We start from the raw sequence: 115,343 nt of genomic DNA on the forward strand, positions 1-115,343 counted from the left end.
TTTACTGGATCCTTCCGCTTTCAGCGTCAGGATGACAAAGTCGAGGATGACGAGCGTCAGGATGACAAAGTCGAGGATGACGAGCGTCAGGATGACGGCAAAACGTCATGCAATCTTGAATCTCGTCATGCTGAGCGCAGCGAAGCATCCAGTTATTTTTCAAGAACTAGACTTTACTGGATCCTTCCGCTTTCAGCGTCAGGATGACAAAGTCGAGGATGACGAGCGTCAGGATGACAAAGTCGAGGATGACGAGCATCAGGATGACAGTCAAATGCACATCGTCAACTAATTACTATCTTATCAGCTATGAAAATAAAAGAACTTGCCTTGGGAACACTCAGTCGCATTTTACGTTACGCGGGAATACTCCTCCTTATATATATAAGTATGGTATTTTACCTGGCATTGACCGAACGCCGTAACGCATACCCGCGCGCCATCACTCACAACGAAGCCCGCACCGCCATTGCAGATAAGGCAAAGAGCATCAGCTGCACGCTCGACGACGGCACCGTTCTCAAAGGTTTTGTTGTCGGAAACAAACAGAATAACATCCTGCTTTATTACCCTGACGCCGACGAAGACGCCGCCCAGTTCCTAGCCGAACTCGATAGCCTCCCGGGCTACGCAGCCACCACATTCAACTACCGCGGAAGCGGCGAGAATAAAGGAACTCCGTCGCAAGAGACATTTGTCACTGACGCGCAAATGATCTACGAATGCGCAACACAGATAAACGGCAATGCCCCAAAAGTCATCGCCGGGCGCGGTACTGGCGCCATTTTAGCGACAAAAATGGTCAAAAAGGAGAATATTACACTTTTGATTGACCCAGTTTGGAGCATTGCAGACGCCATTTCTGACAAATACCGTCTCCTTTACCCAAAATTCCTTGTCCGATCAGACCTAAAAATCGAAAAAAGCGACATTTCCACCTCAAATAACATAGTTATCCTATCGGATAGAGCCCGATTCAACGATAGAACAAGCGCCGTTCAACAAGCTTTCGGGAGCGTTAATTTATCAAAGCGAGCCTCAGAAACCCTATCTGAAGCCATCCAAAACGTGATAAATAACAAATAAAGAGAATTTTTTTTCATTTGTTGCAACATTTTACTTTTTTATTATTATTTTTTATACAACAAATGTTATTGGTTACGAAAAAACTATTTTTATCATTTGCACATGTTTTTTTCGTGAAAATCTTTGACATTTGAGACTTTAATTTTTATTTTATCGTCAATCAAAAAACAAACAAAAGAGGTGTAAATGGAAAACGTAATCGTTAAAATGGATGTTCGCGGCTTCATCAGATTCCCGGAAGAAGCTGTCAAGGCTCTCAAGCTCGACAAGCTTGCCACTCAGACAAAGACTGAAGATGGCCGCACTGTCGATGTAGGTCCTTATGTAGACGTCGAAGTCGACCCGGTTGGCAAGCGTGTTGCCATCACGCCGATTAAGACCCCGAAGTCCACTTCTTTCCGCTTCATTAACGGAATCATCGGCTCCAAGTCCAAGTTCCTTTACTTCAAGGGCGCATTCAACGCTATCGGTCTTCAGGTAGCAACTGGTGCTTACACCCTCGTCAAGGAAGGCAACAAGTATGTCTTCACCGCCAAGGGCGCAAAGAAGAAGGGCGAATGGACCACACTCGCATGCCGTAACGCTGTGGGCAACAAGACGATGCTTTCCATCGACACTCGTGGTACCATCATTTTCGACCACAACACCAAGAACGCCCTCAACACGAAGGAAAACAAGACCATGGTTGCAGAATACGATGCAGCCAAGAAGACCTTCAAGCTTACCTTCAGCAAGAACAAGGGCTTCATCAACGTCCGTACCATCGCTAGCCACGCCAATGCATCCTTCATGGGCACGCTTTCTTCTCACGGCATCGCTCTTCCGCTCAAGAGCTTCCGTACCGAAAGCCAGGTCGACAAGAACGTCCTCACGTTCAGCGTTGCCGCCCTTGTTGCACAGCAGAAGGCCGCTAAGAAAAAGTAATCTTCAAAAGTTCTAGAGGTAAGATAAAATGATTGAAGTCTTCAAAGTATTTTATCCGACCCATTACAACTTCGCAGCTCTCAGTATATTACTCGTTCTCCTTGTGATATACTTGCTGACGAAGAAGAACTTTAAGTGGACCCTCATCTTTCTAGCCCTGCTTATAGCATTCAATGTCGCTATCTACAAGCGCACTGCTGACAGGACTTGGACAATTACCATCGAACCGGAACCGTCGTCCGATCCTTACTATACCCCGCAAGCTCAGAAAATGACCTTCTCGGTACATAAGAACTGGACGATTACCGACGAAAAAGGTGAAGTCCACCATTGGTGTTGGGTAGAAGAATACTGGCAGAGTTTTGCAAGCATCGACCTTGTAGCAAAGCTTTGGGGTGAAAACTCCAGCAAAAAGATGGTTCAATCCACCGAAGGCCGAGCAAGCGAAGCTTCTGAATAGCTTAAAGCGAAACCAATTTCAGTCCGCCATTCTCCAAGCAGAGGATGGCGGGCTTTTTTATAAACTCTCCGGGAGATGCGACAATGCCGTTTGGAGTGTTCCAAATTCCCGAAATATGGTGATGCCCGTGGATACAGAAATCGCAATGTTCCTTTTTAAGCATGCGATCGCCCCATTCCAGATATTCATCAACCTTAATGACGCGGCTCTCGCCGTATTTACGACTGTTGCGCCCGACAAAGCGGGCTAGCGCCATGCCCCAGTCCGGATGGATTTGCTTAAATAGGAAGCGGTTGAGCGGCAAATCGAGAACCTTGCGCATAAAGCGGTAGCCCCGATCAGATTTCGGAACGCCATCGCCATGGGTCAAATACACACGCTTGCCCTGAATTTCGAGAACCAGGGACTTGTGGACCGCCACGCCGAGGCGTTTCGGGAAAAAATCACCATACGCAAAATCGTGATTTCCCTGCAATACGTGAACTTCGACACCGGATTCTACAAGTTCCGCAAAGGCACGGTACAAATCGAAATGCGCCGATGCGACATAGTAGTTGTATTCGTACCAAAACTCAAAAAGGTCGCCAACGACAACGACATGGCTCGCCTTGCCCTTCCAGGAAGAAAGCAATTGGATCAATTTCTGTTCGCGGTCGGGGACTGCTCCCGGCGGCTCGATTCCCAAATGGGCGTCACTAATAAAATAAGCAGGCAAATCCATAGCATCAATCTTAATAAAATCAGTCGCTTTCGTTTTTTTATATCTTTGAGACATGCGCTCCATCGTCAAATTTTTGTGTATCGCAACCGTTTTGACAACGGTTCTTTCGGGTTGCTCCATGAAACTCACGCAAGGCGACCTCGAAGGGATCCCGCTGACCGACGAAAGCTACAGCTTTTTCGGGAACATCCCCTTCGTTTATAGAGGCGACACGCTGGAGCTCTCCCAAGACTTGCTCCGCGCCTACACAAAAACAGCAAGCGAAAAAGATTTCCCACGAGAATCCTGCCGCGGCGAAGCGACCATCAAGGCAACGGTAAAGCAGAACGAGCCTAACTCCGCCTGGAACATCGGATTGCTCATTCCACTGTGGCCAATCCTCCCCGTCAACGAATCCTGGACCTACGCTCTTTCGGCCCGAGTCTTTTGCAACGGAACGCTCGTTCGCCATGTGGAATTCATTGAGCAGCAAGACATTAACGCCATTTTATATGGGCATCTCCGTACAGACCTCGTGAACAAGGCTTCTAGCGAAATGCACCGCAAGCTCGTTCAGCGCTTGGCATTTGAGCTTAACGCGAACAGACTCACCGATTTAAACAGCGTGAGCGATTATTAGCAACTCGTCATTCCGAGTCAAATTGTAGAAACGTCATTCCGAGTCCGTTAGGACGAGGAATCCAGTTATTTCTATCTTATATAGCAATATGCATACTTTATACATCGTAGCGACTCCCATCGGGAACATGGAAGACATCACCTACCGCGCCGTGCGCATCCTTAAAGAAGTTCCCCTCGTCCTTGCCGAAGACACCCGCCATTCGAGAATTCTCTTTGACAATTACGGCATCACGACGCCGATGGAAGCCTACCATGACTTCAACAAAGAAAAGGTCACGCCCAAGTACGTCGACTTCTTGAAGAACACCGGCGACATCGCACTCGTAAGCGACGCAGGAACGCCCGGCGTTGCAGACCCGGCATTCAATCTCGTGCGCGAATGCGTCCGCGAAGGCATTGACGTGCGTGCCATCCCGGGCCCGTGCGCAATGATTACGGCACTCGTCTCTTGCGGCATGCCAACCGACCACTTTACGTTCCAGTATTTCTCACCCAAGAAGAGCGCCCAGCGCATCCACTTGCTCGAGAAGTTGAAAGACGAAGAAGCGACGCAAATTTTCTACGCCAGCCCGCACAACATCGATAAGTTCGTCGAAGAAATCAAGCTTGTCTTTGGCGATATCAAGATTGCGTTAATGCGCGAGCTCACCAAGAAGTTCGAGGAACACCTCATCGGAACGCCGACGGAAATTTCTGCGCACTTCAAGGCCCATCCGCCGAAAGGCGAATTTGTGCTCGTGTTCAATCCCCAAGATAAAAGTGGATTGTAATTCGTGAAAGGCGATTCCGTGACAAGCACGGAATGACATGCACCAACGACTACCAACTAATAACTAATGACTATCGACCAGTTCCTAAACAAACTTAAAGCTCTTCCGAAGGCGTACAAGATTTACGCCTCTGTACTTGCGGCTATAGAACTTGTGCTGTTCTTTATGCGTCCGGATACGCCGGGGCTTTACACGCAGCTTCCGCAGCTTTTGCCTATCGTTGCAGCCATCGCGTTTCTGTTTTTCAAGAACGCCCGCCGCCCCTTTGCACGGTTCATGAACACATACGGCATCATCGTCTTTGCGTTCCTCGCCTTGGATTACCTCACGCGCAGCCATGCGGGGCTTTACCAAATTGTAACGACGTTCATCCCGATGATGCTTTACTGGTTCTCGCTTTTTGCGCGCTGGAACGTGAAGCTCTTTAAGCAGAAAAATGCCCGCATCGCACTTGCACTCGCCACAATTTCGTGGGGCTTTGTCGCTTTTGCATTCCCGCCTCTGCCGCTTGGCCCCGCCATGCTCGTGCTACTTGTGCCGTGGTTCATCATGCTCAACAAGTACAACCGCGAAACAGCAGTCTTTGCCACATTCTGGGCAAGCATGGTCTACAACACCATCAATTACTACTGGATCCGCAATGTGATGAACGTAGAGACAGCCCCTTCTGGACTCATCTTCCTTGGGCTCATTCTCCTCATCGCTTACTTGAGCTTGTTCAATGTCCTCGCCGCATTTGCTTACTCCACCGCCAAGAATCTAAAGATCAAAGGCAAAGCTTATCTGCTTGCATTCTTCCCCATTTTCTTTGCAGGAATCGAAATGGTGCGCACAACAGGTGACTTCGCTTTCCCGTGGAGCCATCTCGGCTACACTTTCGGCAATCATCTTGAACTGATCCAAGCGCTCGCCATCATCGGCGTGTTCGGCTACACCATTCTCATTGTCGCCTCGAACCAGATTGTCGCTTACGCCTTCTTGCAGAAGGGCCGAAAAAAGCTCGCACTATTTGCAATCCCGTTCGCAATTTTCATGGTTCTTCTGACATACGGAAGTGGTGTACTTTCAGCACCAGAAGCAGCACCGTACTACAACGCAAACGCTCCTGAAAATCCATCCATCGCCATGGTGCAGCCAAGCATTGCGCAAGGCGCCAAGTGGAGCAAGGCCCGATTCGATTCCATCGTCACCAAGACGTTCGGCATGGCCATGGACAGCACGCCAAACGGAGCCGACTTAATACTCCTTGCCGAAACAGCCATTCCGGACCACATCCGTAGACAGCCGGAAGTCATCAACCGCCTGCATCACATGGCGGACGTGAAAAACGCAAGCATCCTCACCGGAGCACTTGACTTCAAACGAGTTTCGAAAGACTTCAACAACCCGCGCCGATTCGAAATCTATAACGCGTCGTTCCTCTTTACACCGGGCGATCCTTATTTCCCCAAGCGCTACATCAAAAAGCACCTCGTACCGTTTAGCGAACGCATTCCATTCGACGATGTGTTCCCCATCCTGAACTATGTGGATCTTGGCGAAGGCGACTTTGTCCCCGGCAAAGAAACTCCTGTTTACGGCCCTTACAACTGGACGCCCTATATCTGCTACGACGCCATTTTCGGAGACATCATCCGCGATGCCATCCGTGCAGGGTCCCGCCTGATGGTGAACATCACGAACGACGGCTGGTTCGGCCACAGCACGGCCCCCTTCCAGCACTTGAACATCGTACGTCACCTTGCAGTTACCTACGGATATCCAGTCGCTCGCCTTGCAAACAGCGGCGTTTCAGCATTCATCGACCAGTATGGCCACTACGATCAGAACACGAACATTTTCGAAGAACGCGTCATACAAAGAAAAATGCCCCTCAAGACGAGGAGCACCTTCTATACATCTGTCGGTGAAAGTTTCGAAAAAGCCTTGCTGTGGTTCTTTGCGATTTACCTTGTAGCGCTATTTGCGCTTGGAAAATTGAAAAATAAGTTATAGCAAACCTTACTCAATGATGTCTTTCCCGCGAAAGCGGGAATCTCCTTCTTGTTAAGTGAAAATGGAGATGCCCGCTCGGCGGCGGACATGACAGCATAAAGGACCACTTAAAGCAACAGCATCGGCGGCCAGTGGCCGGCCTTAGGGCGTTCCTTGAATTCTGCATTAGGCAAGAATTCCTTGAGCTTCAACGTCCATTCCGGCTGAACAACCGTGTCCTGTCGCCCATAAAGCACTTGAATATTCTCGCTGTTCGGGATTACCGATTCCACCTTGTGCGACGCTAGATACATCAAGCCCTTGGCTAGCGATTCGGCATCGTACTTCTTGGCCTCGTCGAACCAGTCATCCTGCCAGTCGCCAAAATCTTCTTCAAAAAGTTCCTGGAACGCCTTGAGCGCAGGTTCCGTAGTCGTTTCGAGCTGGTGCGCCATAAAATGCAAGTTCGGAACCGTCCAGTTCCCAATCTCGTCGCAGAAGTCTGCATACGGCGAAAGCAATATCCACTTTTGCCCCTTTTGCGGGTCCGCGGCAGAACACATCAGCGATAAAGCGCCAAGCCCCCATGCCACAACAGTGGACGATTTCTTGAAATCCGGAATGTTCTCCGGCTTTTCCAAAAACTCAGCCAATTGGCTGTACTGCACATAGTTATGGTTTGCTGAAGGAGCTACGTCCATCAGATCATCTTCCCAAATACCAAGATTCGAGGCCCAATCGGGCATCCAGATCCATTTTTCGCTCATATTCAACCTCACTCACGTGAAGATTTTCTCTAACACTCTCTAAACTACAAATAAATGTAGCCTCTATGGGTATATATATCCAATTTTCACTATGATAGCAACTCCTAAAAAAAGTATTTTACAAATCGTATTATTTGTTTACTTCGGAACACAAAACATTGTATATTATCTGTATACTAATTGTAGGAAACCTTTAAAGAGATTTTGCAATATGAAACACTTGATTCCATCGCTCTGCTTAGCACTTCTTTTAGCCGAAACGGCCTGTTCTGCCCCCAACGCTGTAAAGCGCAACGATTCCGATTCCCGTCAGAAGGCCGCAGCAACACGCCAAAGAGCCGAAAGTGCCTACAATGAGCTCGACGGCTATGGATCTACCGCAACCGCTGCTACAAAGTCAACCGCAAATACACCTACGGCATTCAACACAGGTAGCGCTGCTAACGCAGCAACCGAAACTTACGTAGACCAGGGTGCAGCCCAGAACATCAGCCAGCCGGTCATCATGGTTTCTCCGACACTTAGCATCAACAAGGATGGCGTACCGGAAGTCGCCGCCGAAAGCCCGTACTCCCGCACCACGGCAGATGCCATCAACGGCTACCTCACCAAGAAGAACTACGATGTCAAGTCTGTTGAAGGTCAGGCTGAACTGACCGGCATCCTCCAGATGCAGAACGACATTGCCAATACCGAAGACGACCTTTCCTATCTCGCAGGTATCGCTCTGGACGCCGACGTCTATATCAAGTACTCTCAAGAAGTTACAAACGACGAAGTGTCTGTCGACATCTCCGCATACGAGACTTCGACTTCGCGCCTCCTCGGTTCGCAGTCGGCTGTAGTCCGCAACAACGGCCACACGTCCAAAATCAACTTGAACTCCAACATTGGCGCAGCAGTCCGCAAAGCCATGCCGGGCCTGGAACAGAAGATTCTCGGCTACTGGAAGATGGACCTCGCCAAGGGTTCACAGTACAAGGTTGTCGTCAACATCAAGGGTGAATACTCCGACAGCCAGACCGAAGATTTACACGACGCCATCATGAAGGGACTCAAGAGCAACTTCAGCTCTGTGAAAGTCAATGTCATGACCGCAAAGACCTTGGACTTCGTCGTCTATGCGAACCCCTTGAAGTACAAGGATTCCCAGGAAGTTTATTCCAAGATTAGGCAGATTTTAAAGCCAATCGCCGAAACCAAGAAAAACAACATCACTCGTAAGCTGATTTTGATGGAGCTGAACTAGTAATGAATATAAAAAGCCTTATCCTTTGTGCATGTCTTGCGGTAGTTCCTTCTATAGCTGGGAAAATCGTTACATACACAGCAACATCCACTATTTCCCAGGAAGATGCCAATAACTCCGCTATTGCAGGTGTAGCAAAGCAGGTCAAATCCCAGATTACTGCAACACAGACACTGACCAAGTACGAAGACATCACTGACGGTAAGAGCGTCCTTGGCGAAACTTACAGAGCCAAAAACAATGTCAAGAGTAACGTTGTTCTCAAAGGCGTCCAGGTCGTTCCCGTAAAAGCGGATAAAGGCTTTAAGGCTACAGCAACACTCGATATGGACGAGTTCACCGCGGATCTCCAGTTCCGCCTGAAAACGCTCAAGCAAGAAATTGCAAACCTTGAAAAGTCTGCCCGTAAAGCAATAGAAAACCGAGTCTATGTCAATGCAGCCAACGATTTGACCGAGGCCAAAGACAAAGTCGACGAACACAATTTCTACTTGCTCCAGCTTGCAGAAGTTTACCCGCTCGACGATAGCCACCGCCTGCAGCACGGCCTCCCGGAAATCGAAAAGCTCCTCATCGAAAGACTTTCTAGCATCACCATCAAGACAACATCTGAACAGAATTTTGAACTGACACGATCGGAAATGCCGGCATGGGAAGTTATCGTCAAGGATTCTTTTGGACCTCTTCCGAATTTCCCGATCATCGCCCGCCAGAGCAAGACGCTTTCGGAACGCCGCTCTCAAAAGAACGGTACTGTTTCCTTTAAATTGCGTAATGTCAATTTCGAAAAGGGTCCATACGTTATCATCGTAGAACCGAACCTCCCGCTAGAACTTTTGAAAAAGACCGGACTTGCAAGCGCTCTTGAAGTTCCGTATCACGTGCGCAAGGCCCGCTGCGAAGTCAAGCTGAACTGCGACAAGATTGCCAATGTTTGCAATGCCCTTGAAAACGCACTTTCCAAGAAGTCCATCTTCACAACAACGGACGAAGAATCTGGAGCACCGGAACTCACTGCTGAAATTGAGAATACCTTTAGAGGTAGGCTCGGATTCATTTCGTCTTTTGACTTTACCATTTCTATCAAGGGCGACAAGATCAACTTCTTTACGACGGCAAAGGGAGTCGGCCGAAACGAAGTCGATGCAACCATCAGCGCTCTCCGAAAGACGGACTTCAGCGCCCTCCAGAAGCAGCTGATGCCGATTTGCAAATAATGGAATCTTCGATGCCAACTGCACAAAACAATCAACAAGCTACAAACGCAGAAACATCCTCTAAAAGTAGCTTGCTAGAACAAGTTGGAGACGCAGTGGTTGATAAAGCTGCTGAAGTTGCAATGGAAGGTGTTGGCAAAGCACTCTATCATGTGGTCACAAAACCAATAGAAGCAATTTTAGACAATTTATAAATGTATCTTTGCAAAGCCGCTGTTAGGCGGCTTTTTTATATGCCAAAAAGAATTTTATCACTGTTGTTCATCCTTCTGCTCGCAATCCCCGTTGCGGCAGGTTTTAAGGTAAACAAGGCGGGACTCCCCAAGCGCCCGCAGAACAGTTACGTGTACGATGAAGACCGCCTGCTCACGAAGCAAGAAGTGCAGTTTATCAACGTACTTTCTGAAGAACTTTACAGAAAAGCAGGCTTTGGGCTTGCGGTAGCACTCATCCATGACATCGGCTATGCGGACTTTAGAGATTACGCCTTGAACATAGCCGAAAGCTGGGGCGTTGGCGGCAAATCGAACGAAGGTGTCCTGATTTTTGCAGCGATGAAGCAGCACAAGCGCAGTGTCGAAGTCGGCTATGGCGCCGAAGGTTACTTGCCCGACGTGCTCGTAGAAAGGCTCCAGCAAAAGACAATTGTCCCTGCATTTAGGGTTGAAAAATACGGTCAAGGCATCATGCTATTGGCTTGGGAAATCGCTCAAGTTGTCGCTAAGGAAAAAGGCATTACGATCGAGGTCAACACAGACCAGCTCCCGCAAGAAGAAGAAAGCAGCCCGTTCGGACTCGCACTCATTATTTTCGTGATCCTATTTTTGCTCGTCTCGAAAAATGGCGGCGGACGCGGAAACGGATGCCTCTGGTTCTTGCTCGGGAACGCCCTTAGCAACAGCAATCGTGGCCACCACCGCGGCGGTTTTGGCGGAGGCTTTGGGGGATTTGGCGGAGGCGGCTTTGGAGGCGGTTTCGGCGGTGGATTTGGAGGAGGCCACTTTGGCGGTGGCGGCTCCGGCGGAAGCTGGTAATTTAGAGGTTCCCTATGAGAAAAATTTTAAGTGTTGCAGAATTTCAGAATTCGGAATGGCCGAAGCTCTTTGAAGAAGCGTTCGGCGACAATCTCATATCGGCATTCATTCACGGCGATTGCCTTATGGAAGGTTATTCTGCGCTGGAATTTCCGTGGACGGTCAGCTTTATTTTGAAGTCCAATTCCGTCGAGGACTTGCTCCCTTTGCAGAAGCTTACTGCAAAGGCAAAGCGCGAGAACATCGAGTTCAATCACGTATTCACCCGTTATGAAATCAAGACCTCGCAAGATGTGTTCCCGCTGGAATTTTTGCATATCAAAAGCCGAAATGTAACGATTTGTGGCGAATCGCCGCTTGCAAATTTCAGCCCAAATCTTGCGGAACTGCGTATGGAATGTGAACGCGAACTACGCGGGTTGCTCGTACATTTGCACCAATTTTTTCTTTACCTCAAGGAATACCGCAATCCGCACGAGATTTACGTGCGTTCTACAATAACGCTCCTGCCCTTGCTTTACGGAGTCTATTACCTTTCGACCGGCAAATATCCTGAAAATCACGAACAAGTTTACGAGATGTTCCCGGGCGTGCGCATCCCAAACATGACCGATGACAAAAAAGTGATTCTAGAAAACATCAACAAGTACATCGAAGCCGTGACTGCAATCGTCAATCAAGTCGATGCGATGAAAGTGTAGAGATTCATTCAGATTTTATTTTTTTTCGGCCTATATGACATTTGGGTACCTAAATTTCTCGAACCCATTTGATTTATAAGGCGTTGTAGCAAATTTTTCTTTTATGGGAAAAATTTGCTTTTTTTGTGGGTCAAACAAGGTCATCAAGAAGGGGCTTAAACAGGGCAAGCAGCGGTGGCTTTGTAAGACCTGCGGACACATTTTCACTCCAAGTTCTAGAATCAAGGATTCCCAAGTGATAGAACTTTACTCGCAAGGGAACCTGACGGTAAGACAGATTGCAACTCAATTGAAAGTGAATGAACGAACCATATACCGTCATCTTGCCAAATGCGATAAGGCTACGGCTCGAAACAACGCTCCAGGGCCTGTTATCGCCATGATGGACACTTCGTACTGGGGATGGAATTTTGGTGTGGTGGCCATAAAGGACCACATCTCGGGCGAGGTGCTGTGGCATAAATTTATCAATCGCAAAGAGCGTGTTGATGATTACGTAGAGGGCGTCAGAGCATTAGAAAAGGACGGGCATAAAATCATTTGCATCGTCAGCGACGGCTTGAAAGGACTGAGAGAACGGCTATCCGGCTATAGATATCAATACTGCCAGTTCCATCAGCTTCAGACGATAAAGCACAAGTTGACAAACCACCCGAAGCTGCCAGCATCAATCGAACTGCTGGACATTTCCCGCTTGCTGTGTCGTACAGATAAAGAATCATTTGAGGGCGTCATGAACGAGTGGTTTGTGCGTTGGGAAGCATTCATAAAGGAAAGGTCGACGGACAGCAACGGGCGATCCCATTACACCCACAAGAATCTGAGAAGCGCATACCTGAGCCTAAAGCGAAACATGCCGTATCTCTGGACCTTCTATGACAATATCGAGCTGGAAATTCCCAACACGAATAACGAAATGGAATCGCTGTTTTCATGGCTGAAGCGTAAGCTGAACATTCATAACGGAATGTCGTTGAAAAGGCGAAAAATGCTAATTGAGAGACTTTTTTATGCGTGCAAGCCAAGCAGATAAAGGCTTGCGGACGATTTCAGGTACCCAAATGTCATATAATCAAAAAGTACCTGTTTTCAGGTACCTTTTTGTCATATAGACCTTTTTTTCTAATTCCAGAATCGTCCTTAAAGTTCCTGTAGGACGAGATTTCCTAGACTGCTGAATTTTCAGGGAATCTTCTGGAATTTTCCATACTCTCATTATAGCAGGTCCCATTGGAGCAGAACGTCTTCTAGCATTCTTTAGCCCGCGTTCATCATCGCTAGCAACTGTTTTGTCGAGAACAGATGTTTTAAAGCCATCTTTATAGGTTTCTTCCTCTTTCAATTCTCCATTTTCATTCCACACTTTCCAAACGCCAACAGGCATGTCATCTTCATAATACTCTTCTGCCTTTAAGCGCCCGTTTTTATGCCACGTTTTCCTAACGCCATCCAGTTTTCCTGCATTATAATGTTCTTCCTCGGCGATTTTTCCATTCTCATGCCACGCTTTCCGAACACCTTCTAAATTGCCGTCTCTATAATAAAATACGGATTTCAATTTTCCACTTTTATACCACCTTTTCCATACACCATGAGCTCTGTCTAATACGTAATTATCTTCCCATTGCAATTTTCCATTTTCGTACCACCATTTCCAAGTTCCATAACGCTTACCGTCCTTGTAAATAACCTTCGATTTTAGGCAACCATTGCTATACCACTCCGTCCATATTCCATCAAACTCACCATTTTTATAGAATCGCTCATCTTTCAATTGTCCATTTTCATACCACGCTTTCCAAGCACCATCAAGCAAGCCCGACTTGTATAAACTCTCTTCTTTCTGTTTTCCGTTTTTAAACCATTTTTTACTCGTTCCATCAAGTTTATCTGATATATAAAAAGATTCAGTCTCTAGTTGTCCATTTTCATACCAAGATTTCCAAGACCCCTCTTTTTTGTCAGACTTGTATTTTCGTTCGCTTCGCAATTGTCCATTTATAACATTCCACATTTTCCAAGTTCCATCTCTTTGGTCTAGTTTATAACTTGCTTCCGAAAACAAATATCCATTAGACCACGTGTTCCAAATGCTGTCTTTTTTTCCTTCTTTGAAAAGCCCTTCAACAGACAAATAGCCATCACGATTCCATTTCCTACTAACACCAAATTGCACACCATCTTTATAATGGTTTTCCGATTCTAACACCCCATTTTCATACCACTCCCGGCTCACGCTATCACGAATAAAGTTTTCTTTGCAGTCCGAAATTTTTCGACAATTCTGCACCCAATAACTATAAATTTTACCTTTATAGAACTCTTCTTTCGACAATTGTCCATTGCTATGCCACCATTTCCAGACACTATCGCGCATCCCTGCATAATAAAAACCTTCAAATGCCAAGCGCCCATTTTCGTGCCATTCTCTCCAAACTCCATCTTGCTTGTCATCTTTATATAAGCCTTCTTTTTGTTTTTTTCCATCTCTATAATACGAGATGTACGGGCCATCTTTAACACCTTTGCGATACGTCGTTATCTCTTTAAGCACACCGTCGCTATAATACTCTTTGCGCTCCTCGACACAGGCTGCGAGAAGTAAAACGGAGGCCAAAAGCAGCGTGAATAAGACAACTTTTTTCAATTTCATAATCAGACTTGTTTATTGCAAATTAAGAACAATCTAGTAATATACAACATACGAAAAAAACTGATTATAGACAAACGGTTAAATTATCGTAAATAAAGGAGATGCCCGGTCGAGGCCGGGCATGACAACATTGGTTTAACGAACTTATTCTGCAGTTTTGCGGTAGGCTTTGGGCGAGACTCCGACGAGGCGCTTGAAGAACTTGCCAAAGAACGAGACGTCCGGGAAGTTCAGAATCTTGGAGACCTTCTGGATGTCTCGAGAAGACGAGCGCAACAGCACCTTTGCATCGAGTGCGATATGTTCGTCAATCCAGCGCTTGGCGTTCTTGCCAGTCTGCTCTTCGGCGACAGCAGAGAGATACTTCGGCGTGATGCCGAGTTCATCGGCATAATACTTCACGGAATGCTGCTCGCGATGCTTTTCGACAACGAGATCAATGAACTGCGCGAATAGCACCTGGCCACGGCTCTTGACGACATCCGTCGTGAGCGGTTCATCGACAAAGCCGATGCATTCGTACAAAAGACCGATCAGATGATTCTTGAGGACCTGCAAGCGGCAAGCGTTTGTTTCTGTCGTTTCAAACTTTTTCTTCAAGAACTCGAAGCTTGCATTCAATTGTTCAAACTTGCCCTTGTCGAGCTGTTGCAACGGATTTTCACGGAACCTTAAGATCAATCGCGTATTGTCATCAAAGCGAATGATCAGTTCATCAATCATGTTCTTGGAGCATGCAATGCAGATGGGGTCAAAATCTTCAGAAGCCTTCTTGGCACGCAACACCTGTTCCGGGAACACGACAAACAAGGCGCCCGCTTCAAGGTGATAAGTCTTAAGGTCTAGTTCTACATCCACAGAGCCGCGTTTCACCAAGAGGAGCACCGCCGCTTGAACTTTTACATAATTTTCAAGCCCGAATTCCTTAAGGCTGCTGAACATGGCAATCTTATCGGGCAACACGTTTGCTTGACACAAAAAATTCAACATCGAAAAATCCGCAGTGCGGATATTCGCATTTTTATGTAAAGGAAGATCATTCATTATATAAACATCATAGAAAAAAGTTGAGAAAACGTCAATTAATGAAAATGGAAGAATGTTCTAATACAAGATGGCGATTCCGCCCCGTCCCCATTCGCGGATCATGACCACATAAGAGCTGAAGCTCTAAGTGGTCAAAGAGAACAAGTCCGGGGTGACAAGAGGCCGGAATGACAACAAGGCTAGATTTTTAGAATAGTTTATAGCTGAAGTACAGGGTGTACGCGAAGACGCCACGGCTCATGGGTTCAAAGAATTCGGAGGAATAGGCGGCAATTTTGGCATAAGCATCCAGGCGCCCGCCCATAGCAATTTTATCCGTCAAATCGTATTCCATAGAAGCGTGGTTCATCAGCAACATGTCCCAGCCATCGGCGCCATAGTGCGGGAGCGAGCCCGGAATCGTGTGCAGCGCATCGACAATCGTCTTGTTCTTAATCCGGAACTTCTTGCCTATCAGAACTTCAATACCCAAAACATACTTTGCACCCATATTGTACTGGTAATTGTCCATGTTCGATTCATAATCCGGATGGACTTCACGAATCAGATCATCGTAGCCCATGTCCGTCGTACCGAGCAATATGAAATAAATCTGGTGGTACATGCGGAACCGCAACGAGGGTAAAAGCCAAAGCGAGAAATCGATGCCTGTACCGATAGAAATTGTACCGACCGTCGCGAAGTCGCCATAGAATGTGCAATAGTCGAGATACGTCGCAAAGTCCACCCAATGCCCACGGCCATGAACACCGGCGTTCATGAGTTTGCCCGTCACGTCAAGCTGAAACAGCGTTCCATCGGGGCCAACTTCGCCACGAGTAAACAAAGTAAAGTAATCAAAAGGACGCTTAACCTTCCGGAACGGCTTGCCGTATTCAATTTCGGCACCGTACATGACATGCTTATCGTCCCAGCGCTGGTCCAAGTCATCTTCATTGCGTCCACCGTAGCGATAAATGTTTCCAAAGTGCGAGCCAGTTCCCAAGAAAATAGACAGGTCCATCGGAGTATTCCCTGTGATGCCGTCGCGATTGCCAAATACCTTTCTTTGCAAATAAGCGGCATGAGAAATTCCAAAAGCCCCCACTTGATTATACCAAGATGATTCGTCTACACCATAGAGTTTTCTTGAAAGTCTGTACAAAACTTCGCCATAAACGGCACCGCCGATAGATGTCGCAATAAGGTCATTCGGCGCAGGGTATTCCGTCTCGGCAAACATTTCCCACGTGTAGCTTCCGATGGCAGAAAACAGGAGGCTTGCGTAAAATCCATAACCTGCACCACGCGCAAGGTTGTAATAAACAGAGCCCTGATAAGGATGCCCGTAAAAATTAATCGCCCAATGATTGTGATCCCATTCCCAACCTTCCTTGAAATTGCGCTTCCAATAGCTAGGCCCGGTGCGCGCATAATCCTTATCGAGAACGTAACGGTCCCACGCCCAGATAAACCCGTTAAATCCGAAAATTTCACCTAAAACAATAAACGGAGAAAGCTCCGTGGGATTGTTCAAAGCATCGATTTCAAGGGTATCTTCAAACGTCGTATTGGTTATAAAATATTCGACATTGATAGAATCTTCAGGAAGCGTTTGGTCGGAAAACAAGGGTGCGCTCCAAGCGGCTACAGACAAAAATAACAGCGATGACAACAGTTTGCGAAACATATCACTCTCTCTTTTTCGCAAAAACTAAAACTTTGTCAAAAAATTTAAAGAGGAGTCTCGACGACTCCCCTAAACTAGAGAATGAAAGACAAATATTTAAGATAAATGGTTACTTCGACTTGAGCAAGTTATCGAAGTAGACGATTGTCTTTTCGAGGCCCTGGCGGAGCGGGATGGTCGGTTCCCACTTGAGAGCGCTCTTGGCAAGCGTGATGTCCGGACGGCGCATCTTCGGATCGTCACCCGGGAGCGGCTTGTAGACAATCTTGCTCTTGGAGCCCGTGAGTTCAAGCACTTCCTTCGCAAGTTCGAGCATCGTGAATTCGCCAGGATTGCCGATGTTCACCGGTCCGATAATCTTGTCCTGATTCATCAAGCGGACAAAACCTTCGATGAGGTCATCCACATAGCAGAAGCTACGCGTTTGGCTACCATCACCGTAAATGGTAATGTCTTCGCCATTGAGCGCCTGGACAATGAAGTTCGAAACCACGCGGCCGTCGTTCGGGAGCATGCGCGGGCCGTACGTATTGAAAATGCGGACAATGCGGATGTCGACCTTGTTCTGGCGGTGGTAATCCATGAAAAGCGTTTCGGCGACGCGCTTGCCTTCGTCATAGCAGCTGCGGATGCCGATGGGGTTCACGTTTCCCCAGTAGTCTTCGGTCTGCGGATGCACAGCCGGGTCGCCGTAGACTTCACTTGTAGAAGCCTGCAAGATGCGGGCTTTCACGCGCTTTGCGAGACCGAGCATGTTGATTGCGCCCATGACGCTTGTCTTGATGGTCTTTACCGGGTTGAACTGGTAATGGATCGGGCTTGCCGGGCAGGCCAAGTTGAAAATGCGATCCACTTCCAAAAGAATCGGTTCGGTCACATCGTGACGGATGAGTTCAAAGTTGCGGTTGTCGCGCAGGTGGGCAACGTTAGCCATACGGCCTGTGAAGTAATTATCCAGGCAAATGACTTCGTGACCGTCATTCAAAAGTCTTTCGCAAAGGTGACTTCCTAAGAATCCAGCACCACCAGTAACTAAACAACGCATAAAAACTCCCATAAAGCGTCTGTATAGTGGAAATATAGTAAAGGAGCGACTTTGCCGCAGTTAGAAGTTAGAGCTTAGTAGACTTATAAATAGGAGATGCCCGCTTACTTCGACTGCGCTCAGCACAGGCTCCGGCGGGCATGACAATTCAGCATCGGGCATGACAGCTAGATGGCGGGGCAACGCCCGCCATAACAAATTCGAATTAAATTCTCATCGAGATGTCGAGGGCCTTGACGCTGTGCGTGAGGGCACCGACAGAGATGAAGTCGAGACCGAGCGTTGCAATCTGCTTCGCACGTTCGAGCGTCATGTTGCCAGAACCTTCCACGAGGCACTTGTCGCCGCTTTCCTTGATAATCTTCAAGGCTTCGGCCATCATTTCGTTGCTCATGTTGTCGAGCATGATGACGTCAACGCCCTTGTTGAGGAGTGCACGGAGCTGGTCGAAGTTTTCGACTTCCATTTCGACCATCAAGCCCTGCTTGTTGTTCTTCTTGACGACTTCAAGAGCTTCGAGCACGCCACCGGCGGCTGCAATGTGGTTGTCCTTCACGAGCACCATGTCAAAGAGGCCCATGCGGTGGTTGGAACCACCACCGACGCGAACGGCGTACTTCTGCAAAGTGCGGAAACCCGGAATCGTCTTGCGGGTGTCGAGCACCTTGGTCTTACCGCCCTTCAAGGCTTCCTGGAACGTGTGGGCAACCGTTGCCACACCGGAGAGCTGCTGGATGAAGTTCAGGAGCGTGCGTTCACCCGTCAAAAGTTCGTGCGTTGTTCCGTCGAGTTCGGCAATCAGGTCGCCCTTCTTCACGACGTCACCATCTTTCTTGTGGAGCGTCACCTTGGCGTTTGCCTTGAGTTCCTGAAACACGAGTTCGATAATCGGAAGGCCGGCGAGCACGCCATCTTCTTTTGCAATGAGGCGGGCATGCTGTTTCTGGTCCGCGGGGATGGTCCATTCACTGGTCACGTCGCCCGTGCGAACGTCTTCCGCCAAAGCGAGGCGGATCATGGTCAAAGCATCTTCGGTTGGGAATACTGGAGTAGAATTATCGCCGTACATTACTGTGCGCCTTTTCCGGTTAAAACAACATAAACTGTTCGTACAAGAATCTGGAAGTCCAAAAGCAAGCTCATATTCTCGTAGTAGTACATATCGTACTGGAGCTTGATCTGCACATCTTCGATGCTCGTATCATAGTGGTGGCAAACCTGAGCCCAGCCAGTGAGGCCCGGTTTCATCTTGAGGCGGCTGATGTAGAACGGGATCTGTTCACGGAGCTTGCCGATAAACACAGCGCGTTCCGGACGCGGCCCCACCATGCTCATGTCGCCTTTCAAAACACAAAGAATCTGCGGAAGTTCATCAATGCGGGTCTTGCGCAAAAAGCGGCCGATTCGCGTAATGCGCGGGTCCTTCTTGGTGGCCCACTGGGCACCGAACTTTTCGGCATCGGTACGCATCGTGCGGAACTTGTAGACCGTAAACGGCTTGCCATAAAGGCCAATGCGTTCCTGCGAATAGAAAACAGGGCCATGGTCATCCAGCTTAATCGCAATGGCAGCAAACAAGCAAACCGGAAGCGACAAAAGCCCGAGGAACAAGCCAAAAGCAATATCGATAATGCGCTTGACACGCACCTGCCAAGGCGGCATCGTAAACGCAAAAAGTTCCTGCAATTCAAAGCCGTAAACAAGGTTAGCCTTGAAGCGTCCATTCACAACGCTATACAGTTCAGGAACAATATAAATGTGGAGCGGGAGTTCGCAAATCCAGACGAGCACACGCATAATCTCTTGCGGAGAGGTACTTTCGTGCGCAATGATAATGCCGCTGACCTTGTACTTCTTGACAAGAGCCGGCAAATCGGAATACTTTCCGAGAATAGGAACATTTGCAAACGTCTTCGGCAACACCTGGAAACGTTCATCGACAAAGCCAACAACACGCTGACCACGGGCTGGAGTCTTTGCCAAATCTTCTGCAATCTTTCGGCCCGCTTCCGTAGCGCCAAGCACAAGGATGTTGTTCGCACCATATCCCAAACGGAGCAAAGCCCGCAAGAAGATATAGATGAGCATACGGAAAAAGCCGACAAGCAAAATGGCTAAACCGCCATATATAAATATCCACGGGAACCGAGATCCATAAAGATAGCCTTCGCTGAGCGGTTGGTTCGTGAAGACCTTCCCCATGAATTCAGCACCGAAAAGACAGACAATCACTAAGACCACACCAATGACAACGGCCCTGAGGACGCGCAAGACTTGGTGCGTTCTTGAAAGCAACAACCAGGAGCGATACAATCCGGCAAAGGTAAATAGAGTAAGCCACCCGATATTCAAGACAAGTCCGTACTGCCAATAGCTTTCGAACGTCTTGCTCGGGTCAAACTTATCTACAATCCAGCCACTATGGAACTGAACCCAAAACGCCAAGGCGAAACAAATCGACAAAGCGGCAAAATCCGAGAGGATCAGAAGTACTCGTTCCAAAGTAGTTGCGCGAATCATATACGACCCTTAATTAAGCGAGGAAGCGGATGACCTGGCTCTTCTCAACGATTTCGGAGAGAGAGTTCACTGCATCGACAGCCTTGGAAAGCTTGCTGTCGAGAGTCTTTTCCGTAATGACGACGATGGACACCTTGCCCGGGTCGTTCACGTTCTTCTGGATAATCGTTTCGATAGAGATGTTGTTGTCTGCAAGGATCTTCGTGATCTTGGCGAGCACACCGCAAGCGTCACGGGACGTGAAGCGGAGGTAGTAGCGGGCGCTAGTTTCGGAGATAGGAACGAGCGTTGCAGAGTTTTCGACGTTGAACCAGCCCATCGGGAGTGCCTTGCGGCTGCCCTGGTCGGTAGAACGAGCGAGGGACACGAGGTCGGCCACGACTGCAGATGCGGTCGGGAGGCGGCCAGCACCGGCACCGGTCTGAACCGTTTCGCCGAGATTGTCGCACTTGAGGTAAACAGCGTTGATAACGCCATTCACGTTAGAGAGCAAGTTCGTGTTCGGGACGAAGCACGGATGGACACGGGCGTCCACGCGGTCGCCGTCGCGGTGGTAGATACCGAGGAGCTTCACGCAGCAGCCGAGTTCCTTAGCAAATGCGATATCCTGAGCGGTGATCTTGGAAATACCGGTGACGTGGATCTTTTCGAAGTCCACGCGCTTGCCGCTGCAAAGGCTAGCAAGGAGGGCGGTCTTGTGGGCGGAGTCGATACCTTCGATATCGAAAGTTGGGTCTGCTTCAGCAAAGCCGAGCTTCTGGGCGTCCTTCAAGACGACATCGAAATCGAGACCTTCTTCGGCCATGCGACTCAAGATGTAGTTGCAAGTACCATTGATAATGCAGCTGAGGCTTTCGACCGTAGAGCCAACGAAGCCTTCCTGGACGCTGCGGATGATAGGAATGCCACCGCCGACAGCAGCTTCGAACAAGACATGCAGGCCCTTCTTTGCGGCGAGCGGGAAAATTTCGTGACCGTACTTGGCAAGGAGAGCCTTGTTAGCGGTAACCACGTGCTTGCCGCTTTCGAGAGCAGCGAGGATCCACTTACGCGGCATGTTGTAGCCACCGGCGAGTTCCACGAGCACGTCGATATCGTCGCCAGCAATCATTTCGTCGGCATTGGTCGAGACCTTGTAGCCCTTAGCCTTGTACGGGGCCACTTCTTCTTCGGACTTAGCGCAGATGCAAGCGAGCTGCAGTTCAACGCCAAGCTTTTCCTTATATTCGGCAATCTTCTGTTCAAGAATCTGAATGACACCACCACCAACGGTACCCGTGCCAATTAAACCAATACGCAACATATAGCGTCTCCATTTTAAATTTTACGCGCTATAATGTAGTAAAAAGTCACTCCAGCGTTTTCAACAGCGAGTCCAGGCGATGGGTCATTTGCTCAGCCCCGGTACGGCAAAGATGGTCATCATCGTAATTCATCCCCTCAAGGTAATCATGTTCCCCCATTTTATGCTGGTCAAAGAAGGTGAAATTGCCGTATTTCTGGGCTAGCCCATTTAAACGTTCAATGATTTCAGGAGCATCGCTGTTGCGCAGCCCGTACTTTCCGTAAGCATCCACATTCTTGTAATTGGGATTTTGAGGGAACTCCACCCCGACCACCTTAATGTTCCTTTGTGCAGCAAGTTCGACAATGTCCGCGAGGTAGCCCATTGTTTCTTCGAGACGAACGCGTCCCGTATCCAGCCAATTCTTATCCTTTTCTGGGCGAGGGCTCCCCCTCCACTCGCTACATCCCCTTAACGGCATATAGCCGCGTTCGGTCAAATTAGCCGCATAGGAAGAAACCTTGGGAACATCCCGTGTCATTTCAAGCAAACCGTCAGGGATTCCAGACTTCCAGAAGTCGTGATTGGCGTCGTAAACGTAACCCTTGATGCTGGGGCTACTATTATAAAAGAAGCTGTTTTCCTTTGTAAGCCAAAGCCTGTCAAAACTGATATCGACAATGATATACTTTAACTTTTTGTAGTGGGGCAAAATGTAATTTATGGCCATATAATGGGAACTGTGAAGGTTTCCATGCGCACTGGCAAAATTCACTACGAAGAACTTGTCACTGAACAACGATGGGATAACACCGTGATGCGCTCTCGAGGATCCCAAAATGGCTACATCAGCCTGGTCACTGTACGTCCAGACGAGTTCCATCTTGTAACTCCAATGAGCTTCCTGGAATTCATTGTTTTTCACATAAAAACCAGCGCTATCTTCATCCAGCACAAAATTTTCAACCAGATTGTCCGAAGAACTGCTAGAACTTTCGTCGCCATTGCGAGAACTAGAGCTTTTACCGTCATCGCGAGAACTCGAAGAGTTCGAAGCAACCTCTTCGCTGCTGCTTGATTCTACGCGGCCTGATTCTACACTGCTTGAGCTCGATTTCACGCTGCTAGAACTCTCGATGCGTTCGGCTGAGGAACTCGATTTTTGGGAACTGCTAGAGACCCAGCTTGAGCTACTGGAGAGCGCAATCGATTTGCCCTGAATCCAGAGGCTCGGATGCCACAATTCTTCGCCTTCAACAAGACTTGTAACAGAACTATCTGCCAAATGGACAAGAACTATTTTCGAGTGAGCCCCTTCTACATTTGTAAGAGTAGCCACAAGATTCTGGTTCACACGCCCCGTAGCCCATTCGGAATGGTCAAATACAAAGCCCTCAGGCGCCCTCACGCTTTGAACAAGATTTCCAGAGCTGTCCGCAATAAACAGATACTCGTGGACTCTGTACGTTTCGCCAACAAAAGCCGCGCCTATTTCACCACCAAAATCAAGAAAAGCCGTACGCTTGCTATAATCTTTAGCAAGCGACACGTTGCACGCCTGTTCCTTATTATACCAGGTTTTCTCTTTTTTATGGACACGAGCGCGGAGAACTTTCGACCCGGTCACAGCAAGCGACTCGTCTTCACTGATACCGCCATGGTACGAACCGTCGAACAACTTTATCGGAGTTCCGAACTTTCCATTCATGAAAGTCACTTGCCAAGTGCTTGCACTTTTGAAAGTCTTATCATTTGAATTATCACCAGCATTAGTCACGTAGGTAATAACGGTATCGCCATTAACAAGCACGCTCCAGCGAGGAATAGCAGCGCTCTTGACATCCAGCTTTACAAGGCCAGAGCCGTTCGGATCCAAATTTCGGACATAAAGTCGGGAAGTCTGGTCGACACCTTCAATACCCGTACAGAACGCCACTTTAGATCCATCCGGGGAAATATCGGGATGATAAGCCGGAATCGTATCTTCAATTTCTACAACATCATTTTCTTTTGTATAATCAATGTAATTGAGGTTGCCTGTAGCCTCGTTTTTAAAGACAAGCTTGACTTTAGAAGTCTTTGTATAATCCCACAAATTCAGTGCAGAAGCAACCTTCTTGACAGGAGAATTCACCTTCTTTCCGCCCTGATCCAAAAAAGTCGCATTAGGGATTGCACCTAGAGCCAAACGAAATCCAACATAGTCGGCAAGTGTAGACGGTGTGACCGCATAAATATCGCTTCTAGAATAAAGGTTTATGGAGGACAAGTCATAATCGTAACCGCCCTTAACAATACGTTCATCCGCTTCGTTCGTGTTCGATGCGCCAGCGAAATTTTCAACAATCGAATTATTCAACAACCCCTTAAAGTCATTGACAAATTCCTTCACACTTTCAGAAAAGACGAAGTTTTTTCCATCGGCCTTTGATGCCACCTTAACCCATTCCGCTTCGGTCGGGAGCCTGAAGCCCTCCTTGTCCAAATGGAACGAAAAACCTTCTAGACCAACGCAATGCCCAGCCTTGTCCAATGTCTTTTTCGAATATTCATAAACGGTATCTAGATTCTCATTTTTGCTTTTTTCATTTGCATAGAGGACAGCATCAAAAAAGGTAATACTGACAATCGGTTCATCATCTTTTCCGCAGTCCAAATTCTTCACAAGAGTTGACGACTCCAAGACCGACATAAAGTCGCCACAAGTCACTCCTCGGACATCCATCCAAAAATCATAATCAAGTAAGACCCTCATTTCTGGGGTTTCATCAAATTTGGCACCTTTCTTATTTGTGCCGAGAACAACGGTATCCTTTGCGCCCTCCACAAGTTGCATCCGGTCATCTACAAATGCAAACCGCGCATGGCTATCGCTCCCCAAATCCACTACACTTTCCGACTCCGATACTGAATTCGAAAAGCACCCCCACAAAACAAAAACTGTAAAAATAATCCCCAAAAACTTATAGAACACTGTTTCTCCTTTCTTCACCACAAAATCTACGATATAATCGGGAATTCGGCAACAAAACGCCATTCAACATATACTGAAAAAAGCCTTTAGTTTACTATATTGTTGGCCATGGAACAGGAAGCTGCAAATCCAACAATCGGCTCGATTCTGAACGAGCAAAAGTTAAAGAACATCGTTTACCCGGCCAGGCTCTTCAAAGCCCGGTTAAACGAGGAGTTTTTGCGCGCGAACCGCACCCGCAAGCCATTCCTTTTCATCAAGATTTATTCGCACCAGTTCGATGTGCTCGGCTGGGGCCGTCCCTCTAAAATTGTCGAAAACACCTGGAAGATCAGCGTGCTTACGATGTTTTCGCACCTGCGCTTTATCGATGTTCTCGGTTATTTGAGTGACAACAGCGGTATCGGCATCATCCTTTTGAATTCCGACATGAGCACGCTTGAGGGCATCCGCAAGGAAATTCTTCACAAGCTCAACGACGCTGGCCTTATCCAGGCCCTTCGCCACAAGCCTAAGGCACCCATTTTCCAAGCATACCTTTACACCGGCTATCAGGAAAAGGACAACCTCGAAATGGACGACAAGCTGAAGGAATTCAACAGCACCAACGGAAGTTTCTTCACGCTCAACAGGCTTAACCTCTCGGATATCTGGGTTCACCCCCACAAGATCCGCTTTAGACACATCATCAAGAGAATCGTAGACATCACCTGCACTTCCGCAGCATTGGTTGTACTGTCCCCGCTCCTTTTGTTCTGTGCACTCGCCGTAAAAATCAGCGATCCAAAGGGCCCGATTATATTCAAACAGACGCGCGTTGGCAAGAATGGCGCTCTGTTCACCATGTACAAGTTCCGAAGCATGTACGCCGATGCTGAAGAACGCAAAAAAGAACTCATGGCCTTGAATGAGACAGGCGGCAAGACCTTCAAGATGAAGAACGACCCTCGTATTTACCCGTTCGGACACGTTCTCCGCAAGTTCAGTCTCGACGAACTGCCTCAGCTCATCAACATTCTCAAAGGCGACATGTCCATCGTTGGACCACGCCCGCCAATTCCGTCCGAAGTGGCCGAATATGAACCGTGGCACCGCATGCGCCTTTCCGTGACACCGGGTCTTACTTGCATTTGGCAGGTCAGCGGCCGTAGCAACATTCCGTTTGAAGGGCAGATGCGTCTCGACAACGACTATATCCGTCGCGATGGCAAGCTCGGGGACGACTTCAAGCTCATCTTGAAGACGTTCAAGGTCGTGTTCAAGGGCGACGGCGCATACTAGTCACGCTCTCGTCATGCTGAGTTCGAAGAACGAAGCATCCAGTTAATTCTAGTAATAAATTGACTGGGTCCTTCCCCTTGCAGGGTCAGGATGACGCAGGAATAAAACATTCTTGAAACTCCTTATTACTTTTAGTATCTTTAACTCTCGGTGTATGGTCGAACCGGTGTAGGGATATATCCGGTGTAATTTAGGAGTGTAATATGAAAAAATATTTGATTTCTACGGCATTGCTCGCAGCTAGCGCCTATGCCGCAAGCGTTACGGTCGATCCGAGCGCAACAGCCCAGAAAGTTACGGGTTTCGGTGGCGCAAGCGTTTACTACCAGAGCTGGATCAAGAACCTCCCTGCCGAAGATCAAGAAGCCATTTTCGACACAGCATTTACCGGTCTTAACCTTTCCCTACTCCGTGTCGGCAACTGGTATCAAGACGAAGACGCCACGAAATTGCAAGACGATATCGACATCGTCAAGGCAGCCAAAAAGCGTCTCGGCGACCACATGAAAATCCAGATGTCCAGCTGGTCTGCCCCGGCAAAGCTCAAGCCGAGCAACAGCCTGAACGGTAAGATAAACGGACAAAAGATCAAGAGCCAGAACACGCTCAAGCCCTCGAACAGCGACCCGTATGGCAAATACGTCTACAGTGATTTTGCCAACTGGTGGAAGAAGAGCCTCGAAGCTTACAAGGCCGCAGGCATCTCTCCGGACTACATTTCTCTCCAAAACGAACCGGACATGGAAGCCGATTACGAAGAAACCCTCTTCGAACCGACAGAAACTAACGAAATCGCTGGTTACAAAGAAGCTTTGAACGCCGTCTACGACGCCGTGAAGGGACAGACTAAACTCCTCGGACCCGAACCTCTCGGCATCGGCTACAGCAACTTCGAAAAGTACGCCAAGGAACTTGACGCCAACAAGCTCGACGGCTACTCCTACCACCTTTACCATGCCGGTGACGGAAACGACAACTCCGGCAATAACTACCTCGACCCGGAAAACTTCCGCAAGCCGATGAAGGCCATCGCCGACGTTTACGGCAAGGGCGACAAGCCCATCATCATGACAGAATTCTGCCCGATGCTCGACGAACCGCGCGAAAAGGACATGCTCGGCCTCGCCCAGATTATGCAAATCGGCTTTACCGACGGTCGCCTCTCCGGCTACATCGCCTGGCAGCTATTCTGGGGTTACCACTCCCAGATGATTAGCGTCTGCCCGGGTGCAGGCTGGGACCTGGACGGCAGCGGCAAATTTGTTTGCGATGAAGCAGGCTACAAGATTCACCCGGAATACCACGCCATGCGCCACTTCTCCAAGTTCGTGAATCCGGGTGCAAGCGTTATTGCAACATCCACCGCCGAAGCAAACCTCAAGACGGTCGCCTTCCTCAGCGCAAACAGCGACTCCATCACTACTGTTCTCATCAATACAGGTAGCACGGCCATCCAGCTTGACAATCCGGCCATCGCAGGCTACGGACTCATTACCGCCGTGCAATCCAAGGAAAACGGCCTCAAGAGCAAGAACGTGACAATTTCAAACTGCACGGTCTTGCCGGCACGTTCCATCACGACGCTCGTTTATAAAAAAGGTGCCTCAGTCGATTTAGTCGCCAACTGCAAGGACGAAACAAGCGACTCCAGCTACGTCGAACCGATTATCGTTCCGACCGATGATGTCGTGATTGTCGACTACACGACTTCCACCGATGTTTCTGGCTGGCAAGCCATGAGTGACAAGCTCTCCGACGTCACCTACGGCACAACCGCCATCGACGGCATTGCAGGTTACGCCAGCGTTCCGCTCGCCGGCTGCGACCAGTCCGAAGAATCTTGCGGCTACCAGAACCAGCTCTTGAACATCAGCGCCGAAGGCGCCAAAGCCCTCTCCTCTTGCGCAAGCATCGTCATCACGATGCGCAGCCAGGGCACTTCTGACGCTTACGTGAACGTGGGCGGCGCTGCAGGCAGCAGCTGGGTCGATTACGAATACGGCAAACTCGCCGCAGGATCCAAGTGGAGCGAAACCAAGGTCTCCCTCAAGAAAGAAGGCGAAAACGGTTCTACCGCCCTCACTTTCAACAGCGAAGCCGCAGGCATTTACATCGCAAAGATTGTCGCCACGGGCTGCACGGGCACCGGATCTGCAATCAAGATGGCCCACCGCTCCGTCATCAACGACTCCAAGATGCAGGCATACATCTTTGACATGAACGGCAACCTCGTTTGGAAGGGCCTCAAGAGCGAAGCTCTCAACGAAAACGGCACGCTCAAGCCGAGCATCCGCCAGGGCGCCTACATTTTGAAGACCAAAGCCAACGTCCAGCGCGTCATCAAGAAGTAACAGGATTTTCTATTATTCATTAAAACGGTCCGCAAACGCGGGCCGTTTTTCCTTTTTAGACTTTCTTCATTTTTACAAAAATTTTTCGGAATAAAATCCTCAAAAAAGCGTGTTAATGTAATGGGTAGGGAACTCATTTCTGTCCATGAACCCGACATCATCGGGCGTTTAACTAAGAAAAAATTATGGAAAACAACAATAACATATCTGAAATTCATTGGGGCAAAACCATTAGCGAGGCTAGAACTTATGAGGAATATAGGGGGGCAGGTGTTTTTGCAGACCTCCTTACAGATAGGACATTCAAGAAGGCCTTCAATCCCGATACTAAAAACAAAGTCTGTTTGATTGCGCTTTTGAACGCTGTGCTCGAAGGCGAAATCGCATCGCCAATTGTTGATGTACAGTCCCGGAACAAGGAATTTAATGATGGGTCAAACGAAAATCGAACAACAGTCTTTGACCTATATTGCATTGATTCTGCACAGCGACGCTTTATCATCGAAGTGCAACTTCTTATGCAGGAAAACATCGTCAACCGTGCTATTTATTACGCATCACAGACGATTATTGCACAAGGGGTACGCGGCAAGCAATACAATTATGAACTGAATCCCGTCGTTACAGTTGTTTTCATGGAATTTAATGTATTTGCCGATGACCGCTACATTCGTCGGGCAAAGCTTCGCGAGATTAATGGAGCTAGCGTGAGCAACATACTCTCTTTTGCATTTGTGGAACTTCCAAAGTTCAATAAGCCATTGGACCAGCTGGAAACAACTCTAGATAAAGGACTTTACGTACTCAAGAACATAAAAAATATGACGCAGATGCCCAAGCAGTATGCCAACACAGCTTTTGAGCTCTTGTTTTCGACCGCATATTTGGCTAAATTATCGAAAGAGGAACAGAAAATGATTGACGAAGCTCAAAAAGCCAAATGGGATGAATATGCCATCAACAAGGCTGCCATTGATCGGGGCCAGAATATGGCTAAACACGAGATGGCAAAGAAAATGCTTGTCGAAGGTGATTCTGTAGAAAAGGTCGTACGTATTTCTGATCTTCCAGAATCAGATGTTCTTGCGATTAAGACGGAGATCGAGAAACAATAGGACCGCAGGCGCTCCTGTTGCGCTCGACATCCACGTCATTGCGGGGCGGTTGCGCCAAAGCAATTTCTTTTTAGCTCGGATTGATGTCCGGGCTTTTTTGCATTCAGAATGACGAGTGCAGAACGTCATCCTGACTCCGGAGGTGGAAGGATCCAGTAAAGTTTTTTTGCGTAACGAGACTTTACTGGGTCCTTCGGGCTTTTCGCCCTCTGGACGACGGTTACGAGACTTTACAGGGTCCTTCGCTACGCTCAGGACGACGCGATGAATAGCTCAAGACGACGCGATGAATAGCTCAGGACGACGTGAAGGAGATTCCCGCTCAAGGCGGGAATGACATCTTTTTGCAGCGGGAATGACATGTAAAAAAAGCCGAAAGGCACCTGGTGGAGAGCCAGGTGCCTTGGAGCTGTATTATGTGAGACTTAATTAGTTTCTAGTATCCTGAACGCAACGGATCGTGAATGCAAACTTCTTACTATTCGAAGTAACATCGCTTTCATCGGCACCCTTGATAACTAAGCCATAGGCCTGTTTATCATCATTTCCCGTAATGATTTCATCATAGGACCAGAAGAAAGCCTTCTTATTCAATTCTTTAACCTTGGTTCCATCGTGATATCCCAAGAATTGAACATTAAAGTTAATGACTTTTTCAGGATCTTGTTCATCGTTAAGATTTGCAAAGCCTTCCTGAGCTTCAGCTGCCATTGTCTTAAGATCTTCAAGTTCAGACTGACTCGGCAATCTCCAACCTTCCGGGCAGGCACCAAAGACGGTATCAATACTTACCAGCTTCTGATCCTTAAGTTCACCGTTTTCAGACAAATCCTTTCTCAAGTCGCCTACACCCATTGCAGAATTCCAAGTGTAATAACGGCCCTTACCTTCACCAGCATCGAAGTTTTCAAAAGCATCTTCCTCAAAAGCAAGTCTACTATTAGTGATTTCAAGAGACTTTTCTATGATTTTACCATCATCGTCCTTTTTAGTGTTAACAACAGGCAGCTTGTATACGAATGCAAGGTTTTCTGTCATCACCTTCAAGTTATTGATAATCGTGTAACCATAAATCGTTTCATCACGTTCATCGCAGAATTCCTTCTTTGCATCGTAAACCACAAGACCGCATCTTACTGTAGCATCATCTGTACAGGATTCCTTTAAGACTTCAAGCGTAGAATAGAATTCCTGCACCGGGCCTAATTCATATGCGACAAGTTTTTCACCAATCAAGTTTCCAAAGAAACCAGCACTGCTGCTGCTGCTAACGCCACCAGTACTAGACGAAGATGCCAAAAGATCAATGCCTATATTGTTATAAGCAGTTTGAAGTTGTGCCATCTTATCTTCATCACAGTAAGTCCAGACAGAGTCAGCCTTTCCATCCATGGTCTTACCGCAGTATTGGTTTACACCGAATTCTTCGCCAGCGCACTTTTTGGTAATAATGCCGTTCCAGCAGAATTCCTTCTTGGTAGTTCCACGGAAGCCAACAATCTTGGTCGGGTTACCCTTCTTGTCAAACTCGACTTCGTTACACAAGGTTGCAACAACACCGTCATTACAATATTCTCTATTGACGGTGAATGTTTTACCATCGCACTTGTCATAAAGCTTGCCGAGAACGCAGAACTTGAATTCCGGGTCATAAGAGTCTTCACCGCACATAGCCTTGTAGATTGTCACTGGGTTTGCGTCACCACAGGTAACCGTCACGGTACCATCTTCATTGTCCTTGCTGACGCAGCTTACGCCGTTTTCACCATCATCACCGTTCCACACGGTACCGACGACTTCACCAGCACAAGACACTTTGAAGCCCTTCTTACCAGTATCTTTATCAGTGAATTCATTAGCGGTACAGTCATCACCCTTATCACCCTTTGTACCGTTCCACAGATAAACCGGATCTGCATCACCGCAAGTGACCTGAAGACCATCTCTACCATCTTTAGAGTAAGCCTTAGCTTCGCAGCTAACGCCGTTCGAAATCTTCACCGGATCTTCGCCAGCGCACTTCACGAGAATGCCATCTGTTGCTTTTTCAGTCGTGCAAGATTCACCAGCAACGCCGTTCCTCAACTGACCAACTTTATCGTTGCCGCAGTAGACGTCATAGCCGTCAGTGACCTGCTTAACGGTGCAGCTTTCACCAGTCTTACCAGTGTCACCCTTCTTGCCCTGAGCACCAGTAGCACCCGTTTTACCAGTAGCACCGGTTTTACCATTCAGCAAGACGCCAACGGAATCCCCTCCGCAAAGCACCTTATAGCCGTCGCCAGTCTTGAGGGACTTCACTTCGCAGCTAGTACCATTAAGACCGTTAGTTCCATTTGTACCGTCTGCTCCGTCTTCGCCGGAACACGCGATGAGGCCAAACATGAGTGCGGCACAACCCGCAACACTGAGTTTTGTGTAATGCATAATATGCTCCCTTGTTGATTTTCTCCAATCTTTGTGAAAAAGTTTCACAAAACAAAGTTTACATTATTTTTTCGAGAAAATTAAGTTTTGCTTACAAAAATTTATTTCAACTTGGAATAAAGTTATAATTTCACACCCTTTTTATTACAAAAAGATTACGTTGCTATTTTGTAAATTTTTTGCAATATTTGGCGAATTTATTTCAAAAACAGCAATTTTGGTTTTTGACAATTTTAGACAAGAGAACAAAAATATCGATTTATTTTTAAAATGTAAAATTTAGTTTACAAATTGAATTTTAGCAAGATTTTCGAGTTTTTTCGTGTTTTGATGAGATTTTTTGGGGAATTTTACTGGATCCTTCGGGCTTTTCGCCCTCAGGATGACGAGTGTAGAACGTCATCCTGACACCGGAGGTGGAAGGATCCAGTAAAGTTTTTTACGAAACGAAACTTAACTGGGTCCTTCACTTCGTTCAGGACGACGAGAAGGAGATTCCCGCTCGGTGGCGGGAATGACAGCTATTTGTGGCGGGAATGACAGCTATTTGCGGTGGGAATGACATGAAAAAAAGACCCCGGCACGGTGGCCGGGATGACAGAGTAAAGGGAATTTCCGCTCGCAGCGGAGTGTTTGTTAGTTTGTTTTAACTACGCCCAGTTTTCGGCCTTGAGTTCGCGGCCCCAGATTTCCTTGACCACGTCCTCGACCTTGCGGTTTTCGAACAACATCTGATAGACGGCTTCGACGATCGGCATTTCAACGCCGAGCTTCTTAGCGAGCGCGCGCGTGCTACGGCAAGTCGGCACACCTTCGGCAATCATCTTCATGCCTGCAAGCACCTGGTCGAGCGTTTCGCCCTTACCAATGTGTTCGCCCACGTAACGGTTACGGCTATGCTGGGAAAGGCACGTCACAATGAGGTCGCCCATGCCAGCGAGGCCTGCAAATGTTTCGGGTTTTGCACCGAGAGCCTTGCCCAAGCGGCACATTTCGGCCTGGCCACGCGTGAGGATGGCAGCGCGGGTATTGTCACCGATCTTGAACTTGCCGCTAGCTTCAAGGCCATAGAGCACGCCAGAAGCAATTGCAATCACGTTCTTCACGGAACCACAGAGTTCAACACCAACAATATCCGTAGAAGTATAGACGCGGAGATAAGAGCAGCTCATAGCCTTCTGCACGATCTTTGCGGAGTCTTCGTTCACGCAAGCAGCAACAATGGCGGTAAGCACGTGACGGCTCACTTCTTCGGCGTGAGACGGACCGCTAAAGGCAACCATCTTGTCTTCGGTCAGCCATGGAACCTTTTCGAGGATGACTTCGCTCATGAGCTGGTCCGTGCCTTCGAGAATACCCTTCGTGGCGCAGACGACAATCGGTTCCTTGCCCTTTGCAGGGGTCCAAGAGCCAAGATTTGCGGCAACGCCAGCCATAAACTGCGACGGAACGACGATAAGGACCATATCGCAGCCTTCGAGAGCGGCGTGCATATCGGTCGTGTACTTAAAATCAGCCGGGAAAATAACGCCAGGGAGTTTGTCCTTGTACTGGTGTTCAGTGGAAAGAAGGTCTACTTCTGCTTGAGAATTGGTCCAAAAAGTGAGTTCGTTCTTGTTTTCGTAAACAACTTGACCGAGGGTCAGGCCCCAGCCACCGGTACCTAAAACTGTAACTTTCATAATATCGTTCCTAGTTAATAGTCTATAGTCATTAGTCAATGGTTAACATTGCCAAAAATTATTGCCGCATATAATCTACAATATTTTATGGACTTGCAGCCATCAATATTCATAAAATGTAAGCACACATAGGTTCTTATCGCTGTCACCCCGTACTTGTTACAGGTTCACTCTTATGCAGTCCCGAAATGGTGATGCCGGCACAAAGGCCGGCATGACAATGCAAGCAATCCGTTCCTCAAAGCGAAGCGAGCTCACAGGCACAACGTGCCGAGCCCATAGCCCACTTCTTACTTACTTCTTGCGCTTGGAGCCGAAGCCGTTCTCGGTGCCGTTGAGGAGGCGCTTGATGTTCGACTTGTGCTTCACGATGACGAACACAGCGACAATCACGGCAAGAATCATCTGGCCAAGGTTGATGCTTTCGAAGTAGTATTCCGGGCAAACATAGCCAAAGATGGAAAGTGCGCCGAGAAGACCGCAACCGAAGATGCTACCGACGGAGACGTACTTCGTGGTGACCGTGAGGATAATCCAGAGGGCAAATGCGCAAAGAACCGTCAAGGGCGAAATCGCGAGGAACACGCCGAGAGCCGCAAGCACGCCCTTACCACCGCGGAAACCGGCAAAGCAAGTGAAGCTATGGCCGAGAATCACGAGGAGGCCTGCAAGGAGCGGAACCCATGCACTGTAATCGGCACCGCCAGCGGCGACCTGTGCTTCGCACATTTTCTGGGCGATAAACGGTCCGAAGAAGCCCTTCAAAAGGTCCATGAACACGACCGGGAGAGCAGGCTTCCAGCCGAGCACGCGGAATGTATTCGTGAGGCCCGCATTCTTAGAGCCGTAGTCACGAATATCAAAATTTTTACCTTTCGCGAGTTTTGCGATCCATATGGCGCTGGGGATCGACCCCAGCAAGTACGCTATTGGAAGACTCAGTAAACTGTTCAAGTTCTTCATCCTTTCTGAGGGTTAACTTTCTATCGAAATTCAAGCGGAGCGGAGCGCCCTGCAACTGGAATTCGTCATAAAACTTTTTGAGCAAGTAGCGCTTGTACGATTCGTCGACAAGTTCCGGCGTGCGGGTTTCGATGTCGATAACCGGCGGTTCCACCATGATCTGGCAGGCACGGGTAAGCATAACGACACGGCCGTTGTGGCTCGGAGGAGCCTTTTCTTGCAAGAAGTTCGCAAAGCTTTCGGCAACGCGGTCACGGCCAAGCACACGACGGCAGTTGGCATAGACGGTCTGGATAGCCTGAATCACGCGGCCTACGCGCTGGCCTTCCTTGGCACTGATCGAGAGAATCGGTACAAATTCAAGCATCGGTTCGCGTTCGAGGAGTTCCTTGACCATGTGATCGAAGGACTTGTCGTTCTTATTCGGGAGAATGTCCCACTTGTTCAACACGACAACGAGGCCCTTGCCTGCCTTGCGGATTTCCGTGATGATGCGGTAGTCCTGGATTTCCATGCCGCGAGTGCAATCGACGACGAGCACGGACAGGTCTGAACGGCGGATGCTTTCGAGCGTACGCATGTTGCTGAAGACTTCCACTTCGTCTTCGACGCGAGCCTTTTTGCGAAGGCCTGCGGTATCGGTAACCACGAACTTTTGTCCGTCAACGACAAAGTCACAGTCGATGGAGTCGCGGGTCGTACCCGGGATGTCGGAGACCACGGCGCGATCTTCGTTCAACAGGCGGTTGAGGAGCGTACTCTTGCCAGCGTTCGGGCGGCCGAGAATAGCAAAACGCACCGGGCGTTCTTCGCGACGTTCGCCACGTACCGGAGTCGGGAGTACGGAGACCACTTCGTCCAGGAGCGAGAGGCAAGCGTAGCCGGTCAGGGCACTGACGGTACGCGGCTGGCCAAAGCCGAGTTTGAGAAATTCGTAGCTTTCCTGGCGATCGCCCTGCAATTCGCTCTTATTCGCGACGAGGATGACCTTCTTGTCGAGCTTGCGGATGAGGCGCGCAAACTGCTGGTCGAGCTTGGTGATGCCCACGCGGATATCGACCATGAAGAGCACCAGGTCGGCTTCGTTCACGGCGTTAAAAATCTGGGCGCGGACGCTGTCCGCCAAGACGTCGATAGAATCATCGGGCAAGAATCCACCCGTATCGACGACTGTAAATTCGTGACCCTTGTAAATCGCATTCTGGTAATGACGGTCGCGGGTAACACCATCGCGGTCGCTCACCACGGCGGCACGGCGGCCAAGAATGCGGTTGAAGAGGGAGGACTTTCCGACGTTCGGACGTCCAATTATGCAAACGATAGGTAATTTCATCGGGCACAAATATAGAAATTGTGTCTAGGGGGCGTTTAGACTAAAGACCAGCGACTAATGACCAATGACTAACAACCAATAACAAACATCTTTTTTCATTCTTTCTCGCAAGAATAATATATCTTTGTAGTGTATTATTTAGAGTTTTTCCCCACAGGTGGGAAGGACATACGAGGTTACTTTGGCTTCCATAAACGGAAAGACGGAAACTCTTTGCATTTTCGGGCATCCGGTTGCTCACAGCAAATCGCCCGCTATGCACAACGCCCTTTTTGACGCCCTTGGCATCAATGCGGCTTATCTCCCCTACGCACCCGAACCAGAAAATTTCGCCCAGGCGATTCAAGGCTTCAAGGCGATGAAGTTTCACGGTGCAAACGTCACCATCCCCTACAAGACGGAATTTTTCAATGCAGACGGTTCAGCCCGCCTGGTGGATGAACTTTCGGAAATTTCGAAGTTCACCGGCAGCGTGAACACGCTGTACTGGAAGGACGGCATTGTCGGCGGGACTCTCTGCGGAACGACGACGGACCCTTATGGTTGCGTGCGAAATCTCGAAGAGAATGGCGTAAGTCCGTCTAACAAGAAGATTGCACTCCTCGGAAACGGTGGCGCCGCCCAGTCGATTGCGTTTACACTTGTGGAACAAGAAAACGAGCTTACTATAGTTTGCCGCACCAAGGAAAAAGGTGACGCACTTGCGGGTTCGTTGAACAAGTTTTTCCAGTCCGGCAATGCAGGCGATAAGAATTTCAAGACCGTTCAAGTCACGACATTTGGTGAATTTGCAAGTATTTCTGCAAACTTTGACATCATCATCAACGCGACCTCGGTCGGCATGAGCCCAAACATTGATGCCTCCCCCATTACAGACGAATGTCTGCATAAGGGGCAGGTCGTCTGCGACATCGTTTACACGCCGCCACACACCAAGCTTTTGCATATGGCAGAAGCCAAAGGTTGCAAGATTGTGACCGGAGAAGGCATGCTCGTACACCAGGGCCTCGAAAGCTTTAAAAAGTGGTTCCCGAAGGAAACCGAAAACAAAACAAACGAAGAACTGACTGCGATTATGCGCAAAGGAATGCAGGGCTAAAATGAAGAAGCATCTATACTTTACCGGATTCATGGCCAGCGGCAAGAGCCGTACAGGTCGCGCCCTCGCAGACCGCCTCGGACGCCCATTTGTCGATACAGACAACGTCATTGTAGAACGCGCTGGCAAGTCCATTAGCGAAATTTTTGAACAAGATGGCGAAGCCGCTTTCCGCAAGATGGAACGCGACGTGATTGCCGAAATTGCACAGAGCGAAAAGCCTCTCGTTGTATCTCTCGGCGGTGGCGCTCTCACGCAGGCCGAAAACTTGAAGGTCATCCGCGAAAACGGAACGATCATCCGCCTGTGGGCAAAGCCCGAAGTGCTTTCAGAACGCATTGGCCGCAAGAACACGCGACCACTCCTTGCAAACCTTTCGGACGAAGAACGCCTCGAAAAGATCAAGCAGATGCTGAAAGACCGCGAAAAGAATTACGCCAATGCGGACTTTAGCGTCGAAAGCTCGAACGACTATTCCGAAACGCACGTCACGGAACGCATTATGCACATGCTCAAGTTCTGGGAAAGCCATGCACTTGACGTGCACCCGAGCGAAGGTGGCCGCTACCCGATTTTCATCGGCAAGAACATTGTGCCGGACGCAGCCATTATGCTTGAAGGCTTACGCCTTGCCCCGACTTACGAATTCTTGATTTGCACGGACACAACGATTGCCAAGGAACAGAACACGAAGCTTTCGGAACTCCGCGGCCAGGCAGGCCGTTGCCCGATTTTTAAGTTTCAGGCCGGCGAAGGCCACAAGACGCTCCACAACTTGAACCAGCTTTACAGCTTTATGCTGCACCGCGGTTACACCCGCAAAAGCTGCCTTTTGCAATTTAGTGGTGGTGTCGTTGGTGACATGGCAGGCTTTGGCGCTGCCACTTACCAGCGCGGCATTCCGTTTGTGCAGTTCCCGACAACGCTTTTGTCCATGGTCGACAGTTCCGTGGGTGGGAAGGTCGCCGTGAACCATGCCGAAGGCAAGAACATGATTGGCGCATTCTACCAGCCGAAAGCGGTTGTCTGCGACATTTCTGTGCTGAACACACTCCCCCCGACCGAATACCTTGCAGGTCTTGCCGAAATCGTCAAGTACGGCGTGATTTACGATGAAGAATTCTTCACTTACCTTGAAAATAACGTCGAAAAGATCAAGGCACACGACTTTGACGTGTTGAAGCACATGATTTTCCGCAGTTGCCAAATCAAGGCCGAAGTGGTCGGCATCGACGAAAAGGAAGCAGGTCTCCGCGCCATCCTCAATTACGGTCACACGTTCGGTCACGCCATTGAAAAGCTCACGCATTACGAGCTTTACAGCCACGGCATCGCCGTTTCTTTGGGCATGCGAGTGGCCGCACGCGCTGCAGTGCTCCTCGGAAAGCTTTCGAAGGAAGACGAACAGCGCCAAAACAAGTTGCTCGACGATCTCGGATTCCCGAAGACATACAACACGGATGTCGAAGCGGCTTGGGCTGCAATGGCAGTCGACAAGAAGGCAGAAAAAGGCACTAGAGTTTATATTTTGCCTACAAAGATCGGAAAGGTCGAAAAAGTTTGTAATATTGATAAGGGTATTATTGCAGATGCCTGGAAAGCCATCCAGGCAAGTGAGGTTTAGATGAGTATATTGGTTACCGGGGGAACGGGATCACTTGGGTACAGTATTCTATCTAACTTAAGCGGCACCAATCACGAGCTGTACAGCTTCAGTGATGAACTTCCGCAGCCGTGGCAAAAGGTCGAAGGAGTACAGTACCTGACCGGTGATTTGCTAGACTTCAGGAATGTGCTGGAAATGATTCAGAAAGTTTCACCGACGCACATTTACCATTTGGCTAGCCAATCCTCTGTGGGGCTCAGCTACAAGAAGCCTTACGAAACGCTCAACATCAACTTGTTGGGTACGCAGACGCTCCTCGAAGCGGTACGACAGGTCGTGCCGAAGGCAAAAGTCTTGCTCCTCAGCAGTAGCGAAATCTACGGCCGAACGGAACAACAACTGACTTACTTGCACAAGGAAACGGACCCTCCTAACCCGCTTACTCCGTATGCCACGTCCAAGGCTTGTATGGAAATTCTCGGGAACCAGTTCCGCAATGCAAACGGTTTGCACATTGTTTTTGCTCGTCCGTTCCACTTTACGGGCCCGCATCACAGCCGCCGCTTTGTAATCCCTTCCATCGCCTACCAGCTGGTGAAGATAAAGTATTACGGCGCAGAACCGGTCATTTATTCGGGAAGCCTCGACGTAAGCCGTGACGTGGTTGACGTGCGTGACGTTGCCCGCGCCGCTATCCAGATTTTGAACACCGCCGAATCCGGCGATGCATTCAACATTTGCTGCGGAAAGTCCTACACGTTCCGCGAACTCGTGGAAATGCTCGTGGACATCTCCGGCGTGAGCGTGGACTTCCGTTTTGACCCGGGTTACGACCGTTGCAACGACATTCCGCTCTTGATTGGCGACCCCACCAAGATCATGAATCTCGGCTGGAAACCCATGATTTGCATGGAAGATTGCCTCTCGGACTTGTTCAACGAAATGGTGGTCCGCCGCCGCGTAGAACTCAAGATGGGCATGGGCCGCGACTTGCGCCTGTAACTTATTCCGTTTATCGGCGGTTCATTCCGCGATAACCGCCTTTCAGCGAATTTCTGGAATAAGGCTGTTCCTCTGGAACAGCTTTTTTTTATTTTTTCAAGTATGAGATTACAAATAAAAAATATTACGCTTACCATTTGCGCATTGTTCGCCCTTTCTGCAACAGCATATGCAGCAACCGTTACGGAACCTCAAGGTGCCGACAGAGCCCTCACTGTAAGCGATTTTATGCCCCACAAGGCTATCACCAAGGAATTCAACGAAACTTGGAGTTATCAGTTCGTGTTCGACAACGGCACGCGCGCCTTTGTGAACTATTCCCTGCTCAACGTACCTGGATCGGGCCGCAAAATCGGCTGCGACTTGAGCTTTTGGAACTTCAAGGGTAAAACCTATTCCGTCGGTCGCCAGTACCCGCCTGAACGCCTTGTCGCAAACAAGGAAAAATCAACGATTACCATCAAGACGGACGAATACATTCTCCAGAACAAACCGGGTAAAGGCCACCGCGTCCTTTACAGTGCCGACAAGGGTGGAAAGTTCCTCCTGGACGTGACATTTGAAAGTGCTGTCCAGGGGATGGTTCCCGGGAACGGAGTCTGGACTTACGGCAAGGAAAAGTTTGCCCAGTATATCCATATTCCGTACGGTCGCGTGACGGGTAAGATTGCCTACAACGAAGATACTTTGACGGTCAAGGGCTATGCCTACATGGACCAGACTTGGCAAACTACCCAGGCAACGGAAATCGCCGCACGTACCATAAACTTTAGCACAAGCGACAAATCACCGATGCACGCCGGACGTATTACGCTCACGACGGATGGGCAGATTATGGGTTACGCCTTGTACAACGGCCCGCAGGGCATGAAGGTCGCCATCCCGACTAAGGTCAAGGAAGGCGGCGCCGACTACAATGGCAAGAAGTTCCCCAAAACGACATTAGCCTTCGAATGGAAGAACGGCGTCCCGGCCATGGTGTTCCCCGTGAACAAGGTTTTGCAGAAGGCTTCGCTTTTGGACAAGATTGAAGGCTGGTTTGCAAAGAAGGCCATGAAGATCGCCGCCGGTGGCGAAGTGCTCTTCTACCGTGGTAGAAGCAAGAACGGTCTCGGCAAGAATATCGACTGGGCAATTACAGGGGTCAAGGACTAATGACTAAGTTTAGACCTTGCATCGACCTGCACGATGGAAAAGTAAAGCAGATTGTCGGAAGTTCACTCTCCGATAGCGGAGCGGGGCTCAAGACAAATTTTGAAACAGACAGATCATCCGCATGGTTCGCCGAACTCTACAAAAGAGACGGTATCAAAGGCGGGCACGTGATTATGCTTGGCAAGGGAAACGAGAGCGCGGCAAAGGACGCGCTTTCGGCGTATCCAGGTGGCCTGCAAGTTGGCGGTGGCATTAATGCCCAGAACGCACTGGAGTACATCCAGGCCGGCGCATCGCATGTAATTGTGACGAGCTGGATTTTCCCCGACGGAAAACTCGACCGTTCGCGCCTTGACGAACTAGTAAAGACAGTCGGCAAGGAACACCTGATTCTGGACTTGAGCTGCAAGCGTACCGGCATGGTCGACGGCAAGCCGCAGTGGAAGATTGCAACCAACCGCTGGCAGACAATTATCGATATCGAAATCAACAAGGAAACGCTCGAAGACCTAGCCAAGAGCTGTGATGAATTCTTGGTTCACGCAGCAGATGTCGAAGGCAAGCAGCAGGGCATGGACGACGAGCTCATCAAGTTCCTCGCCGAGAACAGCCCAATTCCTGTGACATATGCAGGTGGCGCAAAATCGCTTGAAGACTTGGAACATTGCAAGGAAATTTCGAACGGCAAAATAGACCTCACTATTGGTAGTGCATTAGACTTGTTCGGTGGCAAAGGAGTGAAGTATGACGACTGCGTCAAGTTCAACAAAGCTCAAGGCTAGCGACAAGCTCGATTCTCGCCCGGCCATCTTTGGACGCAAAGTCACGAGCACTTTCCGCAAGATGTTCTCGTTTGACCACAGGCCGCCCGGAAATATCCGCACCTGCTGGATTCCGCCATTGGTAGCGCTCACGCCTCTCCTGAACGTGCCCAAGCTCCTAAAATTGCGTTTCTATTTGAAAAAGGAACGCCAAAAAAGAGACCCGGACGATGTGCGCATTCTGTTTTACTCGGACAATCTGGACGAGACGAACGGCATTGCGAACAACTTGAGAAACGTGATTCCGTACATGCGCGCACATGGCATGAAGGCTTACCTCGCCGGCAGTGCATTCAACACCCGCCCTTGCGGTGTGATTGAAAACAGCTACTGCATTTTGTTGCCGCGCTTGTTCAGCATGGAACAGCTCGGGTACGCGAACAGCGAACTTGCCATTCCGCGCATTTCACCGGCACTGAGATTGCTCAAGCGCTACCCGATTGACATGATTGAACTGGAAACCCCGAGCCCTGGCGCTTGGGTCGTTTGCCTATGTGCATGGATTGCAGGCATCAAGGTCTTTAGCCACTACCGCACCGACGTGCCGACTTACGCAAAAACGCTTGTGAAGGCGAAATGGATGCACACGTACGTACTTTGGCTCATGCGCATTTTCTACTGGATGGCACGCCCGGTCATCAGCCCTTGCGATGACTATGCAAACATTCTGCAAAAAGACTTGAAGGTGCCTGCAAACCAGGTGCAGATTCTCCCCCGTGGGCTGCCGCTGGATCGTTTCTCGCCGACATTGCGCGGTAAAGGCGCTTGGGAAAAGTTCGGCAGCGAACGAGCTAACAAGCCTGTACGATTTGCTTTTATCGGTAGAATTTCCAAAGAAAAGAATCTGGAATTTTTGAACTCTGTGTGGAGCAAGTTCTCGGCCAAGCACGACGACGTGGAACTCATGTATGTGGGTTACGGCTGGTACCTTGAAGAAATCAAGAAGCAGTTCAAGGACAATCCGAGTGTTTGCTTTGCTGGCGAACAGGGCGGCGAGATGCTCGCAAGCCTTTATGCGGATGCAGACTTTTTCTTGTTCCCGAGCACAACAGACACGTTCGGAAACGTTGTCGTAGAAGCGATGTCTACAGGCACACCTGCGATTGTAAGCAATTACGGCGGTCCGCATGACATTGTACAGGACGACAGCTGCGGACGCATTTTGCCGATCGACGAAGCAAAGTGGCTGGAAACGCTTGAAGAATGCCGCACCATCAAGCTCGAGAAACCGGAACTCTACGAACAGATGCGCATCGACAGCCACAAGCGCAGCGAACGCTACACGCTTGCAAGCTCGACCAAGACGCAGTTCGAATATTTCAGGAAACTCAAGCAGGAAACGTATGGGATTTGAGCAATCCAAAGGAGATGCCCGTCCCGGAACAGAGTCCGGGATGACAGATTTGGCATGACAATATAACTGACAAATGACTCCTGATTCTTTGAAACGTTTGCGCGAGTGGTTCAGGGCGAACGCGGCAGAATTGCCGTGGAGACCTGCGGACTTGGACGCGATGCGCGATCCGTATGCCGTATGGATCAGCGAGACGATGTTGCAACAGACGCAGGTTTCAACAGTCAAGGATTATTTTATCCGATGGATGAAGCGGTTCCCGGATGTGGAGACGCTCGCCAAGGCTGATGAAGCCGAAGTTTTCAATTACTGGCAAGGTCTTGGGTATTACAGCCGCGCTAGGAATATATTGAAGACGGCGAAGATTGTTGCCGCCCATTGCTCGGCATCGAGGACGACGGGAATGCGAAAGATGCCCGAGACGCGCAAGGAACTCGAAGCGCTACCTGGAATCGGAGCATACACAGCTGGGGCCATTTTAAGCCTCGCCTACCATAAACACGAAGCGATTCTAGATGGAAATCTCGTCAGGATTTTTAGCCGATTGTACGAACTTGACTTTCTGCCGACTGACAAAGTCAAAGAAAGGAGATGCCCGTCCCGGAACAGAGTCCGGGATGACAGATTTGGCATGACAGTCAAAGAAGCACGCATGACAAGTAACGAAACGGGCGTGACAGAAAAATCATCCTCTGAGGTTTATTGGGAATATGCGCGGGAAGTGGCGGATTCTCCGAAGGCCTACATGCACAACGAAGCTCTGATGGAGCTCGGACGAACAGTTTGCAAGACAAAGTCTCCGCTCTGCGAAACCTGCCCGCTCCGTGGTGAATGTCGCGCGTTCTTGGATGGCCGCACAGCTGAATTTCCACCCACTAAAAAGCGTACCGAAAAGAGCTGGCACGGAACCGTACTTGTTATTGAAAGTGCGGACGAAAAAATTCTAGCGGTAAACGGCGGGCAAAAATTCCTGGACAAGCAACTGGCACTCCCGCATTTCGAAAGCGCTCGCCATGCAACCGTAGCTCTCCCCGCCAAGGCAGAAGATTACATCAACGCCGACGAGGTAGAATCCGTTGAACACTGCGGAACATTCCGCCACAGCATCACGGTGCATAAAATTGAATGCGATATATTGCATGTGCGACTCGCAACTAGGGCAAAAGCAACTCATTTGCCTAAATCAATCGTGAATAGCGAAAAACCAACCGCTTTTGAATGGATAGAAAAAGCGAAAGCCTTCGAGACTTTCGCGAATTCATTCAGTTTAAAAGCTTTAAAAAAAATATTTTAGGAGATGCCTGCATCCTTCGACTTTGCTCAGGACAGGCTCCGGCAGGCATGACAGTCGGGACTAGAAGGCTTTCTTTGCAGTGCAGAAGAATCGAATGCGGCTATATTCGCCATTCGGAGTTTCAATCACTTCTTTACCCAAAGCCTGAATTATTGAGCCGGCCAAAGTAATTCCATACTTCGGGAAACGCTGTTCAAATGTTGCATCCCAGAACCAATCGCCCTTTACAATAAAGGGATCCTTGGAACGGAGATTCCATTCTGCATCGCTCCTATAGCGCAAGGAATGCGAAATACGGAACATCTTTTTAATCAGCCAATCGGCACTAAAGGCAACAAAAAATTCAGCCGGATTAACTTCAAAACGCTTTTCATCACCATCGATGCGTTCAAAGCCTGTAAGCGCCGTAAAGTTAAACATATCCTCATACCAGAGCTTTAACCAAAATTCACCCGTAACGCCCTTGATCCAGGAATTGATGCGGTCAACATCACCATGACGGAACGTATAGATTTTGTCTTCAACGAATTTTTCTGTTTTAAACGTTTCGGCACCATGCTCTGCCCAAAAACTTCCACGAAGGCCAAAGCCAAGGAAAGTCGTGAGAGAATCTTCAAAACGGACATAGCCTTGCAATAAATTCATGCGGCCACTTGCCGTAAGAGAAATCGTATCGCCATCAAAAAATTCATGTGTATCGGCAATCGGATTCAAACGAGTACCAGAAATATTCTTTGCGCCAACAGTAATATTCATCTTGTCGAATGCGGGCACCTGATATTCAACGCTGTCTTGCACAAGCCAATCACGATCGTTCACGCCGAACATGACATCAAACTTGAGCTTATCCATCGGGCGGACACGCATTTCAAGGAACGGCCATAAGACACGGTCATTTTCAAGTGCGGTATAGACGACACCATCGTCATTGACAAAGCGGAAAGCAAGACCCGCCGAAAGTTGAAGCATGCTACGCTTGCAATTTTCACCACAGCTGTAAATAACGGAGCCATTCACTTCTTTACGTTCGCCATTTTCCTTTTTGCTATGATTCTGGTATTCTGCATTTTCGTAGACAAGCGTTGTCGAGAAGTTACCAAAGTCGGCACGCGCTTCGATACGCGGCTTATACAGCACTGGAATCCACCTAGAACTTTCAGTAAAGATCCACATGTATTCCATACCGGCAAGAACTGAAGCATTTATGAAATCATTGGTATAGCCAAGTCCACCATATGCAGAACTGAACATCGGCCAGTTCTCGCCAAAGAACGAGAATTGACCATCGGTTTGATATTGACGATATGCATATGCAGAACGGAAACAATAATGGTCATCTTGGAACAAGCGGAAAGTCGCCCAGAATCCATGAAACAACGGAGTACGAGCACCAACCTCTAAAATTGGAGTTCTATTGATAGGTCTATCTTCAACATCCGTCAAGAAATCCTGATAAATCAAATCGCCAACTTCATTACCGGTTTTCATCCAGACCGAAGGTGTTTCAATGGGATTCCAGCTGGGCAACACTGACAGACGATTAAAAAGTTGACGATAGCGCAATTTACGCGGCGTCCATAATTCACTTTCAGAATGAATACCGCCAGCGCCCAAAGCACGGTCAAAATAGAACGTCGGAGAACCAATCAAAAACGTTCCATCATCACGGGAGACAACTTCCATGCCTTCCATTTCGGCATCAACAGAAGCCCAAACACAAGTTGCAGAAACGGCCAAAGTAGCAAATATTTTATTTAAAAAGGAGTTCATTACCAAATACTCCTTTCAATAGATACACCCGCAGAGAGCATATTAGAACGTTCCGGAAGAGTCCAAAGCTGTTCCCACATCACATGGAAACCAGCACTATATTCTTTATACTTAAACACAGGCAAGCTGATTCTTGCGTACCAGCCAAATTCAGTTTCGTTATCCGTGAGCGTACCGCCTCGTTTGGTATAATAAATTTGTTCAGCATCGGCTCGGGTCCAGCTGCATGTAAAGCCCGCGCCAAGAATAACCGGGTGAATCAATTGCCATTTCCAATCAGCACCGACACGACCCATAAACTGGTGAACGCCATCATAATAAATGTCAGTCATCGGCTTAAAATAGGCGTACTGGAACATCACGACTCCATCGACATTTTCCCAATAAGTGTAACGCACGCCAACGCCACCATATAAAGTATTTTCGACAGCATCCATCAAATCACCCATCGGGTAGATTTCGCCACCTTCAAGGAAAACGGACAAATGCGAGAACGAGATATCGTTTGCAACTGCCGCAGAGTCGTTTCTAAACGCAAGCGGATCTTCAGCATGCAAAAGCGATACCAGACTTATAGCTAGGATCGTAATGAGTTTTTTCATTTTTTGTATTCCAAAGCTTGTGCAAAAAAGCCATCGAGACGAGAATCCTTGAGGCCAGGCAAAACGGGCTCGCCAACTTTCACAAATTCAGGATGAGCTTTGACGAAGCGTGCAATGACGCGCGTTGTTTCCGTCGGGTCGGGGCTGCAAGTGGCATACACGAGGCGCCCGCCTGGAGCGAGTGCGGTCGATGCATTTTCAAGAATCTTGAACTGGAGTTCGGCGACTTCGTTGATGGATTCCGGAGTCATGCGGTAAACGGATTCTGGACGGCGAGCAATCACGCCCATGTTGCTGCACGGGACATCAAGCAAAATTCTATCGAATTTTGCTTCAGACGAAAGACGAGAGACGAGAGACGAATGCTGCGGGGAGGTCGCGGGAGCTTGGGCTGGGGCAAGGTCGATGACTTCGGTCTTGATGTTTGTAAAGCCGAGGCGGTTCATCAGGTCTTGCATTTTTTCGAGACGGGATGCAGAAGAATCGCTCGCGAGAATTTCAAGCGAGCTATCCATTTCGGCCATGAGAGCGGTCTTGCCGCCGGGTGCGGCGCAAGCGTCCCAGACTTTCAAGCCAGGCTTCAAGTCGAGGAGTTTCACGACTTCAAATGCAGACGGATTCTGGAACGAGAATTCGCCTTTCACAAATTCCGGAAGTGCAAGCAAGAGCTTCACGCCCACGTCACGCGGGATTTCAATAAAGCGGTCGTAGAGAATCGAGGCGCCCGTAATGCCGATTTTTTCGGCAAGCACCGGAGCGCTCGTCTTTTGCAAGTTCACGCGAATCCATTCGGTCGGGCGCTCCAGTGTCGCCTTCGCCAAGGCTTCGGCGCGGTCGCCTCCGTACACATCGAACCAACGACGCACAAGCCATTCGGGAACGGAATTCTCGACACTCACGCGGCGAACGCGCTGCGGTGGAAGCGCAGGCTCGCCCTGACGGCGAGCAGTGCGAAGCACCGCGTTCACAAGACGCGCTGTACTCTCGCCAAGATTTGCAGACTTCGCAAGTTCCACGCTATCGTTAATCGCAGCGTAATCCGGCACGTCCATAAAGAACATCTGGAAGAGGCCCATTTCAAGAATCACGCGGGCTTCGAGCGATGGCAATTTTTTTGTGAGCGACTTGACGAAATATTCAAGATACAAATGCCTGCGGCAAACACCCAAGGCAAGTTCCATCGCAAATGGAGAAAGCCCGCTTTCCTTGATGAACGAGCCGTCTTTTTGCCAAAGCAAAAGAACTCGATAGGCTTCTTCACGTTCCGTTAGCAAAATTGAAGTCCCTCGCGCTTTTGAATGCCACGCATAAAATCAGCCACAGGCATCGGCTTTTTGCCTTCGGCCTGAATTTCAATCACTTCGAGAACACCTTCACCAGTGCCGACAAAGAGTCGGTTGTCCTTGAATTCGACAACGCCCGGAGCAAGACTCGGACCGTTTTCGGGAGTGTCCGTCTGGCGCAAGTACACCATGCGACCACCGAGCTTTCCATAGCCACCCGGCCACGGATTGAACGCGCGGATGCGATCGTGAATCGTGTGTGCCGGCAAATTGAAATCGATTAAGCCTTCTTCTTTCTTGATTTTCGGAGCGCCACTTGCCTGAGCGTGGTCTTGCGTCAAATCCTTTTCGCAACCGTTCTTGAGTTGGTTCAATGCATCGTCCAAGGCATCGCAACCCGGAACAACCATTTTGTCGAGCAAGCTTGTGGTTGTGTCCTGATGGTCAATCACGACCGTGCGTTGTGCAAGAATCGGACCATGGTCCATCTTTTCGTCCAGACGGAAAACGGTCACGCCCGTTTCTTTGAGGCCATCGGCAATAGCACGCTGCACCGGGGCGGCACCGCGGTACTTCGGGAGCAAACTGCCGTGAACGTTCACGGCACCAAACTTCGTGATGCCCAGAATGTTCTTGGGCAAGATGGAATACGCCACGACGACATACAAATCGGCATCGTACTTGCGGAGGTCAGCTTCAAATTCAGGAGATTTCAAGTCCGTCGGCTGCAAGATCGGCAAATTGTGCTTGAGCGCAGCCTCTTTCACAGGCGGAGGCGTAAGCACGCGGCCACGGCCTGCCGGGCGATCGGGCTGTGTGACAACAGCTAAAACTTCGTTATCGGAAGCAACGAGGTGCTCCAAGAATTGAGCCGCAAACGCGGGCGTTCCCATAAATACAATTTTCATGCAAGGAAATATAAGTTTTTCTTTGCTACATAAAATAGGCGATTCCGGCACAGAGGCCGGAATGACATCTGAGTTTTCTAATTAAAAAAGGCAGTTGCTCTAGTATAAGCGAGAAGTTTAAATAACTATAGAAACAGAAACAAATCGTTGAGAGAATAAAAGCGTCGGCCAAGGATGGGGAGGGTGCAGGGAGGGGCCCGTGCGGCCTTCGCAACTCCGAGCTGGGGCCCCGCCCGCATAATCTACTTTTTGCATTAAAAAAAACACCTTTGGCGTGAGCCCTTATTTTCTATCTTTGGGCGCATGCGAGTACTTTTACAACTAGCCCTGATTTTGGGGATTTGCTACGCAGGCGACCTCATTCATGATTATACGGGCATTCCCGTTCCCGGCAACATTCTCGGAATGCTCATCCTGCTCTTGTTACTTTGCCTAAAAATCGTGAAACTCGACCAGATTCGCGAAGTGAGCGATTTCTTCTTGAAGCGCCTTTCGTTCTTCTTCTTGCCCCCTGCAATTGGACTTATGCTCGTTGGCGATGACGTTAAAAGCCAGTGGCCACTATTGCTGTTTCTCTGCATCGTGATTACGGTCGTGACCATGGTAACAACCGGCTGGACCGTTCAACTTTTAAGCAAAAAATCCAAAGACAAAAATTGATTTTTACGCGCTATGTTTGGAATCATTCTTACTATCATCGCTTTTGAGCTTGGCGTTACCATCCGCAACAAGTGGCGTAATCCGCTCCTCAATCCAATCCTCATCGCCACCATTCTCATCATCGGATTTTTGACCGTCACGGGAATCAAATACGAAACATACAAAGTAGGTGGTGATTACATTTCGTTTTTCCTTGGACCTGTAACTGTTTTGCTCGCAGTTCCTTTGTACAGACACATCCAGGCTCTCAAAAACAACTGGCTCCCGATTTTAACGGGGATTCTCGTGGGTTGCATCACAAGCATCGCCTGCGTGATCGCTTGCGCCAAGATTTTCAACATCAGCAAGACTCTGATGCTTTCGCTCATTCCGAAGTCCATCACCATTCCGATGGGGTCTGTGGTATCTGAGCAGATTGGCGGTATTCCGTCCATCACGATTGTGGCGATTGTCATTACGGGAATTACAGGCGCCGTGACAGCACCGCTTGTTTGCAAATTTTTCCGCATCGGGAATCCGGTTGCACAAGGCGTTGCCATTGGAACTGCAAGCCATGCACTTGGAACGACAAAGGCGATGGAAATTGGAGAAGTTCAGGGTGCGATGAGCAGTTTGTCCATCGGAGTCGCGGGCGTGATGACCGTATTCGTGACGCCGGTATTGCTTAAAGTGTTTGCGTAAAATGTAACTGGATCCTTCAGGCTTACGCCTTCAGGATGACAATGTGAAAATAACAGCTCCTCAGGATGTGAGGGAGATGCCCTCCCGGAACCCCGGAACTTGTCCGGGGCAAGCTCAGTCCGGGATGACAAAGGTGGCGGGCATGACAAAGCAACAAGATGGCGGATCAAGTCAGCCATGACGCTACGGGCTCTGGCGGGCATGACAAAGCAGAAACAACTATTGACCAATGACCATTGACCAATTGCCTACAGTCTAATTGCTATCTTGCTGGACTTTTTCCGATTAGCACGGTCGAGATGATGCTTTCGGTTTCGGGAATGTCGAGAAGCTTTTTGAGTTCGTCGTGGTAGAAGAAATGTTCTTCGCGGGCAGTCTTGTTGAGCAAGCGCGCGGAGACATAAAGCGATTCAGCGAGCACGCCCGCATTCAGGTTCATGTAGCGGTAGCCGCGATTTCCAAGCACTTGGCAGGATTCATTCAAGTTCGAAGTAAGCACCACGGCGAACATGGAATTTTGAACTTGTTCGGGAACGGCAAAGCACTTGTTAAACTTTTTCGGATTGGCAGAACCGCTTTGCATGTAGATGGACTTGCGAACTGGGATGTAGCGGTACACGCCTGCATACACGAACATCACATCAAAAACCACCACCCAAATTTTTATAAGTCCTGCGCCAAATGCGTTCAACTGCGCAAGTTCCAACCAACGCAACATCGACGAGAAATCATCCAAGTCTAGCGTTCCATGAGCAAAAGGCGCAGCAACTTTTTTATCAGTGCGCAAATACCACAGTTCACGCAAATAATACTCGTTCGTAAACTTCGACGGCGTCAGCGGAAATTCATCGCCCGGGAGCGCCTGCACATTCAAACGGCGCACCTTCATGCAAAGGTTCAAATCGTCAATATTTTCGAGATGGTTCTGCAACATGAATCGCGACGGATAGCGAGAAATTTCAAAATTGCTCTCCGCCTCGCCCACATACGCACTCATCTCCGCATGGTTCGAATACGCAAGTTCACCGACGCCATCATCGACGGAATTGAACGCGACCATGCTCTTTTCCGGAAACACAGCAATCGCCGCCATCGGCATTTCAGTCGCCCCAAGCTTGAGCGCAACCGCAATAGAATCATCGACAAACCCGCCTAGAGCAAAGACTTTTTGCCCGCGCGACTTTGCCAAAAGAATCGTATTGGCACAAGCAGAGCCCACATCCATTTGCACTTGTCTATATGCAGCCTCGCGGAATCGCCAAACCGCTCGTTCCAAGAGCCCTGTGTAAATGAAAATCGTCTGCGCTTCGGTTATAAATTCCTGTTCCGGAAACGATGCAAGAATTGATTTGCGAGCATCAGCACCGCCCAACTTGACGAGCTTCGATTCCTCGCGATCCACGTAGTAAACGCCATCGGGGACGTCACCCCCATGCACCACGGCATAGACGCAAACCGGATTCAGATAATCCGCCGAAATCGGTGCCAAAAGCGGCATGAATGCGGCCGTCAGAGGATAGCGATTGCACCCCTCATAACGTTTATCGGCATACGCTTGCTTTTCCCAGTGCATAATGACGGGATCCCCGCTTCCATGGGGAATGTACTGGGTTGATTCGTGGTAAATTTCCGAAAAATAGCGCATCTAGTCCCAAAGATAAAAAGTTTAGCTTTTGTCAAATGCGTTGCGTCAGATAAATAAAATATTTTTTAACGTTTTTCGTACAAAAAGTGGAATTTTCGACCAAAACACTTATTACACTTTTTATTCCGATATATCATTTTACATAGCATAAAACAACGCCCTCTATATATCTTTGATAAAAAAGAAAAATCACCTTAAGAGGGTTTTATGCAACTCAAGAAAATTTATCCCAAGATGAGCATTCTCGGAATCGCCGCAGCAATGGCCTTTACCGCCTGTGGCGATGACAATGCAGAAGCAACGTTTGCCAACGATCCAGGCACTTCCATTGCAGATAACCCTGTTCCGGGTTCTAGCAGCGACATGTATCCAACTTCTAGCGACGCTGTACTTGACCCGACCTCCAGTTCCTCCAACACAATTCTCCCCACAGAATCTTCAAGCTCTGCCACTGCAGTTGACCCGTCAACGCTCCCCGCAGAAGGCCCCATCACTATGCCTGCAGGTCTCGGCACTTTGGTCGACGACTTTGAAGATGGCGACAACATGAGCAAAATCGGCGATTACTGGTACACCTACAATGATAACGACAACGACGGTGCATCCATCATCACGACTCCGCTGAACGAAGAAGAAAACATTATCCCGGGCCGCGTCAACAACGGTTCCAACTACGCTTTGCAAGTCAACTACACGCTCGACAGAGGCGAATACGCTTACGATCCGTACGTGGGTTGGGGCCTGCAGATTGCACCGGACGACGCCAACGGCCGTTACGGTGGCCTTACCTACTGGTACAAGGGCGGCGCTCACGAAGTGCATGTCGAAATTACCGACGTCGAAGACTACGACGTGCATCTCGCCAAATTCCCGGCATCCCGCACTTGGAAGCAGGCCGTTGTCCGCTTCAAGGATCTCGTCCAGGGCGGCTGGGGCAAGGAAGTCACGTTCGATGCCAAGCACCTCATGGCAATTAGCTTCCAGGCCAAGGGCAACAAGAGCAAGGTCGTAACCGACTCCCTCTTCATCGACAACATCTACTTGCAGGATTCTTCTGAAGTTGAAAAGGACCAGCCGGATATGGAAATCATGGATCCGGTCATTCCAACCGTCACCTTCACCGATGCCGAAATCACCGTGACGAACCCGTTGCAGGAAAAGGCCATGAAGTACCTCAACAAGGGTGTCAACTTCACCAACTGGCTCGAAAATGCAGATGGCAAGTTTAAGTCTTTTGAATTTGGCGAAAAGGATGTCCAGATTCTCGCCGAAAATGGTTTCAAGAGCCTCCGCTTGCCGATTGACCTAGACCTCTATGCCACAAACCGCGATGCATTTATCGCAGGCACCGACACAGAACTCAAGTTTGATGACGACACCTTGTTCTTGGTTCTCGACTCCTTCGTTGAATGGACAGCCAAGTACAACATGTCTCTCGTGATCGACTACCACGAATACGACAACAGCTACAATGTCACTACTTCCAAGGACGAAAACTACATCAAGATGATGGCCGAAACCTGGAAGCATGTTGCAGCCCACTATGCCGAAAGCACTCGTGAAGATTTGTTCTTTGAACTCCTGAACGAACCGGATATGTCCAACGGAAAGGTCACCTCCGCTCAGTGGACGATTGCAGCCCAGGCGATGATTGACGCCATCCGCACAGTTGATACCAAGCACACCATCCTCTTCGGTGATGCCCAGTGGTACTCCATCAGCTTGCTTACCCGCCGCACTCCGTTCACCGACGACAACATCATCTACGTGATCCACACCTACGAACCGTTCGTCTTCACGCATCAGGGCGGTTCCTGGACGGACTACGCTACCATCCACGATATTCCGTTCCCCTACGATCCGGCTAAGTGGTCTACGATCTCTGGCGACTTCGGTGTCAACAAGAACACAAAAACCGCAGTGAAGAACAACATCAAGAACTACTACAAGACAGGCAGCAAGGAAGCCATCTTGGAACAGATTCTCAAGGCCAAGAAGTGGGCAGCCACCAACAACGTGCCGGTGATCATCAACGAATTCGGCGCATTGAACCTCCGCTCTTCTGCAGAATCCCGCATCAACTACCTCACGGCCATGCGTGAAATCTGCGACACTCTCCAGATTCCTTGGACTCACTGGGGCTACACCGGCAACTTCTCCGTGATTGAAAACGGCAAGTTGATCGAAGGTCTCGACAAGGCTCTCGGCGTCGGCAAGTAATTTTTCTCCTTGAAATCCACACACAAAAAAGCTGCGCATTTCTGCGTGGCTTTTTTAATTCGGAATTAAGAAATTGACAGTTTTAAGCACAGTCGATACAGACATCCAACAAAATACAACTTTTAGCGACTCTTCGCCATGGGGATATTAGGTATCTTTTAAATACAACAATGGAAGATCCTCATCTCCTCCAAAAATAAGCCGCATGAGCAATCATGCGGTTTTTCCGTTTATTTCCATTTTTCTACGTTCTCCTAAAATTCTAAATTACAATTATGAAGTTTAAGATCAAGAGCATTTTTGCAGTCTGTACCGCATTGTTGGCGGGAACAGCAAGCGCCGCCGGCTTTTATGGCAACCAGAGCGACATCAAGTGGAAAACCGCAGGCACCGAACATTTCCAGTTCATCTACCCTACAGAGTATTCCACTCACGCCGCAAAAGTTTCAGCCTATGCCGAAGCCGTTTACGACTCCGTCACTAGCCGCTACAACAAGCCGCTCCCACGCATCAGCGCTGTTTTGAACAACGCTCTTTACAGCAACGGCAGCGCCATCCCGAGCGAAAATGCATTGAACCTCTGGCTCACCAACTGGGACTTCAAAATCCGCAGCAGCCACGGCTGGATTTCGGATGTGGTCACCCATGAATTCAGCCACCTCGTGAGCATCGAAAGCGGGAGCAAAATCGTCCCGAACCTTTACGGTTTCCAGTTCAGCTATACCGACTATTATAATGAACGCACGAGAACGGATTTTCTCACGATGATTCCGTTTACGTTGCAGCCGCTTTGGTTTGCCGAAGGTACAGCCCAGTACGAATCTTCGCGCATGGGTTTTGACGCCTGGGACACGCATCGCGACATGCTCCTCCGCACTGCCGCCTTGAACGACAGCCTCATGACGCTCCCGTACATGCACGAATTTTCGGACAATTCGTTGCTTGCAGAACTCGGGCCATACACGCAAGGATTTTCACTTGTACTCTACATTGCCAAGCATTACGGCGATGACGCCATTCCAAAAATCTGGCACGAACTCGGAAAGCCTTACCGCGCTACGCTGAACGGGGCCATCAAAAGCGTACTCGGCATCAGCGAACAGCAACTTTACGACAACTGGAAAAAGGAAATTACCGAGCATTATCAAGCGCAAAAAGATTCTCTCGGCACGCTTGTCGAAGGTATCAAAATCACGAAGGACGCCTTCTGGCAGGACTTCCCCGTCGTGAGTGGCAAGAACCTTTACGGCATATCGAACTTTGGCGGTCCGTGGTTTGACGGAAGCGTGTTCAAGATTCCGCTGGAAGATACTTTAAAGACGAAAGATAGTACTGCAGCAGATTCTGCGAAAGTCGCGGATTCCACGAAGGTCGATAAGGCTCAAGATTCCACAAAGGTTGAAATTGGCGATATCGAAGTGGAAGGCGCCGACAGCACCCTCATCAATATTTCAGAATTTGCAAAGTCCGGTTTCAAGGCCAAAAAGCCTTGGTTCGACAAGGGCATCGACGTTTTTGAAGACAGCACGCACGGCCCCATTCTCGCTTACATCAGTTACCAGAATCGCGACAAGGACGGACACGCGCACTTTGACGTTGCCGTGAGCGACACCAACAAGAACGAAGTTGCCATCACGTACCTCGTCGATGCGGTTTACCCGTCATTCAATAAACAAGGCTCCGCAATTGTATTCGTAAGACGCGAGCCGTTCAGCACAAGATTCGTATTAAGCAAGATTCCGTTCAATAGCGATTTGAAGAACGCCTCCACCGAAGAACCCATTGACATTTTCAAGCCGGACACTTCGCTGCTCTACTATAATATTTACAGTCCCAAGTTCAGCCCGGATGGAAAACGCATCGCATTCAGTTTCTTTGACGACAAGCAGCGTGGCATTGCGGTGATTGACACAAACGGTGCAAACTTCAAAGTCGTAAGTACCGCAGGCTATGACGAACGCGATGTCAACTGGATCGACAACGATAAGATTGTTTTCGCAAGCAACAGAAATAACATTTTCAACTTGATTGAAAAAGACTTGAACACCGGCAAGGAACGCGCGCTCACGAACGTGGTCGGTGGCGCATTTACGCCGACACTTTCTGGCGATACGATTTTCTTTACGCAGTACGACAAGGACGGTTTCTCGCTTTACAAGTTGCCTTACGCAAAAGAAGCAGCCCCCCAGTTCCGCGATAGCGTTGTCGTGACCGTCCGCGATAGCGTTTTGCAAAAAGCCGATACCATTCAGGTCGCATGCACCGACACGGTCAAAACCGATGATTCGACGAAGGCAGCGAATATCGCCGTTAAAGCCACAGATTCCACAAAGTGCACGCAAGTCGTCTTGCGCAAGGACGTGATTCAGGTGGAACACCGCGATACCATCAAGGTTACAGTCAAGGACACGACTCAACACGAAATCATCTTGCACGGGACGATCCCGCAAAAGCCCCACAAAGAGCTTGAGCTCGTCGACCGCGAATTTGCCGGAGCCGAACGAAACTACAAGCCTATACCGAACATTCCGCTGTTCGTCCCGATCTTTAGCATCTCCGAAAACGCCCCGAGCATGACGGTCTTTGGCGAAGGTGAAGTCAAGGCTAAGCTTGGACTTGCCGTTGTCATCAGCGACCCGCTCAAGAAAAACACGGTACAGCTAGGACTGTTGCTGGAACTCGGCAAAGGACTCGACTACATCAATGGCGACGGCCTCAACCCCAAGCAAGAAAAGGAATTCTTTATTGCATGGGATAACCGCAGCACTCCTCTTGATCTTGGACTTTCTTACAGCTACGCAAACTACACCAACAAGGACACCGTCCGTTACGAAGACGTTGGAGCCCACGGTGGCGATAGTATCGGAACAACTCATTACGCTTACGCCACACAAGCCATTACAGGTACCGCAGGCTACAGCATTTTCAAGAGCATCGATACATTGCAGGCAGCAGTCAGCTACGACTGGGCAAATGTCAACTTCTACGACGAGAGAATCGAATGGACGTACCAAAAACGATTTAGCGCAACTGTCGGCCTCGGGCTTTATGGCGACCACGAAGGCGAAGGTGGCTCGGGAATTTCTGGACAAGGGAACGGCCTTTTTGCCTATTACCAGTACGCCAACAGCGACCTTAGCCGTCCCGGCTCGCTTTATGTCACCGAGAACGGCAGAATCGAAAGCCACTACAGAAACTTCACGTTGCACCAGTTCGGCTTGAACCTTTATGGAAGCGTGCAGACGCCGCTCCTCCATGCAAGACTTGCCGCAGGCGGTAAACTCACGACATTCTTCTGGAACACCGATGACGTAAGCGACACGCTCGACTCGTATTACCTGACCCCAGTATTCCTCGACGGTTATCCGTACTTGCGCAGCAATGAAGATTACACTCTCGCAGGTACAAAGACAGCAATAGCAGAACTCCATTACCTCTACCCGATTTACGATGACTGGAGACACGACCTCTGGATTTTCTCGACTCGTAGTTTGTACGTAGACCTGTTTGCACAGATTGGCGCCGCATGGGATGGCAAGTTCTGGACAAGCAAGCTTACGAAGCACGAATTCTGGGACCGTTCCGTGGGTTTAAGCTTCCGCATGAGCAACAAGATTTGGGATAACATTCCGTTCGATATTTCGCTCACGCTGGCACGTGGCTTGAGCCGCATTGGTGAGGACAAGGATTTGCGCGGTGGAACGAAGTTGAAGCCGATTGACTTGCCGCTGTTGCACAAGAATATTTGCCCCACGAGAATCAAGTTTTCCATTGGGATGGGGTTTGTTAATTCCTGGCAATAGCCAGGAATTAACCGCTTCGCCGACGGCTCGGTCATGACCATGCAAGCATGGTCGCGACGCTCGCCTTAGGGCGAAGTCATCAACTCTTGGCAGTAGCCATGTATTGATAGCTGCGTCAGCGGCTCGGTTATGTACAAGCCTTCGGCTTGTCCGCAACGCTCGCCTTGGGACGCAGTCATTAATTCCTGGCAATAAAGGAGATGCCTGCTCAGCGGCAGGCATGACACATAAAAAGGCGGCTTAGAGCCGCCGTTTTTGTTTAGTAGTTGTAGCTTGGATTTTTGGATTCGCCGGGGAGGAGCTGTCCGGGGCTGGTGCGCTCCGCATCGCGGCCTTTGAAATTCGGATTAAGCTTCTTGATTTCGCGAGATTTCACTTCGGCCTGAACATCAATCAAGTGGCGTTCCCATTCCTGAATGGCGCCATCAAGTTCCTGACGCGCATTAAGCATGAGTTCCTTGAGTTGCATGAGTTCAATCATGCGTTCGCGCTTCATCACCCAGAGTTCCTGTTCTTCGGGCATGCGTTCGATATTGAACAGCAAATTCAAATACTTTTCTTCGGCTTCACGGTACGCTTTGTACGTATCTTCGTAAACGAGATTACGGTCATCGGCCATGGTCTGCTGCGACGAGACATGCGTTGCGCAGCCAATGAAATTCAAAGCGACAGGGAGAAGGAAGAGAGGGATTGTCAAACGCATAAAATAAAGGTACAAAAAATAATAAGCAGAACTTAGTTATTAGTCAATGGTAATTAGAATGTAGCCATGACATTGAAAGGAGATGCCTGCTCGGTGGCAGGCATGACATTGCAATTTATTCAGCGGCGTCGGGGATGTCACGCTTGGTGTTGTAAAGTCTTTCGTACGAGATGTGGCTCGTGAACGTGACAGTATCCTTTGTTTCGGGGTGGATCATCGTGTGCGTTCCGACCTTGACTTCACGTTCCTGGCACGGGAGACCCGTTTCCGGTTCAATCATGACTTCGAACTCGGTGCGGTATTCGCCCTTGAGGCCTGCTGTGTAAGCCTTAAACTTGTCCGGCACAATCTTGCTACCCACGTGCTGTTCCCAAATGAAGTACGGGAAACTTTCAGTTTCTTGCAAGTAGACGACGTAGTCCAAACACTTGCGGTGGTCGCGATTCGTAAAGCCCTTCGTCACCACGGAGTCCACCTTGATAAGCGCAAAGTTCAGGCGCCCCTGCTGCTTGAGGAGTTCAGTCACATTGCCCTTGACCGGCACGACGCCCTTGAGCAAGTGGTCCATTTCCCAGCGGTGCTTTTCCAAACGCTTGAGGTGCGGCTTGAATTCAGGATTCAAGAGCTGATCGCGCCAGCGGCTCGGCATCGGGACATGGGCAAGCAGCGTGTCATAGCCATCATCAATGCCGGTAAGGCTCGTCACATTGCGGTCCACGGCAGCGATGTTCACTTCCTTGATGCGCCAGGCGAGTTCCGTCGGCATAAAATTCTTGAGGTATCCGCGAGACTTGTCAATCACGTAATTGCGCTTGACAAACGTCGTATCGCCTTTTGAAGAGTAGTTCAAATCGGCATACGTCGCTGTAATCGTCCCCATCTTTTCTTCGCCCTTCAAGTCCAGCGTCGCATAAAAGCTTTCGGTGTACATTTCGAGCGTGACAGGAGCGTTTAATTTATAGTCAACGGATACTTCAGATTCGCCACAAGCAGTGAGCATTGCAGCGACAAACATTCCACTCAAGAATTTTATTTTATTCATCAAGATAACCAATTATTGATTGACAATAGACAGCTGTTTTGCTGCGATTAAGCCCCTTTCAGAAGAGACTTCGACAACGACTGTTCCCGGGGCCTTGAGCTTCGTCATTTCGCGGGCGGTTGCATAGCCACCACGACGCGAGCGAGCTTCAAGAGTAAAAGCTTCCATCTTGTTCGTCACACGGAAATCGTGTTCCCAAAGTTTTTCGCCCTTATTCGTGAGCGAGCCTTCGTAGAAAGCAAATTTCAATGTGTTAAAGTCGAAACCCGTTCCATAACGCAACTGGATGATGAGTTCATCAGCCATTCTGAAAACGCTACCCGTATCGGCAACATAACCCACAGCCGGATTCCATTCACGGCCACAGGCGATAATGGGTTCGGATTTTGAGCAACCTGCAAAAAGCCCACCCAAGGCTAAAGTTGCAAGCATAACGACTTTCTGTTTTCTGTTCATTGTATCCCTCTCTTTTTTGCCCAACAGCACTTTCCAAAATAGCAAAAAACTATCTGTCAAGTACAAACATCATCTCAAGATGGGGCGTTTGAGGGTAAAAAGCAAAGCCTTCGGCATGAGAAAGGGCAAATCCGGCCTCGGAGAACTTGGCGAAATCGCGAGCAAGCGTCACCGGGTCGCAAGAAACGTAAATCAGGCGGTTGACAGAGCTTTTCACGATGGCGGTCAAAGCTTCTTTGGGGAGCCCCGTTCTCGGCGGGTCTACGATGAGGGTTGCGGGGACTTCGACGACGTTTTCGACGAGCCAATCTTCGGCAGGAGCCGAGACGTTTTCTACAGCACAAGACGCCGCGCGATTTTCAGAGTCACAAGAAGCCGCGCAGTCTCGAGATGCCGCAGAATTTTCGGGAAACGCCGCCGGAACAGACAAATTAACTTTCGCGTGTTTAAAGCAACCTTCTTCGCGTTCGACAGTCGTAATCTTCTTGAACTTGTCCTGCAAAATACAGGCAAAGAAACCGACTCCGCTGAACAAGTCAATCAGCCAAGCGTCAGAGGACTTGCCACTTGCCAAGCCTTCATCTACAGCCTTGCGGACCGATTCGACAAGTTCTGGCAAAAGCCCCAAATTGCTCTGGAAAAATACGGATGCGTCCGCTTCGATTTTGCGGCCTGCAATTTCGACATGGCTCACGGCATGAGCATCGAATTCGGACTTGTGCATTCCTGGGTAATAGAATGAGATTTCGCCAGCACCGTTATCGAAAATGTTCACATCGACATCGCGGCGATCGCTCGGATTGCGATTATCCGCGAGAAGCGTCGCGGCAGGTCCACGCAAGAATTCATTCAAGCCGTCCGTGAGCACGGGGCATTTTTCAAACGGGACGATGTTATTGCTTTCTTCACCACGGAAACCAAAGGCAGCTCGTTTTGCAGCACCATCGCGATCTGCAGCACCATAACCGGAATTGCCGCGGAACACGACTCGGGCACGATTCCTGTAACCCCAGGCATTCCCTGTGTGAATGACAAAATCTTCGGGCAGTTCCGCATGAGCGAGGCGCTTAAAATTTTCACGTTCGACTTTTTCAAGATATTCCGCTTGCTTTTCGGAAGCCAGATGCTGCAAGCTGCAACCACCGCACTTGCCGTACAACGGGCAAAGCGGTTTTACTCGATCGGGGCTTGCTTCCAGGACTTCGACAATGCGGCCCTTGGTAAAGTCCTTTTTCTGGAACGTGAGGCGCACCTTGCAGAGTTCACCCGGTAACGCTCCCGCCACAAAGCACACGCGACCATCTTCCAAGCGCGCCATGCCCTCGCCCCCCTGCACCATCTTTTCGATGCGGAGCATCAAGCATTCACCGCGCGGCTCACGGCTAGAGTCACGGCGGTCATTATTGCGATTCGGACGAGAATTACCTCGATTAAAGCGGTCTTGTTTCGAGTGATTGTTTCTGCGGAATTCTACCATAATTGCAAAAATAGAATTTTTACGAGCCCCTCACGAGAGGGTAATGCCCAATCAAGTTGGGCATGACAAGGCAATAACATGTAAACGACATTACCGTATTTATGCATTTCATCACGTATATCTAATAGTCTGTCATTATTACCATATTCAAATTGCATATTTTTTCTAAATTGTCGCCCAATGGAAACGACATCGATAGTTTTGCCTAGTGCTCTCACTGCCGCGAACAGCAAAAAGCTGCTTTCGAGTTGCAGGAGCGCCCTCACCAAAGGGGAGCTTCATCTGGACGGATCAAGCCTTGCCTCGATGGACTATAGTGCCGATGCCTTTTTTGCACTTTTAGCGGAACTTTCCGAAAAGACGGGCAACAAGCTCGTCCTCGAGCACTTTCCGCCCGAAATCAAGCAGCATTTGCAGAACCTCCGCAAGATGGTTCCGCCCGAGAAGCCGCAGCGCGAGACCAACAACATCCTCGAAATGATGGGTGGTGCCGGATTTTCGCTGCTCAAGGAAGTCTTCGAAGTCCTCGTTTTGCTCTTTACGGCAATTTACTGGACCATCGTCGGACCGTTCGACAAGGGTAAAATCCACTTTGGCGGTATCACGAAGCAGATGTTCAAGTCGGGCAGTGAAGCCATGGGCATTTGCTTCTTGTTCGTAGGCCTCATCTGCCTTACGATGGCTCTCCAGAGTTCGGTGATGCTGAATGCGGTCGGTGGCGGCTCTTACCTCGCTTCGGGGCTTGGGTTCCTCATTTTTGCTGAAATCGGCCCGCTCCTCACGACGATTATTTTGGCAGGGCGTTCCGGTAGCGCCATGGCGGCAGAAATTGCAAACATGAGCGTCTGCGAAGAAGTCAAGGCATTGAAGTCCATGGCCATCCCGCCGGTGCAGTACCTCGTGGTCCCGCGTTTCATTGCCTTGAGCATCACGACGCCGATCCTCTCGTTTAGCGCATCCATCGTCGGTAGTTTCGCCGGGTTCCTTATTGCGTATTTCTTCTGCGATATTTCTTTCTCGAACTACATGATGGGGCTTCGCGACGGCATCGACCCGATGACGTTCCTCAAGAGCACTATCAAGGCACTTGTATTTGGCTGGATTGTAACGCTCATCGCCTGTAACAAGGGCCTCAACGCCCACGGCGGTGCAGAAGCGGTCGGTAAAGCGACGACTTCAAGCGTCGTTGCAGCTATTTGCACGATCGTGATTTCGGATACCCTTTTCGCCTTCATTTTCTACTAGAGGTCAATATGGACGAAATTCTAAAAGTTGACCATTTGAAAGCGAGCTACGGCAACGAGACTATCCTCAAGGATATTTCGTTTGGTGTGCGTAAGGGCGAAATCCGCATGGTGCTCGGCAGTTCCGGTTGCGGTAAGTCGACGCTTTTAAACAACGTGCTCAAGTTCATCAAGTCCGATGCGGGTACGATTACGTACTTCGGAAAGTCGTTCGGCCCGCAAGAAGGTCTCGACAGCGAAACGCGTATGCGCACCGGCGTGCTCTTCCAGAGTGGCGCTCTGCTTGCGGACTTGACCGTCGCCGAAAACGCGATGCTCCCGCTCAAGCGTAGCATGCCCTACATGCCCAAGAGCCAGATGGAAGCGATTGTCGCAGACCGCCTCGAGAAGGTGCACCTGCTCCACGCGTTCCACAAGTTCCCCGGCGAGATTTCTGGCGGTATGAAAAAGCGTGCAGCACTTGCCCGCGCGATTGCGCTCAAGCCGGAACTTCTGTTCTGCGATGAACCATCCACAGGCCTTGACCCGGTGACTGCCCGTTCGCTCGACGAACTGCTCCTCGAACTGCGCGACACGCTCGGCGTTTCGATGGTGATTGTGAGCCACGAACTCGAGAGCATCAAGATTGTCTGCGACCGCTTTGTGTACCTCAAGGACGGCTACGTCCTGAAAGATGCGACTTTGAAAGAAGGCATGGAATCTGACGATCCCATCCTCAGGCATTTCTTCAATAGGCAATGCCCCAAAGAATACAATGACGAAGACTTTTACCACTTTGACTTTATTGATTGAGTTGGAGAAATAATGGAAACCACCCGATCCGAAAGAATAAAACTTGGCGCATTTATGCTCTTTTGCGGAGTACTTATTTGCGTGTTCCTGGGTTACGTGCTCAAGCGTTACCTGAGCGAGCAATTTGACAACTACTACACCATTTTCGACACGGACGTGAACGGACTTTTTGTCGATGCCAAGGTGAAGTTGAACGGTATCTCCGTCGGTAGCGTCACAAGCATCACAATCAACGAACAGGACTTGAACCAGGTCGTCGTTGCGTTCAAGGTAACGCAAGGAACACCAATCAAGATTGGCACTCGTGCAGGACTTACCGCAGGCATGAACCTCACCGGCGAAAAGCAGGTGATCCTCTCTGGCGGAAGTTTCAATGAACCGAACGTTCCTGAAGGCGGCCTCGTCCCGGCTGCAGCCTCAATGTTCGACCAGATTACAGGCCAAATGGGCGACCTCTTTGGCAAAGTCAATCCGATTGTAGACGGGCTGGTCCGTGTGCTGAATCCAGAAAACGCCGAAAGCATTTCTCGCACACTCCAGAATCTCGAAAAGACGACCGCAAACTTGAGCTACATAACGGCCAATCTCGGAAAGCCGCTCAACAACATGAGCAAATCCGCCGCTTCGCTGCAGAAGATTCTTGCAGAAATCGAAGAAGCAAAGCTCGCCGCCAAGACCGAACAAAATCTTACAGTGCTCAAGGAAAAGCTCGAAGCGATCGACACCAAGGGTTTGAACGAGAACTTGATGCAGACCGCCGAATCGATGAACAAGCTCGCCCAGCGCGTGGATGCAATCGTTTACAAGAACGAAGACCAGGTCGGAAATGCCATGGATGAACTCAACACGATTCTTGAAAACCTCGAAGAATTTTCACAGAAAATCAAGAACAACCCGTCTGTACTTATCCGTTCCGAAGGCAAGAACGGTCGCTAAAAAGGAGAAACCAAGATGTTTAAAGCAAATCGTTTGTTGGCAGTCGCCGCCCTCCTTTCCGCATTCACGCTTACGGGTTGCCTCGGCGGTTCGACCGAACCTTCCCGCTATTACACCGTTTCGGCAGAATCCATCTCCGTCGCAGGCGCTACTAGCGATACCCGCGTACACGTCAAGAAATTTACGATTGACCCGGCCTACCAGCGCACGAACATTGTCTATCGCGAATCTCCGTACGACTTCATGTTCTACGATCTGGACCTTTGGGCAACTCGCCCGGAACAGATGCTCACGCAGGTTGCAGGCGAATACCTGATCAAGAGCAACATGTTCAAGTCCGTGGACTTGAAGCCGATGGGCAAGCCAGACTTTGAATTGCTTGGCAATGTCGATGCGATTGAAGAAATCGACGAAGGCAGCTCGCAAGAAGCTCACCTCGCCGTGCAGCTCACGTTCCGCAAGGTCGGTGAAGATGCTCCGCTGTGGGAAAAGCGTTACGACGAACGCCAGAGCATGAGCAAGCGCGATGCACATTCTGCAGCCGAAGCGCTCTCGAAGCTCTACGCCAAATATATGCAAGACGCACTCGAGAACATCTCGAAAGTGAAATAATAAATCGCGGGCTTTGAGCCCGCTTTTTTTGCAATTTTATACTACTAAATTTCAATTTTTATGGCTTTAGTAGCACAATTTTTACTTTATCTACATCAAATTTGTTAAAATTTCAAGATTTTATGCTACTAAACAAGTCGTTTACTGCTTTTTGTAGCATATCACACCTCGGCAAAACCGAATTTTCGCTCAAATCAGATTAGTTTATTTAAAAATCATGCTATAAAAAGCAACAATTCTGAATTTTAGTAGCACATTTTTGCAAAAATTGACCTAGTACACGTCCATTTTAGCACAACAGATTATTCCCGTCTAATAGTCGGGACGCTTGCGAGCAATTTTTTCGTGTAATCGTTTTGCGGATTCGTGAGGACGATATCGGCGGGGCCGTGCTCTACGGCATGCCCAAAGTACATGACCAGAACTTCGTCGCTCAAAGCACGGACCACCTGCATATCGTGGCTGATAAAGAGGATGCTGAGCCCGAGTTCATTACGCAAATCGTCGAGCAAATGCAAAATTTGCGCCTGCACGGACACGTCCAATGCACTCGTCACTTCGTCACAGAGCAATACCTTTGGGCGCACCATCAAGCTGCGCGCAATGCACAAGCGCTGGCGCTGACCGCCCGAGAATTCATGCGGGAACTTGTCCATTGCCCCTGCCGGGAGCGAAACACGTTTCAAAAGCTCTACCGCACGGGCGCAAGCCTCGTCATACGGAACGCCACGAGCAATCACAGGCGCCGTCAAGATTTCCGTCACCGTCTGTCGCGGGTTCAAGCTGCTGAACGGATCCTGGAAAATCATCTGCACCAGGTCCGAGACGCGTACAAAATCTTTTCCGGTTCCGGCCTTGCCGCCGTTCACCGGTAGTCCAAACAAATTAACCTTACCGCTAGAAACCGGCACAAGCCCAACTAAAGACTTCACGAGAGTCGACTTTCCGCAGCCAGACTCCCCCACAATCGAAAGAATCTTGCCTTGCGGGAGCGTGAACGAAACGTTATCTACGGCAGTGAAATAATCCTTGACCTTGCTAAAAACGCCCCCGCGAATCGGGAACTTGACCGTAAGCCCGTTTACCTCGATGGCAGGCACCGTTTTATCAAAATTTTCGGTATTCATCAACCATCCAATTCAGCAAGGGCGTCCTGAACGTTCTTTTCAGTCGCAATCAAAATCTGGCGGCATTTGCGCAAAAGCTGCGTAGCCTCTTGAACCTCTACAGCAAGTTCATCAATTTCCATCTCGGAATTGTCGATTTTCGAGAGAATTTCCTCTAAACGCTCCATTGCGTTTTTATATTCAAAATTTTGCGCACTCATGTTCACGAATATAGTTAGATTTATACCAAATGAATTTGTTCAATCGTTCCATTTTACCGTTTTTTATAGTCTTCACCTTTTTAGGCCTATTTCTTGTCGGGTGTCTTGATGCACCGGACTATCCCAAAGACATACGCCCTGTAGAATCCATCATCGTCATGGTCAAGCAAAGCCATAACGACTACTCGACAACGCTCAAGGTGAACCCATCAGATACGGCAACGATTACAGCATCCATCACGCCAAAAAAAATTGAAGATGAAATGACCTACGAATGGTTTTATGAAACCGATGGTCAAAAAGAACTCCTCAAACGAGGCCAGCAATATTCATTTTACCCCACCCGCTCAGACAAGAACATCCCAAACAAACTTATCGTAACCGACGGCGACGACAACAAACTCGTGTTTGATTTCACGATTATCATCAACACAGCTCCGGTTCTTTCGGATTCAACCATCCCTGCTGACGGCGACACACTCTACGGCACAAAAGAATCGGCATTTCTTTTTGAATGGTATAGCTTCGACATGGACTATTCCAACGGCGATACACTTTTCCATACTCTTGAAATTGATGGAAAGCCATACGAAGTCGGAACGCTCCAGCAAGTCAAGCAATCCGGCTTCAAACCAGGCGAGCACATATTCCGCATAATCGTCAGAGATCTCTATAACGATTCGGATACGCTAGCCTACAAAAAATTTTACGTCGTCGACACGCTGGAGGCAAAATGAAATTCATAAAATCATTCGCCGTTGCAGCAATTGCCTACCTGCTCCAGTCCTGCTTCAACACAGACGATTACATTTTTAACGAAGCGGATACATCAGAGATAAAGGTCGAAGCATCCGTTTCGAGATCGATTATCGAGACAACTCCTTTAACTAAGGCAGACACGTTTCTCATTACCGACACCGTCTACTTCTTAACGAGAATTACACCTAGCAAAGTCATAAAGCTCCAGAACTACCAATGGCTTATGGATGGCAAATATTGTTCCTCCGATTACAACTTCAAAAAGCAAATCGAAGAGCCAGGCCATCATAAATTCACATTTGTCTTAAAAGACCATTTTGGCGACATGCACTACGATTCCGTGGACGTCTGGGTAGCAGGGCACCCGACATTAAACGATAGCGCCTTCATCCCGGCAGAGGGGACGCAAGCCATAGACCCAAACGAAACGGTTTACTTTACATGGAGTGCAAAAACAGAAGGCATTGACCTCAAGCACCACTACCACTTTACATTGAGCGAGCAAAAATTTGCAAATACCGAAACAAATTTTTCAACAATCGACACCATCTTAAGCGAGCCCCATTTCACACTTCACAACAAATTAAATCCTTTTACAAAATATAACTGGACCGTTCAAGCCTTTAACGAATATAACTTTGCATCCGCAGAATCCATCGAAAGTTTCTTTTACACAAAAGGAATTCCAGGAGAAGGCTCACTACAGGCAACCATTGACATTGGCCAAGCCACCTCTATTCCAATCCGTTTAACGCTAAAAAACAAGACGGACAAGCAGTTCAGCTACAAATTCAATCTGTCTAGATCAAACAACGAAATTTCCCTTGGAGCCATACCTTCCGGGAATTACAATTTGACAATCAAAACAGATTACCCCGACTTCGGCACAATCCAGCAAGACGTAAAAATAAACGACGGATTCGTTACAACAACAAAAAGACTAACATTAATCGATTCCATTCCACCTACCATTTATTCCATCAGCAAGCTCGACACGATTGTTTTTGAAGACACGCTCCGATTTGTCGTCAAAGACGGTAGCAAGGCCATCTCAAACCAAAACATTATAGTCCGCCTCGAAGATGAACTCGTCGCAAACCATTTCTACAACGACAGCATCTTAACGGTCGTCCTTAAAGAAACGGACAAGAGCTGGGCATACCGCATTCTCTCCGTTTCGGCAGTTGACGGTAGCAACAACGGAACCGCAAAATACTTCTACATTAGGCCAAGTACGCTCTGGTTCCAGGCAAATGACGATACCACCATTGATAAAGATGGGATTATCACCATGTTCATCTACGATAGGAATCCGTATGGTTTTAAAGTCGATTCCCTAAAATTGTTCAACCTCACCAAAAACGAGACCATCATTTCTGTCCCGAGCACAAATAACACAGGGCATTTTTCCGCAGAACTTGAAGCAAGCTTATTTGATGAAGAACAAACGATAGAGTCTACCGTCATCTACCAGAACGGCATAAGACAAAGCAAGGCTTGGAAACTGTACGTTAAGGATGCTGCAACGAAAAAGGAGGAAAACTAATGAATCGTAAATTTTTCTCGCTTTCGTTAGTCATTCCGGCAGCATTCTGGATGGCAGCATGTTCTGATTCCGAAATAAGCTCTTCGGACATTTCCACAATCACGCAGTCCATATTCATCGTTCCCGAAGGATACACCGGAGAACCTTATAACCGCAGCTATACTTCGGATGAATTCTACGTCAACGTCAACGAAAAAATTCGCATCTGTGGCGTTTATTCTATCGACGGCAAATATGTATCGACTGAAAAGGCGATGCCTTACTACAACACGCACAAATGGACCATCGATAATGAAGAAAATCATGGATCGTCGGTCTACTACAGTTTTAGCAACGCAGGCATACATAACGTAACGTTTGAAACGGTCGACCATCTAGGCGACACGTTGATTTCGCACGCCAAAATTTACGTCAATACACCAGCCAAAGTTACACTGCTTTCTCCAGCGAACAATTACAATCAAGTCGACGGCGATAATGAAGATGGCCTTGAACTCGCCTGGAGCGTTTATGGCGTAGATTCCTGGGAAACTGCATCATGCATTCTCTATGCAGGTTACGACATCAACTCCGTCTGGAATTCACCTCTCGGCAAAGCAGATTGTTTCCAAAGCATCAATCTGACAGGCAAGCTTGATCTTTATAAAAACAATGTGATCGATTCTTCAAGCAAGAGTACAAACAATACCACGATATACTGGGGCATAAAGGCGACAACCGAAAGCAAAGAAGGATATAACGACCAGGCATTCAGCGACATTTTCAGTTTTTCGACAAAGTTGCATAACGAAGGCGATGCCATCATCCAAATTCCTGTTTCGTGCCTATACAGCCAATTCCCTGAAAAATTCCAGCTGACGGGAATATTCATTTCGTCTGCAGGCGACACGCTTTCGGCCATGTCGACATCAAACTCAATCATCCAGGAAACGCTCCCCCCGCAATCAAACCTGAAAGTCCTCGTATGCGATGACATTCGCAAGGAATACGGTTGTGATTCCATCATCGTTGATCTTGCTCCAAGTACAAAGACCATCACAGACACATTGTTCTTGCGCGACAGAACCAAGCCCAACATGATTCCTGTCGAAACTGAATTACATACCATTTCAGCTATACGTTTTTACATACTCGACAACGGTTCAGGAATCAACGCCTCGAAAGTCCAAGCCGTCATGAACGGCGACACGCTTGAAACAAAATTCGAGGACAACATCCTCTCTTTCGAAAACACATGCCAAAAAGAGTGCAATCTCATCATAAGCGCCGAAGATTACGCCCGCAACAAAGTCCCCGAAGTTTACTGGAAAATCAAAGTCAACAAAACCGGGACATCAATATCTGGGCCTTATGCAAGAATGGAGGACAACGAATGATCCAGAAGACCTCCCTTGCCATAATCGTTTTATTATTTGCACTTTGCGGCAACGTTTTTGCACAGAAAACGCGCTATTTACAAGTTTCAACGAACCCATCAACCGTTGACCTGTATGTAGGCAAAGTTCTTCCTGATTTTGCAAGCAAGCCCGATTACACATCTCCTGCATTTATACCGGTTCCCGAAGGCAAGGACAGCGTAATCGTTTCATTTTTCCACCCCGATTATGCAGATACGACAATAAACATTGCGCTTGCCGCAAACGATACGTCGTTCATCATCGTGGCACTCCGCCAAACTTATGATGATGACATTCTTGTACACAACCAAGATTTGCTAAAGCACAGAAACAGGCGCATTTTTGGCGGGTATCTTAAGTGGGCATCTATTGCACCCTTTACCATTAGCGGGATTTCTGCAATAGTCTCGCTTTACAACATCAGTAAAGCGGAAGACCACAAAAAGGCAATGGAAAAAACGCATTTCAGAACCGAAAAATACGAGCGCCACATGGAAGATTTCAAGAATCACAAAAACAGAGCCGAGACTTCCAAAACGGTTTCGAAAGTATTTTTCGCAACAGGTCTAGCATTCCTTACCGCAGGCTTCGTCCTTTCATTCTAGGTAAAATATGAAAAAGATTTTCTTACTCCTCGTATTCGCCCTAACAGCCGCCTTCGCAGAACCCGAAGGAGTGTTTGTCGATGTAGAACTTATGTCTGGCACGCATCAGCGAGCTAAATTCCTAGGCATCGAAAACGATACTGTAAGCCTTGGCGGTTACATTCAGAACAAGTTTACTGTTGTCAAAATTGCGAAGAAGCAATTCAAGAAAATCGTAGACGAAAAAGGAAACGATTTGCTGAACGAAACGTCCAAGCCACAGGCAACGGACACCGTCGCAAGTTCTTCGAGTGCAAAAGTTGATACAAAGCAAGCCGCGATTCCATCGTCCAGTTCAGAAGCCCAAGCGCCGATTGAATCACAGGCTCAAGATTCCTTAGAAGCAGCCCCAAAAACAGAAGAAATAGAAAAGCCGACACCGCAACCCATCAAAACAGTACTTGTTGCATACACTGCAGAAGGTATCGAGCCATCTATCGCCGACCAGTTTACAGGCCTTACCGCGCGATTGCTCATGGAAGCCGGCGAAAAGACGCAAGTAATTCGCAAAAGCGACATCAGCAACTGCGACGACAATATCTGCATTCAAAACGAACTGGCCGCGCATGGTTTTAGATCTATTTACTTTGGTGAAATTGTCCAGAATATCAAGACGGACAGTCTGACGTTAAACCTCACCCACGCCTTCTATGAAGATTCTCTCCCGATGTTGCATAGGTCTAGCGTAAACGTTTCAAGAGCATCTGCTTTTGGCGACGCCATTACGAACAACAAATTAAAGAACCAGTTGCTAGACGCCCAAGGCAAGGAAACCATCAAGACCAAGAAAAACAGGACTTACATTCACATCGAAACAGACCCCGATGGCGCTACGATTTCTCGCTCTGAAAAAGACGCCATATGCAAATCGCCCTGCACATTCGTCACGTCGGACACTACAAAGTTTACCGTCCATGCTTACTGGAACGTCGATAGGCACCTTTGGGGCGCAAGCACAAATATCACACCGCTCCCGGGTGACACGGTCCACGTTTCGCTCAAGCTCAAGCGCGTCACACCTGAAATCAGGATACTGACATTCCCAGAAGGTGCAAGCGTCTATAAGGCTGGCGCTCCAATTACAAAGCGCTCCAAAGCCATCGCCAAGACTCCAGAAAAAATTCCAGTGTACAACATGGGCACCGACAGCCTCTTGATCCGCAAAGCGGGTTATCGAGATACGCTCATCAATTTCTATGTGGCCCCCGTCTCGCAAATCGACTTGAGCGTTGACCTTGAAAAATTAACGGACTTCGATGAAATCGAGAAACAGAACAAGTGGCTGCACGACAAAAAGATGCAAACGATTGGCGAAGCCATGATTGGCGGTGCCGCAGGAACAATCCTCATCGGGTCTTTGCTCATGTACTTTGCTCATTTGGACTACAGCGATGCCGAAGACATCAAGTCAGACCTTAAAATTCCAGGATCTGCAAAAGGCAAGAATTATCAGGACAAAGTCAAAAAGAACAAGAAGCTTGTAGACCAGGGCGACAACAAGGCCATCGCGGGTAGCATTTTGTTAGGTACAGGCGCCGCCCTCCTCGGCGTCGGACTTTACTTCTATTTTTAAATTTCTAAATTTGCCCCAATGAAAAATACAGCCTTTAAAACAACTATAGCTTTAGCTCTCCTCTTTACTGCATTTACATTCGCGGCCGATATCGTTTCTGTAGACGCTGCAAGTGCTGTCACAAGCACCACTGCCGATACTGCAAAATCGACAGGCATTTACAATCAAATTATCGATTGGTACAATGACAACCTGAACTACGGAACAATTACGCTTTTGATGGCGATTGAAAGCTCGTTTATTCCGTTCCCGTCTGAACTTGTCGTACCGCCCGCCGCTTACAAGGCTTTACAGCCGGGTTCGGGTCTCAACATCGCACTCATCGTGTTCTTTGCAACGCTTGGCGCACTCATCGGCGCATACATCAACTACTATCTTGCGAAGATTCTCGGTCGCCCGATTATCTACAAGTTCGCCGATAGCCGTCTCGGACACTTCTTGCTGCTTGACGTTGAAAAGGTTGAAAAGGCCGAAAACTACTTCCGTGAACATGGCGCCATTTCGACATTTGTCGGCCGCCTCATCACGGTCATCCGCCAGCTGATTTCCATCCCGGCGGGTCTTGCAAAGATGAAGCTTGCTCCGTTCACGCTCTACACGTTCCTCGGCGCCGCCATCTGGAACTGCGTCCTCGCACTGCTTGGTTACTTTGCCCACGGACAAAAGGACATTATCGAGAAGTACAACTCCGAACTCGCCATCGCATTGCTTGGCTTCGGTGTACTCTTCATCGGTTACATGGTCTGGAATGCCATGAAGCCAAAGAAAAAGCAATAGACTAGAAATTGCAATTTTTGACGCAGCGGTTATTCTGGAATTCCGCTTCTAGAGTGACCTTGCCAAAGGTGTAGCGGTGGTACGGTCCATGGCGAAGCCCTCGTTCGAAACGAACGTCTTCGTGAATATTGCCCTTTTCGTCATAGAACTTCACGACGCCATGAATTTGGCCATTGACATAGGGAATTTGGCGACGGAGCTTACCGTTTTCATCCCAAGATTCCATCATGCCATTTAGCTCGCCGCGACGATACGTCTCGCGGCTTTTCTTTTTGCCGTTTTCGTAATAGACAATGCTAAAGCCTTCTTCTTCACCATCTAGGTAGCCGACGGTCTCGTGTAGCGTTCCGTTCTCATCATAGGAACGTAAAACCCCATCTAACTTGCCATCCCTATACGGGGCTTCAACGGCTAATTTTCCGTTCGGATGGAACGAAAGAGCCATCCCTTCGCGAACATCAGTACCCTTTTTGACCGTGTAAATTCGGGCCAATTGACCATTCTCATACGTCGTGCGGACCGTATCTAGCGCCATATTGGCAGGCTTTGGCGCCGCAGAGGCCGATATTACCGTGCCCCCAATCACTATACACGCCAAAATTGTAAAAAAACGCTTTTCCATCGCATTATAATGTAGCATTATCCATTTAGATTATGTATTTTGTGAGCGTCATGAACGTTACTTTTTTAAATCCCCCCTTCCACCCGATGTTCAGTCGGGAATCTAGGTCCCCGTGTGTTACGAAGTCCAGTACGCTTTACTGGCCCATGTTTTTGAGCTATGCTGCCGGCGTTTGCGAAGCCGACGGTAATGAAATCCAGCTGATTGACAGCCCCGCCATGGAACTTGACCTCGCGCAGACGCTCGAAGGCATCAAGAAGTTCGGCCCGGAACTCGTTATTTGCAGCACTAGCACCCCGAGTATTTTGAATGACCTCAAGGTTGTCCACGCCATCAAGCAGGAAATGCCGAATGTGAAGGTGGCCATCATGGGTACGCACGCGACCGCCGAGCCACTCGAATCCATGGAAATGGAACCGTCTTTGGACTACGTGGTGATTGGCGAAGCCGACTACACCTGTAGGAACCTCGTCCGCGCCCTCCGTGGCGATGGCGCTCCCGTTGGTCAGTTTGCAGGTCTTGCCTACCGCACCGCCGAAGGCAAGGTGGACTTCCAGCCCGAAGGCCCGAAGATCGAAAACCTGAACGAAATCCCGTGGGTTTCCAAAGTCTACCGCAAGCACCTTTACAGCTGCTACAAGAAGTACTTCTACGGTGCAAACCTGAACCCGCTCATCGTGATTTTGTCTGGCCGCGGTTGCCCGAACCACTGCAGCTACTGCGTGATTCCGCAGACGCTCAACGGTCACAAGTTCCGTCGCCGCGATCCGAAGGATGTTGTCGACGAACTTCAGTACATCAAGGAAAACTTCGAAGACTTAGGCGAAGTTTTCTTTGAAGACGATACGTTTACGGCAAGCCACGAACACGTGCGCCAGATTTGCAATTTGATTCTCGAACGTGGTCTCAAGATTACGTGGAGCTGCAACGCCCGTGCTGATGTGCCGCTCGATTTGCTCAAGCTCATGAAGAAGGCCGGTGGCCGCGAAATGTGCGTGGGCTTCGAAAGCGCCTCCCCCGAGGTTCTCGAAAAGATCCACAAGGGCGTGAAGAACACCGATAAGGCTATTGAATTTACGAAGAATGCCCGCAAGGCAGGACTCCTCGTTCACGGTTGCTTCATGGTCGGTAACCCGGGCGACACGCCGGAAACGCTCCGCATGACGCTCGACTACGCCAAGAAGCTGAACCCGAACACAGCCCAGTTCTACCCCATCATGGCATACCCAGGCACCGAAGCTTACAAGGAAGCTCTCGCCAGTGGCGCTTTGAAGTCGAAGGATTACAGCCAGTGGCTCGACAAGGACGGATTCCACCGCACCACGATCCAGCGCGGCGAACTCACAAGCCAGGCTCTCGTGGACTTCTGCGACAAGGCCCGCCGTGAATTCTACCTGCGTCCGAGCTACATCATTCGTCAGGGCATCATGGCCATCAAGAACCCGCGTGAACGTTACCGCGTTCTCCGTGGATTTGGCACGCTCGTGAAGCACCTGTTTAGGAAGCATGGTGAACTCGCCCCGGTCGCAAGACAGGCTCCGACTAATAAGCAGTAGAGGGAACCCCGAGGTTTCCCTCTAGACTCCCTTCCTTAGTACAATTACAAGATGTCCGCCACGTGCGGGCATTTTTATTTTGTATTTTATAATTCGAATTAGTTCACAAGAGGTTATTATGATTTGCAAAAAATGCGGAAGAGAATACGAAGACGATATGCCGAAATGTCTGTGGTGCGATGCGCCTAAAGATTGCGAACCCACGCCGACAGAACTCTATTGCGACTCTTACAAGGATTCTCCTGAAAAACTTGTAGACCCCAAACTTGAAAAATCTCTGCTAGACAACCTCTATCGTGGAAAGAGCGTCATATCGTGGACAAAATTTACGATTGTCTTGAACATCCTTTTACTCCTTGTAGAAATAAAAACTTTTGAACCCATCAATGCCGGGATTGAAGGCCAAAAAATCAACATTCCCCTGTCCAATGAATTCTTTCTGGCAGGTTTTATCCTGATCGGTTTTTTGCTCTTTATAGCAATACCCACGTGCGTGTACACTTGGAAAAACTGGGTATGGATTTACCACGCTCAAAAAACACAGGGCTCGTTCACAGAGACCTTCTTTGCGCCATGGGGAGCCATTTTATGCTATTTCATTCCTGTTGTGAATTATTTTATATTCAAAGACTTGCTTAAAAGTCAAAACAAGACGTTAACGATTCTAAGCGGCAACGCAAAGCCCATCCCAAGCAAAATGCTGAATGGATACCTCGCCATCAACATCATCATGCCCATCTGTAATTTCGTGAGTTTCTACAACAACAATGAAGTGACCTATTTGCTTCTTGGGGCCATTTCATGGATCATCTTCATCATCTGCAATTTAAAACTCATAAAGGCAGCAATGAACAACGAACGCGAATTGCACACATTGCTTTACAACAATGAAGTAAACCACAAGGCTGAAGAACTCATTGCCCAGCGCGATGTAGAAAATCAAAACGCAGACCTGGCCTAGATGCATCTCTAAATTTCAGGAGCGGCCCACAGTTTTGCAGGCCGTTTTTTTTGTACAATTTTTATGACCACAAAGCCGAAGACATGTTATTTCAGTCGGTCAAACTTTTTCATTTCTTTGTCCAAAAACGTATCGACATATTTTGCATAAATAAGCGTTGTGTCTAGGTTGCGATGGCCAAGGAGCTTGCTCGTTGCCGGGAGCGGGATTCCAATCGTGATGCAAGTTGTAGCAAAGGTATGTCGAGCCAAGTGGCAATGGATATGCTTGTAATGCCCAAGCTTTTTAGCGGCTTTGCGGAGCGTGCGATTGAATGTCGAATTGTCCACCACATGGAACACACACCCAGAAGTTAGCGGGTTCGGGAGCAACAGCCGCGCCTGCACAGGAATCGGGATGTACACAGCCTCGCCCGTCTTATGCATTTGCTTACGGATTTTCCAGTCGAAAATTTCCGAGGCATCAAGCGTACGCAAGTCCCCGTAACGGAGCCCCGTAAAACAGCTGAACAGGAACACGCGCATCACGTCATCTTCTGCCCGCGTCAAAGCATAACGCGAATCCATGTAATTCAAATAAAGTTGTTTCAGTTCACGCAACGTCAAAAATCCACGACGCGAGTAAGCCCGCCCCACTTTCACATTTTCAAATGGGTCACCCAGAATCACTCCATCAGCCTTCATCTTGTTGCAAAAAATACGGAACACCGAAAGCGCCTTGACCACAGTCGCTTCTTTATTGTGGAGCGTTTCCAAGTAGCGCTTGTAATTCCGCACCGTCTCGGAAGTCACATCTTTGCATTCGAGCCCCGGCTCAAAAAGCGCTATTTTCTTTAAATTCCAATAATACGTGCGTACCGTCAAAGGCGCGAGTTCATCGGCATCCTTCTTTAAATAGTCTAGCGCACAGTCCAAAAAACGCATAAAGCCTCCAATAGTTTAAATGAAGGCTGAATTTAATCACGTTTTTCAATTATTTCGACTTCTGTTTAAAACATCCCATATTCATAGATTATATTTATACTAGCGATTTATTACACATTTTTTAATGGAGGGAGCCATGAACGATATTATCCAGGCGGTAAACATCTGTATAGACTTGTTCAGCCTTTCCATATTGTTCCTCATTTTGGTTCTCCTCTGGGTCGGGCATTGGCGTAACGACAGGCTTCAGTACAACTTTACAGGCATGATAATCGCCTACCACGGCGTGATTATCACGTACACCATCATCCACTTTTGCGACGGTGAACTTTCGACCCCAGTTTATACCATTGTCGATTTAGTCAGCTTTGTTTCAAGCGCCCTATGCATCTACTACTTTTCGCAGTACGTATTTGCATTCCTCGAAAACAGGAAATGCGAACTACGTAAAATCATGCGCTATACCATTTATGCGCTTTGCGTCCTTGACTTTTTGCTGAACGTCGGCGTAGACATCTCTACAGGCGACATTACCCGCGACTGGACTTCAAACGAGACAATCGTTTCTTGGCTTGCCACAGGCGTTTGGGGCATTCTCATGACGGGAATCATCATTTATTACCGCAAGCAGTTTGGACTACGGACTTTTACCTTCTTTATCATCTACTTTATTCTGCCCTTTATTGCAGGCTCGGCAGCTCCGTTTGTCGAAGGGATCCGCGTGGATATCGTCAGCGTGGTCTTCGTAATTGTCTGCCTTTTTGTCGGTGTTCAGGTCAGCGAAAACACATCGCATAAAATGTTCGAAAAGCTGAGTTTCAACGACGCCATGACGGGACTTTTCAACAGAAACTACCTTGTGATGCACCCCGACGATGTGAAGCGCAAGCTCCCATGCAGTTACGTGATGTTTGACCTAAACCACCTCAAGGAAATTAACGACAACTACGGACACAGCAAGGGTGATGAATACATACGAAACTTTGCCGAGATTCTAAAGAAGATTCTCCCCGAAAACGCCGAAGCCATCCGCACCGGAGGGGATGAATTTTTGGTGATTATCCCCAAGTTCAACCGCACCAAATGCGAAGCTTTCTTGAACCGTTTCGTTGAGGAGTCTAGGCAAACTCAGGTTCAGGGAATTACGGAAAGCGCGGCCTACGGCTTTGCAGTCCGCACAACGGGCATACAAACCGAAGACGAAGTCATTGCCGCCGCCGATAAGCAGATGTACCAGCAAAAGAAGGCGTCACGGGAAGGACGAACGGAGTAAGCGTGATTACCATCCAAATTCAGTCAACTCGTCAATTTCTTTTGAGGAAACAGAGCCATCTTTTTCCGAATCGTTTTTCATAATCCCGACATGTTTTCCGCTTTTAAATTTAACTTCAAAATCCTTTTTGCCAGAAGGACAATACTGAATCTGATTCCCGTCCATCAAGCCGTTCTTGTATTGATTAACGATATACTTTTTCCCCGTCGGGAAATAGCGCTTGTCATAGCCGTTTCTGACTCCTTGTGAAAACTGGATTTCGCGGAACAGCTTTCCATCGGGGAAATAAACTTTAAGGAGACGAACCTTTTTCGGAACGCGAATATCTTCGCGGGGAATTGGAAGTTTTGAAACATAAATTCCCTTTTGGGCATTTTCGGCCGTCAGTTCACTCTCTGAAAATTCATAGACGGAATCTGGCTTGCAACCTTTTTCTTTAACGAGTTTTTTCAACGATTGGATTTGATCAAACAGAACTGAATTCGTTTGAACAATCAGATCCTTTGAATTATATGTCTCATCCTCATAGCGCACAACAGAATCAGGGGTTGAACAATAATTAAAATGCCAGCCCCGCTCCATTAAATCCGTATGCCTAGATTGCACAAAAATTCCGCCCGGTTCACACATGCATCCGTTAAGTTCATTCCATTCCGTCTTTTTCATTTTCTCGTACAGAGAATCGTCAATTGCAGCAAAAAGCTTTGCCATCGTCGAATCTTTATTCAAATCAACAGCACTCAGCCAAAGGCCGTCTTCGCATGCGGTCGAAAGCGAGCAAGCACAAAATAAAAAAAGAAGTAAATTTTTCATTGCTTAAAATTCCTCTTCAGCACAATCAAGTATAGCATCAATATCGCCTTCAATGCGTTTCATAAGGCTATCCGCAGGCAATTGTTCCGGCGTTTTTGATTTTACGACTTTGGGTTTCGCCGTTTGCCCTTTGCATTGGGGTTCCGTAACTTCGCGCAACGGTTGCCAATCAGAACAAGCGTAACCTGAAACATGCATTCCTTGGAAATCACTTAAAAGAGGCGTCAAAATGCGCATTTCCTGCCATTTCCCTTTGAAAAAATTGCTTCTCGTAAACAAGCTCCCAGTTCCCCACAAATTATTGACAGTCGTAGTTTCGGTTTTTCCCAAAAGCGATTTCACATTCTTTATTTTCGATTCATCTAGCTTCTTTTCTTCGCCGGGATTCACATAAGAAATGGGGAACTCGCTAATTTTGCCATCAACCCTCAATTGAACAAATCCATCATAATCAATTGCAGCCTGGATTGGAGAAATCACAAATTCGTCTTCTAGATATTTTGAACGCGAATGATAAGTAAAATCAAACGCTTGCGGAACATCGTTTTTACTGTAATGAATATTTAATTTGTATAGTTTCGAACAATTATGAGGCGGTCTTGGAGGCTGTTCCATCTGACATTTTTTCAAAAGTCTTTCTTTAAACGGTTTATCTTCCATAGCCATTAACAAATCAACGACATCTGTTTTTTCAGCATATTTTCCATTCCATCCGATTTCACAAGATTCGTCGATGTGAAATGAGCCTTTGTATTCATCACCCATAAAGCAATCGGCAAGAAACAGGTATTTTCCGTTTTTTTCAAAGAAGTCTTGGTCCGCTGACACAGTAGGCAAAAGTTCGATATCTTTTACTATCGTTTGAATATCCTTTATATGCAAGTTGCGCAACTTAGACATTGTTACGCCTCCCAAAGAATCATTATCAGGCGTATAAATGCTGCACAAATAATTTTTGTTATAGCTGTGGATTTTTGCAGAACGGATTATGTTTTCGCAAATTGCGGTATCTACTTGATCGGGATAATAAATGAATTCTATTGATACAGGGAAACACCATGAGCCACTTTTCTTCAAACAGCTCCGTTCAGACCAAATATAAACAGAGCGAACTTTGGTTTTTACGCCATCAATAACCCTTACGGCATCATGTCTTCCGATCTCACTAAATTCATTCGGGTTTTCAGGATGCGAAAACTTTACCGGATACCAATCATGCCAAAACCACGATGGGGTAAAAGTCATGAGCGTATCCCCTAAAGGAGTTCTAATGTGATAAAACTCATAATCAGGAAAACTGTCCACGGAATACCCTTTAGGCAAAGCTAAACGAAAAGCATTCGTAACATAATAGTTCTTTGCAGCAACGGGAAATTCATTTGATTTTGAGCGGGCAACAGGATCCTCGTTCGTTTTTGAACAGGAAACTAAAAGGACGGCAAAAAGGATTGCGGCAAAAGCGCTTTTGAATTTCGGAGACAGCTTCATCGTAGTATAAACTACATAAATTAACGCGCCGATGGAAAAAAAATAGCCTATGGAGTTTGTCCATAGGCTTATTTTCTTTGAAAAAGGTGATGCCGTCCCGGAATAAATCCGGGATGACATGGAGTCCGGCATGACAAGCTTACTTCGCGACCTTTGCAAAAGCCTTTTCAAGCTTTGCAAGCGCTTCGTCGCATTCGGCAGCGGAGACGTTCAGCGGCGGGAGCAAACGGAGCACGTTGCCCTTAGCGCTGAGAACCATCATACCTTCGTCGCGGGCGGCAGCAATCACGTTGCCGACCGGGAGCGATTCGTCGAGAGCGAGGCCGAGAATAAGGCCTTCACCACGCACGCCCTTCACTGCCGGGAACTTAGCAGCAATCGCTTCGAGACCAGCCTTGAGCTGAGCGGAGCGAGCTTCGACATTGGCGAGGAATTCCGGCTTTGCAATCTGGTTCACGACAGCGAGACCCACTGCGCAAGCAACCGGGTTACCGCCAAACGTCGTGCCATGATCGCCTGCCTTGAGCTGGTCAGCGACCTTCTGGCGGAGGAGCACTGCACCGAGCGGGAGACCGCCGCCAAGAGCCTTGGCAAGCGACACGAGGTCAGCATCAATGCCATGCTTCTGGAGGCCAAGGAATGTGCCGAGACGGCCCATACCTGCCTGGACTTCGTCGACAATCACAAGGCAGCCGAATTCTTTCTTCAAACTGTTGATTGCAGCGACCATTTCTTCGGAAACGGTCATCACGCCACCTTCGGCAGCGAGAGATTCGAGCATGATGGCGCAAGTGTCATTGTTGACTTCGGCCTTGAGGGCAGCCACATCGTTCCAAGGAACGTGAACAAAGTCACCCGGCATGGAGCCAAAGCCTTCGCGGATGGCCGGCTGACCCGTTGCAGAAAGGGCTGCAAACGTACGACCGTGGAAGCTGTTGATGAACGTTACGATCTTCTGGCGGTTCTTTTCGCCCTTGCGATCGAAATACTTACGTGCAAACTTGATGCAGCCTTCGTTAGCTTCGGTACCGGAGTTGCAGAAGAATGCCTTGTCGAAACCCGTTGCAGCGAGGAGAGCCTTAGCGAGGTTCACCTGCGGGAAGTTCGGATAAAGGTTCGAAATGTGGAAGAAGCTGTCCATCTGTTCTTCGACAGCCTTCTTGATAGCAGCATTCTGGTGACCGAGAGCGTTCACGGCGATGCCAGCGACAAAGTCAAGATACTTCTTGCCGTTCTTGTCGAACAAGTAAGAACCTTCGCCACGGACAAATTCAATATTGGCCTTGCCATAAAGCGGGGCGATAAACTGCTTGTCTTCTTCAAAAACGGAATTAGCCAAGGATTGTGCCATAGTTCAGTTCTCCATTAATTTGTTTTACAAAGTGGTCGGCATCCTTCCAGCCGACAATGTGAATGCTCTTGAGGCCGCGCTCAATGCTCTTGAAGCTTTCGCGGACCTTCGGGATCATGCCGCCGTTGATGACGCCAGAAGCAATGAGGGCTTCGCTTGCATCTTCCGTGAGTTCCGGAATGACTGTCTTGGTATCGTCCATCACGCCCGGGACATCGCTCACCAGCACGAACTGGTCAGCGTGGAGTGCCACAGCCAGTTCGCTTGCGGCAGTATCGGCATTCACGTTCCAGCTCACAGCCTTGCCGTTTTCGTCAGGACCGATAGAAATCGGGCTTACGACCGGGACAAAGCCAGCAGACCAAAGCGTTTCCACAATCTGCGGATTGACCTTCTTGACTTCGCCCACGAGGCCAAGATCCACCTTGCCCTGCTTCTTGACCACTTCAAACAACTTGCCATCGACGCCACTGAGGCCGACAGCGTTGCAATTGTTTTCGAGGAGCATTCGCACGAGTTTCTTGTTGACATGTCCCGAGAGCGTCATTTCGACCATTTTCATGATAGAAGGCGTCGTGACTCGGAGACCGTCGATAAAGGTGGGTTGTTCTCGGAGCAAGGAGATGTTTTCGTTGATGTCCTTGCCACCGCCGTGCACCACGGCCACTTGGCAGCCCATAGCCGGAAGCTTGCTGACTGCCGCCACAAAATCGGCCAACTTGGCTTCGTCGATTGCCAAGCTGCCACCAATTTTTACAACCACTTTTTTCATCGCTTACGATGTCCTCATAATTCTCAGGCGAAAAGCGAGCACCATTGCCCGGATTAGCCCGAAAAATTTACCGCAAATGTAGAAAAAAATTAAGAACCAAGGCCCTCGGGACCGAAGATGATTTTGAGGTAAATCCTTTTGGAACCTTTTTTCAAATCGTAGGTATCAAAGAATGAATACGAATATGAGGCAGAAAACCTCGCCCAAGTGATATTTACGTTCAAATCGGCATGGGCTCGCAAATAAAACCTTTGCTCCGGACTAAAGGCAAACCAGTCTGTATTGTAGCCAACTCCAATCGAAATAGGAACGTATTTGCGCCAAATGAAAAATTCCAACGTAGGGTTCAGCAATGCAGCCACAACACTCCAAACACGAAGCATCTTATCGGAATAGGTTATAATTGCAGAAACAGAAGATGTCAAGAAAAACAAGGAATGAAAAGCGGCAGTAGCTCCGGTTCTCGAGCAAGAATCAGTCTCGTCAGAAAGAAAATGCAACCCCCAAAGCATCGAGTTTAGATACAAGCCATCTGCAATGCGTTGACCAAACCACACCCCAACTAGATAATCGGCATGATTCGTCCAAGCCGTCACATCCATGCCAAAAGAAAACAAGTACTTTGACGTCCTTATTTCGTGGCTGTAAAGTTCAAAAATTCCAACCGAGCGCGTCGAATCTTCACTTGTCGTTTCTGCATGCACGCCCTCCAAATCAACAGGCACGCCCTCCAAATCAACAGGCGCGCCCTCCACATTTGCACCCGCAACAGGAACCGTTTCCGCAAACGAGAACGAGCAAATAAGGATTATAAGGCAAACAAGCTTACGCATTTGGGTAAAAAATACAAACAATCCCTCTTTTCTTTCACTTTTTCACTCTTCAAGCGTAATTTTTTTATATCTTTTGGGAAAACCTAACCAAAATAAGAGGTATTTTATGGCAATTACGAAAGTTTGGCTCGATGAATCTAGCGACGAATGCGTCTCCTGCGGCGCTTGCGAAGCAACTTGCGATGCAGTCTTCTCCGTTCCGGAAAAGATGGTCGTTAAGGAAGGCGTTGACTTCAGCGCATACGAAAACGAAATCAAGGACGCTGCTGACAGCTGCCCGGCTGGCGTGATCAAGTTCTCGTAATTCGAGCATTTAGGCAAAGTTATCGCGGAACCCCGCGATGGTACGAAGCTTTGCTTATCTTGTAAGATTGAACACAAAAACAGCACTCGATTCTATCGAGTGCTGTTTTTGTTTGTTTTCGCATTTGTCACCCCGGATTCATTCCGGGGTCACCTTTCCCGTTAAAAAGGCGATGCCGTCCCCATTCGCGGATCATGACTACTAAGCAGCAAAGCTGCAAGTAGTCAAAGAGAACGGAGTCCGGCATGACAGTGTAAAGCGCGACTCTCGGCTAGAAGCCCTTTTTCATGGACTTCAGCAAGGCGTTGAGCTTGGCGGGCTGGGCGGCCTGCGGCTTCTTCTGAGCAAAGCCCGGGCGTTCCTTACCGGCAATCTTGTTCTTGAGGTCGGCAATCGTTGCATGACCCTGGATGCCACCCTGCGGGCGAGCACCACCGTCGCGATGACCAAAGTTACCACGCGGGCCACCCACGCGCTGACCGCGAGGACCGCTCACGCCAGCACCGGCAACACCGTCCGTCTGTTCCTGCTTCATGGAAAGGCTGATGCGCTTCTGGTTAGCATCGACTGCAACCACGCGAACCTTCACCACGTCACCGACCGTAAGCACGTCCTTAGCGTCCGTCACATACTTGTCGCTGATTTCAGAAATGTGAACGAGACCGTCCTGATGCACGCCAATGTCCACGAATGCACCAAAGTTAGCGACGTTCGTCACCACACCTTCCATCCAGCTACCCGTCACGAGGTCGTTGATGGTCTTGATGCGGTCATCGAACTTAGCATAACGGAATTCCTTACGCGGGTCACGGCTCGGTTTCTGGAGTTCCTTGAGGATATCTTCCAAAGTAGCACGACCGACTTCGTCGGAGAGGAATTCGTCGAGCTTGATGCCCTTCACAGCGTCTGCATTGCCGACCATTTCCTTGACCGGAACGCCGACCTTTTCAGCCATCTTTTCGACGAGGGCGTAGTTTTCAGGATGCACAGCGGAATCGTCGAGCGGGTTTTCAGCACCTGGAATACGCATAAAGCCTGCAGCCTGTTCGAAAGCCTTCGGGCCAAAGCCCTTCACCTTCTTCAAGTCTTCTCGGCTTGCATAAGCGCCATTTTCTTCACGGTACTTCACAATAGCTTCAGAGAGCGTGTTGCTGAGGCCTGCCACGTGAGAAAGAAGCGGAGCAGAAGCGCTATTCACGTCAACACCGACCATGTTCACGCAGCTTTCCACGACTTCGTCCAAGCGCTTCTTGAGTTCGCGCTGGTTCACGTCGTGCTGGTACTGACCCACGCCAATAGACTGCGGATCGACCTTCACAAGTTCAGCGAGCGGGTCCTGCAAGCGGCGGCCAATAGAAATAGCGCCACGGGTCGTCACGTCTTCCTTCGGGAATTCGGCGATAGCAATCATGCTTGCGCTATAGACAGATGCACCAGCTTCGGAGACGATAACGCGCGGCGGAACCTTGCCCTTGAACTTGAGAGCCATTTCGCCACAGAAAGCGTCCGTTTCGCGGCTAGCCGTACCGTTACCGATAGCGATGAGGTCAATCTGATACTTGTCGATGAGGCTCATCAAATAAACTGCGGCACCGGCCTTGTCGTTCCACGGTTCATGCGGCTTGATGATGCCGTGATCCATGAACTTGCCGTTCTTGTCGAGCACAGCGACCTTGCAACCCGTACGGAAACCCGGGTCGAGGGCGAGCACAGCCTTGTGGCCTGCCGGAGCGGCGAGCAAAACGTCCTGGAGGTTCTTGGAGAACACCTTGAAAGCTTCTTCTTCGGCGGCGTCCTTGAGGAGGAGGCGCACTTCGCTTTCCATGCTCGGCTGGAGCAAGCGTTCCCAAGCGTCCTTGCACATATCTTCGAGGTACGGCTTCCAGACAGAGTCGTGCTTGATAACCTGATTCTGGAGGTAACCGACCATTTCTTCGTTCGGGACTTCGATGGAGAGGCGAAGCACCTTTTCCTTTTCGCCACGGCGGAGAGCGAGCATACGGTGGCTCGGGATCTTGGAGACCGGTTCGCTAAAGTCGTAGTAGTCCTTGAACTTGGTTTCTTGCTTTTCGAAATCCTTTTTGACCTTGGAAACCATGACGCCTGTCTTTTCGACCTTGTTGCGGAGGTACTGGCGGTATTCGGCGTTGTCTGCAACTTCTTCGGCGAGGATGTCTGCTGCACCCTTGAGGGCGGCACGCGGGTCGGCAAGGCCCTTTTCTTCGGACAAATAAATGCGTGCAATTTCTTCTGCCGTGTTTCCGGTATTTTCCTGAGCCCACATCAGGCGGGCGAGCGGTTCCAGACCTAGTTCCTTTGCAATCGTTGCGCGAGTACGCTTCTTCGGCTTGAACGGAGCGTAAATATCTTCGAGAAGAGTCTTGTCCTTGCAAGCTTCGATCTGAGCCTTGAGTTCCGGCGTGAGCTTGCCCTGTTCCTCGATGCTCTTGAGGATCGTTTCCTTGCGGTCCACAAGTTCCTGGAGGTAGTCGCGACGGTGGCTGATGTCGCGGAGTTCAATTTCGTTCAAAGTACCCGTTTGGTCCTTGCGGTAACGGGCGATAAAGGGGATCGTGCCCCCCTGGTCCATAAGTTCGAGCGCCTTACTAACGCGCCACACTTCAAGATTCAGCTCTTCGGCAATAATCGCAGAAAAATCCATTTGAGATTCCTACTTGTAGATTCCGTTTCCGGATTTGGGGTCCACCGAGCCATACACCCCTCATTGGATAGCACAGCCCGCACGGCCCTCGGTGACACAAGCCTGGCAACCACCGCTGCCAGACACCCCGTTCGGGGGTCTAGTGAATATAGCAAAAGAAAGTGTCAAATTTTCGACACATGGGGGCAAGGCTCAAAAAAGCCGTCAGGAAACAGCAGAAAAGCGGCCGTGACGCATCAAAACACCTGCAACACTTTTAAATTTTTAGTTCACCAATGGTATCCCAACCACCCCATTAAAAGTTACCTTTGGAGTATAAAAAAGGGATGTTTTATGAAAAAGCTCAATTCAAGATTTTTCGTTTTTAGTCTTGCCATTGCATTTGCCACAGAAGCATATTCCCAGGATTTTTGCAACACAGCAACCCACAGCGGCGAAAGCACGGTCGTCACCTCCAACGATATTAACGATATCGGTAACTATAGTTACGAACTCTGGGCCGACATCGGCGACAACTCCGCCACGTTCTACACCGACGGCTCATTCTCCTGCGAATTCAACAACGTGAACGATTACCTCTGCCGCGAAGGCATCCGCTACGGCATGAATAGCGGGCTCAAGTACACTGACCTCGGACACCTTTACGCCGACTTCAAGCTGACCGACCCGTCTTTCAAAAGCTATTCCAACGTGACTTACTCGTACATCGGTGTTTACGGCTGGTCGCAGGACCCGCTCATCGAATGGTACATCGTTGACACCTGGAGCCCGTATCGCCCGAACTGGATTGGCAAATCTACTGCAAACTGTGACGAATGCGGCTTGCGTGGCACAATCACCGTTGACGGCGCCACATACGAAGTCTACGTCGACAAAGTCCAACGCGGTTCCATCGAAGGCGACAACACGCCCTTCACGCAGTACTTCAGCGTGCGCAAAAGCAAGCGTTCTTGCGGAACAATCGACATTACAGCCCACTTTGACGGTTGGAAGAGCCTAGGCCTTGAACTCGGCAATTCCATGTACGAAGCAAAGGTTCTCGGCGAAGCGGGCCAATACCCCGAAAACGGGAACGCCTCCGGCACAATCGATTTTGCCTACGCCAAGGTCTACACAGGCGAAGCAAGCTCCACGGCCCTTCCCCAATTTGCACCGAAAACAAACACAATCACTAGCGCACAGGTTTTCGATATGCAGGGCAAATTCCTCGGAAACATAAATGCCACAAGCGATATCCAGAGCGCCATCAAGAACAAGTTCCGTAGCGCAGGCGTTTATATGGTAAAGCTCGGCTCTGCAATGAAGAGCGTTTCCGTAAAATAAGTTCTTTTTCATAACAAACCACACTCTAATCCATCAAGCTTGCGGTTACACCTAGCCGCAGGCTTTCTTATATTTAAAACAATGGAACAACAAAACATATCTCTCGCAAAGCAAATCAAGACCGGATTCGCTTCTTACATCACGGCAATCCGACTCATCCGTGCAAACAAGCTCACAAGATATTTGCTCATCCCCGCCATTTTGAACATCATCGTCGTGGTCGCGTTCATTTTCTTGGGCGTCGGCATTAGCGACTGGATCAACGGCATCATCGAGCGCAGCACCGAAAACATGAACGGCTGGATTCACGCCGGCATGGTCGCCATCAAGATTATCCTCCCCATCATTTTCTTTGCGCTGTTCGTTTTCATTGGCGGAACGATTGTCAACATTTTGATGTCGCCCATTTACACGTTCCTCTCCGAAAAGACCGAAACAATCCTCACCGGGAAAGAATTCCCGTTTGACATGAAGCAAACTTTCCGCGACGTTTGGCGAGCCCTCCGCATCGCCATCCGCAACACAGCCAAGCAGCTCATATTGACCGCACTTTGTCTTTTGCTGAACTTTATCCCAGTTGCAGGGAGTGTCGCTTCGCTTGTCCTAATTTTCATCATCAACGCGTATTACTTTGGCTTTGGATTCATGGACTACACTTACGAGCGTTGGCGTTTATCGCCAAAAGACAGCCGCAAGGAAACCCATAAATTAAAGTTCGTCGCATTTGCAAACGGTGCAGTGTACTCGTTACCGCTTTATCTCATCTGCGGTTCGTTCATTGCCGCATTTATCGGAGGCGTTTCGACAGTTGCCGCCACGCTATCGCAATTAGAGTTCAAAGAGAAATAAACTATATTAAAGAAAAACAAGGAGAAAATATGGACGCTTTAGATACTGCAAAAATCAAAGAAACTGCATGGGAAAAACTCAGCGGAAAATGGAGCCAAGCAGCAGTCGCCATCCTCGTATTTTTACTCATTTCTATAGTAATCGACATTCCTTCAACATTCTTCGAAAAAGACTCCACCGGCAAAAGCGTCTGGAATATTATAGAAACACCATTCGCCCTTGGCCTAGACATCGGCCTTTACGCTTATTTTCTGAATCTCGCACGCAACAAAGAAACTCCACTCAAGCGATTGATCGTTGGCTTCACTAGCGGTTGGGGATTTTATTTCAATCTCATATGTACCCAGATTTTAGCATTATTGTTCATCTGTTTATGGGCATTACTCTTCATCATTCCTGGCGTCATGAAGGCTTTTTCTTACTCTCTGGTTTACTTTATCATTTTAGATCATCCTGAATATTCGCACCTCGAGATTTTGCGCAAAAGTAGCGACATGATGTACGGCCACCGCATGGAACTGTTCGTACTCTGCTTGCGATTCATCCCCTGGATCCTCTTGGGAATTGTAACTTGTGGCATCGGGTTCCTGTGGGCTTGCCCATACATTACAACCGCTTTCTGCGAATTCTATCTGCAATTGAAAGCCAAGTACGAAGACTCTCCGGAAGTTGTAACGAACGCATAATAGAAAGCAAGTTTTGTTTTCTATTTTTGCGACATGCTCAAGAATTACATTTTTGATTTAGGCGGAGTTCTTTTGGACATCCGCATGAAAAACGCTTACGAACGATTTGTCGCACTCGGCTTGCCGCCCACCGAACTTGAGCCGGGCGGTTCTGCTTACAAGCTAATGGAAGATTACCAGCTCGGGTTCATCACGAGCGCTGAGTTCTGCCAGCAAATCGCAAGCAAGTGCGCCGCAAGTTCTAACACAAGATGCGCCGCGGGCCCAACAACGCCACACGATATCGAAGACGCCTGGAATTCCATTTGCTTGAGCGTTGCCGACCGCAAATTACAAGCACTCCGCAAACTGCGCAAAATGGAAGGCGTTGCCAGCGTTTCGCTTTTGAGCAATACAAACGAACTGCATTGGGAATGCTGTTGCCAAAACTGGTTCAATGCGAACGGCAACAAGCTCGAAGACTTCTTCGACAAGATTTTCTTGAGTCAGGAGCTCCATTTGCAAAAGCCCGACCCCGAGATTTTCAAAACCGCCATTCGCGAGCTCGGAGCCTCCCCCGCCGAAACAATATTCCTTGACGATAGTCCCGTCAACACGGCCGCCGCAGCCGCCTGCGGATTACAGACGCTTACCGTAACGGCAGACGTAGACTGGGTGGAAAAGCTTTTTTCGCAAGCACCTTGAATAAATGTAAACATTTTCTTATTTTTACGCTACATTGCGAGTTTTTGCAACCAAATTCTTGAGCTTTGAGCACCTTGAATTCTGTATAGCAGCCTCGCCATCAAGGAGTTAAAATGAGAAAAATCTTTCAAGCGATTTTCGCGTTAGTTCTTTTATTAACGGTTTCGCTTTTTGCACAAAACATGTGCATCGAACTTTGCACCCCCTGTCAAAACAAAAAAGACCAGACCTGCAAAAAAGTCGATAAACGGTGCCACTGCGCAGCACTCCTCGACAGCATCAGCGCAGCCCAAGCAAGCAAAGACGCCACATTTGCAGAAAGCATAAACAGACTTTCTGACGAATTGCTGCAAACATGCGATGAAACAGTCTGCGCCCGCAATATTTCTTTTGAAAGCGGACTATTCAAAGAAATCAAGCAAGGTCCATCGCCCGTTTCTAATGAAACAAAACAAAACCTTTACGAGACCAAGTTCAACAACACTCAACCTGAAATGTCTCGCATTGAGCCTTTGCCGCCAATGACAGAAGAATGCTCCGGCTTTTGCGGAGATTGCCCTGTCACAGACAAAATGCTGAAAGCAAAGCAGCCGAAATTTAAAGACAAATTTTGCAAGAAAATCGAACAATCCTGCAAGTGCATCGATTACGCTATCAACAAGAAGCAACTTGCAGAACAAGCCAAGGCCGACAGTGTCGCAGAATTCGAACGTAAACTGCAGCGCATCGAAAATGCAAGCGTACTCGCCAAGCAAATTCAGGAACACAGTATCAACGATTCCGCATGTACACTCACCGTCGTTTTCGCCAACAGTGAAATGGCTGCCTTAGACATTCAAAAAGCAAAAGAAATTGTCAAAGAAAAAAAGCAGGAATCAGCCACTACAGTCAAAGAAAATATTGCAGAAGAACAACCCACCCAATTCCAAGAAACATCTAAACCCACAACAGAAAACGAAAAAGAAGATGTCTGGGCATCATATTCACAAAAAAGCATAGCTTTCCAAGAAGACAGTCCAAGCTCCACTAATAAGGAAACCAAAACAGACAAAGTCAAAAATTCGTTCTTTGGAATATCACTTGCATTTGCAAGCCTTACAACCAGCGCTTTCTATGGGAAACCGCTACAAGATCTCGACGGCTATTTCGAATTTGGGGCAAACCTTGGTTTTTTCCACAGAATTTATTTTAACCGGATTGTTTCATTTAATTACGGATTAAACGCAGAATTCCATCACGGATGGTACTGCGGCTTCGTTGATTTCAGTACAATAATGGCAGAAATTCCGCTAGGTTTCCGTTTTGGTATTATTCCATTGGGCACTTCCCAAGTATCACTTTTCCTCAGTGCCAATTTCCATATCCGCAAGCCAATTTTCCTAATACGTCAATTTGATTCTGAAAATGTATATAATGATTTTGCATCTTTTTCCGAATGGGAATTTATCAACCTTTTGGGCTTTGGTATCGAAATAACGCGCCATTTTTCACTTGAGTTTCAATTGTTCGCTGGAAACTTCCGTATTTACGAAGGGCCATTCGGAACAGATGCCGAACAAAGCTATCTAAATGGCAGCGACAGTTGGCGAATCAAGATAGATTTCGCATTCTAAAAGGATTATAAAATGACACATAAATTTCTTCTACTTTTCATCGCATCATTTCTTTTTGTAGCCTGCGGTGACGAAAGCCCCATGTCGGCCGCAAACAATGACATTAGTGAAAAAGAAAAACAACGCGAACAAGAAATACAACGACAAAAAGAAGCTTGCTATTATGGGACAAGCAACAATTCAGCATCCTGGTGCTGCTCCAATTTCGGCTACCAGTGCAACACAGCAAAAAGTTCTTCTTCCGTAAAGAGTTCGTCATCTGCAAAGAGCTCGTCTAGCCACACATATTCAAGTTCTTCAAGAAAATATTCTTCATCCAGCACCATAAACTACTATTACTCAAGCTCATCAAAGACATCCTCTAATACAAAAAAATCATACCTTACCCAAAGCAAAAATCTGAAACTCACGCTGACTTATTTCAAGCAAGAAACGCCAGATTGGGACAACACGCTAAGCATGAAAAACTATGCAGATGCAGATCCTCGCATTTCTTTCAAAATTCAATTTCGAAAAAATGACGGTACTAGAGATTCTGTAATGACAAAAAATCTACTAGAAAAACAGGACACAGGAGAATGGGAAGGACGCATCGATTTCACAACAACAGTTCCTATATACACAGACTCAATCTTCATCTATCCAACGATCACTGACGCCGACCTTTTAATAAACGATGATTATTCATCAGGCTATGGCTACGGTTATTATCATGTCGGATATTTAAAAGATGACGAAGTCAGGTACGAATCTGATGAAGAAAACAAGCAATGCACCCTCAAATGGGAATGGTACTTGTACTAAAAAGCGCAATTATTATCAAGAGAAAAGGAGGCCATTAAGCCACCTTTTTTGCATTAGTTCTAAAGCAACTCCTAAATGCTCTTCCCATCGCTGAAGGCGTTCCCAACGCGGCGTTCCATCACATAGTAGCCGTGGCCTGCGGAATCGTAGCAAACTGGAGCAAGTTTCTCGACGGAGAGCTTTCCGTCTTGATCGAGCACGGATTCGTCGGCAGTGACGTTCACGATTTCGCCGAGCAAAAGTTCAGAGTCCTCGTCATAGCTCACGAGCTTGCATTCGAGCGCAAGCGGCAATTCAGCAATAAGCGGTGCATCGACATTTTCGCTCTTGACAGATGTAAAACCGGCCTTCGCAAATTTGTCAGCAACTCGGTTACCACTGGTAATGCCCAAATAGTCAATCGCCTTGATGTGGTCAGCCGTTGCCATGCTCACGGTAAAAGATTTGCGAGCAAGAATGTTCGGGATGGTCTTGTGAGTCTTGGCCACGTAAATTGCAACCTGGTTGTTGTCGCTGATTGAGCCCCAGGCAGCCACCATGGCATTTGCAGAGCCATCTTCGTTATAAGTGGCGATGACCAAAGTCGGCTGCGGGTACAGATAAGTTTTTACTCCGAGATTTTTGCGCATAGACGCTCCTTTTTTTCTTGAATTATAAAATTTTAACGACGGTCAAGATAGACTCTTGCGCCGTTCAGCTTGTAAAACTTCAATAGTTTTCGCGAATTCTTGTTGGGTTTGCGCGCCATCTTAAGCCCGACAGTCTGCGATTTCCACTTTTCTAGCGAATCTAGCCCAGCGTTCCCAAGAACAGCCAAATCATAACCGATGACATTCACAGCACCCGAAGCACGCGCTGTATCCAGTTGCGCCGAAATTCGCGCACTATCCGCAAGTGCTTTAGAATCATCCGTGCGGAACAATTCCGCATCGACCCAAAATTCAATTCCATATTTTGCACAAGCTTGGGCCACCACACGTTCGTATTTTCCGACTGTTGCAATATCTGCATGAGCCTTCCCTGCATCACTTGTCCCAATACCATCTTGAACAGCAATCACATCAGGCTTGAAACCCGCAGCAAAAAGTTTCTCGAAAAACAATTGCAATTTTTCGGGAGATTCCAAATTCTGATTGTAGAATGGAGCCGTCATAACCTTCCAACCAATCGCCTTCGCAGCATCCACAATTGGTTTCAAAAAATGAGTCACTAGCGATTCTGCAGTTGCATTTTCGCGGAGTCCATCCCAATAATAGCGCGCAATTTCTTGCGGGATATACACTCCATCAATTACATTCTCACGTCCATACAATTCATAAAGTTCATTTAAAATGCGAACGTTTCTCGCACACAAAGTATCAAGTTGTGTAACCGTCGGAGGTAAAAACCAATCTTCACCATTGTAATAAAGTCCAAGCCAAATTTTGGTTCCTGCAATTTTCGCAGCCTCAATACTCTTCGGAAAAAGCTGATTGTTCTTGTACTGCGTATTCTGCAAAAAATCAAGTTGCGATGGGTAATACAAATGCGTCGCTTCAACTGCAGCATATTGCAATACGACATATTCCATTCCGAGTGATTGCAAACGCTGGTGCATGAGAGTCAAGGAATCCTGTGACTGGTACGCCGTCGTCCAACCCGCATCAAATACACCATTAAGCCCCGCCGCATAAGCACCGTTATTTGTAAACAAAGAAATACAGCACAAAAATGTGACAGAAGCATAGTGCAAAATATGACACAATCTAGACATACTTAAAATATAACATCGTTTCCTTTTATTCGTAAAAAACATTTATCCATATTAAGCTTTTGACCGTTGGTTTTGGCCACATGGATTGTGCTAGTTTAATAAAAAAAAGGAGTATATCATGAAAAACAAAATCTTTTTAACAGCGGTAATCGCATGCGCTTTTATGTTTATCAATTGCAGCGACAATACAAACAAAGAAACCACAGAAATCTCAGAAGATGATGAAACCAGAGTCGAAACGGTTATGACCGTTTCTCCATCAACAACACCCGAATACAAAAGCAAAGGATCGCCCAAAGCACCAGACAATAGAGGAGTGGTAAAATATTTGGCTGCATCGTCAAAGCCGTCACCTTCTTTTTCAACGGCGGATGTCAAATTCACAAAGGATATTAGCAAAGTCTTAAAAACCGTAGATGGCTTACACACAACCGGGAAAACGGTTCTTGGGGGAAGACGCGGGAAATCTGCGGGCTTTTCCGAAAGTGCCGCAGGTTCAGCAGGAGTTAGCGATGGTTTGGCAGGACTGCTCGGAGGTTCCGCATCCATGCTCTCCACCGGCGCTTCAAAAACGTATGCCAAGAGATCATCAGCTCTAGCTAAAGCGCCATCAAGGACACATTCAGAGCGTTCATCATCAAAAACTGTATACCTCGCTTCCGATAGCGACGAAAGCAGTTCTTGGGACGATGATGAACCAGCCTCAAGGAGAAAAAGAAAAGCAAGGCGTTCGGACGAAGAATCTTCAGGATTGCTCACAGCTGGTGAATGGAACGATCTGGAGCATTGGAAATTCTGGACCAACATCATCAACGACAATGATTACAATGGAAAGATGAGCTACTGGAAATTCTACCCCCAGCAACTCGTTGCCGTAAAAGTGGTGGATAAAAACGAATTCGGCATCGCAAATGTTCCCGTGACACTCCTCAACGGCAGACAAGTAGAATTTACAACCAAAACAGACAATGAGGGATACGCTTACTGCTGGATTAATTTATTCCATGACAAAAACCAAAATCAAAATGACCTTTGGTTAATTGTCGATGGAGTGGTAATCAGCGGACAGCTCAAGATTTCGTCCAAAGCAAGTCACAAGCTCAATATCAATACCGTTGTAGACAAAGATGCCAAGCACCCCAAAACGACGGCAGACATCGCATTCATCGTTGACGCCACAGGTTCTATGAGCGACGAAATCAGATTCCTCAAATCCGATCTCAATTACATTATCGACCGCGCAAAATTTGAAAGCAATATTGGTTTACGCACAGCAGCCCTATTCTATCGCGACATAGGCGATTCATACCTCACGCGCCACGACGACTTTACTGATAACGTTGCAAGGACCCAGGAATTCGTCTCACGCCAGAGTGCAGGCGGTGGCGGAGACTACCCCGAAGCAGTCCACACAGCGCTTGAAGCCTCGCTGGAAAAACTCTCTTGGGACGAAGCAGCCCGCGCGCGCATCGCATTCCTCATCCTTGACGCCCCCGCCCACTACGAAGAAGACATCATCAAAAGTCTCCAGAACTCTATCCGCCTCTTCGCCAAAAAAGGCATCAAGCTTATCCCTGTAGCGGCAAGCGGTGTAGACAAAAAAACCGAATTTATGTTGAGATTCTTCGACTTGGCGACAGGCGGTACATACGTATTCCTCACCGACGATAGCGGCATCGGCAATTCACACATCAAGGCAACCGTTGGCAATTACCAAGTGGAAAGCCTCGCCAAACTGATGATCAGACTCATCAAGAAATACGTGGATTAACGCAAAAAATCATTCTCAAAAAAATTGCCTAAAATAGGTAACCTATTTTAGGCAATTTTTCAATTATCTCCCAAATTCTACCCTTTGTACTTTATCACAAGCATGGTAAGGTCGTCGCTCTGCTCTGCGCCATTCACAAACTCGGACACTGCATGCGACATGGTATCCAGCAACTGCTGCGGTCCCGCAAACGCAGGTAACTCGCGATTTTTGTCATCAGCATTCATTCCACCGTCGCCACAAATCGTTTCTTCAACGCGCTTCAATCCAAACAGCTTTCCATTTGCATTCATCGCTTCGGTAAGGCCATCCGTATAAAGCAAAATCATATCGCCCGCAGCGATGACCGATTCCTGGATATTGTATTTTTTTTCTTCCATGACCCCGATAGGGATATTTGCGGTAACATCGAGATATCGCATATTACGTCCAGTAATGATAATGGGCTTTTCATGGCCGGCATTGCAGTAGCTCAGGCGTCCCGTTGCAAGGTCTAGCACACCAACAAAAAGCGTTGCAAACATTCCCGTCGTATTTCCACGACTGGCCATCGTGTTCATTCCCATCACAATGTGAGATGGATTATCGACTTTAGTTGCAATCGTACGGAATACGGCCTGCGTCATCGACATGACAAGTGCCGCCGGGATTCCCTTGCCGCAGACGTCACCGATATTGAAGAACAGCTTTCCATCGCGCACAAAGTAGTCGTAAAAGTCACCGCCCACCTGTTTTGCAGGCACCTGACTACCGACAATGTTCAGGAATTCACTTTCAGGCATCGGAGGCGGAAGCATCGCCGTTTGGATAGCGTTTGCGATGCCAAGCTCCCTGTTTATCAAATCCTTTTCTGCGCTGACTTTGCTCAACTTACGGACGCTGAGAATGCTTCGGTACATAATGAAACCAAGCACAAATAGTCCTATCAACTGAAGAATGATGACCGGAATAAGCGAGCGTTGCTGGTTATCGTAGAGTTGCACAGCCATCGAAGAGAGTTCGCGCATCGGGACATCGGCTCCAATAACGGCAACGACACGTCCTTGAGCATCGTGAACAGGCCGCGAGAATGTAGACATCAGCGCCACGTAATAGCGACTCATGTACGGTTCGCTCCAGGAACCGTTGCCATGCAAGCCCTCGCGGTACCAAGTGCGTTCCGTATAGTCAAACCCAATAACGGTGTCTTTTATTTCGTTGGTTGCATCGTCCCTAAACGTAAAATACCCATCGCGAAGGCCATCACTCCCCACACGATAGGCAAAATCGACGCCGACAATTTCAGGATGGTTCGCAACCACTCGTTGCAACGCCATATGCAATGAATCTTGCTGTTGTGTATCGATAAAGCGTTCAACTTCGGGCAGAACAGCCGCAATAGCAGCCTCGGCAATTTCCTTGACTTCAAAGGTCCGGTTCGCAGAAGTAAGGTCTTGCTTAGCCATTTCCTTAATTTGGGCGGTAATGGCTCGGCGTGTAGAAATGTACTGCACAGCGGTCGTCAGTTCGAGCAACAATGCAGCAACGACGAGGACCGTTACGCTCCGGATTTTTGTATGGCGGGATGTGTTCATAATACTGCGCCCCTCAGCATGCTAATCTTGTAGTTTTATAATATATCTTATTTAGGGAAAAATTGTAATTTGGGTCCCAATTTTTATTATAAATGCTGATTTAGAACACACTTTTTGGCCCCAAAACGCCATTTTTACGATTTTTTAAGCTAGTCCAAAAGCCCACTATTTTGACGTTGGAACACAAAATAATATATCATACTCCAGGCGCCCCACACGACGCAAAGCGCCATACCAATATAACCCACCGCATAAACAGCGGAGGCAATTTCATCGCATTTCAAAAGCAAGCCCGTCTCGGAGAGGATAAAATTCCAGTCATGGAACCCATAAGGGGCTTCGGCACCAGTGCCGCCACTGATAAGCATAAGCTTCATCGGGAGAGCATCTTCGATGTAAGGTGCGACATCAATCAAATTTTCGAAAGCCCACCAAAGCGCAACCGACGCACCGAACAGGTCGCGAGGTTTAATCCACAGCGCAAAGCAGAACACGAGCGGCATAATGGTCTGAAACAGCGAACCACCAAGCGATGTAATCACTTCGCTCCCAAAAATTCGAAAAACAATGTGACCAGTTTCGTGGACGGGCAAGTTCAAGTTGTGCAAGAATTGGGCAATCCAAGATTCATAGCCACCAGCGAACGCCTGCAAAGTAAAGAACGCCATCGCAAACAACAGAACGACGCGGGCCGCGAAAAAATTATTGCGTCCAAGCGGTCGCGGCAACAAAACGAACTGCACCCAAACAGGCCATTCTTCAGGATCGTTCAGCCATTCCAAAATTCGAGCAAGTAGAGACTTCTTTTTATGAGGGACAAAGGTCATAAATGTAACGTTAGTAAGATTTGTCGCAAGATGTGCCGCGATTATAACAAGATGCGCTACAGGTCGCTATTCGCCGTAAATTTCTGGCGACTGGCTGTAGAATCGGCGATGCGTGAAGCTGTACCAGAGATTCGGATTTTCGTAGATGCGTTCTTCAAGCCACTTGTTGAATTGCGAGTTGACGACGCTCGATTGCGAAGGAGACGGCGCGGGGGAAGCAAGACGCGCGGGGGATGCGACCTGCGGGCCTTCCACCTCTATCGCGTGGAGAACGCGGATTCCGCAAATTTCTTCCATCCAGCAAATAAAAACGGGAGTCTGCGGACGATGTGTCAGCAGAAAGTCCGGCAACGGATTCACATTCGCCGGTTGCCCGAGCAATGTTCCGTCTATTGCACTCGGAATGCGGGAATCCTGATCGGAGAGCAAGCAGAAAAGCTTGCCATCGTTCAAAATGCGTATAAAGTCACGAGGTGTCCGGGCATCCACGGAATAACTCCGGCCATCGACCGAACGGATTTTGCGTTCAAGAATGTTATTAAGCCACTTGGGCTTCACGGGTATATAACTTGCGACAAGCGGAATTCCAAGTCGGCAAAGCCACGGCCCCATCGCTTCGTAATTGCCATAATGCGCCGTCAAGAAAATTCCACCCGCCCGCATTTTCGCAAGCACCGGAATGGCGGCCTCGTCAAGAGCAAAATCCCAGCCATCCACACGACACGGGTATGCAGTAAAATCATGAGGCAACTTTTTGAAAGTTCCAAAGCGGAACAAGAGTTCGCTCGCATGACGAGTCAAGTTAAACAAGAGTTCGTCGTAATTGACGGGTGAAGCCACATGCTTTGCGTTCGCCATAACAGTTTTACGCTTCCAGCCAGCAAGCCGAAGCACCACGTAAGCGCCCCACGCGAAAACGATCGCCGCTATTTTACCAAAGAAAACCATTACGGATTAAAGATACGAAAATCGAACAAACAATAACGAAATAATTTGTACTTTGAATAGGCTTTATTTCTAAATTATCTACTAGAGGTTATTATGATTTGCAATAATACGCAAAGCGCATTCTTTCTAGACGAGCCAGAGAACGTCCGACGCGGCAGGAGCGCCATTATATGGTCTTTCATATTCCTTGTTTTTACAATAATTGCTTGGGTTTCCATCGAAGTCTTAATCCAATTGCTCAAAAATTTCACAAAAGGATCCTTTACTACTATAGAATCCTTTGCTTTTTGTTTTTCCAGTCTCGCTATAGCATTCTTTCTCATAGTCTTTCTTTTATACGCCTACAAATTCAGTATATGGATTTACTACGCCGTAAAGGAACAGAACCAATACACCACCACTGAGCTCACCCCACTAAAAGCGGTCTTACTCGGTATCGTATTAGGTCCTTTCATTGACGCATATATTTTCAAGGACTTGTTCCATAAGCAAAACGCGACGCTCGAGAAATACGGGATTAAGCCGGCCGTTCTTCCAGAATGGATTTTCGCATTCATCATTGTCACTACGTTTCTCTCAATCCCAGCGTGCCTCTCGTCCTTATTCTTCCCCGGAAGACTCGCCCTAGTTGTATTGACCACCGTGATTTTCGCCTCATACATAAAAGTTATGCAGGTCATCATAGCAAACGGGCGTTCGTTACAACAAAAGCGATTCGACGACTTACTAGACCGCAAAGTGGAAGAAATCTTAAAACAACGCGAAAATTCCTAATCTCCTTTTACTACTATTATACATACTATGAGTGAAAATTGTCTTTTCTGCAAAATCATCAAGGGTGAAATCCCTTCCAAGAAAATCTACGAAGACGACGATGTGTTCGCCTTCTATGACATCGCCCCGCAAGCTCCGGTACACTTTTTGGTCGTGCCGAAGCGCCACATCGCAACAATCATGGACATGAAGCCGGAAGATTGCGAACTCGTGGGCAAGATGCTCTACCGCGCACAGCTCATCGCGAAAGACCTCGGCCTCGAAGAAGGCGGCGCACGCTTTGTGTTCAACTGCAAGGCCGATGCCGGTCAGACCGTATTCCACATCCACCTGCACGTCGTTGGCGGACAGGAAATGGGCTGGCCTCCGTTCCCGGCGAAGTAGTGATAAAAACTCGCGCTATAGTTCTGCACCGCTTTCCGTACAGCGATTCTAGCTTTATCGTCAAGGCGCTTACGGAAGAAAGCGGGATTGTCTCGTTTATCGTGAAGGGCGGAAAGAAAAAGGAATCTCCGTTCCGGGGAGCCCTTGATCCGCTTGCGTTAAGCGAAGTCGTTTTTCGCCAAAATCCGAATACCGATTTGCAGTTCATCAAGGAAGCTACGCTTTTGGACTGGCGGAAGAACTTGCGCAACGATTTACTCAGCACAGCGAAAGCGCAGGTCATGACCGAAATGATTTTGCGCTACGCACCGCAAGGCGTCCCCCTGCAAGAAGAATTTGAACGCCTAGAGCAAGCCATCCGCGAATTCGATTCCGATTCACCGCAAGATTCGCCGAATTCAGAAAACGCCGCGCACTCGTCAACATCGAGTGTTCCTGACAAGTCGCGTATTTTTGCACAGTGGCTCCTGGACACTTGCGATATGTGGGGCTACAATCTAGACCTCACCACTTGCAGTCGCTGCGGTCGCACACTCGAAAAGCCTGCCGCAGACTTTTTCCCCGAAACTGGCGGATTCGTATGCCAAGCGTGCCTCGGTGTCGAGCACCCGCGCGCACGATCAGAAACGCTACAGGGGCTTTGGGCGCTACAAACTGGCGACAAAATCGAGCACCCCAAATTCACAGAAAACGCGCTCCTCACCTACCTGCGCCACCACATCGGATTCCTCAAGGAAATCCATTCCATAAAGTTCTTGAACGAAACCAGAAAGCTGTTTGGTCAGTAGCCAATAGTCAATGGTCATTAGCAATTAACCATAACCAATGACTAACAACCAACAACTAGCTACTAAATAGCCATAACTTTACACTATTTGTATATTTGCCCATAGTTGAAAAAGTTTAAGTGAAGAGGTCATCATGTTAACACCAGAAGATATCAAAGCAAAAAAATCCAAGCACGAAATGATTTCCATGATCACCGCTTACGACTTCGCCTTTGCAAAAATCGCAGAAGCCGCCGGAATCGACCAGATTCTCGTAGGCGATAGCCTCGCAAATACCATGCTCGGTTACAAGAGCACGCGTGAAATCGGCATGACCGAAATGCTCATCTTTGCTGCAGCCGTTTGCCGTGGCGCCCCGAACACGCATGTCATTGGCGACATGCCCTACATGAGCGACAAGGATCCGCAAACCGCTTACGATAACGCCCGTCGCTTTTTGGATGTAGGTTGCTCTAGCATCAAGCTCGAAGGCACTCCCGAAGGCGTCATTGAATTTTTGCGCAGCAAGGACATTCCCGTTTGCGCCCACCTCGGACTTTTACCGCAGACCGCCGAAAACTTCAAGCAGAAAGGCAAAACCGAAGAAGAAGCACGCGCCATTGAAGAGGCGGCAAAGTTCGTCGACGGTCTCGGATGCTTCGAAATGGTTCTCGAGCATATTCCCGAAGAACTTGGTGCAAAAATCACAAAAGAAGTCTCCGCACCGACAATCGGCATTGGCGGAGGCAAGTTCACAGACGGTCATGTTCTCGTGATGCACGATGCTCTCGGCATGCATCCGAACAAGATTCCGCCGTTCGCCACAAAGTTCGTAGACATGTATTCCGTTGGTGTTCAAGGAGTTAAGAAATACATTGAAAGCGTCAAGGCAAGAGCTTAACTAAAAATATTTAGTTCTAAATTTAAGATAAGCTAACATAGTTTTCATTTAGCAAATCGATCTCGCAAGAGGTCGATTTTATTTTACTCAAAATTGTTGACGATAACATTTTTCTATCAAGCGAACGCTATAACAAAATTTTTCAAAAAAATTTCAAAAAAATTTTAAATATCTGTTGATTATTTGTGAAAAAGAAGTTATTTTTCAGGTATCAACAAATAAATAACAAAAAAGGAAGAAAAAAAATGGCTACAAAAACTGTTGCAAAGAAACCCGCCGCTGCAAAGAAGCCCGCTGCTGCTAAGAAGCCGGCCGCCGCTAAGAAGCCCGCTGCCGCTAAGAAGCCGGCCGCCGCTAAGAAGCCTGCTGCTGCTAAGAAGCCGGCTGCCGCTAAGAAGCCCGCTGCCGCTAAGAAGCCGGCCGCTGCTAAGAAGCCCGCTGCCGCCAAGAAGCCGGCCGCTGCTAAGAAGCCGGCCGCTGCTAAGAAGCCCGCTGCCGCTAAGAAGCCCGCTGCCGCTAAGAAGCCCGCTGCTGCTAAGAAGCCGGCCGCTGCCAAGAAGCCCGCCGCTGCTAAGAAGCCGACTGCCGCTAAGAAGCCGGCCGCCAAGAAGTAATCTTCTTTTTGACCCAACGATTTTGACCCGCAGACCTCTGCGGGTCTTTTTTTATATTGGCGCCACGCCCCACGTTTACTATTTTTGTTAGCATGATTTCAGAAAATGATTTGACCAATTCGCAGAACATTCCCTTTGAAGAACGCATCGCCCGCATCGAAAAGATGATTGAAGCCGAAGCAGAACCGAAAGCATTCGAACTCGGACTTTTGCTCGCTCTCAAGATGGGCCAGGAAATCCGCGAAAAGAAACCGCTCGGCAGCACGACTGGCGACATCGTCGCCGCATGGAGTTCCAAGTACCCGGAATCCGTCGTCGAAGAAGTAATCGCTCACGCCAAGCAGTTCCTCACAAATCCAGGCGCCCTCGCCGAAAAGATGAAGAACATCATGCTGAAAAAGATGAATAAGCAAGAAGAAAAAACGGACGAGGCCGAAAGTGGAAAATAAACTCCAGGCAACCATCGACATCGGGAGTCACAGCAGCATTCTGTTGATTGCAGCTTTCGAAGACGCACCTGCCGAATCAAGTGAAGCGCCAGTAGCACCGCGCAAGATTCTCGTACCGAAACTCCAGAAGGTCGAAGTCTGCCGCCTCGGCGAAGACATTTACGAACACGGGAAAATCACGCCCGAACGCATCCAGGAACTCGTCAACATCATGACCAAGTTCCGTATGGACTTACACGCCCTGGGCGCAGACCTCAAAGCAGTCGCGATGACCGAAGCCATGCGCAAGGCCACAAATCCGGACGAAGTGATTGAAGCTGTTGAAAAAGCAGTGTGGGTCAAGCCGCGCGTCATCACCGGAGAAGAAGAAGGCAAGCTCACCTACCGTTCCGTCAAGGAATGGCACGGCGAAGGAAACGTCACGATTGACATCGGTGGCGGATCCACAGAACTCAGCAACGGCGAAACGACTTTCTCGATTCCCGTTGGCGCCCTCAAGATGTTCAAGGCGATGGGCCCGATTCCCGGTCCGGAATACAAGAAGTTTATCAAGGAAACGTTCAAGGATTTGTCTTTCAAGGGCATGACGAAAAAGCCTGTCTACCTTATCGGTGGTACAGGCACCGCACTTGCGATGGTTTTCTTGAACAGCCAAACGTTTGACTACAAGGCGATTGAAGGTCTCGAAATGAGCCTCGCCGACCTTGAAGCGGTCACCACGCGCATTACGAACCTTTCGAAAGAACTCCGCGCGATGCTCCCGGGACTTGGAAACGGCCGCCACGAAGTTATCATTTGCGGTTTGTTCTGGTTGCGTTCGCTCCTCGAAAAGCTCCGTGTAGAAACATTCAAGATCAGTACGGCAGGGCTACGTTTCGGTTTGCTCTACCCGCCCGAAAAGGAACCAGAACCCAAGCCAAAGAAGCGCCCGGCATTCCTAAAAAAGACGGATGCCACATCCGAGACGGCGATCCCCGAACAGGTCGGGGATGACAAATAAAAGACGGGGATGAAAAAAATGCGTATAAACAAGTACATTTCTCTCAGTGGTTTTGCTAGCCGCCGTGCCGCAGACGAACTCGTCGCCGACGGTCGCGTACAGGTGAACGGAGAAACGATCTCTGACCTCGGCCATCAAGTGGACGAAACCAAGGACCAGGTGACGGTTGACGGAAAGTTGCTGAAGCTCCCGACAAACAAGAAAACAAAAGTCATCATGCTCCACAAGCCGGCTGGTTGCGTTTGCACCAAGGACGACCCGCAGGGCCGCCGCACGGTTTACGATTACTTGCCGCCGGGATACCATAATTTCAAGTACGTCGGACGACTCGACTTGCAGAGCCGTGGTCTTTTGCTTTTCACCGACGACGGCGAACTGCTTTACCGCCTCACGCACCCGAGTTTTGAAGTGCCGCGTAGCTACTACGTGTGGACCACTCGCCCGCTCAGCGAATCTGCCGCCCAGCGCTTGGTCGATGGCGTAGACATCCGCGACCCGGAAGATCCGGACGCCCAGGAAGAAATCGCTTTCGCCACAGACGTCTACCTCGAAAACGGATTTGCAGAACTTGTGCTTATCGAAGGCAAGAACCGTGAAATCCGCCGCATGATGCGAGCCATCGGTTACGAAATCCGCGACCTCAAGCGCGTAAGCTACTGCCAAATTCAGCTCGGCGACTTGCCCGCAGGCGAATTCCGCGAACTCACGCCCAACGAATTGAACAAATTGCGTCAGGCCGTGCATTTGTAGGCGATCCATGAAACGTACTTTATATATCGGTGATGTTCATGGTTGCGCAGACGAACTCTCTGCGATTATCGACCAATTCGGCTTTGTACGCGGTAGCGATACCATTTACCAGACCGGCGATATCATCAACAAAGGTCCCGACATGATGCGCGCCATGCACATTGTCGAGGAACTCGGTATTCTGACCGTCCGCGGGAATCACGAAGAACATCTCATCCGCATGATGGAAACGCCCAAGAGCAACTGGACCGAAAAGCAGAAAAAGCGTTTCAAGGCGCTCTCGCTCGACGAATGGGTTTACATCCGCGATACCGTGAAGAACTGGCCGCTCTGGCGCGACACGCCGCACGCACTCCTCGTGCACGCAGGCCTAGAACCGGGCAAGACGCGTCTCGAAGACATGAGCCCCGAAGTGCTCCTCTCCATCCGCTACTGGAATGACAAACCCTGGTTTGAACAGGTCAAGTGGAACAAGCTCGTCATCTTTGGACATTGGGCCAAGATGGGCTTCGTGAACATTCCCGGATTTATCGGTCTCGATTCCGGATGCGTCTACGGCAAGGCACTCACCGCTTGGTGCCCCGAAGAAGACAAGTTCTACAGCGTCCCGGCACTCCGCGAATACACACCCGTCAAGGACAAGGCAAAAGAATCCGAAGCTGCCCCCTGCAAAGTGCTCGGCGACAACTCCCCCGATTCCGTGCCACCCAAGACGTTCGACGAAATTAAGGAACGGATTGCAAGTGGCGACATCGCCTGCAAGGAAGAGACACCCGAAGAATCGAACATCCGCAAGGCAAGCCCCTCCATCAGCGCTGAATGGGCCGGGTATTAATTTACTATCTTTTAACTAGGCAATAATCTAGGTAACACAATGACAGCAGAAGAACTTTACAATCGTCTCAAGTCCGTCAAGCCGGGCGCAGCCCTTTGCACCTACACCATGGAAAAGGTGGAAAAGATGCTCCCGCTCATCAACGAAATCAACGAGCTCAAGAAAGAACAGGACACCGTTATCCTCGCCCACAGCTATTGCGCTCCTGAAATTCTTTTGGGCGTTGCCGACTTCACGGGCGATAGCTTTAAGCTCAGCAAGGACGCTACTACCGTCCAGCAAAAGACCATTCTCTTCTCTGCCGTGCGTTTCATGGGCGAAACCGCCAAGATTTTGAACCCGCAGAAGGATGTGATTATCCCGGGCCCGCTCACGGGTTGCAGCCTCGCCGATTCCATTACCGGCAAGGACGTCGAAGAACTCCGCAAGCAGAATCCGGACTACACGTTTGTCTGCTACATCAACACGACTGCCGATGTAAAGGCCGCCTGCGACGTCTGCGTGACTAGCGGTAACGTGATGCACATCGTCGAAACGATTCCGTCCGACAAGATTTTCTTTGTTCCGGACGCCCTCATGGGCCAAAACATCATCGATGAGATGAAGCGTCGCGGTGTCAAGAAGGATATCAAGCTCTATAACGGCTGCTGCTACGTTCATGAAAACTACGACCCGGATTTGATCCAGTTCTTCCGTAGCCAAAACCCGAATCTCAAGGTGATTAGCCATCCGGAATGCAACCCGTCTGTCGCCATGCTCAGTGACTACGTCGGAAGCACAGGCCAGATGGTGAGCTACATCAACCAGCAGCCCAAAGACAGCTGCATTTTGCTCCTCACGGAATGCGGCCTCAATGCCCGTATGCACTACGAACACCCCGATATGAACTTTATCGGTAGCTGCTGCATGTGCAAATACATGAAGTCGAACTCGCTCGAAAACATCCTGGAAGCACTCCGCCACCCCGAAAAGGCAGAACACATCTCACTCGACGAAGGTGTACGCGTCAAGGCCAAGAAGTGCATCGACGCCATGTTCAAATACGCCGAATAGTTCGCAGAGCGCGCTACGGTTCACAACAAGCGACCTTAAAATTTATATCTTTGCGTCACTCGGATTGTGGGATGTCAAAATCTCTTGGAGGATAAAAGATGAAGAAAATTTTATTGGCTTTGACCTTGTTGTGTTCCGCCGTATTTGCGCAACCTGAAGACAGCGATTTTTCTTACTGGCCACGTTCCTATTTTGCAAGCATAAGCTTCAGCGTTATCGCAAACCGAGGCGATCTTTTTGACCGCTCTATGGTTTTGAAATACGATTGGATCGAAGAAACCGTTCATTTGCCAAACACCAAGGTTCTCGTTTCTCCTGACTACAGCATTGGCGTAAACATTCGCGAATTTACTTTCTCAGCATCATTCCAGTACTGGTCTATGCTAGGATCCATTCCGTCTCTGCCCGAGCCCATAAACGAGCAGAACATGAAATATTGGCGATTCGGAATTGAAGCGACATACAACTTTTTCTATCCTGAATTTTTCCAGGTGGGTGTCGGCCTCGGTTATTCATTCTCCAAACTAACAACAGAAAATAATGTTTCCAACTACAAGGGGTATTTCAATTCCGAACTGAACGGATCTGCAATAGCCCTTGTTTCTCACATACGTTATTTAATCACAGATAATTTTGGGCTCATCTCTTCTCTACGCGTTTACGAGAACTGGTATAAATCAGTCTATACGAAAAACAGCGGAACAATTGATTTCCACGAAGTAGGCGACAGTTACTATTGGCAGACCTACATAGCAGTTTCCATCGGAGCCATGGTTCAGTTTTAATTAAAAACTAAAGAAGGCACAAAAAATGATAACATTCCTAATTGGTGTTGCAATCCTCATCCTTGGATATTTCACCTACGGCAAGTTCGTTGAACGCGTGTTCGGACCGGATGACCGCAAGACTCCGGCACTCGCAAACCCGGATGGCGTTGACCGCGTCCCGATGCCGCACTGGAAAAACGTTCTCATTCAGCTTTTGAACATTGCAGGCATTGGTCCTGTGATTGGCGTGATTCTCGGCATCAAGTTTGGCGCCATCGTGTTCATTTTGCTCCCGCTCGGAAACGTTCTCGGCGGTGCAGTGCACGACTACTTCAGCGGCATGATCAGCATGCGCAACAACGGTTACAACGTCCCGGCGCTCTCCCGCAAGTTCTTGGGCAAGGGACCGGCAAAACTTGTAATGACGCTCATTTCCGTGGCGCTCATTCTCGTTGGCGCCGTGTTTACCACAACTCCGGCCGCTCTCGTGAACACCCCGATTCTCGTCGGCAGCCACGTCTCGCCGACACTTTTCTGGATTGCCGTTGTCTGCATTTTTGCCTACTACTTCATTAGCACCTTCTTCCCGATTGACAAGATTATCGGCCGCATCTACCCGATTTTCGGCGCCCTCCTGATTCTCGCCTCCCTCGCTATTTTCGTGGGCATCATCCCGAACTTGAACGTCCTCGATGAATTCTGCTTCAACGATATCATGAGCAACTTCCACAAGCATCCGGCAGGCCAGCCGATCATCCCGATGCTCTTCGTGACGATTGCTTGCGGCATCATCAGCGGTTTCCACAGCACGCAAAGCCCGCTCGTTGCCCGTACGGAAGTGACCGAAAAGACCGGTCGCCAGACGTTCTACGGCATGATGATTATTGAAGGTTTGATTGGTATGATCTGGGCTGCAGGTGGCATGTTCATTTACCACCAGATGCCGGAACTTTTGACAGGCGCTTCGGGCGTGAAGGTCTTGAGCGTTCTCGTTTCGACCGTGATTCCTTGGGCTCCGATTTCGATCCTCGTGGTCGTGGGCGTGATTATCCTTGCTATCACGAGCGGCGATACCAGCCTCCGCAGCCTCCGCCTTACCGTTGCAGAACTGACCGGACTTGAACAGACTTCTGTCAAGAACCGCCTCCTCCTTACAGTTCCAATGTTTGCCCTTTGCGCCGTGATTATTTTCTGGAGCAATATGAACCCTGAAGGTTTCAACATTTTGTGGAACTACTTCAGCTGGAGCAACCAGCTCATGGCCGTTTGCAGCCTCTGCGTGGCAACCGTTTATCTCCGCAGCAAAAAGAAGAACTTCTGGATTGCGCTTATCCCGTGCATGTTCATGACGTTCATTACAGCTGATTACATTCTCTGGGTGAGCCCGGAAAACCTCAAGGGCGCTCCGCTTGGCTTTGGTCTCGACTACAAGACAGCTCTCGTGATTGCACTCCACGACGCCGCTATTCTCGGATTCTTCCTCTGTGTTCGTGGCAAGTCGCTCTCCCAGATGGAAGGCTATAATGCCGACCGCTGGAACTCCGATCTTGACGAAAACAAGATTCCGAAAGCTCAGTAAGCAAGCGCTGCCAGCAAATTCAATCAATGCTAGAACCATCCACAACACATAAAGGAGATGCCCGATTAAATCGGGCATGACAGTTGTTGTGGTCATAAAAGGCAGCATAAAATCCATCACGTTCCATAGCCAGCAAAATGGCTTTACCGTGATGCGCCTGAACGATATCGAAAGTAAGAAAGTCGTTGTCGTCACGGGAACTTTTCCCGCTTTGCAACCTGGCGAAACAATCTCTGTAGAAGGCGACTGGGGTTCGCATCCGAAATACGGAAAGCAATTCCAGGCAACTTCTTTTGAATACATCGCCACAGACGATAACGATATCCTTGAATACTTGGCGAGCGGACAATTCCCGGGCGTGGGACAAAAGATTGCCGAACGCATTGTGGAAGCTTTTGGCGATGCAACCGCCGACATTCTCGACAACAATCCAAACAAGTTCCGCGAAGTAAAAATCAAAGGCTTCCCCACCCGCAAGGTGGAAGCTTTTTTGGCACGTTGGCAAGAAGCACGTCACAGCCGCGAAACAATGCTATTCTTGTACAAGCACGAAATTGTCGGCAGTGTGGCAAAGCGCCTTTGGAACAAGTTCGGGCAAGCGACGATTGAACGTATCACGCAAAACCCATACATGCTCTGCGAAGAAGTCTGGGGCATCGGATTTTTAAAAGCTGACGAAATCGCGCAGAAAGTCGGATTCCCGAAAGACAGTCCCGAGCGTTTTCAGGCAGCGTTACTTTACACATTGCAAGAAGCGTCGGTTAGCGATGGACATGTGTTTTTGCCGAAGAACGTGCTCCTGGAACGCACATTCCGCAACTTGCGTTTAATGCAGGACGACGAAGGCGCCATCAACACGCTCCTCGATGAATTCGAAAAAGCAAGCGAATCTGGGCGCATCACGCGCGAAGGCGACGATTGCTATTTTCCGCCGCTCTACAAAGCCGAGCAGCGCATCGCAGACAACATCAAGCTCCGTTTGCGATACAACGAGCTTTCAACGGAAGGCTTCGAAGACGCCCTGGCGCAGTGGGAACGCGAACATAAGTTCAGCTTTGACCCGATCCAAAAACGCGCTATCCAAATGGCGCTCTCGCGAAAGATTTCCATCATCACAGGTGGCCCCGGCACCGGTAAGACAACAATCCTCAAGGGGATTTTGTACCTCGCCCGCCAAATGGAAGAATGCGTAAGCCTCACGGCCCCGACAGGGCGCGCCGCCAAGCGCATGGGCGAATGCTGTGGCGAGAAAGCCCGCACAATCCACCGTCTGCTCGAGGTGGACCCGATTTCGGGCAAGTTCCATCGCGATGGCGACAACAAGCTCCAATGCAATTTGCTCATTGTCGATGAATTCAGTATGGTCGATACGTGGCTTGCCGCCTCGCTCCTCGAAGCGACGCCACTCAACGCGAGAATCGTTCTCGTAGGCGATGCCGACCAGCTCCCCAGCGTGGGAGCTGGCAATGTGCTGAACGACTTGTTGCGTTGCCCCAAGATTCCGAGTACCCGCCTTCAGCACATTTTCCGCCAGGCCGGCGGAAACGACATCGCCGACAAAGCATCTAAAATCAATCAGGGCATTAGCCCCTCGCCCATCGAAGGCACGAACTTCCACTTTTTACCTTACGAGTCGGCCGATGAAGCTAAAGACATCATCGCCCGCCTCGTCACGCGCGGCATCAAGGAAAAAATCGACATTGACACGCAAGAGATGCAACTCCTCACGCCGATGCGCAAAGGACCGCTTGGCATTTACGAACTAAACAACTTCTTGCAAGACCTCCTGAACCCCGGCAAGGAACGCATCAAAATCGCGAGCGGCAACTGGAGTACCGGCGACCGAGTGATGCAAATCCGCAACAACTACGACAAGAACGTGTTCAACGGAGACGTCGGCATCATCTACAAAATCGGGAAAGACACGAAAAAAATCACGGTCTTTTACGATGACAAGACCGTGGATTACGAGCCCGATGAAGCCGATGAACTTATCCTTGCGTACGCCTGCACCATCCACAAAAGCCAGGGCAGCGAATACCCCGCCGTCATCGTCGTGCTAGATTCTAGCCACAGCATCATGCTGCAGCGGAACCTCATCTACACCGCCATCACGCGTGCCAAAGGTCACGTGTGGATTTTGTCTGCACCGGGAGCGTTCTATCAAGCCGTGCGCAACAACCGCAGCACAAGACGATATACAAGACTTACTGAAAAACTGGGTTAGCACAAAGGATGACGAGCCGCAAAATGCGTGGGCATTCCCGCGCGTCCATTAAGCTTATTTCGGCCAGTAGCCGGTCGGCTTTTGGTTCAGGTACATGAGCCTAGCCCATTCAGAACTTTTCGCTTCATCCATAAAGTAAAGTTCATCAAGCGAACCCTTGAAAACACGGTCTACCTTTCCACTGGATTGCTTGCGAGCGCCAATGACAAACGGACCATCCGATGTTCGCTTATCATCCGTATGGTTGCGGCTAATCAAGGTTTCTTCAAGCTTGCCATTCCTGAAAATCGCCGTCGAATCGCCCGACTTGACGACCGTAAAATGCACCCACTGCTTGTAATCGGTTTCCGGCGCAATCGCGATGCTCGCCTGGTACCAATGATCCAAATCCGATTCGTCGAGTTCCTTGTACATCCAGCTAGAACGGTCGCTATCACCTGCCTGATACTTGAAGTGGTATTCCGCTTCGGACTTGCCCCAAATGAATCGCGACGTCGAAGTATCTTCAACATTCACCCAGAAAGACGCAGTAAAGCTAGACGTATCCTTCAACGCAAAGCCCCTATAATCTGCGGATTCCTGAATTTCAATAATGGAAGATTTTCCGTTAAATACAAACGCACCGCCAATAATTCCATCGCCAGCCGTGACATCAGTGACGCGTCCCTTGAACGGATTATCGCCAGAAGTCTTGACTATAGAATCCGGGAATTCAGATTCATCAAAGTTCCACGCCGCCACAAAGCCATCTGTGAAAGAGAACGGATCTGCAGCACGCATCAAGGCCTGCGCATTTCCGAAAGCATCGTCTCTCACAACACAAGCCTCCGTCACACTAGGTTCCTCAATAAAATCCGTTTCATTCCAGGCGAAAACGAGCTTTTGCGTTTCCCGTTGCGGGTAAAGCGTAGACAAGCGAACCCACAGCCCCGTCGGAATAGAGTCCTTGCCACAAACGACCTTGAAAGTCGTCCAGAACGAAGCTGGCTCCAAATAAACTTTAAGTGCAGATATATTCTTGACAAGCGATTCACGGTCATCTGCATTCAAGTCACTCAAGCGGACGTACAGCGGGAACCCTTCAATAGTATCGCGCAGGTCTATGCCAGTCGCCGATGTATTGAGCGGGATTTCCAAAGTGCGGGCAGAACTATCATAGTAAAAGGCCTGCTTTGCATCCGTATTTTCAACAAGAACGGCCTTGATGCTATTAGTGCCCTCCGAAGTACTCACTTGCACCGAATCATAGTACGATGCCAGTACACCGGTAAAAATCGCATAACGAACAATTCCATCTGTTATAATCTTGGCGGTTGACTTGTACGTTGAACCCACGATAGAAAGGCTAGCAACCGAGTCCTTGGTATCTTGCAAATAAATCTTGATGTCGTTACTTTGATTCAATCCCAAATTGACAGATTGCGCAGAATCCTTCGCAATTTTCAGGCCAGATTCGCGAACTGCAAATGTTTCGCCATCCGAATCTTCATAAAACGCTTCCAAATTGTAAACGCCACTCGGCAAGTTTTCAAAAGCGTAATATCCCATCGAATCCGCAGTCGTCGTGTAGTACGATGTGCTATCTTCTTTTGCAGGGTCATAATCCGCCGGCACGCAGTAAACACGAGCATAAGAGGCGCGCCTAAAAAAGTCCGGTCTCTGCGCTCCGTCCACAAACGCAAGCGTTCCCATCAATTCCGGGGAACCGACTTCGGAGCTGTTCCCGCCAGCCACCTTGTTGTCAGAGCAAGATACGAGGAATACCATTGCAAGTAACGCCTGCAACGCGAACAATGCAGAAACCGCCGATTTAGCCAATCGAGTATTTCGTTTCATTGCATCCTCACTTGGACAACGGGAAAATCTGGATATTCATCTGGAAAACGCGGCCACCGTCCTCGTCCTCATTAGCAATCATAGAAATTTTTTTGCGGAATTCATTGATGCACTTGACAATTTTCTTGTAAGAACCCTCCGAAATGCCAAGAGTCACACTACTCACGTTCCTTTCGGTCGAAGGAACATTGGTAATGGACTCCTTCGCCAAATCAATAAATTCCTTGTGGTAATTGATAAACGCCTGCTGGATGACCTTGTCGCCTGTGCTAATCGCCGGATTGTTCAAAATCCAGTTGCCCTTGGCGTCCTTCTTGATCAGCCCAACGCGTTCCAGCAAATCCACCGCCTGCCGCGCCTGCTCTCCAGAAATCGGCGGCATCAAGCGCGCCCCGAGAGCATCGTAATCTCCATCAAAACCAATCATCCCGATAATCGAGCGGATCGCGGAATAGTACCAATGCGAATAAACTTCATACTGGTACGCGCGGGTCAAAAGCATCTGCTGCGTGAAACGGGAAGTCGCCGTGATTTCTTCCATGCGCTTCTTGTAGTTTTCACGCTCATCCTCGTTGGACGCCTGGCAGAACAGCACCATCGCCTCGAAATACGCAGCCTCGCTTTCATCGAATTGTAAGCCACCGACAATTTTTGCAATGCTTGCCGGAGTGAGACTCTTTTCGCCCTTCATCACGCGCGAAATAAAATCCTTGGACGAAAATCCCAGCTTGTCCGAGAAACTCCGCAGCGAATAACGGCGGTTCAAGGCTTGCGCACACTCAAAATAGTGCCGCAAATAAGCGCGGTAATCATCAAATTCAAAAACCGACATGCGCTTCGGAGGGATAGAACCGAGGCGTTCTTCAGGCTGCGATTTTTCTGCACTGGATTTCATACTCTAAAAATATATTGTAAAGCCGTTATTCGGTAAAAACGCCCCAAAAACAGCCACAAAATCGTTGTCTACCGAGGACGCTTTGTTCCCGCGACACCTGTTTTCCCTCGACATTTAGGGCACACACATCTATCTTTATAAAAAAAAGGAATTTTGCTCTGGCATCGGATTGAGCTATAAAAGCCCCACACCAAAACAAGCTCTAGCGATGCTACGAGAACAGGTCCATCTCTCAAACACGCAGGGAACGACTCCGGTCGTTCCCTTTTCAGCATGTCATGCCGGCCTTTTTGTCATCCCGGATTTGTACAAGTACAAAGCCCTTCGGCTCAGCTATGAAAATGCAAGCATTTTCGCAGCGTTCGCCTTGGTTGCTTTTATTCCGGGGCGGGATCACCTTTCCTTATCAGAAACTACCGTTTCCGATAGACCTTCTGTTGCGATGGTCCGCGAGCATTCAATGTTCGGCCTTGAGCGTCAAAGCGTTGCACCGATTTAGCCAAGTTCGCGGTTCCCGCTGAATTATCGTGAGCGACACGAGCCCCCGGTTTCAAGGCTGTCGTCTTTTCGACTTTCAACGGAGCCGTCACAATTCGCGAAAGCGTGTTCTCATCCACCTTCACAGAAACCTTGTACTCGCCCACTTCCGAAGCCTCAAGCGTTTCACGAGTTTCGCCTTCGAGGAGTTTTCCGTCTTTGTACCACTGGTAACCAAAACCCTTCGGAGCCTTGAGCATCGAGCCATCCTGCGTTACATGCAACGTATCCATTTGCAAATGGGCATACACAATTTCGGCCAAGTGCTTTGCGCCCTCGACAGACGGATGCACCATATCTTCCAAATACCAGCTCGGATTTTCAAGCGCGCTAAAACGAGAATGCAAATCAATCACATTCACGCCCTTTTCGATCCCCGCCTGCAAAATCGCCGGATTCACGCGCTTTACGACAGCCGTATCGAGAATATTCCATTCAACGTTGTTCACATAAGGCGCCAAGCAAATAAAGACATGCGGCTTCGACTTCACCTGGAACGTGTCAATCAGTGCTTCAAAATCAGCCGTG

102 protein-coding genes and 1 pseudogene (1 of these 103 running past the window's edge) are annotated in these 115,343 nt (G+C 48.7%); 61 read left to right on the top strand and 42 right to left on the bottom strand.

Annotated elements, in window-relative coordinates:
* From B7991_RS14995 to B7991_RS09780, 4 genes and pseudogenes are all read left to right on the top strand, one after another.
* Nucleotides 1-292: pseudogene (locus tag B7991_RS14995) on the top strand (hypothetical protein); the annotation flags it as partial.
* Nucleotides 293-390: 98 nt separating this feature from the next.
* Nucleotides 391-1,086, top strand: coding sequence for an alpha/beta hydrolase (locus tag B7991_RS09770; RefSeq protein ID WP_254917925.1), 696 nt, complete (start codon nt 391-393; stop codon nt 1,084-1,086).
* A 186-nt stretch (nt 1,087-1,272) separates the two neighbouring features.
* A complete protein-coding gene (locus B7991_RS09775) occupies nt 1,273-2,010 on the top strand; it encodes a hypothetical protein (RefSeq protein ID WP_073423275.1) in 738 nt (245 codons plus the stop codon).
* Between the two features lie 28 nt (nt 2,011-2,038).
* Complete coding sequence (locus tag B7991_RS09780; protein ID WP_088630661.1) at nt 2,039-2,470, top strand: hypothetical protein; 432 nt, start codon at nt 2,039-2,041, stop codon at nt 2,468-2,470.
* 1 nt (nt 2,471) lies between these two features.
* Here the strand turns inward: B7991_RS09780 and B7991_RS09785 are convergent, their stop codons facing one another.
* On the bottom strand, nt 2,472-3,245 hold the full coding sequence (locus B7991_RS09785; RefSeq protein ID WP_254917926.1) for a UDP-2,3-diacylglucosamine diphosphatase: 774 nt from the start codon (nt 3,243-3,245) through the stop codon (nt 2,472-2,474).
* Between B7991_RS09785 and B7991_RS09790 the strand changes: the two genes are divergently transcribed.
* The 3 genes from B7991_RS09790 to lnt all read left to right on the top strand — a co-directional run bounded on the left by B7991_RS09790 (nt 3,244) and on the right by lnt (nt 6,577).
* Nucleotides 3,244-3,810: a hypothetical protein gene (locus B7991_RS09790; RefSeq protein WP_088630662.1), complete on the top strand. Its 567-nt coding sequence runs from the start codon at nt 3,244-3,246 to the stop codon at nt 3,808-3,810. The two genes, B7991_RS09785 and B7991_RS09790, sit on opposite strands and share 2 nt — an antisense overlap.
* Nucleotides 3,811-3,898: 88 nt before the next feature.
* Nucleotides 3,899-4,582, top strand: coding sequence for a 16S rRNA (cytidine(1402)-2'-O)-methyltransferase (gene rsmI / locus B7991_RS09795; RefSeq protein ID WP_088630663.1), 684 nt, complete (start codon nt 3,899-3,901; stop codon nt 4,580-4,582).
* A 66-nt stretch (nt 4,583-4,648) separates the two neighbouring features.
* Nucleotides 4,649-6,577, top strand: a complete 1,929-nt coding sequence (gene lnt / locus B7991_RS09800; RefSeq protein ID WP_254917927.1) for an apolipoprotein N-acyltransferase — start codon at nt 4,649-4,651, stop codon at nt 6,575-6,577.
* A 107-nt stretch (nt 6,578-6,684) separates the two neighbouring features.
* On the opposite strand, the gene B7991_RS09805 is transcribed toward lnt, so the two are convergent.
* Nucleotides 6,685-7,323 carry an alpha/beta fold hydrolase gene (locus B7991_RS09805; RefSeq protein WP_088630664.1) on the bottom strand — a complete coding sequence of 213 codons (639 nt, stop codon included), beginning with the start codon at nt 7,321-7,323 and terminating at the stop codon, nt 6,685-6,687.
* A gap of 211 nt (nt 7,324-7,534) precedes the next feature.
* Between B7991_RS09805 and B7991_RS09810 the strand changes: the two genes are divergently transcribed.
* From B7991_RS09810 to B7991_RS09835, 6 genes are all read left to right on the top strand, one after another.
* Nucleotides 7,535-8,572 (top strand): hypothetical protein, encoded by a 1,038-nt coding sequence (locus B7991_RS09810; RefSeq protein ID WP_088630665.1) that lies wholly within the window; start codon nt 7,535-7,537, stop codon nt 8,570-8,572.
* 2 nt (nt 8,573-8,574) lie between these two features.
* Nucleotides 8,575-9,789 (top strand): hypothetical protein, encoded by a 1,215-nt coding sequence (locus tag B7991_RS09815; protein WP_088630666.1) that lies wholly within the window; start codon nt 8,575-8,577, stop codon nt 9,787-9,789.
* Between the two features lie 11 nt (nt 9,790-9,800).
* Entirely contained in the window at nt 9,801-9,983 is a 183-nt protein-coding gene (locus B7991_RS09820; protein WP_141099863.1) for a hypothetical protein, read from the top strand.
* A gap of 39 nt (nt 9,984-10,022) precedes the next feature.
* Nucleotides 10,023-10,823 carry a YgcG family protein gene (locus B7991_RS09825; RefSeq protein WP_088630668.1) on the top strand — a complete coding sequence of 267 codons (801 nt, stop codon included), beginning with the start codon at nt 10,023-10,025 and terminating at the stop codon, nt 10,821-10,823.
* Nucleotides 10,824-10,837: 14 nt separating this feature from the next.
* The gene (locus tag B7991_RS09830) at nt 10,838-11,524 is read left to right on the top strand and encodes a hypothetical protein (RefSeq protein WP_088630669.1); all 687 of its coding nucleotides are present in this window, start codon (nt 10,838-10,840) and stop codon (nt 11,522-11,524) included.
* Nucleotides 11,525-11,759: 235 nt separating this feature from the next.
* Nucleotides 11,760-12,557, top strand: coding sequence for a hypothetical protein (locus B7991_RS09835; protein WP_217898055.1), 798 nt, complete (start codon nt 11,760-11,762; stop codon nt 12,555-12,557).
* A 39-nt stretch (nt 12,558-12,596) separates the two neighbouring features.
* Here the strand turns inward: B7991_RS09835 and B7991_RS09840 are convergent, their stop codons facing one another.
* The 8 genes from B7991_RS09840 to B7991_RS09875 form a co-directional block, all read right to left on the bottom strand.
* Complete coding sequence (locus B7991_RS09840; protein ID WP_088630670.1) at nt 12,597-14,177, bottom strand: toxin-antitoxin system YwqK family antitoxin; 1,581 nt, start codon at nt 14,175-14,177, stop codon at nt 12,597-12,599.
* A 144-nt stretch (nt 14,178-14,321) separates the two neighbouring features.
* Nucleotides 14,322-15,167, bottom strand: coding sequence for a helix-turn-helix domain-containing protein (locus B7991_RS09845; RefSeq protein WP_254917928.1), 846 nt, complete (start codon nt 15,165-15,167; stop codon nt 14,322-14,324).
* Between the two features lie 244 nt (nt 15,168-15,411).
* A complete protein-coding gene (locus B7991_RS09850) occupies nt 15,412-16,893 on the bottom strand; it encodes a DUF3943 domain-containing protein (protein WP_088630672.1) in 1,482 nt (493 codons plus the stop codon).
* Nucleotides 16,894-17,002: 109 nt separating this feature from the next.
* Nucleotides 17,003-17,938, bottom strand: coding sequence for a UDP-glucuronic acid decarboxylase family protein (locus B7991_RS09855; protein WP_088630673.1), 936 nt, complete (start codon nt 17,936-17,938; stop codon nt 17,003-17,005).
* Nucleotides 17,939-18,143: 205 nt separating this feature from the next.
* Nucleotides 18,144-19,007: a carboxylating nicotinate-nucleotide diphosphorylase gene (gene nadC / locus B7991_RS09860; RefSeq protein ID WP_088630674.1), complete on the bottom strand. Its 864-nt coding sequence runs from the start codon at nt 19,005-19,007 to the stop codon at nt 18,144-18,146.
* Entirely contained in the window at nt 19,007-20,458 is a 1,452-nt protein-coding gene (locus B7991_RS09865) for a sugar transferase (RefSeq protein ID WP_088630675.1), read from the bottom strand. The genes nadC and B7991_RS09865 overlap by 1 nt, the downstream gene beginning before the upstream one ends.
* A gap of 13 nt (nt 20,459-20,471) precedes the next feature.
* The gene (locus B7991_RS09870) at nt 20,472-21,761 is read right to left on the bottom strand and encodes a homoserine dehydrogenase (RefSeq protein WP_073423289.1); all 1,290 of its coding nucleotides are present in this window, start codon (nt 21,759-21,761) and stop codon (nt 20,472-20,474) included.
* Nucleotides 21,762-21,807: 46 nt separating this feature from the next.
* On the bottom strand, nt 21,808-24,579 hold the full coding sequence (locus B7991_RS09875; RefSeq protein WP_254917929.1) for a TIGR02171 family protein: 2,772 nt from the start codon (nt 24,577-24,579) through the stop codon (nt 21,808-21,810).
* 246 nt (nt 24,580-24,825) lie between these two features.
* Here B7991_RS09875 and B7991_RS09880 point away from each other — a divergent pair, with 246 nt between their 5' ends.
* From B7991_RS09880 to B7991_RS09890, 3 genes are all read left to right on the top strand, one after another.
* Nucleotides 24,826-25,998: a sugar transferase gene (locus B7991_RS09880; RefSeq protein ID WP_088630677.1), complete on the top strand. Its 1,173-nt coding sequence runs from the start codon at nt 24,826-24,828 to the stop codon at nt 25,996-25,998.
* Between the two features lie 203 nt (nt 25,999-26,201).
* Complete coding sequence (locus B7991_RS09885) at nt 26,202-28,349, top strand: glycoside hydrolase family 30 beta sandwich domain-containing protein (RefSeq protein ID WP_088630678.1); 2,148 nt, start codon at nt 26,202-26,204, stop codon at nt 28,347-28,349.
* Between the two features lie 185 nt (nt 28,350-28,534).
* A complete protein-coding gene (locus tag B7991_RS09890) occupies nt 28,535-29,464 on the top strand; it encodes an Rpn family recombination-promoting nuclease/putative transposase (protein WP_088630679.1) in 930 nt (309 codons plus the stop codon).
* A gap of 429 nt (nt 29,465-29,893) precedes the next feature.
* Here B7991_RS09890 and B7991_RS09895 read toward each other — a convergent pair whose 3' ends face one another.
* From B7991_RS09895 to der, 4 genes are all read right to left on the bottom strand, one after another.
* Nucleotides 29,894-31,891 (bottom strand): FISUMP domain-containing protein, encoded by a 1,998-nt coding sequence (locus tag B7991_RS09895; RefSeq protein WP_088630680.1) that lies wholly within the window; start codon nt 31,889-31,891, stop codon nt 29,894-29,896.
* 650 nt (nt 31,892-32,541) lie between these two features.
* Nucleotides 32,542-33,573 (bottom strand): NAD(P)H-dependent glycerol-3-phosphate dehydrogenase, encoded by a 1,032-nt coding sequence (locus tag B7991_RS09900; protein ID WP_088630681.1) that lies wholly within the window; start codon nt 33,571-33,573, stop codon nt 32,542-32,544.
* Between the two features lie 294 nt (nt 33,574-33,867).
* Nucleotides 33,868-34,494: a glycerol-3-phosphate 1-O-acyltransferase PlsY gene (gene plsY / locus B7991_RS09905; protein WP_176421794.1), complete on the bottom strand. Its 627-nt coding sequence runs from the start codon at nt 34,492-34,494 to the stop codon at nt 33,868-33,870.
* Nucleotides 34,442-35,869 carry a ribosome biogenesis GTPase Der gene (gene der, locus B7991_RS09910; protein ID WP_014546886.1) on the bottom strand — a complete coding sequence of 476 codons (1,428 nt, stop codon included), beginning with the start codon at nt 35,867-35,869 and terminating at the stop codon, nt 34,442-34,444. The genes plsY and der overlap by 53 nt, the downstream gene beginning before the upstream one ends.
* A gap of 181 nt (nt 35,870-36,050) precedes the next feature.
* Between der and aroE the strand changes: the two genes are divergently transcribed.
* The 7 genes from aroE to B7991_RS09945 all read left to right on the top strand — a co-directional run bounded on the left by aroE (nt 36,051) and on the right by B7991_RS09945 (nt 44,200).
* The gene (aroE, locus tag B7991_RS09915; RefSeq protein ID WP_088630683.1) at nt 36,051-36,968 is read left to right on the top strand and encodes a shikimate dehydrogenase; all 918 of its coding nucleotides are present in this window, start codon (nt 36,051-36,053) and stop codon (nt 36,966-36,968) included.
* Nucleotide 36,969: 1 nt separating this feature from the next.
* Nucleotides 36,970-38,592: a 3-dehydroquinate synthase gene (gene aroB, locus B7991_RS09920; protein WP_088630684.1), complete on the top strand. Its 1,623-nt coding sequence runs from the start codon at nt 36,970-36,972 to the stop codon at nt 38,590-38,592.
* Nucleotides 38,593-39,576, top strand: a complete 984-nt coding sequence (locus B7991_RS09925) for a GDP-mannose 4,6-dehydratase (protein WP_088630685.1) — start codon at nt 38,593-38,595, stop codon at nt 39,574-39,576.
* A gap of 102 nt (nt 39,577-39,678) precedes the next feature.
* The gene (locus B7991_RS09930; protein WP_088630686.1) at nt 39,679-40,731 is read left to right on the top strand and encodes a lipocalin-like domain-containing protein; all 1,053 of its coding nucleotides are present in this window, start codon (nt 39,679-39,681) and stop codon (nt 40,729-40,731) included.
* Nucleotides 40,731-41,513, top strand: a complete 783-nt coding sequence (hisA, locus tag B7991_RS09935; RefSeq protein ID WP_088630687.1) for a phosphoribosylformimino-5-aminoimidazole carboxamide ribotide isomerase — start codon at nt 40,731-40,733, stop codon at nt 41,511-41,513. Before B7991_RS09930 ends, hisA begins: the two co-directional genes overlap by 1 nt.
* Nucleotides 41,476-42,906 carry a glycosyltransferase gene (locus B7991_RS09940; RefSeq protein WP_088630688.1) on the top strand — a complete coding sequence of 477 codons (1,431 nt, stop codon included), beginning with the start codon at nt 41,476-41,478 and terminating at the stop codon, nt 42,904-42,906. Before hisA ends, B7991_RS09940 begins: the two co-directional genes overlap by 38 nt.
* Nucleotides 42,907-42,979: 73 nt before the next feature.
* Complete coding sequence (locus tag B7991_RS09945) at nt 42,980-44,200, top strand: A/G-specific adenine glycosylase (RefSeq protein ID WP_088630689.1); 1,221 nt, start codon at nt 42,980-42,982, stop codon at nt 44,198-44,200.
* A gap of 60 nt (nt 44,201-44,260) precedes the next feature.
* Here the strand turns inward: B7991_RS09945 and B7991_RS09950 are convergent, their stop codons facing one another.
* The 4 genes from B7991_RS09950 to fmt are packed head-to-tail and all read right to left on the bottom strand — an operon-like array spanning nt 44,261 to nt 48,763.
* Nucleotides 44,261-45,970: a hypothetical protein gene (locus tag B7991_RS09950; RefSeq protein WP_088630690.1), complete on the bottom strand. Its 1,710-nt coding sequence runs from the start codon at nt 45,968-45,970 to the stop codon at nt 44,261-44,263.
* The gene (locus B7991_RS09955) at nt 45,970-46,572 is read right to left on the bottom strand and encodes a hypothetical protein (protein WP_088630691.1); all 603 of its coding nucleotides are present in this window, start codon (nt 46,570-46,572) and stop codon (nt 45,970-45,972) included. The genes B7991_RS09950 and B7991_RS09955 overlap by 1 nt, the downstream gene beginning before the upstream one ends.
* The gene (locus B7991_RS09960; RefSeq protein WP_088630692.1) at nt 46,569-47,846 is read right to left on the bottom strand and encodes a transcription antitermination factor NusB; all 1,278 of its coding nucleotides are present in this window, start codon (nt 47,844-47,846) and stop codon (nt 46,569-46,571) included. The genes B7991_RS09955 and B7991_RS09960 overlap by 4 nt, the downstream gene beginning before the upstream one ends.
* Nucleotides 47,840-48,763 carry a methionyl-tRNA formyltransferase gene (gene fmt / locus B7991_RS09965; protein ID WP_088630693.1) on the bottom strand — a complete coding sequence of 308 codons (924 nt, stop codon included), beginning with the start codon at nt 48,761-48,763 and terminating at the stop codon, nt 47,840-47,842. Before fmt ends, B7991_RS09960 begins: the two co-directional genes overlap by 7 nt.
* Nucleotides 48,764-49,066: 303 nt before the next feature.
* Between fmt and B7991_RS09970 the strand changes: the two genes are divergently transcribed.
* Together B7991_RS09970 and B7991_RS09975 are read left to right on the top strand one after the other, a co-directional pair.
* The gene (locus B7991_RS09970) at nt 49,067-49,423 is read left to right on the top strand and encodes a CidA/LrgA family protein (protein ID WP_088630694.1); all 357 of its coding nucleotides are present in this window, start codon (nt 49,067-49,069) and stop codon (nt 49,421-49,423) included.
* Between the two features lie 12 nt (nt 49,424-49,435).
* Complete coding sequence (locus B7991_RS09975) at nt 49,436-50,104, top strand: LrgB family protein (RefSeq protein WP_088630695.1); 669 nt, start codon at nt 49,436-49,438, stop codon at nt 50,102-50,104.
* 262 nt (nt 50,105-50,366) lie between these two features.
* On the opposite strand, the gene B7991_RS09980 is transcribed toward B7991_RS09975, so the two are convergent.
* Complete coding sequence (locus B7991_RS09980; RefSeq protein ID WP_088630696.1) at nt 50,367-51,749, bottom strand: nitroreductase family protein; 1,383 nt, start codon at nt 51,747-51,749, stop codon at nt 50,367-50,369.
* 207 nt (nt 51,750-51,956) lie between these two features.
* On the opposite strand from B7991_RS09980, the gene B7991_RS09985 reads away from it, so the two are divergent.
* On the top strand, nt 51,957-53,969 hold the full coding sequence (locus tag B7991_RS09985) for a carbohydrate binding domain-containing protein (protein ID WP_088630697.1): 2,013 nt from the start codon (nt 51,957-51,959) through the stop codon (nt 53,967-53,969).
* A 275-nt stretch (nt 53,970-54,244) separates the two neighbouring features.
* On the top strand, nt 54,245-57,772 hold the full coding sequence (locus B7991_RS09990; RefSeq protein WP_088630698.1) for a PD40 domain-containing protein: 3,528 nt from the start codon (nt 54,245-54,247) through the stop codon (nt 57,770-57,772).
* Between the two features lie 259 nt (nt 57,773-58,031).
* Here the strand turns inward: B7991_RS09990 and B7991_RS09995 are convergent, their stop codons facing one another.
* The 4 genes from B7991_RS09995 to B7991_RS10010 form a co-directional block, all read right to left on the bottom strand.
* Nucleotides 58,032-58,475 carry a hypothetical protein gene (locus tag B7991_RS09995; RefSeq protein ID WP_141099865.1) on the bottom strand — a complete coding sequence of 148 codons (444 nt, stop codon included), beginning with the start codon at nt 58,473-58,475 and terminating at the stop codon, nt 58,032-58,034.
* A gap of 115 nt (nt 58,476-58,590) precedes the next feature.
* On the bottom strand, nt 58,591-59,517 hold the full coding sequence (locus tag B7991_RS10000; RefSeq protein WP_088630700.1) for a hypothetical protein: 927 nt from the start codon (nt 59,515-59,517) through the stop codon (nt 58,591-58,593).
* A 12-nt stretch (nt 59,518-59,529) separates the two neighbouring features.
* Nucleotides 59,530-59,973, bottom strand: a complete 444-nt coding sequence (locus tag B7991_RS10005) for a hypothetical protein (protein ID WP_088630701.1) — start codon at nt 59,971-59,973, stop codon at nt 59,530-59,532.
* Nucleotides 59,974-60,022: 49 nt separating this feature from the next.
* Complete coding sequence (locus tag B7991_RS10010) at nt 60,023-61,450, bottom strand: class I SAM-dependent RNA methyltransferase (RefSeq protein ID WP_088630702.1); 1,428 nt, start codon at nt 61,448-61,450, stop codon at nt 60,023-60,025.
* A gap of 180 nt (nt 61,451-61,630) precedes the next feature.
* Here B7991_RS10010 and B7991_RS10015 point away from each other — a divergent pair, with 180 nt between their 5' ends.
* From B7991_RS10015 to B7991_RS10030, 4 genes are read left to right on the top strand one after another with little or no spacing between them, the layout of a single operon-like run.
* The gene (locus tag B7991_RS10015; RefSeq protein WP_088630703.1) at nt 61,631-62,695 is read left to right on the top strand and encodes an ABC transporter permease; all 1,065 of its coding nucleotides are present in this window, start codon (nt 61,631-61,633) and stop codon (nt 62,693-62,695) included.
* Nucleotides 62,696-62,703: 8 nt separating this feature from the next.
* Nucleotides 62,704-63,486, top strand: a complete 783-nt coding sequence (locus B7991_RS10020; protein WP_088630704.1) for an ABC transporter ATP-binding protein — start codon at nt 62,704-62,706, stop codon at nt 63,484-63,486.
* Nucleotides 63,487-63,498: 12 nt separating this feature from the next.
* On the top strand, nt 63,499-64,422 hold the full coding sequence (locus tag B7991_RS10025) for an MlaD family protein (RefSeq protein ID WP_014546865.1): 924 nt from the start codon (nt 63,499-63,501) through the stop codon (nt 64,420-64,422).
* A gap of 15 nt (nt 64,423-64,437) precedes the next feature.
* On the top strand, nt 64,438-65,034 hold the full coding sequence (locus B7991_RS10030) for an ABC-type transport auxiliary lipoprotein family protein (protein ID WP_088630705.1): 597 nt from the start codon (nt 64,438-64,440) through the stop codon (nt 65,032-65,034).
* A gap of 302 nt (nt 65,035-65,336) precedes the next feature.
* On the opposite strand, the gene B7991_RS10035 is transcribed toward B7991_RS10030, so the two are convergent.
* Nucleotides 65,337-66,161, bottom strand: a complete 825-nt coding sequence (locus B7991_RS10035; RefSeq protein ID WP_088630706.1) for an ABC transporter ATP-binding protein — start codon at nt 66,159-66,161, stop codon at nt 65,337-65,339.
* The gene (xseB, locus tag B7991_RS10040; RefSeq protein WP_235002902.1) at nt 66,161-66,328 is read right to left on the bottom strand and encodes an exodeoxyribonuclease VII small subunit; all 168 of its coding nucleotides are present in this window, start codon (nt 66,326-66,328) and stop codon (nt 66,161-66,163) included. Before xseB ends, B7991_RS10035 begins: the two co-directional genes overlap by 1 nt.
* A 62-nt stretch (nt 66,329-66,390) precedes the next feature.
* On the opposite strand from xseB, the gene B7991_RS10045 reads away from it, so the two are divergent.
* From B7991_RS10045 to B7991_RS10070, 6 genes are read left to right on the top strand one after another with little or no spacing between them, the layout of a single operon-like run.
* Nucleotides 66,391-67,098, top strand: coding sequence for a hypothetical protein (locus B7991_RS10045; RefSeq protein WP_088630707.1), 708 nt, complete (start codon nt 66,391-66,393; stop codon nt 67,096-67,098).
* Nucleotides 67,095-68,666: a hypothetical protein gene (locus B7991_RS10050; protein WP_088630708.1), complete on the top strand. Its 1,572-nt coding sequence runs from the start codon at nt 67,095-67,097 to the stop codon at nt 68,664-68,666. Before B7991_RS10045 ends, B7991_RS10050 begins: the two co-directional genes overlap by 4 nt.
* Entirely contained in the window at nt 68,666-70,042 is a 1,377-nt protein-coding gene (locus B7991_RS10055; protein WP_088630709.1) for a hypothetical protein, read from the top strand. Before B7991_RS10050 ends, B7991_RS10055 begins: the two co-directional genes overlap by 1 nt.
* Complete coding sequence (locus tag B7991_RS10060) at nt 70,039-70,668, top strand: hypothetical protein (protein WP_088630710.1); 630 nt, start codon at nt 70,039-70,041, stop codon at nt 70,666-70,668. The genes B7991_RS10055 and B7991_RS10060 overlap by 4 nt, the downstream gene beginning before the upstream one ends.
* 7 nt (nt 70,669-70,675) lie before the next feature.
* On the top strand, nt 70,676-72,280 hold the full coding sequence (locus B7991_RS10065) for a hypothetical protein (RefSeq protein ID WP_088630711.1): 1,605 nt from the start codon (nt 70,676-70,678) through the stop codon (nt 72,278-72,280).
* A gap of 18 nt (nt 72,281-72,298) precedes the next feature.
* Nucleotides 72,299-73,057, top strand: a complete 759-nt coding sequence (locus B7991_RS10070) for a DedA family protein (protein WP_088630712.1) — start codon at nt 72,299-72,301, stop codon at nt 73,055-73,057.
* Nucleotide 73,058: 1 nt separating this feature from the next.
* On the opposite strand, the gene B7991_RS10075 is transcribed toward B7991_RS10070, so the two are convergent.
* Complete coding sequence (locus B7991_RS10075) at nt 73,059-73,592, bottom strand: toxin-antitoxin system YwqK family antitoxin (RefSeq protein WP_254917931.1); 534 nt, start codon at nt 73,590-73,592, stop codon at nt 73,059-73,061.
* 173 nt (nt 73,593-73,765) lie between these two features.
* Between B7991_RS10075 and B7991_RS10080 the strand changes: the two genes are divergently transcribed.
* Nucleotides 73,766-75,235 carry a radical SAM protein gene (locus tag B7991_RS10080; RefSeq protein ID WP_254917941.1) on the top strand — a complete coding sequence of 490 codons (1,470 nt, stop codon included), beginning with the start codon at nt 73,766-73,768 and terminating at the stop codon, nt 75,233-75,235.
* A 118-nt stretch (nt 75,236-75,353) separates the two neighbouring features.
* Nucleotides 75,354-76,196, top strand: a complete 843-nt coding sequence (locus B7991_RS10085) for a hypothetical protein (RefSeq protein ID WP_088630714.1) — start codon at nt 75,354-75,356, stop codon at nt 76,194-76,196.
* Nucleotides 76,197-76,282: 86 nt separating this feature from the next.
* Here the strand turns inward: B7991_RS10085 and B7991_RS10090 are convergent, their stop codons facing one another.
* The gene (locus B7991_RS10090; RefSeq protein ID WP_088630715.1) at nt 76,283-77,119 is read right to left on the bottom strand and encodes a site-specific integrase; all 837 of its coding nucleotides are present in this window, start codon (nt 77,117-77,119) and stop codon (nt 76,283-76,285) included.
* A 136-nt stretch (nt 77,120-77,255) separates the two neighbouring features.
* Here B7991_RS10090 and B7991_RS10095 point away from each other — a divergent pair, with 136 nt between their 5' ends.
* The gene (locus B7991_RS10095) at nt 77,256-78,392 is read left to right on the top strand and encodes a GGDEF domain-containing protein (RefSeq protein WP_088630716.1); all 1,137 of its coding nucleotides are present in this window, start codon (nt 77,256-77,258) and stop codon (nt 78,390-78,392) included.
* A 6-nt stretch (nt 78,393-78,398) separates the two neighbouring features.
* Here B7991_RS10095 and B7991_RS10100 read toward each other — a convergent pair whose 3' ends face one another.
* The 5 genes from B7991_RS10100 to B7991_RS10120 all read right to left on the bottom strand — a co-directional run bounded on the left by B7991_RS10100 (nt 78,399) and on the right by B7991_RS10120 (nt 83,649).
* A complete protein-coding gene (locus tag B7991_RS10100; RefSeq protein ID WP_141099866.1) occupies nt 78,399-79,103 on the bottom strand; it encodes a toxin-antitoxin system YwqK family antitoxin in 705 nt (234 codons plus the stop codon).
* 105 nt (nt 79,104-79,208) lie between these two features.
* Nucleotides 79,209-80,813, bottom strand: a complete 1,605-nt coding sequence (locus B7991_RS10105) for a hypothetical protein (protein ID WP_217898056.1) — start codon at nt 80,811-80,813, stop codon at nt 79,209-79,211.
* 19 nt (nt 80,814-80,832) lie between these two features.
* Complete coding sequence (locus B7991_RS10110; RefSeq protein WP_088630719.1) at nt 80,833-82,044, bottom strand: aspartate aminotransferase family protein; 1,212 nt, start codon at nt 82,042-82,044, stop codon at nt 80,833-80,835.
* Nucleotides 82,025-82,816 (bottom strand): acetylglutamate kinase, encoded by a 792-nt coding sequence (gene argB, locus B7991_RS10115; RefSeq protein WP_014546850.1) that lies wholly within the window; start codon nt 82,814-82,816, stop codon nt 82,025-82,027. Before argB ends, B7991_RS10110 begins: the two co-directional genes overlap by 20 nt.
* Before the next feature lie 89 nt (nt 82,817-82,905).
* Nucleotides 82,906-83,649 carry a hypothetical protein gene (locus B7991_RS10120; RefSeq protein ID WP_088630720.1) on the bottom strand — a complete coding sequence of 248 codons (744 nt, stop codon included), beginning with the start codon at nt 83,647-83,649 and terminating at the stop codon, nt 82,906-82,908.
* 106 nt (nt 83,650-83,755) lie between these two features.
* Between B7991_RS10120 and B7991_RS10125 the strand changes: the two genes are divergently transcribed.
* Nucleotides 83,756-83,953: a ferredoxin gene (locus tag B7991_RS10125; RefSeq protein ID WP_014546849.1), complete on the top strand. Its 198-nt coding sequence runs from the start codon at nt 83,756-83,758 to the stop codon at nt 83,951-83,953.
* 271 nt (nt 83,954-84,224) lie between these two features.
* On the opposite strand, the gene B7991_RS10130 is transcribed toward B7991_RS10125, so the two are convergent.
* A complete protein-coding gene (locus B7991_RS10130) occupies nt 84,225-86,615 on the bottom strand; it encodes a Tex family protein (protein WP_088630721.1) in 2,391 nt (796 codons plus the stop codon).
* Between the two features lie 333 nt (nt 86,616-86,948).
* Here B7991_RS10130 and B7991_RS10135 point away from each other — a divergent pair, with 333 nt between their 5' ends.
* The 6 genes from B7991_RS10135 to B7991_RS15000 all read left to right on the top strand — a co-directional run bounded on the left by B7991_RS10135 (nt 86,949) and on the right by B7991_RS15000 (nt 92,574).
* Nucleotides 86,949-87,938: a glycoside hydrolase family 11 protein gene (locus B7991_RS10135; RefSeq protein WP_088630722.1), complete on the top strand. Its 990-nt coding sequence runs from the start codon at nt 86,949-86,951 to the stop codon at nt 87,936-87,938.
* A gap of 81 nt (nt 87,939-88,019) precedes the next feature.
* Nucleotides 88,020-88,787, top strand: a complete 768-nt coding sequence (locus tag B7991_RS10140) for an EI24 domain-containing protein (protein ID WP_088630723.1) — start codon at nt 88,020-88,022, stop codon at nt 88,785-88,787.
* Nucleotides 88,788-88,816: 29 nt separating this feature from the next.
* Nucleotides 88,817-89,473: a DUF975 family protein gene (locus B7991_RS10145; RefSeq protein WP_088630724.1), complete on the top strand. Its 657-nt coding sequence runs from the start codon at nt 88,817-88,819 to the stop codon at nt 89,471-89,473.
* Between the two features lie 33 nt (nt 89,474-89,506).
* Complete coding sequence (locus B7991_RS10150; RefSeq protein ID WP_088630725.1) at nt 89,507-90,157, top strand: HAD family phosphatase; 651 nt, start codon at nt 89,507-89,509, stop codon at nt 90,155-90,157.
* Between the two features lie 113 nt (nt 90,158-90,270).
* Entirely contained in the window at nt 90,271-91,770 is a 1,500-nt protein-coding gene (locus B7991_RS10155) for a hypothetical protein (RefSeq protein ID WP_088630726.1), read from the top strand.
* 459 nt (nt 91,771-92,229) lie between these two features.
* Complete coding sequence (locus B7991_RS15000; protein WP_088630727.1) at nt 92,230-92,574, top strand: hypothetical protein; 345 nt, start codon at nt 92,230-92,232, stop codon at nt 92,572-92,574.
* Between the two features lie 71 nt (nt 92,575-92,645).
* Here B7991_RS15000 and B7991_RS10165 read toward each other — a convergent pair whose 3' ends face one another.
* The 3 genes from B7991_RS10165 to B7991_RS15145 form a co-directional block, all read right to left on the bottom strand.
* Nucleotides 92,646-93,203, bottom strand: a complete 558-nt coding sequence (locus B7991_RS10165; protein ID WP_088630728.1) for a flavin reductase family protein — start codon at nt 93,201-93,203, stop codon at nt 92,646-92,648.
* 32 nt (nt 93,204-93,235) lie between these two features.
* On the bottom strand, nt 93,236-94,267 hold the full coding sequence (locus B7991_RS10170) for a DUF4434 domain-containing protein (RefSeq protein WP_217898057.1): 1,032 nt from the start codon (nt 94,265-94,267) through the stop codon (nt 93,236-93,238).
* Nucleotides 94,268-94,417: 150 nt separating this feature from the next.
* A complete protein-coding gene (locus tag B7991_RS15145; protein ID WP_254917932.1) occupies nt 94,418-95,086 on the bottom strand; it encodes a hypothetical protein in 669 nt (222 codons plus the stop codon).
* Here B7991_RS15145 and B7991_RS15150 point away from each other — a divergent pair.
* A complete protein-coding gene (locus tag B7991_RS15150) occupies nt 95,079-96,098 on the top strand; it encodes a hypothetical protein (protein ID WP_254917933.1) in 1,020 nt (339 codons plus the stop codon). The two genes, B7991_RS15145 and B7991_RS15150, sit on opposite strands and share 8 nt — an antisense overlap.
* A gap of 77 nt (nt 96,099-96,175) precedes the next feature.
* Here the strand turns inward: B7991_RS15150 and B7991_RS10180 are convergent, their stop codons facing one another.
* From B7991_RS10180 to B7991_RS10190, 3 genes are all read right to left on the bottom strand, one after another.
* On the bottom strand, nt 96,176-97,672 hold the full coding sequence (locus B7991_RS10180; protein ID WP_088630731.1) for a PP2C family protein-serine/threonine phosphatase: 1,497 nt from the start codon (nt 97,670-97,672) through the stop codon (nt 96,176-96,178).
* A 149-nt stretch (nt 97,673-97,821) separates the two neighbouring features.
* On the bottom strand, nt 97,822-98,499 hold the full coding sequence (locus tag B7991_RS10185; RefSeq protein WP_088630732.1) for a hypothetical protein: 678 nt from the start codon (nt 98,497-98,499) through the stop codon (nt 97,822-97,824).
* Nucleotides 98,500-98,565: 66 nt separating this feature from the next.
* Complete coding sequence (locus tag B7991_RS10190; RefSeq protein ID WP_088630733.1) at nt 98,566-99,447, bottom strand: lysophospholipid acyltransferase family protein; 882 nt, start codon at nt 99,445-99,447, stop codon at nt 98,566-98,568.
* Between the two features lie 93 nt (nt 99,448-99,540).
* Here B7991_RS10190 and B7991_RS10195 point away from each other — a divergent pair, with 93 nt between their 5' ends.
* The 13 genes from B7991_RS10195 (at nt 99,541) to B7991_RS10255 (ending at nt 111,547) form a co-directional block, all read left to right on the top strand.
* Nucleotides 99,541-100,221, top strand: a complete 681-nt coding sequence (locus B7991_RS10195; RefSeq protein ID WP_088630734.1) for a hypothetical protein — start codon at nt 99,541-99,543, stop codon at nt 100,219-100,221.
* Between the two features lie 27 nt (nt 100,222-100,248).
* A complete protein-coding gene (locus B7991_RS10200; protein ID WP_072827496.1) occupies nt 100,249-100,605 on the top strand; it encodes a histidine triad nucleotide-binding protein in 357 nt (118 codons plus the stop codon).
* Nucleotides 100,605-101,393, top strand: coding sequence for a DNA repair protein RecO (recO, locus tag B7991_RS10205; RefSeq protein WP_088630735.1), 789 nt, complete (start codon nt 100,605-100,607; stop codon nt 101,391-101,393). Before B7991_RS10200 ends, recO begins: the two co-directional genes overlap by 1 nt.
* 133 nt (nt 101,394-101,526) lie before the next feature.
* Nucleotides 101,527-102,273, top strand: coding sequence for a 3-methyl-2-oxobutanoate hydroxymethyltransferase (panB, locus tag B7991_RS10210; RefSeq protein WP_088630736.1), 747 nt, complete (start codon nt 101,527-101,529; stop codon nt 102,271-102,273).
* A 245-nt stretch (nt 102,274-102,518) separates the two neighbouring features.
* The gene (locus B7991_RS10215; RefSeq protein ID WP_088630737.1) at nt 102,519-102,887 is read left to right on the top strand and encodes a histone H1; all 369 of its coding nucleotides are present in this window, start codon (nt 102,519-102,521) and stop codon (nt 102,885-102,887) included.
* Nucleotides 102,888-102,979: 92 nt separating this feature from the next.
* Nucleotides 102,980-103,336 (top strand): hypothetical protein, encoded by a 357-nt coding sequence (locus B7991_RS10220; protein ID WP_088630738.1) that lies wholly within the window; start codon nt 102,980-102,982, stop codon nt 103,334-103,336.
* Nucleotides 103,326-104,336: a phosphatase gene (locus B7991_RS10225; RefSeq protein ID WP_088630739.1), complete on the top strand. Its 1,011-nt coding sequence runs from the start codon at nt 103,326-103,328 to the stop codon at nt 104,334-104,336. The genes B7991_RS10220 and B7991_RS10225 overlap by 11 nt, the downstream gene beginning before the upstream one ends.
* A gap of 18 nt (nt 104,337-104,354) precedes the next feature.
* Nucleotides 104,355-105,086, top strand: coding sequence for a pseudouridine synthase (locus B7991_RS10230; RefSeq protein WP_074207883.1), 732 nt, complete (start codon nt 104,355-104,357; stop codon nt 105,084-105,086).
* Between the two features lie 7 nt (nt 105,087-105,093).
* Nucleotides 105,094-105,921 carry a metallophosphoesterase gene (locus tag B7991_RS10235; protein WP_088630740.1) on the top strand — a complete coding sequence of 276 codons (828 nt, stop codon included), beginning with the start codon at nt 105,094-105,096 and terminating at the stop codon, nt 105,919-105,921.
* Between the two features lie 39 nt (nt 105,922-105,960).
* The gene (gene nadA, locus B7991_RS10240) at nt 105,961-106,974 is read left to right on the top strand and encodes a quinolinate synthase NadA (protein ID WP_088630741.1); all 1,014 of its coding nucleotides are present in this window, start codon (nt 105,961-105,963) and stop codon (nt 106,972-106,974) included.
* Nucleotides 106,975-107,072: 98 nt separating this feature from the next.
* Nucleotides 107,073-107,759, top strand: a complete 687-nt coding sequence (locus B7991_RS10245) for a hypothetical protein (protein WP_088630742.1) — start codon at nt 107,073-107,075, stop codon at nt 107,757-107,759.
* Between the two features lie 25 nt (nt 107,760-107,784).
* The gene (locus B7991_RS10250; protein WP_088630743.1) at nt 107,785-109,320 is read left to right on the top strand and encodes a carbon starvation protein A; all 1,536 of its coding nucleotides are present in this window, start codon (nt 107,785-107,787) and stop codon (nt 109,318-109,320) included.
* A 76-nt stretch (nt 109,321-109,396) separates the two neighbouring features.
* The gene (locus tag B7991_RS10255) at nt 109,397-111,547 is read left to right on the top strand and encodes an ATP-dependent RecD-like DNA helicase (protein WP_235002899.1); all 2,151 of its coding nucleotides are present in this window, start codon (nt 109,397-109,399) and stop codon (nt 111,545-111,547) included.
* Nucleotides 111,548-111,601: 54 nt separating this feature from the next.
* Here B7991_RS10255 and B7991_RS10260 read toward each other — a convergent pair whose 3' ends face one another.
* The 3 genes from B7991_RS10260 to B7991_RS10270 all read right to left on the bottom strand — a co-directional run.
* Entirely contained in the window at nt 111,602-113,383 is a 1,782-nt protein-coding gene (locus tag B7991_RS10260; RefSeq protein ID WP_088630744.1) for a LamG-like jellyroll fold domain-containing protein, read from the bottom strand.
* 7 nt (nt 113,384-113,390) lie between these two features.
* Nucleotides 113,391-114,278: a TIGR02147 family protein gene (locus B7991_RS10265; protein WP_088630745.1), complete on the bottom strand. Its 888-nt coding sequence runs from the start codon at nt 114,276-114,278 to the stop codon at nt 113,391-113,393.
* A gap of 413 nt (nt 114,279-114,691) precedes the next feature.
* A protein-coding gene (locus B7991_RS10270) for a GDSL-type esterase/lipase family protein (RefSeq protein WP_254917934.1) crosses the window boundary here: on the bottom strand, nt 114,692-115,343 show its 3' portion. Its footprint extends 353 nt past the window's final position; 652 of the gene's 1,005 nt are visible here — the last part of the coding sequence; the start codon falls outside the window, past its right edge — the gene reads right to left on this strand; the stop codon is at nt 114,692-114,694.

The sequence above is a fragment of the Fibrobacter sp. UWB3 genome, from assembly GCF_002210405.1.
Taxonomy (GTDB): Bacteria; Fibrobacterota; Fibrobacteria; order Fibrobacterales; family Fibrobacteraceae; genus Fibrobacter.

What these genes read in the sequence shown, in the direction of transcription:
- panB (WP_088630736.1), top strand. Translation starts at nt 101,527, where the DNA reads ATGTTAACACCAGAAGATATCAAAGCAAAAAAATCCAAGCACGAAATG.
- B7991_RS09825 (WP_088630668.1), top strand. Translation starts at nt 10,023, where the DNA reads ATGCCAAAAAGAATTTTATCACTGTTGTTCATCCTTCTGCTCGCAATC.
- B7991_RS09950 (WP_088630690.1), bottom strand. Translation starts at nt 45,970, where the DNA reads ATGAACTCCTTTTTAAATAAAATATTTGCTACTTTGGCCGTTTCTGCA.
- B7991_RS10195 (WP_088630734.1), top strand. Translation starts at nt 99,541, where the DNA reads ATGATTTGCAATAATACGCAAAGCGCATTCTTTCTAGACGAGCCAGAG.
- B7991_RS10140 (WP_088630723.1), top strand. Translation starts at nt 88,020, where the DNA reads ATGGAACAACAAAACATATCTCTCGCAAAGCAAATCAAGACCGGATTC.
- B7991_RS09810 (WP_088630665.1), top strand. Translation starts at nt 7,535, where the DNA reads ATGAAACACTTGATTCCATCGCTCTGCTTAGCACTTCTTTTAGCCGAA.
- B7991_RS10080 (WP_254917941.1), top strand. Translation starts at nt 73,766, where the DNA reads ATGTTCAGTCGGGAATCTAGGTCCCCGTGTGTTACGAAGTCCAGTACG.
- B7991_RS09880 (WP_088630677.1), top strand. Translation starts at nt 24,826, where the DNA reads ATGGAACAGGAAGCTGCAAATCCAACAATCGGCTCGATTCTGAACGAG.
- B7991_RS10000 (WP_088630700.1), bottom strand. Translation starts at nt 59,517, where the DNA reads ATGAATAAAATAAAATTCTTGAGTGGAATGTTTGTCGCTGCAATGCTC.
- B7991_RS10015 (WP_088630703.1), top strand. Translation starts at nt 61,631, where the DNA reads ATGGAAACGACATCGATAGTTTTGCCTAGTGCTCTCACTGCCGCGAAC.
- B7991_RS09775 (WP_073423275.1), top strand. Translation starts at nt 1,273, where the DNA reads ATGGAAAACGTAATCGTTAAAATGGATGTTCGCGGCTTCATCAGATTC.
- B7991_RS09865 (WP_088630675.1), bottom strand. Translation starts at nt 20,458, where the DNA reads ATGATTCGCGCAACTACTTTGGAACGAGTACTTCTGATCCTCTCGGAT.
- B7991_RS10010 (WP_088630702.1), bottom strand. Translation starts at nt 61,450, where the DNA reads ATGGTAGAATTCCGCAGAAACAATCACTCGAAACAAGACCGCTTTAAT.
- B7991_RS09970 (WP_088630694.1), top strand. Translation starts at nt 49,067, where the DNA reads ATGCGAGTACTTTTACAACTAGCCCTGATTTTGGGGATTTGCTACGCA.
- B7991_RS10120 (WP_088630720.1), bottom strand. Translation starts at nt 83,649, where the DNA reads ATGCGTAAGCTTGTTTGCCTTATAATCCTTATTTGCTCGTTCTCGTTT.
- B7991_RS09940 (WP_088630688.1), top strand. Translation starts at nt 41,476, where the DNA reads ATGACGACTGCGTCAAGTTCAACAAAGCTCAAGGCTAGCGACAAGCTC.
- B7991_RS10030 (WP_088630705.1), top strand. Translation starts at nt 64,438, where the DNA reads ATGTTTAAAGCAAATCGTTTGTTGGCAGTCGCCGCCCTCCTTTCCGCA.
- B7991_RS10050 (WP_088630708.1), top strand. Translation starts at nt 67,095, where the DNA reads ATGAAATTCATAAAATCATTCGCCGTTGCAGCAATTGCCTACCTGCTC.
- fmt (WP_088630693.1), bottom strand. Translation starts at nt 48,763, where the DNA reads ATGAAAATTGTATTTATGGGAACGCCCGCGTTTGCGGCTCAATTCTTG.
- B7991_RS09820 (WP_141099863.1), top strand. Translation starts at nt 9,801, where the DNA reads ATGCCAACTGCACAAAACAATCAACAAGCTACAAACGCAGAAACATCC.
- B7991_RS10110 (WP_088630719.1), bottom strand. Translation starts at nt 82,044, where the DNA reads ATGGCACAATCCTTGGCTAATTCCGTTTTTGAAGAAGACAAGCAGTTT.
- B7991_RS10100 (WP_141099866.1), bottom strand. Translation starts at nt 79,103, where the DNA reads ATGGCAAAGCTTTTTGCTGCAATTGACGATTCTCTGTACGAGAAAATG.
- der (WP_014546886.1), bottom strand. Translation starts at nt 35,869, where the DNA reads ATGAAATTACCTATCGTTTGCATAATTGGACGTCCGAACGTCGGAAAG.
- B7991_RS09930 (WP_088630686.1), top strand. Translation starts at nt 39,679, where the DNA reads ATGAGATTACAAATAAAAAATATTACGCTTACCATTTGCGCATTGTTC.
- B7991_RS10005 (WP_088630701.1), bottom strand. Translation starts at nt 59,973, where the DNA reads ATGAACAGAAAACAGAAAGTCGTTATGCTTGCAACTTTAGCCTTGGGT.
- B7991_RS10255 (WP_235002899.1), top strand. Translation starts at nt 109,397, where the DNA reads ATGACAGTTGTTGTGGTCATAAAAGGCAGCATAAAATCCATCACGTTC.
- B7991_RS10165 (WP_088630728.1), bottom strand. Translation starts at nt 93,203, where the DNA reads ATGCGCAAAAATCTCGGAGTAAAAACTTATCTGTACCCGCAGCCGACT.
- nadC (WP_088630674.1), bottom strand. Translation starts at nt 19,007, where the DNA reads ATGTACGGCGATAATTCTACTCCAGTATTCCCAACCGAAGATGCTTTG.
- B7991_RS09830 (WP_088630669.1), top strand. Translation starts at nt 10,838, where the DNA reads ATGAGAAAAATTTTAAGTGTTGCAGAATTTCAGAATTCGGAATGGCCG.
- B7991_RS09875 (WP_254917929.1), bottom strand. Translation starts at nt 24,579, where the DNA reads ATGCAACTTGTGGAGGGCGCAAAGGATACCGTTGTTCTCGGCACAAAT.
- B7991_RS10265 (WP_088630745.1), bottom strand. Translation starts at nt 114,278, where the DNA reads ATGAAATCCAGTGCAGAAAAATCGCAGCCTGAAGAACGCCTCGGTTCT.
- hisA (WP_088630687.1), top strand. Translation starts at nt 40,731, where the DNA reads ATGACTAAGTTTAGACCTTGCATCGACCTGCACGATGGAAAAGTAAAG.
- B7991_RS10230 (WP_074207883.1), top strand. Translation starts at nt 104,355, where the DNA reads ATGCGTATAAACAAGTACATTTCTCTCAGTGGTTTTGCTAGCCGCCGT.
- argB (WP_014546850.1), bottom strand. Translation starts at nt 82,816, where the DNA reads ATGAAAAAAGTGGTTGTAAAAATTGGTGGCAGCTTGGCAATCGACGAA.
- B7991_RS10085 (WP_088630714.1), top strand. Translation starts at nt 75,354, where the DNA reads ATGATTTGCAAAAAATGCGGAAGAGAATACGAAGACGATATGCCGAAA.
- B7991_RS10035 (WP_088630706.1), bottom strand. Translation starts at nt 66,161, where the DNA reads ATGAATACCGAAAATTTTGATAAAACGGTGCCTGCCATCGAGGTAAAC.
- B7991_RS09885 (WP_088630678.1), top strand. Translation starts at nt 26,202, where the DNA reads ATGAAAAAATATTTGATTTCTACGGCATTGCTCGCAGCTAGCGCCTAT.
- B7991_RS10260 (WP_088630744.1), bottom strand. Translation starts at nt 113,383, where the DNA reads ATGAAACGAAATACTCGATTGGCTAAATCGGCGGTTTCTGCATTGTTC.
- B7991_RS10075 (WP_254917931.1), bottom strand. Translation starts at nt 73,592, where the DNA reads ATGGCGCTAGATACGGTCCGCACGACGTATGAGAATGGTCAATTGGCC.
- B7991_RS09955 (WP_088630691.1), bottom strand. Translation starts at nt 46,572, where the DNA reads ATGAAAAAACTCATTACGATCCTAGCTATAAGTCTGGTATCGCTTTTG.
- B7991_RS10150 (WP_088630725.1), top strand. Translation starts at nt 89,507, where the DNA reads ATGCTCAAGAATTACATTTTTGATTTAGGCGGAGTTCTTTTGGACATC.
- B7991_RS09990 (WP_088630698.1), top strand. Translation starts at nt 54,245, where the DNA reads ATGAAGTTTAAGATCAAGAGCATTTTTGCAGTCTGTACCGCATTGTTG.
- B7991_RS10145 (WP_088630724.1), top strand. Translation starts at nt 88,817, where the DNA reads ATGGACGCTTTAGATACTGCAAAAATCAAAGAAACTGCATGGGAAAAA.
- B7991_RS09945 (WP_088630689.1), top strand. Translation starts at nt 42,980, where the DNA reads ATGACTCCTGATTCTTTGAAACGTTTGCGCGAGTGGTTCAGGGCGAAC.
- B7991_RS10130 (WP_088630721.1), bottom strand. Translation starts at nt 86,615, where the DNA reads ATGGATTTTTCTGCGATTATTGCCGAAGAGCTGAATCTTGAAGTGTGG.
- B7991_RS10065 (WP_088630711.1), top strand. Translation starts at nt 70,676, where the DNA reads ATGAAAAAGATTTTCTTACTCCTCGTATTCGCCCTAACAGCCGCCTTC.
- B7991_RS09925 (WP_088630685.1), top strand. Translation starts at nt 38,593, where the DNA reads ATGAGTATATTGGTTACCGGGGGAACGGGATCACTTGGGTACAGTATT.
- B7991_RS09900 (WP_088630681.1), bottom strand. Translation starts at nt 33,573, where the DNA reads ATGAAAGTTACAGTTTTAGGTACCGGTGGCTGGGGCCTGACCCTCGGT.
- B7991_RS10245 (WP_088630742.1), top strand. Translation starts at nt 107,073, where the DNA reads ATGAAGAAAATTTTATTGGCTTTGACCTTGTTGTGTTCCGCCGTATTT.
- B7991_RS10025 (WP_014546865.1), top strand. Translation starts at nt 63,499, where the DNA reads ATGGAAACCACCCGATCCGAAAGAATAAAACTTGGCGCATTTATGCTC.
- B7991_RS09785 (WP_254917926.1), bottom strand. Translation starts at nt 3,245, where the DNA reads ATGTCTCAAAGATATAAAAAAACGAAAGCGACTGATTTTATTAAGATT.
- B7991_RS10020 (WP_088630704.1), top strand. Translation starts at nt 62,704, where the DNA reads ATGGACGAAATTCTAAAAGTTGACCATTTGAAAGCGAGCTACGGCAAC.
- B7991_RS10125 (WP_014546849.1), top strand. Translation starts at nt 83,756, where the DNA reads ATGGCAATTACGAAAGTTTGGCTCGATGAATCTAGCGACGAATGCGTC.
- B7991_RS09870 (WP_073423289.1), bottom strand. Translation starts at nt 21,761, where the DNA reads ATGTTGCGTATTGGTTTAATTGGCACGGGTACCGTTGGTGGTGGTGTC.
- B7991_RS10060 (WP_088630710.1), top strand. Translation starts at nt 70,039, where the DNA reads ATGATCCAGAAGACCTCCCTTGCCATAATCGTTTTATTATTTGCACTT.
- B7991_RS09985 (WP_088630697.1), top strand. Translation starts at nt 51,957, where the DNA reads ATGCAACTCAAGAAAATTTATCCCAAGATGAGCATTCTCGGAATCGCC.
- B7991_RS10135 (WP_088630722.1), top strand. Translation starts at nt 86,949, where the DNA reads ATGAAAAAGCTCAATTCAAGATTTTTCGTTTTTAGTCTTGCCATTGCA.
- B7991_RS10095 (WP_088630716.1), top strand. Translation starts at nt 77,256, where the DNA reads ATGAACGATATTATCCAGGCGGTAAACATCTGTATAGACTTGTTCAGC.
- B7991_RS10250 (WP_088630743.1), top strand. Translation starts at nt 107,785, where the DNA reads ATGATAACATTCCTAATTGGTGTTGCAATCCTCATCCTTGGATATTTC.
- B7991_RS10190 (WP_088630733.1), bottom strand. Translation starts at nt 99,447, where the DNA reads ATGGTTTTCTTTGGTAAAATAGCGGCGATCGTTTTCGCGTGGGGCGCT.
- lnt (WP_254917927.1), top strand. Translation starts at nt 4,649, where the DNA reads ATGACTATCGACCAGTTCCTAAACAAACTTAAAGCTCTTCCGAAGGCG.
- B7991_RS09770 (WP_254917925.1), top strand. Translation starts at nt 391, where the DNA reads ATGGTATTTTACCTGGCATTGACCGAACGCCGTAACGCATACCCGCGC.
- B7991_RS09815 (WP_088630666.1), top strand. Translation starts at nt 8,575, where the DNA reads ATGAATATAAAAAGCCTTATCCTTTGTGCATGTCTTGCGGTAGTTCCT.
- B7991_RS09895 (WP_088630680.1), bottom strand. Translation starts at nt 31,891, where the DNA reads ATGCATTACACAAAACTCAGTGTTGCGGGTTGTGCCGCACTCATGTTT.
- B7991_RS10215 (WP_088630737.1), top strand. Translation starts at nt 102,519, where the DNA reads ATGGCTACAAAAACTGTTGCAAAGAAACCCGCCGCTGCAAAGAAGCCC.
- B7991_RS10235 (WP_088630740.1), top strand. Translation starts at nt 105,094, where the DNA reads ATGAAACGTACTTTATATATCGGTGATGTTCATGGTTGCGCAGACGAA.
- B7991_RS09995 (WP_141099865.1), bottom strand. Translation starts at nt 58,475, where the DNA reads ATGCGTTTGACAATCCCTCTCTTCCTTCTCCCTGTCGCTTTGAATTTC.
- B7991_RS09850 (WP_088630672.1), bottom strand. Translation starts at nt 16,893, where the DNA reads ATGTTTCGCAAACTGTTGTCATCGCTGTTATTTTTGTCTGTAGCCGCT.
- xseB (WP_235002902.1), bottom strand. Translation starts at nt 66,328, where the DNA reads ATGGAGCGTTTAGAGGAAATTCTCTCGAAAATCGACAATTCCGAGATG.
- B7991_RS09980 (WP_088630696.1), bottom strand. Translation starts at nt 51,749, where the DNA reads ATGCGCTATTTTTCGGAAATTTACCACGAATCAACCCAGTACATTCCC.
- rsmI (WP_088630663.1), top strand. Translation starts at nt 3,899, where the DNA reads ATGCATACTTTATACATCGTAGCGACTCCCATCGGGAACATGGAAGAC.
- B7991_RS10200 (WP_072827496.1), top strand. Translation starts at nt 100,249, where the DNA reads ATGAGTGAAAATTGTCTTTTCTGCAAAATCATCAAGGGTGAAATCCCT.
- B7991_RS10105 (WP_217898056.1), bottom strand. Translation starts at nt 80,813, where the DNA reads ATGTCATCCCGGATTTATTCCGGGACGGCATCACCTTTTTCAAAGAAA.
- nadA (WP_088630741.1), top strand. Translation starts at nt 105,961, where the DNA reads ATGACAGCAGAAGAACTTTACAATCGTCTCAAGTCCGTCAAGCCGGGC.
- B7991_RS10220 (WP_088630738.1), top strand. Translation starts at nt 102,980, where the DNA reads ATGATTTCAGAAAATGATTTGACCAATTCGCAGAACATTCCCTTTGAA.
- B7991_RS09780 (WP_088630661.1), top strand. Translation starts at nt 2,039, where the DNA reads ATGATTGAAGTCTTCAAAGTATTTTATCCGACCCATTACAACTTCGCA.
- B7991_RS10070 (WP_088630712.1), top strand. Translation starts at nt 72,299, where the DNA reads ATGAAAAATACAGCCTTTAAAACAACTATAGCTTTAGCTCTCCTCTTT.
- B7991_RS09855 (WP_088630673.1), bottom strand. Translation starts at nt 17,938, where the DNA reads ATGCGTTGTTTAGTTACTGGTGGTGCTGGATTCTTAGGAAGTCACCTT.
- B7991_RS10055 (WP_088630709.1), top strand. Translation starts at nt 68,666, where the DNA reads ATGAATCGTAAATTTTTCTCGCTTTCGTTAGTCATTCCGGCAGCATTC.
- B7991_RS10180 (WP_088630731.1), bottom strand. Translation starts at nt 97,672, where the DNA reads ATGAACACATCCCGCCATACAAAAATCCGGAGCGTAACGGTCCTCGTC.
- B7991_RS09805 (WP_088630664.1), bottom strand. Translation starts at nt 7,323, where the DNA reads ATGAGCGAAAAATGGATCTGGATGCCCGATTGGGCCTCGAATCTTGGT.
- B7991_RS15000 (WP_088630727.1), top strand. Translation starts at nt 92,230, where the DNA reads ATGAAAAACTATGCAGATGCAGATCCTCGCATTTCTTTCAAAATTCAA.
- B7991_RS09840 (WP_088630670.1), bottom strand. Translation starts at nt 14,177, where the DNA reads ATGAAATTGAAAAAAGTTGTCTTATTCACGCTGCTTTTGGCCTCCGTT.
- B7991_RS10155 (WP_088630726.1), top strand. Translation starts at nt 90,271, where the DNA reads ATGAGAAAAATCTTTCAAGCGATTTTCGCGTTAGTTCTTTTATTAACG.
- B7991_RS10045 (WP_088630707.1), top strand. Translation starts at nt 66,391, where the DNA reads ATGAATTTGTTCAATCGTTCCATTTTACCGTTTTTTATAGTCTTCACC.
- B7991_RS09890 (WP_088630679.1), top strand. Translation starts at nt 28,535, where the DNA reads ATGGAAAACAACAATAACATATCTGAAATTCATTGGGGCAAAACCATT.
- B7991_RS09790 (WP_088630662.1), top strand. Translation starts at nt 3,244, where the DNA reads ATGCGCTCCATCGTCAAATTTTTGTGTATCGCAACCGTTTTGACAACG.
- B7991_RS09845 (WP_254917928.1), bottom strand. Translation starts at nt 15,167, where the DNA reads ATGTTGAATTTTTTGTGTCAAGCAAACGTGTTGCCCGATAAGATTGCC.
- B7991_RS10185 (WP_088630732.1), bottom strand. Translation starts at nt 98,499, where the DNA reads ATGACCTTTGTCCCTCATAAAAAGAAGTCTCTACTTGCTCGAATTTTG.
- aroB (WP_088630684.1), top strand. Translation starts at nt 36,970, where the DNA reads ATGAAGAAGCATCTATACTTTACCGGATTCATGGCCAGCGGCAAGAGC.
- B7991_RS10090 (WP_088630715.1), bottom strand. Translation starts at nt 77,119, where the DNA reads ATGCGTTTTTTGGACTGTGCGCTAGACTATTTAAAGAAGGATGCCGAT.
- B7991_RS09975 (WP_088630695.1), top strand. Translation starts at nt 49,436, where the DNA reads ATGTTTGGAATCATTCTTACTATCATCGCTTTTGAGCTTGGCGTTACC.